General features: G+C 62.2%; 104 protein-coding genes and 1 other RNA gene (2 of these 105 cut by a window edge). 59 read left to right on the top strand and 46 right to left on the bottom strand.

Going from position 1 to position 111,972, the window contains the following annotated elements:
- Nucleotides 1–484 carry the 5' portion of a helix-turn-helix domain-containing protein gene (locus ACQ4MS_RS10135; protein ID WP_431099380.1) on the bottom strand. Its footprint begins 482 nt before the window's first position, so only the first 484 of its 966 coding nucleotides appear in the window; the start codon lies at nt 482–484; its stop codon lies beyond the left edge, outside the window.
- Between the two features lie 189 nt (nt 485–673).
- Here ACQ4MS_RS10135 and ACQ4MS_RS10130 point away from each other — a divergent pair, with 189 nt between their 5' ends.
- From ACQ4MS_RS10130 to ACQ4MS_RS10100, 7 genes are all read left to right on the top strand, one after another.
- Nucleotides 674–2,164, top strand: coding sequence for an amino acid permease (locus ACQ4MS_RS10130; protein ID WP_431099379.1), 1,491 nt, complete (start codon nt 674–676; stop codon nt 2,162–2,164).
- A 20-nt stretch (nt 2,165–2,184) separates the two neighbouring features.
- Entirely contained in the window at nt 2,185–3,570 is a 1,386-nt protein-coding gene (locus ACQ4MS_RS10125) for a glutamine synthetase family protein (protein WP_431099378.1), read from the top strand.
- Nucleotides 3,570–4,088 (top strand): GNAT family N-acetyltransferase, encoded by a 519-nt coding sequence (locus tag ACQ4MS_RS10120; RefSeq protein WP_431099377.1) that lies wholly within the window; start codon nt 3,570–3,572, stop codon nt 4,086–4,088. Before ACQ4MS_RS10125 ends, ACQ4MS_RS10120 begins: the two co-directional genes overlap by 1 nt.
- A 30-nt stretch (nt 4,089–4,118) precedes the next feature.
- Nucleotides 4,119–5,252, top strand: a complete 1,134-nt coding sequence (locus tag ACQ4MS_RS10115; protein ID WP_431099376.1) for an iron-containing alcohol dehydrogenase — start codon at nt 4,119–4,121, stop codon at nt 5,250–5,252.
- Between the two features lie 130 nt (nt 5,253–5,382).
- Nucleotides 5,383–6,189 (top strand): gamma-glutamyl-gamma-aminobutyrate hydrolase family protein, encoded by an 807-nt coding sequence (locus ACQ4MS_RS10110; protein WP_431099375.1) that lies wholly within the window; start codon nt 5,383–5,385, stop codon nt 6,187–6,189.
- Nucleotides 6,186–7,559, top strand: coding sequence for an aldehyde dehydrogenase family protein (locus ACQ4MS_RS10105; protein ID WP_431099374.1), 1,374 nt, complete (start codon nt 6,186–6,188; stop codon nt 7,557–7,559). The genes ACQ4MS_RS10110 and ACQ4MS_RS10105 overlap by 4 nt, the downstream gene beginning before the upstream one ends.
- 2 nt (nt 7,560–7,561) lie before the next feature.
- Nucleotides 7,562–8,221 carry an HAD family hydrolase gene (locus ACQ4MS_RS10100; protein ID WP_431099373.1) on the top strand — a complete coding sequence of 220 codons (660 nt, stop codon included), beginning with the start codon at nt 7,562–7,564 and terminating at the stop codon, nt 8,219–8,221.
- 107 nt (nt 8,222–8,328) lie between these two features.
- Here the strand turns inward: ACQ4MS_RS10100 and ACQ4MS_RS10095 are convergent, their stop codons facing one another.
- Nucleotides 8,329–11,283: a DNA topoisomerase III gene (locus ACQ4MS_RS10095; protein WP_431099372.1), complete on the bottom strand. Its 2,955-nt coding sequence runs from the start codon at nt 11,281–11,283 to the stop codon at nt 8,329–8,331.
- Nucleotides 11,280–11,813 (bottom strand): TlpA family protein disulfide reductase, encoded by a 534-nt coding sequence (locus tag ACQ4MS_RS10090; RefSeq protein ID WP_431099371.1) that lies wholly within the window; start codon nt 11,811–11,813, stop codon nt 11,280–11,282. Before ACQ4MS_RS10090 ends, ACQ4MS_RS10095 begins: the two co-directional genes overlap by 4 nt.
- A gap of 118 nt (nt 11,814–11,931) precedes the next feature.
- Here ACQ4MS_RS10090 and ACQ4MS_RS10085 point away from each other — a divergent pair, with 118 nt between their 5' ends.
- The 3 genes from ACQ4MS_RS10085 to ACQ4MS_RS10075 all read left to right on the top strand — a co-directional run bounded on the left by ACQ4MS_RS10085 (nt 11,932) and on the right by ACQ4MS_RS10075 (nt 14,240).
- Nucleotides 11,932–12,594: an SET domain-containing protein gene (locus ACQ4MS_RS10085; protein WP_431099370.1), complete on the top strand. Its 663-nt coding sequence runs from the start codon at nt 11,932–11,934 to the stop codon at nt 12,592–12,594.
- An 87-nt stretch (nt 12,595–12,681) separates the two neighbouring features.
- Nucleotides 12,682–13,578, top strand: coding sequence for a biotin--[acetyl-CoA-carboxylase] ligase (locus tag ACQ4MS_RS10080; protein WP_431099369.1), 897 nt, complete (start codon nt 12,682–12,684; stop codon nt 13,576–13,578).
- Nucleotides 13,572–14,240: an SPOR domain-containing protein gene (locus ACQ4MS_RS10075; RefSeq protein WP_431099368.1), complete on the top strand. Its 669-nt coding sequence runs from the start codon at nt 13,572–13,574 to the stop codon at nt 14,238–14,240. Before ACQ4MS_RS10080 ends, ACQ4MS_RS10075 begins: the two co-directional genes overlap by 7 nt.
- 370 nt (nt 14,241–14,610) lie before the next feature.
- Here the strand turns inward: ACQ4MS_RS10075 and ypfH are convergent, their stop codons facing one another.
- The 3 genes from ypfH to ACQ4MS_RS10060 form a co-directional block, all read right to left on the bottom strand.
- The gene (ypfH, locus tag ACQ4MS_RS10070) at nt 14,611–15,267 is read right to left on the bottom strand and encodes an esterase (RefSeq protein ID WP_431099367.1); all 657 of its coding nucleotides are present in this window, start codon (nt 15,265–15,267) and stop codon (nt 14,611–14,613) included.
- A 121-nt stretch (nt 15,268–15,388) separates the two neighbouring features.
- Nucleotides 15,389–16,318, bottom strand: a complete 930-nt coding sequence (locus ACQ4MS_RS10065) for an NAD(P)/FAD-dependent oxidoreductase (RefSeq protein ID WP_431099366.1) — start codon at nt 16,316–16,318, stop codon at nt 15,389–15,391.
- A complete protein-coding gene (locus tag ACQ4MS_RS10060) occupies nt 16,308–16,793 on the bottom strand; it encodes an Rrf2 family transcriptional regulator (protein ID WP_431099365.1) in 486 nt (161 codons plus the stop codon). The genes ACQ4MS_RS10065 and ACQ4MS_RS10060 overlap by 11 nt, the downstream gene beginning before the upstream one ends.
- A 177-nt stretch (nt 16,794–16,970) precedes the next feature.
- Here ACQ4MS_RS10060 and ACQ4MS_RS10055 point away from each other — a divergent pair, with 177 nt between their 5' ends.
- Together ACQ4MS_RS10055 and ACQ4MS_RS10050 are read left to right on the top strand one after the other, a co-directional pair.
- Entirely contained in the window at nt 16,971–17,447 is a 477-nt protein-coding gene (locus ACQ4MS_RS10055) for an FKBP-type peptidyl-prolyl cis-trans isomerase (protein ID WP_431099364.1), read from the top strand.
- A 170-nt stretch (nt 17,448–17,617) separates the two neighbouring features.
- Nucleotides 17,618–18,019 (top strand): response regulator, encoded by a 402-nt coding sequence (locus tag ACQ4MS_RS10050; protein ID WP_431099363.1) that lies wholly within the window; start codon nt 17,618–17,620, stop codon nt 18,017–18,019.
- 162 nt (nt 18,020–18,181) lie between these two features.
- Here ACQ4MS_RS10050 and ACQ4MS_RS10045 read toward each other — a convergent pair whose 3' ends face one another.
- The 3 genes from ACQ4MS_RS10045 to ACQ4MS_RS10035 all read right to left on the bottom strand — a co-directional run bounded on the left by ACQ4MS_RS10045 (nt 18,182) and on the right by ACQ4MS_RS10035 (nt 21,598).
- Nucleotides 18,182–18,400, bottom strand: coding sequence for a CsbD family protein (locus ACQ4MS_RS10045; protein WP_431099362.1), 219 nt, complete (start codon nt 18,398–18,400; stop codon nt 18,182–18,184).
- A 196-nt stretch (nt 18,401–18,596) separates the two neighbouring features.
- Nucleotides 18,597–20,696: a D-(-)-3-hydroxybutyrate oligomer hydrolase gene (locus ACQ4MS_RS10040; RefSeq protein WP_431099361.1), complete on the bottom strand. Its 2,100-nt coding sequence runs from the start codon at nt 20,694–20,696 to the stop codon at nt 18,597–18,599.
- Nucleotides 20,697–20,941: 245 nt separating this feature from the next.
- A complete protein-coding gene (locus tag ACQ4MS_RS10035) occupies nt 20,942–21,598 on the bottom strand; it encodes a helix-turn-helix transcriptional regulator (RefSeq protein WP_431099360.1) in 657 nt (218 codons plus the stop codon).
- Nucleotides 21,599–21,778: 180 nt separating this feature from the next.
- Between ACQ4MS_RS10035 and ACQ4MS_RS10030 the strand changes: the two genes are divergently transcribed.
- From ACQ4MS_RS10030 to ACQ4MS_RS10010, 5 genes are all read left to right on the top strand, one after another.
- Complete coding sequence (locus tag ACQ4MS_RS10030; protein WP_431099359.1) at nt 21,779–22,906, top strand: threonine synthase; 1,128 nt, start codon at nt 21,779–21,781, stop codon at nt 22,904–22,906.
- A gap of 302 nt (nt 22,907–23,208) precedes the next feature.
- Complete coding sequence (locus ACQ4MS_RS10025; RefSeq protein ID WP_431099358.1) at nt 23,209–23,796, top strand: DUF4142 domain-containing protein; 588 nt, start codon at nt 23,209–23,211, stop codon at nt 23,794–23,796.
- Between the two features lie 54 nt (nt 23,797–23,850).
- The gene (locus tag ACQ4MS_RS10020; protein WP_431099357.1) at nt 23,851–24,096 is read left to right on the top strand and encodes a GlsB/YeaQ/YmgE family stress response membrane protein; all 246 of its coding nucleotides are present in this window, start codon (nt 23,851–23,853) and stop codon (nt 24,094–24,096) included.
- Between the two features lie 332 nt (nt 24,097–24,428).
- Nucleotides 24,429–24,866 (top strand): Hsp20/alpha crystallin family protein, encoded by a 438-nt coding sequence (locus ACQ4MS_RS10015; protein ID WP_431099356.1) that lies wholly within the window; start codon nt 24,429–24,431, stop codon nt 24,864–24,866.
- A 162-nt stretch (nt 24,867–25,028) separates the two neighbouring features.
- Entirely contained in the window at nt 25,029–25,391 is a 363-nt protein-coding gene (locus tag ACQ4MS_RS10010; RefSeq protein WP_431099566.1) for an Hsp20/alpha crystallin family protein, read from the top strand.
- A gap of 55 nt (nt 25,392–25,446) precedes the next feature.
- On the opposite strand, the gene ACQ4MS_RS10005 is transcribed toward ACQ4MS_RS10010, so the two are convergent.
- The gene (locus ACQ4MS_RS10005; protein ID WP_431099355.1) at nt 25,447–25,824 is read right to left on the bottom strand and encodes a nuclear transport factor 2 family protein; all 378 of its coding nucleotides are present in this window, start codon (nt 25,822–25,824) and stop codon (nt 25,447–25,449) included.
- 213 nt (nt 25,825–26,037) lie between these two features.
- A complete protein-coding gene (locus ACQ4MS_RS10000) occupies nt 26,038–26,460 on the bottom strand; it encodes a YybH family protein (RefSeq protein WP_431099354.1) in 423 nt (140 codons plus the stop codon).
- 267 nt (nt 26,461–26,727) lie between these two features.
- Here ACQ4MS_RS10000 and ACQ4MS_RS09995 point away from each other — a divergent pair, with 267 nt between their 5' ends.
- The 8 genes from ACQ4MS_RS09995 to ACQ4MS_RS09960 all read left to right on the top strand — a co-directional run bounded on the left by ACQ4MS_RS09995 (nt 26,728) and on the right by ACQ4MS_RS09960 (nt 33,585).
- Nucleotides 26,728–27,633, top strand: coding sequence for a DUF6216 family protein (locus tag ACQ4MS_RS09995; RefSeq protein WP_431099353.1), 906 nt, complete (start codon nt 26,728–26,730; stop codon nt 27,631–27,633).
- Entirely contained in the window at nt 27,630–28,808 is a 1,179-nt protein-coding gene (locus ACQ4MS_RS09990; RefSeq protein WP_431099352.1) for an SIR2 family protein, read from the top strand. The genes ACQ4MS_RS09995 and ACQ4MS_RS09990 overlap by 4 nt, the downstream gene beginning before the upstream one ends.
- Nucleotides 28,805–30,616 (top strand): ATP-binding protein, encoded by a 1,812-nt coding sequence (locus ACQ4MS_RS09985; protein WP_431099351.1) that lies wholly within the window; start codon nt 28,805–28,807, stop codon nt 30,614–30,616. Before ACQ4MS_RS09990 ends, ACQ4MS_RS09985 begins: the two co-directional genes overlap by 4 nt.
- Before the next feature lie 231 nt (nt 30,617–30,847).
- Nucleotides 30,848–31,609 (top strand): tRNA-uridine aminocarboxypropyltransferase, encoded by a 762-nt coding sequence (locus ACQ4MS_RS09980; protein WP_431099350.1) that lies wholly within the window; start codon nt 30,848–30,850, stop codon nt 31,607–31,609.
- A gap of 93 nt (nt 31,610–31,702) precedes the next feature.
- The gene (locus ACQ4MS_RS09975) at nt 31,703–31,990 is read left to right on the top strand and encodes a hypothetical protein (RefSeq protein WP_431099349.1); all 288 of its coding nucleotides are present in this window, start codon (nt 31,703–31,705) and stop codon (nt 31,988–31,990) included.
- Between the two features lie 227 nt (nt 31,991–32,217).
- Entirely contained in the window at nt 32,218–32,796 is a 579-nt protein-coding gene (locus tag ACQ4MS_RS09970) for a putative glycolipid-binding domain-containing protein (RefSeq protein ID WP_431099348.1), read from the top strand.
- A complete protein-coding gene (locus ACQ4MS_RS09965) occupies nt 32,793–33,170 on the top strand; it encodes a hypothetical protein (protein WP_431099347.1) in 378 nt (125 codons plus the stop codon). The genes ACQ4MS_RS09970 and ACQ4MS_RS09965 overlap by 4 nt, the downstream gene beginning before the upstream one ends.
- A 46-nt stretch (nt 33,171–33,216) precedes the next feature.
- The gene (locus tag ACQ4MS_RS09960; protein WP_431099346.1) at nt 33,217–33,585 is read left to right on the top strand and encodes a hypothetical protein; all 369 of its coding nucleotides are present in this window, start codon (nt 33,217–33,219) and stop codon (nt 33,583–33,585) included.
- A gap of 197 nt (nt 33,586–33,782) precedes the next feature.
- Here the strand turns inward: ACQ4MS_RS09960 and ACQ4MS_RS09955 are convergent, their stop codons facing one another.
- Together ACQ4MS_RS09955 and ACQ4MS_RS09950 are read right to left on the bottom strand one after the other, a co-directional pair.
- The gene (locus ACQ4MS_RS09955; RefSeq protein WP_431099345.1) at nt 33,783–44,612 is read right to left on the bottom strand and encodes an autotransporter-associated beta strand repeat-containing protein; all 10,830 of its coding nucleotides are present in this window, start codon (nt 44,610–44,612) and stop codon (nt 33,783–33,785) included.
- A 93-nt stretch (nt 44,613–44,705) separates the two neighbouring features.
- Nucleotides 44,706–46,424, bottom strand: coding sequence for a ShlB/FhaC/HecB family hemolysin secretion/activation protein (locus ACQ4MS_RS09950; protein ID WP_431099344.1), 1,719 nt, complete (start codon nt 46,422–46,424; stop codon nt 44,706–44,708).
- 326 nt (nt 46,425–46,750) lie between these two features.
- Between ACQ4MS_RS09950 and ACQ4MS_RS09945 the strand changes: the two genes are divergently transcribed.
- Nucleotides 46,751–47,662, top strand: a complete 912-nt coding sequence (locus tag ACQ4MS_RS09945) for a hypothetical protein (protein WP_431099343.1) — start codon at nt 46,751–46,753, stop codon at nt 47,660–47,662.
- A 137-nt stretch (nt 47,663–47,799) separates the two neighbouring features.
- Here ACQ4MS_RS09945 and ACQ4MS_RS09940 read toward each other — a convergent pair whose 3' ends face one another.
- On the bottom strand, nt 47,800–48,678 hold the full coding sequence (locus tag ACQ4MS_RS09940; protein ID WP_431099342.1) for a LysR family transcriptional regulator: 879 nt from the start codon (nt 48,676–48,678) through the stop codon (nt 47,800–47,802).
- Between the two features lie 109 nt (nt 48,679–48,787).
- On the opposite strand from ACQ4MS_RS09940, the gene ACQ4MS_RS09935 reads away from it, so the two are divergent.
- Nucleotides 48,788–49,804 carry a zinc-dependent alcohol dehydrogenase family protein gene (locus ACQ4MS_RS09935; protein ID WP_431099341.1) on the top strand — a complete coding sequence of 339 codons (1,017 nt, stop codon included), beginning with the start codon at nt 48,788–48,790 and terminating at the stop codon, nt 49,802–49,804.
- Between the two features lie 100 nt (nt 49,805–49,904).
- Here ACQ4MS_RS09935 and ACQ4MS_RS09930 read toward each other — a convergent pair whose 3' ends face one another.
- The 3 genes from ACQ4MS_RS09930 to ACQ4MS_RS09920 all read right to left on the bottom strand — a co-directional run bounded on the left by ACQ4MS_RS09930 (nt 49,905) and on the right by ACQ4MS_RS09920 (nt 52,876).
- Nucleotides 49,905–50,603, bottom strand: a complete 699-nt coding sequence (locus ACQ4MS_RS09930) for a B3/B4 domain-containing protein (protein WP_431099340.1) — start codon at nt 50,601–50,603, stop codon at nt 49,905–49,907.
- A 69-nt stretch (nt 50,604–50,672) separates the two neighbouring features.
- Entirely contained in the window at nt 50,673–51,602 is a 930-nt protein-coding gene (locus ACQ4MS_RS09925) for a helix-turn-helix domain-containing protein (RefSeq protein ID WP_431099339.1), read from the bottom strand.
- 545 nt (nt 51,603–52,147) lie between these two features.
- The gene (locus tag ACQ4MS_RS09920; RefSeq protein ID WP_431099338.1) at nt 52,148–52,876 is read right to left on the bottom strand and encodes an MlaA family lipoprotein; all 729 of its coding nucleotides are present in this window, start codon (nt 52,874–52,876) and stop codon (nt 52,148–52,150) included.
- A 230-nt stretch (nt 52,877–53,106) separates the two neighbouring features.
- On the opposite strand from ACQ4MS_RS09920, the gene ACQ4MS_RS09915 reads away from it, so the two are divergent.
- The 3 genes from ACQ4MS_RS09915 to ACQ4MS_RS09905 all read left to right on the top strand — a co-directional run bounded on the left by ACQ4MS_RS09915 (nt 53,107) and on the right by ACQ4MS_RS09905 (nt 55,991).
- Nucleotides 53,107–53,901 carry a MipA/OmpV family protein gene (locus tag ACQ4MS_RS09915; RefSeq protein ID WP_431099337.1) on the top strand — a complete coding sequence of 265 codons (795 nt, stop codon included), beginning with the start codon at nt 53,107–53,109 and terminating at the stop codon, nt 53,899–53,901.
- Between the two features lie 103 nt (nt 53,902–54,004).
- The gene (locus tag ACQ4MS_RS09910; protein WP_431099336.1) at nt 54,005–54,712 is read left to right on the top strand and encodes a response regulator transcription factor; all 708 of its coding nucleotides are present in this window, start codon (nt 54,005–54,007) and stop codon (nt 54,710–54,712) included.
- A gap of 7 nt (nt 54,713–54,719) precedes the next feature.
- Complete coding sequence (locus ACQ4MS_RS09905; RefSeq protein ID WP_431099335.1) at nt 54,720–55,991, top strand: sensor histidine kinase; 1,272 nt, start codon at nt 54,720–54,722, stop codon at nt 55,989–55,991.
- 48 nt (nt 55,992–56,039) lie between these two features.
- Here ACQ4MS_RS09905 and ACQ4MS_RS09900 read toward each other — a convergent pair whose 3' ends face one another.
- From ACQ4MS_RS09900 to ACQ4MS_RS09885, 4 genes are read right to left on the bottom strand one after another with little or no spacing between them, the layout of a single operon-like run.
- Complete coding sequence (locus ACQ4MS_RS09900; protein ID WP_431099333.1) at nt 56,040–57,041, bottom strand: ABC transporter ATP-binding protein; 1,002 nt, start codon at nt 57,039–57,041, stop codon at nt 56,040–56,042.
- Nucleotides 57,042–57,047: 6 nt separating this feature from the next.
- Nucleotides 57,048–58,016: an ABC transporter ATP-binding protein gene (locus tag ACQ4MS_RS09895; protein ID WP_431099331.1), complete on the bottom strand. Its 969-nt coding sequence runs from the start codon at nt 58,014–58,016 to the stop codon at nt 57,048–57,050.
- A complete protein-coding gene (locus ACQ4MS_RS09890) occupies nt 58,013–58,954 on the bottom strand; it encodes an ABC transporter permease (protein WP_431099329.1) in 942 nt (313 codons plus the stop codon). Before ACQ4MS_RS09890 ends, ACQ4MS_RS09895 begins: the two co-directional genes overlap by 4 nt.
- A 55-nt stretch (nt 58,955–59,009) precedes the next feature.
- Complete coding sequence (locus ACQ4MS_RS09885; RefSeq protein ID WP_431099327.1) at nt 59,010–59,981, bottom strand: ABC transporter permease; 972 nt, start codon at nt 59,979–59,981, stop codon at nt 59,010–59,012.
- 466 nt (nt 59,982–60,447) lie between these two features.
- Between ACQ4MS_RS09885 and ACQ4MS_RS09880 the strand changes: the two genes are divergently transcribed.
- The 3 genes from ACQ4MS_RS09880 to ACQ4MS_RS09870 all read left to right on the top strand — a co-directional run bounded on the left by ACQ4MS_RS09880 (nt 60,448) and on the right by ACQ4MS_RS09870 (nt 63,543).
- Nucleotides 60,448–61,482, top strand: coding sequence for a porin (locus tag ACQ4MS_RS09880; RefSeq protein WP_431099326.1), 1,035 nt, complete (start codon nt 60,448–60,450; stop codon nt 61,480–61,482).
- Nucleotides 61,483–61,595: 113 nt separating this feature from the next.
- Entirely contained in the window at nt 61,596–62,726 is a 1,131-nt protein-coding gene (locus ACQ4MS_RS09875) for an ABC transporter substrate-binding protein (protein WP_431099324.1), read from the top strand.
- A 43-nt stretch (nt 62,727–62,769) separates the two neighbouring features.
- Nucleotides 62,770–63,543: an IclR family transcriptional regulator gene (locus ACQ4MS_RS09870; RefSeq protein ID WP_431099322.1), complete on the top strand. Its 774-nt coding sequence runs from the start codon at nt 62,770–62,772 to the stop codon at nt 63,541–63,543.
- A gap of 36 nt (nt 63,544–63,579) precedes the next feature.
- On the opposite strand, the gene ACQ4MS_RS09865 is transcribed toward ACQ4MS_RS09870, so the two are convergent.
- The 5 genes from ACQ4MS_RS09865 to ACQ4MS_RS09845 all read right to left on the bottom strand — a co-directional run bounded on the left by ACQ4MS_RS09865 (nt 63,580) and on the right by ACQ4MS_RS09845 (nt 69,383).
- The gene (locus tag ACQ4MS_RS09865; protein WP_431099321.1) at nt 63,580–65,448 is read right to left on the bottom strand and encodes a CocE/NonD family hydrolase; all 1,869 of its coding nucleotides are present in this window, start codon (nt 65,446–65,448) and stop codon (nt 63,580–63,582) included.
- Nucleotides 65,449–65,504: 56 nt separating this feature from the next.
- Nucleotides 65,505–67,172: an ABC transporter substrate-binding protein gene (locus ACQ4MS_RS09860; protein WP_431099320.1), complete on the bottom strand. Its 1,668-nt coding sequence runs from the start codon at nt 67,170–67,172 to the stop codon at nt 65,505–65,507.
- 189 nt (nt 67,173–67,361) lie between these two features.
- Nucleotides 67,362–68,360: an aldo/keto reductase gene (locus ACQ4MS_RS09855; protein WP_431099319.1), complete on the bottom strand. Its 999-nt coding sequence runs from the start codon at nt 68,358–68,360 to the stop codon at nt 67,362–67,364.
- 55 nt (nt 68,361–68,415) lie between these two features.
- The gene (locus ACQ4MS_RS09850; protein ID WP_431099318.1) at nt 68,416–68,823 is read right to left on the bottom strand and encodes a MerR family transcriptional regulator; all 408 of its coding nucleotides are present in this window, start codon (nt 68,821–68,823) and stop codon (nt 68,416–68,418) included.
- 122 nt (nt 68,824–68,945) lie between these two features.
- Nucleotides 68,946–69,383 (bottom strand): universal stress protein, encoded by a 438-nt coding sequence (locus ACQ4MS_RS09845; RefSeq protein ID WP_431099317.1) that lies wholly within the window; start codon nt 69,381–69,383, stop codon nt 68,946–68,948.
- A gap of 155 nt (nt 69,384–69,538) precedes the next feature.
- Between ACQ4MS_RS09845 and ACQ4MS_RS09840 the strand changes: the two genes are divergently transcribed.
- Together ACQ4MS_RS09840 and ACQ4MS_RS09835 are read left to right on the top strand one after the other, a co-directional pair.
- Nucleotides 69,539–69,790, top strand: coding sequence for a hypothetical protein (locus ACQ4MS_RS09840; RefSeq protein ID WP_431099316.1), 252 nt, complete (start codon nt 69,539–69,541; stop codon nt 69,788–69,790).
- A gap of 76 nt (nt 69,791–69,866) precedes the next feature.
- The gene (locus ACQ4MS_RS09835) at nt 69,867–70,472 is read left to right on the top strand and encodes a DUF1439 domain-containing protein (protein WP_431099315.1); all 606 of its coding nucleotides are present in this window, start codon (nt 69,867–69,869) and stop codon (nt 70,470–70,472) included.
- Nucleotides 70,473–70,714: 242 nt separating this feature from the next.
- Here the strand turns inward: ACQ4MS_RS09835 and ACQ4MS_RS09830 are convergent, their stop codons facing one another.
- The 5 genes from ACQ4MS_RS09830 to ACQ4MS_RS09810 form a co-directional block, all read right to left on the bottom strand.
- Nucleotides 70,715–71,593: an NmrA family NAD(P)-binding protein gene (locus tag ACQ4MS_RS09830; RefSeq protein WP_431099313.1), complete on the bottom strand. Its 879-nt coding sequence runs from the start codon at nt 71,591–71,593 to the stop codon at nt 70,715–70,717.
- A 208-nt stretch (nt 71,594–71,801) separates the two neighbouring features.
- Nucleotides 71,802–72,116: a hypothetical protein gene (locus ACQ4MS_RS09825; protein ID WP_431099312.1), complete on the bottom strand. Its 315-nt coding sequence runs from the start codon at nt 72,114–72,116 to the stop codon at nt 71,802–71,804.
- A 186-nt stretch (nt 72,117–72,302) separates the two neighbouring features.
- Entirely contained in the window at nt 72,303–72,656 is a 354-nt protein-coding gene (locus tag ACQ4MS_RS09820; RefSeq protein WP_431099311.1) for a hypothetical protein, read from the bottom strand.
- A 40-nt stretch (nt 72,657–72,696) separates the two neighbouring features.
- Nucleotides 72,697–72,897 carry a hypothetical protein gene (locus tag ACQ4MS_RS09815; RefSeq protein WP_431099310.1) on the bottom strand — a complete coding sequence of 67 codons (201 nt, stop codon included), beginning with the start codon at nt 72,895–72,897 and terminating at the stop codon, nt 72,697–72,699.
- Nucleotides 72,898–73,007: 110 nt separating this feature from the next.
- Nucleotides 73,008–73,334, bottom strand: a complete 327-nt coding sequence (locus ACQ4MS_RS09810; RefSeq protein WP_431099308.1) for a hypothetical protein — start codon at nt 73,332–73,334, stop codon at nt 73,008–73,010.
- Nucleotides 73,335–73,618: 284 nt separating this feature from the next.
- On the opposite strand from ACQ4MS_RS09810, the gene ACQ4MS_RS09805 reads away from it, so the two are divergent.
- Entirely contained in the window at nt 73,619–74,797 is a 1,179-nt protein-coding gene (locus tag ACQ4MS_RS09805; protein WP_431099307.1) for an NAD(P)/FAD-dependent oxidoreductase, read from the top strand.
- A gap of 72 nt (nt 74,798–74,869) precedes the next feature.
- Here the strand turns inward: ACQ4MS_RS09805 and ACQ4MS_RS09800 are convergent, their stop codons facing one another.
- Entirely contained in the window at nt 74,870–75,901 is a 1,032-nt protein-coding gene (locus ACQ4MS_RS09800) for an aldo/keto reductase (protein ID WP_431099305.1), read from the bottom strand.
- 148 nt (nt 75,902–76,049) lie between these two features.
- Here ACQ4MS_RS09800 and ACQ4MS_RS09795 point away from each other — a divergent pair, with 148 nt between their 5' ends.
- Both ACQ4MS_RS09795 and ACQ4MS_RS09790 read left to right on the top strand, forming a co-directional pair.
- Nucleotides 76,050–76,979, top strand: coding sequence for a LysR family transcriptional regulator (locus tag ACQ4MS_RS09795; protein WP_431099303.1), 930 nt, complete (start codon nt 76,050–76,052; stop codon nt 76,977–76,979).
- 256 nt (nt 76,980–77,235) lie between these two features.
- Nucleotides 77,236–78,000: a TylF/MycF/NovP-related O-methyltransferase gene (locus tag ACQ4MS_RS09790; protein WP_431099301.1), complete on the top strand. Its 765-nt coding sequence runs from the start codon at nt 77,236–77,238 to the stop codon at nt 77,998–78,000.
- A 102-nt stretch (nt 78,001–78,102) separates the two neighbouring features.
- Here the strand turns inward: ACQ4MS_RS09790 and ACQ4MS_RS09785 are convergent, their stop codons facing one another.
- Entirely contained in the window at nt 78,103–80,511 is a 2,409-nt protein-coding gene (locus ACQ4MS_RS09785) for a glucose/quinate/shikimate family membrane-bound PQQ-dependent dehydrogenase (RefSeq protein WP_431099299.1), read from the bottom strand.
- A 196-nt stretch (nt 80,512–80,707) separates the two neighbouring features.
- Between ACQ4MS_RS09785 and ACQ4MS_RS09780 the strand changes: the two genes are divergently transcribed.
- Nucleotides 80,708–80,890: a hypothetical protein gene (locus tag ACQ4MS_RS09780; RefSeq protein ID WP_431099297.1), complete on the top strand. Its 183-nt coding sequence runs from the start codon at nt 80,708–80,710 to the stop codon at nt 80,888–80,890.
- Between the two features lie 23 nt (nt 80,891–80,913).
- Here ACQ4MS_RS09780 and ACQ4MS_RS09775 read toward each other — a convergent pair whose 3' ends face one another.
- Nucleotides 80,914–81,810: a LysR substrate-binding domain-containing protein gene (locus tag ACQ4MS_RS09775; protein ID WP_431099295.1), complete on the bottom strand. Its 897-nt coding sequence runs from the start codon at nt 81,808–81,810 to the stop codon at nt 80,914–80,916.
- Between the two features lie 78 nt (nt 81,811–81,888).
- On the opposite strand from ACQ4MS_RS09775, the gene ACQ4MS_RS09770 reads away from it, so the two are divergent.
- From ACQ4MS_RS09770 to ACQ4MS_RS09760, 3 genes are all read left to right on the top strand, one after another.
- Nucleotides 81,889–82,779 (top strand): N-formylglutamate amidohydrolase, encoded by an 891-nt coding sequence (locus ACQ4MS_RS09770; RefSeq protein ID WP_431099293.1) that lies wholly within the window; start codon nt 81,889–81,891, stop codon nt 82,777–82,779.
- The gene (locus ACQ4MS_RS09765) at nt 82,776–83,768 is read left to right on the top strand and encodes a Bug family tripartite tricarboxylate transporter substrate binding protein (RefSeq protein WP_431099291.1); all 993 of its coding nucleotides are present in this window, start codon (nt 82,776–82,778) and stop codon (nt 83,766–83,768) included. Before ACQ4MS_RS09770 ends, ACQ4MS_RS09765 begins: the two co-directional genes overlap by 4 nt.
- 183 nt (nt 83,769–83,951) lie before the next feature.
- Nucleotides 83,952–84,986 carry a porin gene (locus tag ACQ4MS_RS09760; protein WP_431099289.1) on the top strand — a complete coding sequence of 345 codons (1,035 nt, stop codon included), beginning with the start codon at nt 83,952–83,954 and terminating at the stop codon, nt 84,984–84,986.
- Between the two features lie 25 nt (nt 84,987–85,011).
- On the opposite strand, the gene ACQ4MS_RS09755 is transcribed toward ACQ4MS_RS09760, so the two are convergent.
- Complete coding sequence (locus tag ACQ4MS_RS09755; protein WP_431099287.1) at nt 85,012–85,680, bottom strand: TetR/AcrR family transcriptional regulator; 669 nt, start codon at nt 85,678–85,680, stop codon at nt 85,012–85,014.
- A 169-nt stretch (nt 85,681–85,849) separates the two neighbouring features.
- Between ACQ4MS_RS09755 and ACQ4MS_RS09750 the strand changes: the two genes are divergently transcribed.
- From ACQ4MS_RS09750 to ACQ4MS_RS09705, 10 genes are all read left to right on the top strand, one after another.
- Nucleotides 85,850–86,323: a VOC family protein gene (locus ACQ4MS_RS09750; protein WP_431099285.1), complete on the top strand. Its 474-nt coding sequence runs from the start codon at nt 85,850–85,852 to the stop codon at nt 86,321–86,323.
- 18 nt (nt 86,324–86,341) lie between these two features.
- A complete protein-coding gene (locus ACQ4MS_RS09745) occupies nt 86,342–86,785 on the top strand; it encodes a nuclear transport factor 2 family protein (protein WP_431099283.1) in 444 nt (147 codons plus the stop codon).
- 53 nt (nt 86,786–86,838) lie between these two features.
- Nucleotides 86,839–87,273, top strand: coding sequence for a VOC family protein (locus ACQ4MS_RS09740; RefSeq protein ID WP_431099281.1), 435 nt, complete (start codon nt 86,839–86,841; stop codon nt 87,271–87,273).
- A gap of 32 nt (nt 87,274–87,305) precedes the next feature.
- Entirely contained in the window at nt 87,306–87,950 is a 645-nt protein-coding gene (locus tag ACQ4MS_RS09735; protein ID WP_431099279.1) for a glutathione S-transferase family protein, read from the top strand.
- 44 nt (nt 87,951–87,994) lie between these two features.
- The gene (locus tag ACQ4MS_RS09730; RefSeq protein WP_431099277.1) at nt 87,995–88,495 is read left to right on the top strand and encodes a DUF1579 domain-containing protein; all 501 of its coding nucleotides are present in this window, start codon (nt 87,995–87,997) and stop codon (nt 88,493–88,495) included.
- Between the two features lie 288 nt (nt 88,496–88,783).
- Nucleotides 88,784–89,575: an SDR family NAD(P)-dependent oxidoreductase gene (locus ACQ4MS_RS09725; RefSeq protein ID WP_431099275.1), complete on the top strand. Its 792-nt coding sequence runs from the start codon at nt 88,784–88,786 to the stop codon at nt 89,573–89,575.
- A gap of 229 nt (nt 89,576–89,804) precedes the next feature.
- Nucleotides 89,805–90,758, top strand: a complete 954-nt coding sequence (locus ACQ4MS_RS09720; protein WP_431099273.1) for an ABC transporter ATP-binding protein — start codon at nt 89,805–89,807, stop codon at nt 90,756–90,758.
- Complete coding sequence (locus tag ACQ4MS_RS09715) at nt 90,755–91,516, top strand: ABC transporter permease (protein ID WP_431099271.1); 762 nt, start codon at nt 90,755–90,757, stop codon at nt 91,514–91,516. The genes ACQ4MS_RS09720 and ACQ4MS_RS09715 overlap by 4 nt, the downstream gene beginning before the upstream one ends.
- Nucleotides 91,517–91,720: 204 nt before the next feature.
- On the top strand, nt 91,721–92,779 hold the full coding sequence (locus ACQ4MS_RS09710; RefSeq protein ID WP_431099269.1) for a pirin family protein: 1,059 nt from the start codon (nt 91,721–91,723) through the stop codon (nt 92,777–92,779).
- Between the two features lie 194 nt (nt 92,780–92,973).
- Complete coding sequence (locus tag ACQ4MS_RS09705; protein ID WP_431099267.1) at nt 92,974–93,420, top strand: hypothetical protein; 447 nt, start codon at nt 92,974–92,976, stop codon at nt 93,418–93,420.
- Between the two features lie 29 nt (nt 93,421–93,449).
- On the opposite strand, the gene ACQ4MS_RS09700 is transcribed toward ACQ4MS_RS09705, so the two are convergent.
- The 3 genes from ACQ4MS_RS09700 to tkt all read right to left on the bottom strand — a co-directional run bounded on the left by ACQ4MS_RS09700 (nt 93,450) and on the right by tkt (nt 96,903).
- Entirely contained in the window at nt 93,450–93,686 is a 237-nt protein-coding gene (locus ACQ4MS_RS09700) for a hypothetical protein (RefSeq protein ID WP_431099265.1), read from the bottom strand.
- A gap of 87 nt (nt 93,687–93,773) precedes the next feature.
- Nucleotides 93,774–94,772: a type I glyceraldehyde-3-phosphate dehydrogenase gene (gap, locus tag ACQ4MS_RS09695; protein ID WP_431099263.1), complete on the bottom strand. Its 999-nt coding sequence runs from the start codon at nt 94,770–94,772 to the stop codon at nt 93,774–93,776.
- 88 nt (nt 94,773–94,860) lie between these two features.
- Nucleotides 94,861–96,903: a transketolase gene (tkt, locus tag ACQ4MS_RS09690; RefSeq protein WP_431099261.1), complete on the bottom strand. Its 2,043-nt coding sequence runs from the start codon at nt 96,901–96,903 to the stop codon at nt 94,861–94,863.
- 122 nt (nt 96,904–97,025) lie between these two features.
- Between tkt and speD the strand changes: the two genes are divergently transcribed.
- Complete coding sequence (gene speD, locus ACQ4MS_RS09685) at nt 97,026–97,403, top strand: adenosylmethionine decarboxylase (protein WP_431099259.1); 378 nt, start codon at nt 97,026–97,028, stop codon at nt 97,401–97,403.
- Nucleotides 97,404–97,409: 6 nt separating this feature from the next.
- Here speD and ACQ4MS_RS09680 read toward each other — a convergent pair whose 3' ends face one another.
- Nucleotides 97,410–98,165 (bottom strand): nucleotidyltransferase domain-containing protein, encoded by a 756-nt coding sequence (locus ACQ4MS_RS09680; RefSeq protein ID WP_431099257.1) that lies wholly within the window; start codon nt 98,163–98,165, stop codon nt 97,410–97,412.
- Nucleotides 98,166–98,259: 94 nt separating this feature from the next.
- On the opposite strand from ACQ4MS_RS09680, the gene murU reads away from it, so the two are divergent.
- Both murU and ACQ4MS_RS09670 read left to right on the top strand, forming a co-directional pair.
- Entirely contained in the window at nt 98,260–99,024 is a 765-nt protein-coding gene (gene murU / locus ACQ4MS_RS09675) for an N-acetylmuramate alpha-1-phosphate uridylyltransferase MurU (RefSeq protein WP_431099255.1), read from the top strand.
- Between the two features lie 20 nt (nt 99,025–99,044).
- Complete coding sequence (locus tag ACQ4MS_RS09670; RefSeq protein WP_431099253.1) at nt 99,045–100,436, top strand: aminopeptidase P N-terminal domain-containing protein; 1,392 nt, start codon at nt 99,045–99,047, stop codon at nt 100,434–100,436.
- A 918-nt stretch (nt 100,437–101,354) separates the two neighbouring features.
- On the opposite strand, the gene ACQ4MS_RS09665 is transcribed toward ACQ4MS_RS09670, so the two are convergent.
- From ACQ4MS_RS09665 to ACQ4MS_RS09640, 6 genes are all read right to left on the bottom strand, one after another.
- Nucleotides 101,355–102,986, bottom strand: a complete 1,632-nt coding sequence (locus tag ACQ4MS_RS09665) for an FAD-dependent oxidoreductase (protein ID WP_431099251.1) — start codon at nt 102,984–102,986, stop codon at nt 101,355–101,357.
- The gene (locus ACQ4MS_RS09660; RefSeq protein WP_431099249.1) at nt 102,965–104,512 is read right to left on the bottom strand and encodes a polyamine aminopropyltransferase; all 1,548 of its coding nucleotides are present in this window, start codon (nt 104,510–104,512) and stop codon (nt 102,965–102,967) included. Before ACQ4MS_RS09660 ends, ACQ4MS_RS09665 begins: the two co-directional genes overlap by 22 nt.
- A 55-nt stretch (nt 104,513–104,567) precedes the next feature.
- Nucleotides 104,568–104,642, bottom strand: a non-coding RNA gene (locus ACQ4MS_RS09655) — sX9 sRNA.
- Nucleotides 104,643–104,700: 58 nt separating this feature from the next.
- Nucleotides 104,701–104,922 carry a DUF350 domain-containing protein gene (locus tag ACQ4MS_RS09650; protein ID WP_431099248.1) on the bottom strand — a complete coding sequence of 74 codons (222 nt, stop codon included), beginning with the start codon at nt 104,920–104,922 and terminating at the stop codon, nt 104,701–104,703.
- 54 nt (nt 104,923–104,976) lie between these two features.
- Nucleotides 104,977–106,488 (bottom strand): DUF4178 domain-containing protein, encoded by a 1,512-nt coding sequence (locus ACQ4MS_RS09645; RefSeq protein WP_431099247.1) that lies wholly within the window; start codon nt 106,486–106,488, stop codon nt 104,977–104,979.
- 119 nt (nt 106,489–106,607) lie between these two features.
- Nucleotides 106,608–107,651 (bottom strand): SPFH domain-containing protein, encoded by a 1,044-nt coding sequence (locus ACQ4MS_RS09640; RefSeq protein WP_431099245.1) that lies wholly within the window; start codon nt 107,649–107,651, stop codon nt 106,608–106,610.
- A 265-nt stretch (nt 107,652–107,916) separates the two neighbouring features.
- On the opposite strand from ACQ4MS_RS09640, the gene ACQ4MS_RS09635 reads away from it, so the two are divergent.
- On the top strand, nt 107,917–108,150 hold the full coding sequence (locus ACQ4MS_RS09635) for a DUF2061 domain-containing protein (protein WP_431099243.1): 234 nt from the start codon (nt 107,917–107,919) through the stop codon (nt 108,148–108,150).
- A gap of 12 nt (nt 108,151–108,162) precedes the next feature.
- Here ACQ4MS_RS09635 and ACQ4MS_RS09630 read toward each other — a convergent pair whose 3' ends face one another.
- Entirely contained in the window at nt 108,163–109,278 is a 1,116-nt protein-coding gene (locus tag ACQ4MS_RS09630) for a 5-methyltetrahydropteroyltriglutamate--homocysteine S-methyltransferase (protein ID WP_431099241.1), read from the bottom strand.
- A 144-nt stretch (nt 109,279–109,422) separates the two neighbouring features.
- Between ACQ4MS_RS09630 and ACQ4MS_RS09625 the strand changes: the two genes are divergently transcribed.
- The 3 genes from ACQ4MS_RS09625 to ACQ4MS_RS09615 all read left to right on the top strand — a co-directional run.
- Nucleotides 109,423–110,517, top strand: a complete 1,095-nt coding sequence (locus tag ACQ4MS_RS09625; RefSeq protein WP_431099239.1) for a Rieske 2Fe-2S domain-containing protein — start codon at nt 109,423–109,425, stop codon at nt 110,515–110,517.
- A 17-nt stretch (nt 110,518–110,534) separates the two neighbouring features.
- Entirely contained in the window at nt 110,535–111,329 is a 795-nt protein-coding gene (locus ACQ4MS_RS09620; RefSeq protein WP_431099237.1) for a GntR family transcriptional regulator, read from the top strand.
- 90 nt (nt 111,330–111,419) lie between these two features.
- Nucleotides 111,420–111,972, top strand: partial view of a PDR/VanB family oxidoreductase gene (locus tag ACQ4MS_RS09615; RefSeq protein ID WP_431099236.1) — the 5' portion only. It continues 434 nt past the right edge of the window; the window shows 553 of its 987 coding nt (coding positions 1–553); it begins with the start codon at nt 111,420–111,422; its stop codon lies off the right edge, out of view.

Below are 111,972 nucleotides of genomic sequence, written 5' to 3'. Positions count from 1 at the left end.
CCTGGGCCGCGCCGTCCAGCCGGCGCAGGCCGGCCTGTGCGCCGAGCCGGGCGTGCAGCGCCGGGTCATGCTCACTGCAGCGGCGCCAAGCCGCCTCGTCCAGCTCCAGCCCGAGCATCACATGGCGCCGGGAGGAGCGGAACTCAAAACCCGACACTCCCGAAAACACATGCAGCGCCCCCGCATCGCTGGGCGCGCCGCAAAACACACTGGGCCCTTCGACCTGCAACGGCAGCCCCAGGGCCAATGCACCGTTACGGATCTGGCCAGTCTGGTAAACCGATTCCCGCAGGCTTTCCACAAAGAGGCGCAAACCCGCGAATTCCAGTTGCCGCACCTCTCCGCCAAAGGCGCCGCGCGAAAGCTGCAGATAACTCTGGTTCCAGCCCGTGAGTGCCGCTGCCTGCTCATCCGCGTCGGCGAACGACGCGCGGGACAGCAGCGCCGGTGGGACCGGCTGGGCAGAGTCGGAGGGATGTGCCATCGCCGCATTCTTGCAGGATTCGTGCCGCACGCAAGCTACGCTTTGAAACAGTTCGGCTTACTTCCGACCCTTTGGCCGGCAACCCTCGCGCGCAATTTGCCGAAATGGGATTTCAGCGCGCCCACCGCCGCCCTACGATGCAAAACAGCCCCACCGGGCCATCAACCTTGCAACCTATAGGGAGCCACCATGTCAGAACGTTCCAGCGTCCAGTACGCGAAAGTCGACGGCAGCTATTTTGAGAAGAGGGGGCTCAGACGCTACGCCGGCGTCTGGTCGCTCTGGGCGCTCGGGGTGGGCGCAGTGATTTCCGGCCACTTCGCCGGCTGGAACCTGGGCCTGGCCAACGGCTGGGGCAGTATGCTGCTGGCCACCATCATCATTTCCGTGATGTACCTGGGGCTGACCTTCTCGCTGGCCGAAATGTCGCCCGCGCTGCCCCATACCGGTGGTGCCTATTCCTTCGCGCGCACCGCCATGGGGCCCTGGGGCGGCTTTCTGACCGGGCTGGCCGAGAACGTGGAATACGTGCTGACGCCCGCCGTCATCGTGTTTTTCATCGGCAGCTACATGGGCAGCATCTTCGGCACGCCGCCGACCTGGCAGCCTTTGTGGTGGATCGGTTTTTACATCGTCTTCATCGGCCTGAACGTCATCGGTGTCGAGCTGTCGTTCAAGATCACGCTGGCCGTCACGTTGCTGGCGCTGGCCTGCCTGGTGGCATTCTGGGTCAGCGCCCTCCCCAAGATCGACTTCGCGCGCTGGGCCATGAATGTGGGCGCCGGTGGCGCGGTGCTGCCCGAAGGCAAGGGCCCTTTCCTGCCACTGGGCCTGACCGGGGTGCTGGCATCGCTGCCCTTCGCGGTGTGGCTGTTTCTGGCGATCGAGCAGCTGCCGCTGGCGGCTGAAGAGTCGGTCGATCCGCGCCGCGACATGCCGCGCGGCATCATCGCCGGCATCTTCACGCTCATCCTCTCGGCCTTCATGATTTTGTGGCTCAACCCGTCTGTCGCGGGCATCGGCTCACACGCGCTCAGCACCTCAGCCGAGCCGCTGCTCGACGGCTTCAAGGCCATTTACGGAACAGGTATTGCCAAAGTGCTGGCACTGATCGCCGTGCTGGGGCTGGTGGCGAGCTTTCACACCATCATCTTTGCCAAGGGCCGGCAGATCTATTCGCTGAGCCGGGCCGGCTACTTCCCCTCGGCGCTGTCGGTCACCCACGGCAGCCGCAAGACACCGCACATCGCCATGATCGTCGGCTCCGTGGTGGCGCTGGTAGTCATGTTCGTGCTGTGGTTCACCCTGGGCGTAGACAAGGGCTCAGCCGTGATTGGCGGCACCCTGCTGAACATGGCGGTGTTCGGCGCCATGTTTTCCTACGTGATGCAGGCGCTGTCATTCATCCGCCTGCGCAGCAAGCTGCCCCATATGGAGCGCCCTTACCGCAGCCCCCTGGGCGTGGCAGGCGCCGTGCTGACCCTGCTCATCGCGATCGTCACCATTTATTTTCAGCTCAGCGATCCCATCTACCGCGTTGGCGTGCTCTGGGTCGCACTGTGGTTTGCCATCGGCATCAGCTACTTCGCGGTGATGGGCCGGCACCGGCTGATCCTCTCGCCGGAAGAAGAATTTGCGATTGGCCTGGCCGAAAAAGGCGCAACCAGCGCTCACCCCTGAAACCACCAGGCACCATCACCATGCCCCTCAAAAAATCCAGGTCCACCGCATCCCATCCAGCGCTGGAGGTGCTGCGCAAGTCAGGCGCCAACAAGATGAAGGTCGCCGTCAGTGACATCGACGGCGTGCTGCGCGGCAAGTACCTGCACAAAGACAAGTTCTTCGGCGCAGCCGAACCCTACCCCGCCGGAGGCTTTGGATTTTGCGACGTGGTCCTTGGCTGGGACATGATGGACAACTGCTACGACAACACCACGGTGACGGGCTGGCAGCATGGTTTTCCGGATGCGCTGGCGCGGCTGGACCTCGCCACCACGCGCCACGTGCCCTGGGACAACAACGTTCCCTTTGTGCTGGGTGAGTTCGTCAATGCCGACGGCACGCCGCATGCGGTGTGTCCGCGCCAGACGCTCAAGCGCGTACTCAAGCGTGCCGAAAAGATGGGCGTCATGCCCATGACAGGCATGGAGTTCGAATGGTTCAACTTCCTGGAAACGCCCCACAGCTGGGCCGCCAAAAACGGCGTGGGCGCCGAGAAGCTCACGCCCGGCATGTTCGGCTATTCGCTGCTGCGCATGAACCAGAACAAGGACTTCTTCAACGCCATCATGGACGAGATGCTGGCCTTCGGCATTCCGATTGAAGGCCTGCACACCGAAACCGGCCCGGGCGTGTACGAAGTCGCCATCGGCTTCAGCGAAGCGCTTGAGCAGGCCGACCGCGCCATCCTGTTCAAGACCGGCGCCAAGGAGATCGGGTCGCGCTTCGGCATCATGCCCAGCTTCATGGCCAAGCCCCACCAGCAGCTGCCCGGCTGCAGCGGCCACATCCACCAGAGCCTGTCCGACGGCAAGACCAACCTCTTCTACGACGCGAAGAACCCGCGCAAGATGAGCAAGCTGTTTGAGAGCTACGTGGCCGGCCAGGTCGCCTGCATGATGGAGTTCGGCCCCATGATCTGGCCCACCATCAACAGCTACAAGCGCCTGGTCGACGGCTTCTGGGCGCCCGTCAAACCCACCTGGGGCATGGACAACCGCACGGCGAGCTTTCGCGTGATTGCCGGCAGCCCCAAGGCTACCCGGCTGGAGACCCGCTGCCCCGGCGCCGACGTGAACCCTTACCTGGCGATGGCCGCGGTGATTGCCGCCGGCCTGCATGGCGTTGAAAAAGGCCTGAAACTGGGCGCACCCATCACCGGCACCAACAGCGGCGCCGAACACATCCCGCGCGCGCCGCGCACCCTGATCGAAACCACCCGGATTTTCCAGAAATCAGCCATCGCCCGCGACTGGCTGGGCGATACTTTCGTGGATCACTTCGCCGCCACGCGCGAGTGGGAATGGCGGCAATGGCTGGACGCCGTGACCGACTGGGAAATGAAACGCTATTTTGAAATCATCTGATGCAGATTCGCCGACTTGAGGTTTCCGATTCACCGGTATACCGGGAGCTTCGCCTGCGCGGCCTGCGCGAACACCCCGACGCCTTCACTTCCAGCTTTGAAGAAGAAAGCCAGCGTTCGCCAGCAGAAACTGAAAAGCGGCTTTCACCCGCCTCGGACACTGCGATGTGGGGCGCGTTCGTCGACGGCACGCTGGCCGGTGTCGTCGGCATGACGCGCGAGACACGGCTCAAGAACCGCCACAAAGCCACGCTGGTTGCCATGTATGTCGCGCCTGAGTACGGCGGCCAGGGCCTGGGTCTGGCCCTGGTCAATAACGTGGTTCAAACCGCCAGGATCGCCGGCGTTGAACTGCTGGTCCTCACCGTGACCGACACCAATCGGCAGGCGGCGGCCCTCTATGCCCGCGCCGGCTTTGCGCCTTTCGGTGTCGAGCCCGACGCCATCCGCGTGAACGGCGTACCGTTCGGCAAGCAACACATGTACCTGCAACTGACTTCCGCCATTCCGGCCAACTGAATCCTCAAGCCTTCCCAAAAAAGACACCCCATGAGCACTACCAACTTTTCCTTCCCCACTGCCATCCGTTTCGGCGCCGGCGCCCGCAAACAGGTGGCGCAAGCGCTGCTTGACGCCGGCTGCAAGCGTCCGCTGATCGTGACCGACAAAGCGCTGGGCGCGCTGCCGGTGCTCGCTGAATTCAAGACCCATCTGGCCGGACTGGACGTGGCCGTGTTCTCCGGCGTCTTTGGCAACCCGACCTGCAGCCAGGTCATGGACGGCGCCGCGGCGTACAAGGCCCACAAGGCCGATTGCGTGATCGGTTTTGGCGGCGGCGCGGCGCTGGACGTAGCCAAGGTAGTGGGCATTGCGGCCACGCATGAAGGCGACATCCTCGAATACGTGTGGGACCACCCGAAGGTGCGGCCCATCGAGAACGAGCTGCCTTACTTCGTGGCCCTGCCCACTACCTCGGGCACCGGCTCCGAGGTCGGCCGCTCCTCGGTCGTCAGCGAAAACGACACGCACATCAAGCGCGTGGTGTTCAGCCCCAAGATCCTGGCCAAGGTGGTGTTTGCCGACCCCGAACTCACGCTGGCCCTGCCTTCGCACGTGACGGCCGCCACGGGCATGGACGCACTCACGCACAACATCGAAAGCTACCTCTCGCCGGCCTACCACCCGCTGTGCGACGGCATTGCGCTTGAAGGCACGCGCATCGCCGCGCGTGCGCTGCTCACCGCCGTCAAGGAGCCCTCCAACCTGCAGGCACGCAGCGACATGATGATGGCCTCGATGATGGGCGCCATCGCCTTCCAGAAAGACCTGGGTGCCGTGCACTCGTGTGCGCATGCACTGGGCACGGTCTGCGACCTGCACCACGGCCTGGCCAACGCACTGATGATCGACACCGTGCTGGCCTGGAACTACGAGTCCGCGCCGGCCAAGTTTGACGAGCTGGCCCACGTCTGCGGCGTGGCCGGCGGAGGCAAGGCCTTTGTAGCCTGGCTCAAGCAACTGAAAGAAAGCGTCGGCATCACCGGTTCGCTGTCGGCTCACGGCGTCAAGCGCGAACACCTGCCTCGCCTGGTGGAGATCGCTACGGCCGATATCTGCCACCAGACCAATCCGCGTCCCTGCAAGGCCGAGGACTTCAAGATGCTGTTTGAGGCTGCTTTATGAGTACCAGCAAGACCATCGTTTTGAGAACTCCCCCTCCAGCAGGGGCCGCGGAACCGGCTTTGCCGGGCCGCAGGCGCAGCGCCCCCTCGGGGGGCAGCGTAGTACGCGAAGCGACAAGCGTGGGGGCTCTATGACCTCCGCTTCCCGTCTCAAGATTGGGTTGTCAGCGTGTTTTTCCCACGCCGACCCAACGCGCTCTTATTTCACCGGCAAGACACTGCAATATGTCGAGCAGTCGATCGCACACTGGGTGATGTCATCCGGCGCCATGGTCGTCATGGTGCCTTGCCCCACGGGGAGCACGCAGCGCGGTGACGTGACCTATGAACACTATGCGCAGTGGCTGGACGGCCTGGTGCTGCATGGCGGCGCCGATGTCTGGCCCGGCAGCTACGGTGAAGAGCCTCTGGACGAGAAATGGTCAGGCGACCGAGTACGCGACGAATATGACAAAGCCCTGGTGGCGGCATTTGAAAAAGCCGGCAAGCCTGTCTTTGGCGTATGCCGCGGCCTGCAGCTGCTCAACGTGGCCTTTGGCGGCACGCTCTACCAGGACATCAACACGCAGGTGCCCGACTCTTTTGTGCACCGCGATGCCGTGACCTACGACCAGAATTTCCACAGCGTGAACATCGTGCAGGGCTCCAGGCTGTCGGCTCTCTACCCCGGTGTGGAACGCGTGCGCGTCAACAGCATCCACCACCAGGGCATCAAGGACTTGTCACCCGAGTTTGAAGCAGAGGCTTTCAGCGTAGACGACGGCATCGTGGAAGCGATACGCCGCAAGGACAAGACCAAAAGCTACATCGCGGCTACCCAGTGGCACCCCGAATTCCACAAAGCCGGCTCGGACACGATCGACGACGCCGCGGTGCTGGACGACTTCCTCACGGCGGTGGCCGCCGCCAAACACAAGGACAAGGCTAAACAAGCATGAACACTCTCTCCATTCACAACCCCGCCACAGGCGCACTGATCACCACCCTGCCCGCCGACGACGCAGCTTCGGTGGCGGCCAAGGCGCAGCGCGCGCGTACCGCCCAGGGCGCGTGGGCGGCCATGCCCCTGGAAGAGCGCAAGGCCCGCATCGTGCGCTTTCGCGCCGGCATCGTGGCCGAGCTGGACGCACTCGCCGCCATCATGACGCGCGAAACCGGCAAGCCGATCAAGATGTCACGCAACGAGCTCAACGGTCTCCTGGGGCGCATCGATTTCTTCCTGGCGGAAGTGGGCAACGCCACCAGCACGCAAACGGTGTTCAGCGATGGCGGCATGACCGAGCAGATCCAGCACACGCCGCTGGGCGTGGTGGCCAATATCTCGGCCTGGAACTACCCGTGGTTTGTCGGTGGCAACGTGTTTATCCCTGCACTGCTCACAGGCAATGCCGTTCTGTACAAGCCCTCCGAATACGCCGCGATGTCGGGCCTGGCCATGGCGCGGCTGCTGCATGCGGCCGGCGTGCCGCAAGATGTGTTTGTGCCGCTGATTGGCGGCGGTGCAGTAGGCGCCGCGCTGATGGAACAAAAGATCGACGGCCTCTTTTTCACCGGCTCGCACGCCACCGGCGCAAAGATTGCGCAGGCATTGGGCCCGCGCCTGGTCAAGCTGCAGCTGGAGCTGGGCGGCAAGGACCCGACATATGTGTGCGAAGACGCCAATGTGAAAAACGCCGCCGAGTCACTGGCCGACGGCGCGATGTATAACACCGGCCAGAGCTGCTGCTCGGTCGAGCGGATTTATGTGCACGAAAAAATCTACGACAGCTTTGTCGCCGCTTTCATCGACACGGTAAAGACCTTCAAGACCGGCGATACGCTGAGCGACGACACCTACATAGGCGCCATCACCCGCGCCCCGCAGCTGGACGTGCTGGACGCACAGGTTGCCGACGCCAAAGCCAAGGGTGCGACGCTGCTGGCCGGCGGAAAGCGTGGCCCCGGCCCCGGCAACTGGTACGAGCCCACCGTGTTCAGCAACGTGAGCCACAGCATGGAACTGATGCGCGAAGAAAGCTTTGGTCCCATCATCGGCATCCAGAAGGTGTCGGGTGATGCGGAAGCTGTGAAGCTCATGAACGACACACGCTACGGCTTGACCGCCGGCGTCTTTACGCCTGATGAGGCGCGCGCCAAGGTCCTGCTGGCCCAGGTCAACGCGGGCAGCGTTTACTGGAACTGCTGCGACCGTGTGAGCCCGCGCTTGCCTTGGAGCGGCTATGGCGATTCGGGTGTGGGACTGACCTTATCGACCTACGGCATCCAGACTTTCACCCGGCCCAAGGCCTGGCATCTGCGCCAATCCTGATCATGAAGCTCACCCTCTTCGACCTGGACCACACCGTGCTTAAGGGTGACAGTGATGTGCTGTGGTGCGACTTCCTGATCGAAAAGGGCATCCTGGGCAAGACTGAATTCACCGCGCGCAATGCCGACATGGCAGCGCGCTACCGGGCCGGCACGGTGGGCCTGAAAGAGTTCGCCGATTTTTACGTGGGCACGCTGGCGGGGCGAACGGCTGAAGAGTGGGAGCCTCTGCGGCAGGAGTTCCTGGCCGACTGGATCGTGCCGCGCGTCACGCCCGCTGCCCTGGCACTGGTCGACAAACACCTGCAGGCGGGCGACCTGGTCGTGTTGACCACCGCCACCAACCGATTCATCACCGAGCTGACGGCGATCTATTTTGACATCGAGCACCTGATCGCGACCGAGCCCGAGATGCAGGGCGGTCGCTTTACCGGCAGCACCACCGGCGTGCTCAACATGCGCGAAGGCAAAGTCGAGCGGCTGCACGCCTGGCTCACGGCACGCGGCCTGCATTTCAAGGATTGCAAAAGCACAGCCTACAGTGATTCCATCAACGATCTGCCGCTGCTGGAAGCGGTAAAGCATCCGGTAACGGTGAATGCCGATGCGACCCTGGCCGCCATCGGGGTTGACCGCGGCTGGCCCGCGCTGCGGCTGCACTGAGCGCGAGCCGGCCGGCCGACCATTGCAATTTCAGGAAAAACAGCCATTAGCCCAGTAAAAACGGGCGCAAGCTGCTACTAAATTAATAGCGCAACGGCCGCAGATGGCTACTCTGCACTCAGGTGCTTGCCCACAATCCCGGCCAGCTCAAACATCGTCACCTGCGGCTTTCCGAACACCGGCAGCAGCTTGGCGTCGGCATTGATGGCGCGCTTGTTCGCCGCGTCCTGCAGGCCCTCAGCCTTGATGTAGTCCCACAGTTTTTTGATGACCTGGGTGCGCGCCACTGGCTCGGCGCCAATCACCGCGGCCAGTGCATCGCTGGGCTTGAGGCCGGCGCCCGGCTTGGCGACGCGGGGCGTTTTGGGCTTGGCGGTTTTGGCGGCCGGCGTTTTCTTGGCGGCGACTTTCTTCGCAGCAGGCGCCTTGGCGGTCTTCGCCGCGACCGTCTTGCCGAAGGGCGTCTTCACCGTGCCGGTCTTGGCCGCCGCCGGCTTGCGTGGCGGGAACTTCGAAGGCGCGAACTCGAAGTTCACCTTGTCAGCCTCCTTGTCCCAGGCCAGCATGGCCTTGAAGGGGCGGCGCGTGCGCATCGAGACAAACTTGTCGAGCAAATCGGTCTTGCCGGTTTCCAGCAGCTTGTGCATCTGTTCGCGCTCAATCGGCTGCTGCAGGATGACCTGGCCAGTCTTGAAGGTGCAGCTGGGGGTGGGCTGCTCATTCGTCGGCACCGATTTTTCGCAGACGTAGTTTTTGCCGAGCTCAAACACGCGCGAAGCGCAGCGCGGGCAGGGGCCCAATGACTGCTGGCCGCTGAAATCGATGATCTCGCCGGTCTCGGCGTTCTTGTCATCGCCGAAGTCAAACTCGAGCTTGTAGTTTTTGGTCTCTTCGTCGAACTTGATGACCATCTCGGCGGTGAAAGGCCAGCCGGCCTTGGAGCGGAAACCGTCCAGCGGGCCGATCTTCTTGTCGCGCAGGAATTGCTCGACCTCGGCCACTTCGAAGGTGCGGCCCGCAGGCGTCTTGCCGAAGCTGAAGCCGCAGCCGTCATCACCCTTTTTGCCGGTGCAGGTGTAGCGGCGGTAGTTTTCCTTGATGACGCCGCCGCAGTTGGGGCAGGGCGCCTGCAGCGTGGCGTAGTCGCCGGGAATCGTGTCCTTGTCGTAACCCTTGGCCTTGTTGACCAGGTTTTCCGTCATGGCGGCGATCTCGGCCATGAAGGTTTCGCGGCTGAGTTTGCCGTGCTCCATTTGCGCGAGCTTGTACTCCCAGTCGCCAGTGAGGTCGGCGCGTGAAAGCTCCTCGACACCCAGGCCGCGCAGCAAGGTCATCAGCTGGAAAGCCTTGGCGGTCGGGATCAGCTCGCGGCCTTCGCGCAGCATGTATTTTTCGTTGATGAGGCCCTCGATGGTGGCCGCGCGGGTGGCTGGTGTGCCCAGGCCTTTTTCCTGCATGGCTTCACGCAGCTCGTCGTCGTCGATCGTCTTGCCCGCGCCTTCCATGGCGCCCAGCAGGGTGGCTTCTGAATAGCGGGCGGGCGGGCGGGTCTTCAGGCCCTTGGCCTCGACGACTTCGGCGCGCACCATTTCGCCGGGCTTGACCGGCACCAGGCTCTGGCCCTTGTCACCGTCTTTGGCGTCGGCCACTTCGTCGGCGGCTTCCTTGCCGTAAATGGCCAGCCAGCCCGGCTTGACCAGCACCTTGCCTTCGGTCTTGAAGCTGTGGCCCACAGCCTGCGAAATGCGCGTGGTCACCAGGTATTCAGCGCTTGGGAAGAACACCGCCATGAAGCGGCGTACTACCAGGTCGTACAGTTTCTGCTCGGCCTCGCTCAGGCCGCTAGGCGCCTGCAGCGTTGGAATAATGGCGAAGTGGTCGCTCACCTTGGCGTTGTCGAATATGCGCTTGCTGGGCTTGATGTAGTTGCCTTTGAGCGCTGTGGCCGCATGCGGCGCCAGGTGTTTCATGCCGCTGTCGGCCAGCATTTCGAAGGTCTGCTTGACCACCGGCAAATAGTCTTCGGGCAGCGCGCGCGAGTCCGTACGTGGATAAGTCAGCGCCTTGTGGCGTTCATACAGGCTCTGCGCGATGGACAGCGTGGTCTTGGCCGAGAAGCCGAATTTGCCGTTGGCCTCGCGCTGCAAGGACGTCAAATCAAACAGCAGGCCTGCTGCCTGCGTGGTGGGTTTGCTTTCTTCGGTCACCGTGGCGGCCTTGCCGCGCACAGCCTCGGCAATCGCCAGCGCTTCGCGTTCCGACCACACGCGGTCGGCCTTCAGCTCAGCGTCGGGCTCTGCGTTGTCGGCGTTGGCCGCGGCTTTTTTCCATTTCGGGTCAAACCACTTGGCGGGGTATTCACCGGCCTCGGCCAGAAAGGTGGCGTGGATCTCCCAGTAATCGCGGCTCACGAACTTGCGGATTTTTTCCTCGCGCTCGACCACCACCGACAGCGTCGGCGTCTGCACGCGGCCCACGGTGGTCAAGAAGAAACCGCCGTCGCGCGAGTTGAAAGCCGTCATGGCGCGGGTGCCGTTGATCCCGACCATCCAGTCGGCTTCGGAACGCGAACGCGCCGCGTCGGCCAGGCCCTGCATCTGCTTTTCGCTGCGCAGGCTTTCAAAACCTTCGCGGATGGCCGCCGGCGTCATGGACTGCAGCCACAGGCGTTTCACCGGGAGCTTGCTGCTGGCGTACTGCTGGATCAGGCGGAAGATCAGCTCGCCTTCTCGGCCCGCGTCACAGGCGTTGACGAGGGCGCCGACGTCCTTGCGTTTGGCCAGCTTGACGATGGCGTTGAGCCGCGCCTTGGTCTTGTCGATGGGTTTGAGGTCAAAGTAGGGAGGGATGACGGGCAGGTTGGCAAAGCTCCATTTGCCGCGCTTGACGTCAAATTCTTCAGGCGCCTGGATTTCGACCAGGTGGCCGACGGCCGAGGTAACCAGCCATTCATCGCTCTCGAAATACTCGTCGTGTTTTTCGAACTTGCCCGCCGTCGGCGTGATGGCGCGGACGATGTCCTGCGCCACCGAGGGCTTTTCTGCAATCACAAGGGTTTTCATAAGTACTTCTTCAAACCTTCTACATCTTCGGGGAACATTTCCCCGCTTTCCGCAAATACGACTTTGCCTTCACGGCTGCCCGCCGGCACCTTGAGCACCACCACCACGGGCAGGCCCACCGGCTTGGGCAAAACTTTGGTGACTTCAGGGGTCAGCATCCCGGCGGGAAAGCTGTAGCCCTTGGTCTTCATATAAGTAGCGGCTGCCGCCGGCTGCTTGTCAATCGACAGGGCCAGCACCTCCAGCCCTTTGGCCTTTTGGGCTCGCCACAAAGCTTCTATATGGGGCGACTGCACCGCACAAAAAGGGCACCAGCTGGCCCACCAGTACACCACAAGCGCCTTTCCGGACGCCGCGGCAGGTGTCCAGGCGCTGCCGTCGAGCAACGCCAGCGACGGCAGCGGCAGGGTGCTCCCCACCTTCGGCAGGGGGCTTTGTGTGCCCTGGGCCCACGCCGGCAGGCCCAGCCCGGCTGCGGCGGGCAGGGCAAGGGCGGCAGTTGTCTGCATCAGGTTTCGGCGGTTGAACACGGGGGGCTCCTTGGGCGCATCACTACAATAGCGGCTCTCGCGCATGTACGCGCGCGGGTGCGCACGCATGCGCACGCACGCGCACATGCATGAATTAACCATACCAAAAAAATACGCCGTGTCAAAAAACCAGGCTTCCACGCTCCTCAAGCCACTCGCGCCGCTTCCTTCCCAGCCATCGGCGCCAGCACCCGCCACCGACGGCCGCCGCATCCAGACGCGCCGCTCCGGTGTGCACGGCAAAGGCGTGTTCGCCGTGCAGGACCTTGCCGAAGGCGAGACGCTGATCGAGTACGTCGGCGAGATCATCAACTGGAAGGAAGCGCTGCGCCGCCACCCGCACGACCCCAAGGATCCCAACCACACGTTCTACTTCCACATCGACGAAGACCATGTGATCGATGCCAAGCACGGCGGCAATTCCTCGCGCTGGATCAACCACAGCTGCAAGCCCAACTGTGAAGCCGACGAAGAGGGCGGCCGCGTCTTCATCAAGGCGCTGCGCAACATCAAGGCCGGCGAAGAACTGTTTTATGACTACGGCCTGATCATCGACGCGCCGTACACCAAGAAACTCCTGGCCGAATACCCCTGCTGGTGCGGCGCCAAGAACTGCCGCGGCACGCTGCTGGCACCCAAGGACGACGACAAAAAGAGCAAGAAGTCCAAAAAGAAGTCCGGCAAAAAAGCAGAGGCCAAGGCTGACAAGAAAAAAGCGGTGAAGAAGGCGGACAAAGCCGGCAAGGCCGACAAAAAGCCCAAGAAGAAAAAAAAGGACTGACCGAAGGACTGATAGAAGGACTGACACGGTTATCCACCTTTCCAGGTTCTTTTCACCCTCCGGCCAGGCCGCGCGCCCTGAGCTTTCATGACCACCTCCCTCACATCCCCCATCCGCTGGCCGGCCGAAGCCCTCTGGGAGGCTTTGGCGCCCTCCTTGCCGGGGTTCACGGTGGAGGTCCTGCCCGAGATTGACTCGAGCAACACCGAGCTGATGCGCAGGTTCCGGGGAAGCCCCGGCGTGGCGCCCCGGCCCGAACCCCTGCTGCTGGTGGCCGAACAGCAAACCGCCGGGCGCGGCCGGCTGGGCCGCAGCTGGCAAAGCCGCCGCGGCGACAGCCTCACTTTTTCACTGGGCCTGCCCCTGCAGCCGGCCGACTGGTCCGGCCTCTCGCTGGTGGCCGGCATCAGCGTTGCAGAAAGCCTGGAGCCGCTCATTCCTGGGCAGACGTCCAAACCCCGCATCGGCCTGAAATGGCCCAACGACCTCTGGCTGTCCACCCCGGAAGGCGAGCGCAAGCTGGCCGGCATCCTGGTGGAAACCGCCAGCTGGGAGGGCGTGCGTTACGTGGTGATCGGGATCGGCATCAACATTCGCACGGTGGAAATCCCCGCCGCAGCGCTCCCATCCGCCGCGCCCGCCATGCCAGCCATCCCGCCGGGTGCCCTGCAGGCACTGCTGCCGGCGCTGGACGCCCCCGCCACCCTGCTGCGCATCGTGCCGCCGCTGGTGCAGGCAGTGCAGGCTTTCGAGCGCTTCGGCTTTGCGCCGTTCCAGCCGCGTTTTGTGGCGCGCGACGTTCTGGCGGGGCGCACCGTGCAGCTCTACGACGGCCAGAACGACCTGGAAGGCACCGCCCACGGCGTGGGCGAAAACGGCGCACTGCTGGTGCATACTCCGGCTGGCATGAAACAAATCACCAGCTCTGAAGTCAGCGTACGGCCCGTCGCAGCGCCGTCCGAGAAGGGCACGCGCCCATGCTGAGGCTGCTGGTGCTGGCGCTGCTGCTGGCCAATGCGGGCTACCTGGCGTGGACCCAAGGCCTGCTGGCCGACTACGGTTTTGCGCCCATCGAACAGGCCGAGCCCCAGCGCCTGTCGCAGCAGATCCGGCCCGAGGCGATGCGCCTTTTGACCTCCGCGGACGCACGCCAGATTGAAAGCCCCGGCAACGCGACGGCATCAACGTCGTCCCCCACCCCCGAGTGCCTGCAGGCCGGGCTCTTCACCCCCGAACAGACCATCGCCCTGCGCTTCGGCCTGGAAAGCAGCCTGCCCATTGGCAGCTGGTCACTCGAAAACAGCTCGGAACCGGGGCGCTGGATCGTCTACATGGGCAAGTACGCCAATGAGGAGGCGCTGGCCAAAAAGCGCACCGAGCTGCGCGGCATGGGCGTGTCGTTCGAGCCCCTCAACAACCCCGCACTGGGACCGGGCCTCTCGCTCGGCCACTTCAGCTCACAGGCCGAGGCCGAGCGCGAACTGGCCAAGATCGCCACACGGGGCGTGCGTACCGCCAAGGTGGTGCAGGAGCAACCAGAGCTACGCGGCCAGTTGCTCAAGCTCCCGGCCGTCGATGCGCCGCTCATGGCCAGGCTGGAGTTGCTCAAACCGCAGCTGGCGGGCAAGGCCTTGCGGCCTTGCTAGATATGGCCCCCACGGTCGCTCACTTCGTGTAGCTCCCTGCCCCCCGAGGGGGCCGCCCGCCTGTGGCCCGGCAAAGCCGGTTCCACGGCTCATGCTGGCTTAAGAGCCCGCCGCGGTTGCCGCTCATATCCGATCCTCCCCGGCCTGTCTAAGGCCCGGTACAGCGCAATGCCGTTGCTATTGATTTAGGAGCTGCTTGCGCTCATCCTGCTTGGCTCCCAGCACTATTTCCCTGAGAAATACCTACTTGAACCATCGCACCTGATTCCAAGCCAGCAGGGGCCGCGGAACCGGCTTTGCCGGGCCGCAGGCGCCGCCCCCTCGAGGGGGGAACAGGCTACACGCAGTGAGCCTGGACGGGGGTGATTCCCTAAACTGCCTTCCAGTGCCGCAGCGGCACGCAGGTCTGCAGCCGGGTGACGGCCTGGTCCATCAGGGCGGGGTGCAGCTCGTGGCCCAGCGTGGCGGCCACGTCCAAAGTGGCGTCGGCGCCCAGCTCCATCAGGTGTTCGAAATCGCTGCGGGTGCGCGCCAGCGGTACCACGGCGTCGTTTTGACCATGCAGCAGGTGCAAGGTGGTGAGCGCGGGCGCGCGGGCCGGCCAGACCTGGTAGCCACCGCCAAAGGACAGCAGCCGGCCGGCCAGGCCGTCGTGCGCGTCGCTCAGGGCCAGCGCCAGGCTGGCGCCCGCACCGAAGCCGGCCAGCGCTGTATCCGATTGCAGGATGTCAAAGCGCTGCTGCTGCGCGCGCACAAACGCTGCCAGTGCTTCCACCCGGGCGGCCAGCGCCCCGGCATCGTCCAGGCCCGCGGCATTGGCGCCGGCCGCATCGGCGTGCGGGCCGGTCAGGCCTTGCGGCATCAGCACGGCGGCTTCGGCAAACGCGCCGCCCAGCAGGTTGCCCAGCTCCAGCATGTCGGCTGCCGTGCCGCCGGCATCGTGCAACAGCACAAACAGCTGGCGGGGAGCGCCGTTCACGGGCAGCAGCTCAATGGTTTCGGTCTCGGGCGGGTTCATGGCAGTCATCACAACGCATCGGAAAAAAGTGGAAAGAGGCAACTGGGGTCTTTCCACCCCCTTTCAACCACTGTCACCCGCCTCTTTACGCCACTAACGCCACTAACGCCACTAACGCCACTTATGTCACTCACGCCGCGGCAGTTTCCCCGCGCTGCGCGTCTTCCGTGATCAGGGAAGAATGCAGCCTCACGCCCGCTGCCACGCCGCTGGCCGTGGCAAAGGTAATGCTGTGCGGCACGCGCGCCATATCGCCCGCGGCGTACACACCGTCCACGCTGGTCGCGCCCCACGCGTCGATGCGCACGATGGGGCCGAACGGTGAATCGTCAAACGCGCAACCCAGTGCCTCAGCCAGCGGGCTGGCCATGCGCACCTGCGTGCCCAGCAGCAGGGCTTTGATCGCCACGCGCCGGCCATCCTGCAACAACACGCCTTCCAGCGCGGGCATCTCGCCCTGCAGTTCAGCAATGAGGCTTGGTTCAACCCTGACCTTGCGCGCGGCCAGCTGCACCCGCTCTTCGGCCGACACATCGACCACACCTTGCGTAAACAAGGTCACCTCGCCCCAGTCGGCAAACATCAGCGCCTGGTGGACCGACATCGGGCCTGTGCCCAGCACGCCGACCGCGCCGCCGCCGATCTCATAGCCGTGGCAATAAGGGCAGTGCACCACGGTCTGGCCCCAGCGTTCCCGAAGACCGGGAATATCGGGCAACACATCCGACACGCCGGTAGCCAGCAGCAGGCGTCGCCCGGTGAACCAGCGCGCACCGTCCTCGGCCTCGACGACAAAACCCGCCTCGCCGGTGTCCACGCGGCTCACGCGGCCGCTGAAGATCTTTGCCGTCGGGTAAGCCAGCAGCTGCGCCCGGGCCGTTGCCAGGAGCTCGGAGCCGGGCTTGCCGTCGTGACCCAACACACCGTGTGATTCCGAGGCGAAGCGGTTGCGCGGCATGCCCGCATCAATCACCAGCACGTTTCTTCGAGCGCGGGCCAGCTGCAATGCAGCAGACAGCCCCGCAAAACTCCCGCCCACAATGATCGCGTCATACAGCATGAGAAGCCTCCGGTGACAAAGGGTGCGCGCCGTGGCAGGCGTGGGCCGCATGCGCGGCCATGGCGCGGTTGAAGTCGGCCGACAGGTCAGCGAGCGTGACCTCCGCCAGGCGCTTCATGAGCAGGGCTTCAGCCTCGCGCAGGCTGCCGGCCAGGGCGCGCTGCACAGACTGCTCAATGACACAACCGTCCGCATGCGCGCCTTCTTCAGGCGCCGGCGCGTCGGCATCGCCCACAGCCATCTGCACGTCCAGCAGGGTGACGGAAGCCAGGTCCCGCGCCAGCACCCAGCCGCCACCGTGGCCGCGCTCCGACACCACAAAGCCGGCATCACGCAGGCTTGCCATGGTGCGCCGCACCACGACCGGGTGGGTGCGCAAACAGGTGGCCAGCTCGTCCGAGGTCATCGGCCCCTGCCGGTGGGCCATGTGCAGCAGCGCATGCAAAACGGCGGAAAGCCGGCCCCTTGATTTCATGTAACTTATCATGTTGCATGATTCTACGGAGGCCGGACTCCCGCGCCGCCGCGCCACACCAAAACCACACACGCGCAGGGGGCACTCCCGCCACAGGGCCGGCTGCGCGGGCGGTTTTGCGCCCAAGTCGGCGAGAATCAGCGTTTTTCACGCACCCCAGAAATCTGGAAAAACACCATGAAAATCGGAAAAGACACCGCCGTTACGCTCAGCTACAAAGTGGCGGACGCCCAGGGCAAGCTGGTCGAGCAAAGCAATGCCCCCATGGTCTACCTGCACGGCGGCTACGGCAACACCCTGCCCAAGATCGAAGAAGCGCTGGACGGCCAGGAAAAAGGCTTTCAGACCGTGCTGGCGCTTGAGCCGCAGGACGCCTTTGGCCTGCGCGACGAAAGCCTGGTGCGCACCATCCCCCGCACGCAGTTTCCGCCCGGGGTCAAGGTGGGTGGCCAGCTCGAAGGGCGCGGCGACGACGGCCGCGAGCACGTCTTCAACGTCACCAAGATCAAGGGCGACACCGTCCTGCTGGACGGCAACCATCCGCTGGCCGGCAAGGCCCTGCGTTTCACCCTGAAAGTGACCGACGTGCGCGCCGCCTCGGAGGAAGAAATCGCCCATCGCCACGTGCACGGCGAGCACGGCCACCACCATTAATCTGCACGGCGCGACCGTTCGGCGATTAAGCCGTTAGCGTTACGCACCGTTACCGTCGTAAAGGCCGTGCTGGTCTACAGTGGGATTGAGCCTACATCCCCCGATGGAGCCCGACGACAGAAGCCGCGGCGGATGGCGGCTAACTTCGTGGATTAACTTCAGGGGTACCCATGGTCATCAATGCGTTTCTTGTCGAAGACAAGCCGGAAATACGCAAAACACTGGTTGAAGCCATGGAAGAAATCGCGCCGCTACGCTTTGTCGGCCACGCCGATTCCGAGGCCAGCGCCCGCCAGTGGCTGGGCTCCCACCATGAAGACTGGGACCTCGCCATCGTCGACCTTTTCCTCACCGAAGGCTCCGGCTTTGGTGTGCTGAAAGACTGCCAGCACCGCTCCTCCCGCCAGAAGGTCGTGGTGCTGACCGGCCACAACCAGGAAAATATCCTGCATTACTGCCGCGAACTGGGCGCCGACGAAGTGTTCGACAAATCGCAGGACGTGGAAAAGCTGGTGCGCTATTGCCAGGCCCATGCTGCAAGCCTGGGCGGCACGGCTCCACTGCCGCAGTAGTTCTAAAGGCCTTCTTCAGGGCCAGCCAGCCGCCCTCGCCGGCACCACCACCCACCCTTCACAAAACCCACATGAAGCCGCATGCGTCACGCATAAAAAAGCGGCGCTAGTGGCGCCGCTTTTTATGCTGCCCGGCAAACCGGACATGCTGGTTAGGAAACCTCAGAAGCGGTTATTGCCCTTGGTCGCGTCCCTGGACACGTCCCTGGTGACGTCCTTGACCGTTTCCTTGGCATCGCCGTAGTTCTTCTGCACCGAGCCTTCCACCTGTTTGGCCAGGCCCTTGGCTTGCTGGTCCTTGCTTCCCACGAGCTTGCCGGCAGCTTCCTGCGTCTTGCCTGCTGCGTCTTTGGCAGCGCCTTTGACTTGATCCTTGTTCATGATGACTCCTGATGAATTCGACGGTAGCGCCAGGAGACCCTGGCGAAAGCCTTGCGAGGCCATTGCCAATGGGTATCCCGGGCCGACATTCGTCGTTTAACGCCAGCCAGTCATCAAGATACCGGCCTGCCGGGACCACCGCGTAGGCGCAGCACCCAAACGCGTGTCGGCCCCAGGGCTCCGGCAAACAGCCCCGTCAATCCGCCACCGTCACCACATTGCCGGCAAAGGTGATGCGGTCCGCCGCAGCTGCCTCCAGCTTGATGGGGGGCACGTTGGCCGGCGTGATCGGGTTGGGCGTGCTGCCGGCGAGGCCGCGCGGCACCGTGCGCACCACCTGGCTGCCCGGCAGCGGCGCGCCGGTCTTGAGGTGGGCATACATCATGTCCATGGCCTGGATGAAGTAGCGGTGCAGCGGCACCAGCCGCTGGCCGTAGCCCGGGAAGCCGAGGAAGGCATCAAAGTGCTGGGCGTTGGTGACTTCGATGTAAGACAGCTTGCTGCTGCGGCCTTCCACCATCTTGTTCAGGCCGAAGTAAGGGCGCGAGGTGAACGCCACCGGGATCAGCGTGTCGGAGCGGCCATGCACGATGAGCGCGGGCTTGCCCTGCAGGTTGGCGGTGCGCAGCACCTCCTGGATGCCTTGCCGCACGCGCAGCGCGTCGGGCGTGTTTGCGGTGGCCAGGTCGCGCAGGCACAGCGCGCCCGCGCTGTTGTAGTCCTGCACATTGCCGGCAGAAACAGAAACCGCGTCCAGCATCGGGCCGCCGAGGCTGTTGTTGTTGACGATGTTCACGCCCGCCGTGGGCGGCACGCCATTGCCGGTGCCGAATGACGTCGCCAGCGGGCCCGCGGGTGCGGGCACCGGCAGGTTGGCTGCCGGCGACCCGGCCGGGGCCGTGGCGGCAAAGCTGTAACCGCACAGGTTGTCCTGCACGCCGGCGCGGCCGTAGGCGTTGGCGTAGGTCAGCGCCACCGGCAGCGTGGCAAACGAGTAGTGCGAAGCCTGCAGGTCATTGCCTTCAGGCTGCCAGCCCGCCAGCACCAGCGTGGCCATGGCGCTGCTCGCCTGTTCGGCCGTGGTGTTGCCGGCGACCATGCCGCTGGCCTTGAGCGCACTGCAGCGGCTCGCGGCGATGACCGGGTTGATGGTGTTGAAGACATTGGTGCCGGGCGACGCCAGCGCGGCGCAGGGCTGCAGCAGGTTGGCCAGTGTCGTGTAGTCGTACAGCGACTTGCCGGTGCCGGCCAGCGTACTGTTGCCGCGCCGCACGCTCAGCCGCGCATCGGGCACCAGCTGCACCTGCGGCTCGCCCACAGCCACACCGCTGATGAGGCCCTGCGTATCCTGCTCGGCCGCGGCCAGCGCCGCACCGGCGCCGTTGGACACGCTGGAGGCGATCACGATGGTGTTGGACGGGTTCAGCGTCCGCAGGCGGCCGCCACCTTCGCGCGCCGGCGCACCGTAGCGCTCGTTCAGCACAAAGTAGGCAAACTCCACCGCCTGCAGCGTGTAGCGGCCCCAGTCTTTTTCAGAGTTCTGCTGTGAATGCGCATGCTTGACGGCAAAGCGGTTGGGCGTGACTGCGTTGAAGGCCATGCGTTCAGCCTGCGTCAGGTTGGCGGTGAAGTTGGAGGCCGTGCCGGCCGCCACCGCATCGGCGCGCAGGCCGTTTTGCAGGTGCACCGTGTTGTTCTGCAGGTCATGCATGCCGCTGCCGGTGCCCTTGTCGGTGTAGGCCACGGCGCAGCCGTTTTTCAGGCCCCACTCGCCCGACGAGCCAATGGCGCCATAGATGCCGCGTGAACCGCTCGACGTGCCGGTGACGATGCACGGGCTGGCCGGGTTGAAGCTGGCCGGCACCTGCACCATCATCGTCACGTTCTGGCGGCCGCTGCCGTCGTCTGAGTAGGCGATGTATTCCGTGCCGGCAATCTTGCCCTCGCTGGTGGTGACGTTGCCTTTGGCGTCCACGTTGGGGCCGTACAGCGTGCCGTAGCCGCCGCCGGCAGAGATGTCCAGGATGGCGCGGTAGTTGTTGTAGATGGCAATCCGGCGCAGCTCGGCCGCGCTCGGGTTCAGCGGGTCGACCGGCAGCGGCGCCGTGGCGGCCAGGCCGCTTTTACCCAGGCCGGCGGTCAGCAGGTCATCGTTGCCGCCGTCGTACACGCCGGTTGTGATGGTGCCCAGCCACGCAGGCTTGATGTTCGGCTGCCCGCCCACACCGCTTGCGCAGCCGCCCAGCGCGGCCAATGCCGCCAGGGCCAGGGTGGTTTTGATCAGGGTGAATGTCATGTCGTCCTCCTCAAGTTATTCGTACGCCATCATCATCGCAATGCCGCCTGCGTGGGCAGTTTTGGCTGTGGGATTTGTAAGGGTTTTTTTGTAGGGGTTTTGCTTCAGCCCCTTGCTGTTTGTGCTGGCCACGGTGCCGCTGGCAGGTTCGCTTAATGCTATGTATTTAATAGCTGCTTGCGCCCGATTTACCTGGGCTAGAGGCCAATTTGATGCCCAAAACAGCCTGTTCCGGGCTGCCCGGCCTACTTCGCGTCGCTGTACACCGTGGCGCGCGACACGCCCATGTGCGCGGCGGCAATCTCCGCGCCGCGGCGGATTTCCAGGTAGCCGGCGTTCTTCAGGTCCTGCACCAGCTGGCGGCGGTCGGCCGGCCGCAGTGAGCGTGAGGTGGTGGCCCGCGCGGCGGCAAATTCGTCGATGCGCTGGCGTATGCGGTCGGCGTTGGCGGCGTCCAGCGTTTCGGTGACGGCGCTGCTTTCAATCGCGGTGAACTGCGACATCGCCGCCTGGAAACCATTGAAGAGCGTCAGGTCCACATTCAGGCAGATTGCCGCCACGTAGTCGCCTTCTTCATTGCGAATGCCCACCGACGTGCTCTTGACCTTGCGGCCGTCGGCAAACTGGTTGGCGTAGTTGGCAATCACCGCCGGGTAGTCCGGATCCTGGATGCGTGCCAGGCCCAGTTCGGTGGCGGGCTGGCCCACACGCCGGCCGCTCAGATTGTTTTCAATCGCCAGGATGGCGTTCTTCGGGTGCGTCAGGTCATGCACCACCACTTCGCAGAACGGCGCAAACGTCTTGCCCAGGCCTTCGGCAATGTTCTTGAGTTCGGCGAGCAAATGTTTGTTCGACGGCTTGCCCGATGTCGTGTTCGACGATTTGTTCGATGTTTTGGTCATGGTGCGCGGCCCAGGCAGGTTTCAAACTTCAGACAAATTGTCTGGCTCGTGATCGTATCCCAGCGGGCTCGCCGCGTCATCTTCGCTCTGGACGCTGGCGACGTAATTTGACGATTTATCTAGTACTGGATATATTATCCAGCAATCAGACAACACCAGAACTGAAGGAAAACACCGCACATGCAGCCGCACTACATCGATCCGCGTACAGGCAAGCACTACCCCCTGACTGACCGCCGCTGGCGCTCGGACGACGGCAACCCCCTGATGATGAGCGCGCTGCCCGGCATTAGCCGCGCCGACATCGACTCGCGCGAGCGCTCCATCTGGCGTTACCGCGCCGCACTGCCGCTGCCAATCGACAGCAGCGCCAGCATGGGCGAAGGCTGCACGCCGCTGGTAGAAAAGCCATGGGGTGATTTGTCGCCCCTGTTCAAGCTCGAATGGTTCAACCCCACCAGCAGCTTCAAAGACCGCGGCGCGGCAGTGATGGTTTCATTTCTCAAGCAGCTGGGTGTGGGCCACATCCTCGAAGACAGCTCCGGCAACGGCGGCGCGGCCATTGCCGCCGCCGGCGCTGCGGCGGGCATGAAGGTGAAGATCCTCGCGCCCAGCTATACACCCGTGCCCAAGGTGGCGCAGATACGTGCCTTCGGCGCCGAGGTGCAGCTGGTCGATGGCCCGCGTGAAGAATCTGAACACGAAGCCATCCGCCAGTCTGAAAAGATCTTCTACGCCAGCCACAACTGGCATCCCTTCTTTTTGCAGGGCACCAAGTCACTCGCTTATGAGCTGTGGGAAGACCTGGGCTTCAAGGCGCCCGACAACATCATCATCCCCACCGGCGCCGGCAGCAATGTGCTGGGCTGCCACATCGGCTTTACCGAGCTCATGGCCTCGGGTCAGATCAACAAGCTGCCCAGGCTGTTTGCCGCGCAGCCGCTCAATTGCTCGCCCATCGACGCCAGCTTTGTTGCCGGCACCGACTCCCCGGTGGAGCGCATCGTGAAACCCACGATCGCCGAAGGCACGGCCATCAAGCGCCCGATACGCCTGGTCGAGCTGCTCCACGCGATCCGTGAATCGGGCGGGCAAACCGTGGCGCTGACCGAAGAGCAGATCACTGCCGCCGTGCGCCAGCTGGCCAGCACCGGGCTGTATGCGGAGCCCACCTGCGCCTCCGCTGCGGCGGCGCTGAACGTGCTGCAAAAATCCGGCGCCATCAAGGCGAGTGAAACCACGGTGGTGCTGCTGACCGGCACAGGCTTGAAGTCCACCCAGTTCATGACGGAGCTGTTTGGCAGTTAAGCAGTTAAGCGGCCAAGCAATTAAGCAGTAGACAGTAGGAGTAGGCACAGCAGGCAGGCCACCGGCAGCCACACAGCGGCTCGGGGCCAGGCCTGGCCCTGCGCGCAAGCAAATTCCTACACACAGCCTGCCCCACCTCCTGCACCGCATGCCAGCCGGGCCGGGGAAAGTACGAAGGTACCTGCTGCAGCTTTATCGCGCTACGTGAGACGTGACGACGGGAACGTGATATCGCGCGGCATTCGTTTCCTCCCCTAATCCAAGCAACAACCAAGCAACAACTTACCTTCAAGGAGGCCCTTATGTTGATCCCATCCAAATTCAAACTCAGCCGCGCGGCGCTGGCCGGTGTGGCTGTTTCTGCCCTGGCACTAGCGGCCTTGCCCGCCGCAGCCCAAACCAGCACGACGGCCGGACCGGGCACATCGTCCTCAGCGACTGACGCCGGCAAACTCGCCCGCGCCGACAAGGGCCTGCTGGACGATTTGGCCCAGGCCAATATCGCCGAGATCGAGGCCGGCAAGATGGCGCTGGAAAAATCCCAGAACGCGGAGGTCAAGAAATTTGCGCAGCACATGGTCGACGAGCACACCAGCGCACTGGCCGAAGTGCAGGCACTGGCCCGTGCCAAAAGTGTGACCCTGCCCGACGGCCCCGGTGCGATGGCAAAAACCAAAGCCACCGCACTCAAGGCCTTGTCAGGCAACCTCTTTGACACGGAATACGCCAAGCGTGCCGGCGTGGGTGACCATGAGGCAACCATCAAGTTGCTGAACAAGATCCAGACCGACGCCAAAGACCCCGACCTGAAGGCACTGGCCGGCAAGATGCTGCCAAAGGTGGAAACCCACCTCGAAATGGCCAAGGCTGTGGTGCCCGCCAAGAAGTAAGCCGTCGCGCGCCTAACCGCACGCGATATTTGTTAACTTTTCAGGAAAGACTGTATGACCATACTCTGGACCATCCTCATCGGCTTTCTGATTGGCCTGGTCGCCAAGTTCTTGATGCCCGGCCGCGACCCCGGCGGCTTCATCATCACCGTGCTCATCGGTATTGCCGGTTCCTTTATCGCCACCTACCTGGGCATGGCCATGGGCTGGTACCAGCAGGGAGAAACGGCGGGTTTCATCGCCGCCGTGCTCGGCTCCATCGTGCTGTTGCTGGGCTACCGCATGATCGCCAAGCGCTGATGCAAGCGCCGGTACAAGGCTGACCAAACCAGGCCCGCGCCCTGGGCGCATCCATATGCGCCAGGGCGTACTTTTGCGCCGTTGGTCGTGGGCCGGTCACAGGCAGAGGTGGCTTGCCAAAAACGTTTTGCCTCTTACCCAAACGCGGCCCGTCGCACCTGCAACGGCTGATGTAGCTGGTTATGGCTCGTTGTACGGCCGGTTGTAATTTCCCTCTTGAAATTTTTTCGGCAATTCCTACATCCTCATCCCGGACGCCGGGAACGCTTGGACGCATTTCCCGGGTTGCCCCGGCGCTCTGATGTTCAACTTTTGAATGGAGGTTTTTCGCCATGTACCGATCGTTATTTCCGCGCGACATGTTCGCCGAACTCGATCGCCTGCAACGCGATCTGCAGCAGGCCTTCGATCTGTCCCCCAGCATTCGCGGCTTTGGCCGCAGCAGCTACCCCGCCCTGAACATTGGCGGCACGCCGCAAACGGTAGAGGTGTATGCCTTTGCCCCCGGCATTGACCCGAAGTCGCTTGACGTCAACCTGGAGCGCGGCCTGCTCACCATTGCCGGCGAGCGCAAGACCGAACTGCCCGAAGCAGGCTCACAGTCAACCCTGCACATCAATGAGCGCTTTTCCGGCTCCTTCCGCCGCGTGCTCACCGTGCCCGACGATGCCGACCCCGACGCCGTGAACGCCAGCTTCAAGGACGGCCTGGTCCACATCACCATCCAGCGGCGCGCATCAGCCCAGCCGCGCCGCATCACCATTCAGTGAAGGAGGCAAACCATGAACTACGCCAACACACAAACCAGTAGCAACAACGGCGCCGGCAACGCACGCAGCAGCGGCAACGGAAGCGCCAATTACGGCAGCAACACCGAAACCACCGGCCGCAGCGTGCAAACCGGCCAGCAGTCCGGCCAGCAAACCGGTGAGGTGACGCAAAAAGACACCTCGCGCTATGCCAATGCCGCGCTGACGCCGCCTGTTGACGTGATTGAAGACAGCACCGGCATCACGCTGTATGCCGACCTGCCCGGCGTGCCGCGCGACAAGCTGCACCTGCAGGTCGAAGCCGACACGCTGACGATTGACGCCGAGTCGGCCCTGTCCGCACCCGAGGGCCTGCAGTCCACCCACACCGAAGTGGGGCTGGGCCGCTTTCACCGCGTGTTCACCCTTAGCAAGGAGCTGGACACCGAGAAAGTCAGCGCCGAGCTGGCCAACGGCGTGCTGAAGCTGCGCATACCCAAGGCAGAACACGCACAGCCCCGGCGCATCGAGATCAAGACAGCTTGATCACGGCCCCGGCGCTGCCGCACGGCCGCGCCGGCCAGCCGGCCTGCCGATCTGGTTATTGGGCCGGCACCGGCGCGCGCTGGGCCGGGTCGTAGAAAAAGGTTTCTTCGGCAATGCGCTCGCCTTCCCAGCGCTGGTAGGCGAGCTCTTCCATGCGCATCGCACTGCCGTCGGCCCACACAAAATTGAAAATCCAGCGGATGACGACCTTGTCACCGCTGATGAACACCGGCCGCACACAGGTCGAGGTGACTGACTTCGCCCGCGCCATGACTTTGGCCTCACCCTCCACCAGCTTGTCCCGCCCCCGGCGCGGCGGCTGCTGGTTTTCCTGCATGGTGGCGTCAGGCGTGTAGAACTCTTCAATCGCTTCGGTGTGTGCGTTCTGTTCAACGCGAGCGATAAAGCGTTCTACGGTTTCGGGCGTGGGCATGCGGTCTCCTTGGGTTCTTGAACGTTTGATACGGATGCGGTTTGGTGCTACGGCTGTTGATGCGCTTCGACTTTGCGGTCTCGCTATAAGCAAGAGGCGTAAAGCACCGAACAGAACCCAGTGTTGCACGCCTGCGGTTTTACTGCAGGCGCAACGCCCACTCTCACGGTCACCGACGAAACATTGCTTGCGTGATGGTGCGACGCCAGCGCGCTAGGTGGACTGTTCCTTCGCCTCAGCCAGCGAATCCGCATGCCGGTGCACCAGCTTCCAGTCATCCCCTTCACGGCGGAACACCTCTGTCACCCGAAGCTTCATCGGCATCACATCCGGCTTGCCATGCATGCGCACCCGGGCTTTTTGAAAACCCGTCCAGTACGCCACGGTGTCACCCACCGCCTTCTCCAGGATTTCAAACTCAGTGGCGCCACCCGCTTCAAAGATGCGGGCGTCCCGCGTGTAGCGCGCCAGCACCTCCTGCGTGCCACGCACCGCCCCACCGCCCGGCCCCATAAACGTGGCCGGTAGATCCTGCGCCGCCACGGCGGCCAACGGCGCCGCGTTGCCACTCACATACGCGGTAGCCGCCTCCAGCCGCTGCTTCATAAACGTCTCGAAGTCTTGTTGCGTGCCCATGGTTGTCTCCTAAAGATGGGAGGGTACGGCTGGGGTTTGGGCGGTGGGGTAGGACAAGGGATTGGGAGGAAAGCGGAGAAGTGGCAGTGCGTCACGGTTTATTTTGGTGAATATTCACACATCAGATTCGTACGTTCCGGGCACCTAGCCTGCAGAAGCACCTAGCGGCAACGCGCCTTCGGGTTCATGATGCATGTCACAAAGTGTTAACCAATCATGGCCATATATCTCTCGTCTATTCGCCCTCATTCTCACGACGCGTTCTAAATGGACCTGACAGCACTCTCCACTATTTCAGGTGTCCTAGGAACTCTTGCTCCAGGGGGCTTTGTCTTGTTGTTCTTGTGGGTCATCTGGCGGACCGAATCACGCCATACGTTGATTCACCGCTTGTGGCAACTAGTTCACGGCAACCAAGAAATTGTCGATCCTGACATCAAGGCGTTCGTCAACGAACAGAACAGCCTCATGTCCTTCCGATTCATTGCTGGTGTCCCGGTAAGTACATTGGAGCAGGCACGGCAACTCATTCAATGGACGAAGCTTAGGAATGTAGAGATGCTTACGCTTCGTATGGCAGGGAAATACTTCGACCCCGATCAACGCCAAGTTCGCACTCAAGAACTGCCGTCGAAATTTATGCAGTGGATAAAACTAATTTCGCTGGCCCTTTGTTTTCCCGTGATGTTCCTTGGCACTTCTGTTGCATTTATGGATAGCGCGGTCGTCAAGGTGAATCTAACCAATCGCCGGTTACTTTTGAGCGAAAGCGAGGCTCGACCGATATGGCCATGGACGACAGCACCAATTCATAAAGCGACGTGTTCGGGCACAACAGGCATTGAGATTGCTCGATCGAAATTCTCAGAGGAAGAAGTTCGCGTACTTTGCGAGGTCTTAAAGGACGACAAAACTCCTAAATACATTCAGGATGCACTGGAAACACAGAAGCGCTCCTCGATCTTCCTTGTGCTAGTTACCTTATTGACCGCTTGGATTAGTTTGGCAGGACTTGCAAGCAGTTATGCGGCGAAAGGCTTGGCGCGCCGAGCACTGAATCCGGGGCTTGATGACAACTCGGCGCTTCAGCTTTCAAGGGCTGCAACTCTTGAACATCAGCCGTATTCAGCACAACTTTCAGATCATTCAGCAATAGAAGAGGAAGGTCCATGAAATCATTTGAGCACGGAGTGGAAGAACTCCTAAAGTTGCTAGAACTGAGTAAACAACATTGGCTACTAGGTGCAGGGGCAAGCGTGGAATCGGGTATCCCGCTCATGTACCCGCTCACCGCACGAGTAAAAGCGTGCCTCGTCGGACAAGAAGCAGTGATATTCCAAAGCATCATGGATGACCTTTCACTAGAGGCTCACGTGGAACATGCTCTCAGCCATTTGGGTGACCTAATAGCTCTGGCGGAGCGCTCCAGACTAAAAACCGTAACCATCGCAGCGGCAAATATTCCTCTGGCTGACTTAGAGGCCACCTATAAGGCAGTTATTCAAGCAATCGCGACTACGGTTCGCTACGGCTATCGCGCCGCAACAGGCGGTGCGGCAGAAGTCATCGGAACGCACTTAGTTCCGTTGGTAGACGTAGATGCGCATCAGCGATTCGTGAGGCAGCTATTTAAAGCTCATAGCAACCTTGAGGCGCGATCAAAAGTAGGCTTTATCACGACAAATTACGACACTCTCCTAGAAGATGCCCTTGCCATGGAGCAAAGAATTGCACTTGATGGATTTTCTGGGGGCGCTATAGCATTCTGGAACGGGATAAATATTGATCCAGGACAAGCGAACTCTGCTCGCTCACATCAAGTATTAAAACTTCACGGTTCAGTAGATTGGTTTCGAGACGCAGAAGTTGACTTGCTACGTGTGCGCTACGGAGTTAAATATCTCGCCGACCTCTCCAGTACATTGATTTATCCGCAAGCTACCAAATACTTAGAAACTCAAAAGGATCCGTTTGCCCGAATATTCGATTGCTTTCGAAAGACCTTGCGAAGTTCCGATAGCAACCTCCTAGCCATCGTTGGATATAGCTTCGGCGACGACCACATTAATTCAGAGATCGAAAGTGCACTGGCAGATCGGAGAAACAAAACTACGCTAATAGCCTTTTCCAAAGAGGTTCTAACAGCCCCGGGTGCGGTAGACACTACACCATGCGGAACACTAATGCGCTGGGCTAACGACTCGCGATTTGGATCACGAATTTACGTGGCTACTGACAAAGCCCTATACAACGGTACAGCTAAAGCGGGGCCCAATCCGGCCAAAAGCCTAGATTGGTGGACATTTGCCGGTCTCACGAATTTTCTAGAGCAAGGAGCAATGACATGACTCCATTTCAAGAGCATGAGGATTTGCTAATTGGGCGCGTGGTCGAAGTGAGCGGAACAGCTATCCGAGTAGAACTTGACCAACGGATATCTGAACTATCGAGAGTCGTGGAGGGACGCGTGTGTCCCATCGGACAATTGGCCAGCATCGTAAAGATTCACTATGGACGAAGAGTTCTGTTCGCGTATGTCCGTCTCTTGAGGATGCGATCCGAGATCGCCGCCGCTGAAGGCCAGGCGCCTATTTCCCCTGGTGACGATTCTCGAATTCTTGAAGCAGATCTTTTTGCCCAAGGCACCTGGCTGCCTGCTCAAAAACAACTTAGGTTCGGGAGGGGAGTAGAAACTTACCCGCTTCCGTTACAAGGCGTCTATCTAACTACGCCTGAGGAGTTGGAGATGATTTTCACGTCAGCCGAATCTTCGGTTGAAGAAGAAACCGTCTCTCCTCTTGTCTCCATAGGAGAGTATGTCGGCGGGAATGGTGCGCAATGCCGCGCAAACCTTGACAAGCTTTTTGGACAACATTGCGCTGTTCTAGGATCCACCGGTTCAGGAAAGTCCGGTACCGTCGCCGCCCTCATGCGATCAGTCATAGAACACACCGCCAAGGACGGCACCTTATTAAGGCCACGCATAGTAATTATTGACCCCCATGGTGAGTACGGCGCCGCCCTTAAAGATCAAGCCACGATCTTGCGTGCGTATACAGCGGCGGCTGGCGATGCTGCCGGTACCGAACCTCTACGCCTTCCCTTTTGGCTAATGACCGGCGACGAATTAAGAAGTCTCATTATTGGAAAAACTGAGGCAGAGGCTACCTCTCAGAATAATATTGTTTATAAGGCCTTGAAACATGCTCGCATGGTGAATGCAGGTGTCGTCCAAGCTCTACCAGCAGATCCGCTCGGAGATCAGCTCCCAGTTCTCTGTGCAGGGAAGACAGCTGCAGATATCTCAGGGTTTGATCGCGATAAGCCTGCAAGATTTTCGCTAGATGAGTTTGTAAAGCACATCGACAAAGTCCAAGGACGTAAGCCAGGGAAAAACGAATCAGCGTCCGCAACCGAGCGAAAATCACACGAATCCATTCTGGATAAATTGAATGTCCTGCGAACCGATCCTCGAATCAAATTTTTAATGCAAGAAGAGGCTGCCGATTCACTCGATGGCGCCATTCTTCAACTTACCGGCCAAACGGGAGCCGGTGCCACAGTCAAGATAATTGACGTATCCGGAGCACCAAACGAAGTCGCAGGCACGCTCGCCGCAATGATCTGCCGCCTGCTCTTCAACTACAAGGTGTGGCAAACGCGCGCCGAACGTGATTGCGACCCAATTTTGCTGGTTTGCGAGGAAGCGCATCGATATGTCCCCGATCGTGGTGAAGCGCAGTATCGGGAAGCACAAGATGCAGTTCGACGAATTGCGAAGGAGGGGCGAAAGTATGGGTTAGGACTGATGCTGGTCTCGCAACGACCATCAGACGTAGAGAGCACCGTTCTTTCTCAATGTAATTCTTGGATCGTTCTTCGCCTCAGCAATGGGGCAGATCAAGAGCATGTTGGGAGATTTCTTCCTGATGGCCTTGCAGGCATAACTCGTATGTTGTCCTCTCTTTCTCGACGCGAAGCTTTATTTGTGGGTGAAGCGGCGGCTCTACCAGCTCGTATTCGAATAAGAAAACTGCTACCGGAGCAACTGCCGGATTCAAATGACATCAGCTTTGTGCACGGGTGGGCGCAGCCGGCCCTTGACGCGGCGGCAGTCGCTGTAGTTACAACGCGATGGTTGAACAACGCTATTTAGATCTAGTGACAGTGCACAACAACTGTATGTACGCGTCCGCTTCGAAAATGGGGTTCATTCACGACAAAGGAGAAACAAAAAAAGTAACGCCCGTGTCAGCGCCACCAGTACCTGGAACTCGCACCGAACGCACCGGGCGGTCCACGCAAAACAGCAGCTTGAGAGGGCCTGAAGCTACTTGAAGCATGATGGAGTTGGAGTGGCCTGGAGCGATTTAGCGATACTCAGCCCATGACACTTGCGCCCCATCCTGCGCCCCACGCCGTCTCGCGCCTACGCACCACACGCCTGGCGCGCGCCTCCAAGCCCTTCCTCGCCCGCGGCGGCCCGCGCAATGCACGTTGTGACGGTTGCCGCCTGATCCCCAGCCACTGCATGTGTGCCTTGCGCCCCACCGTGCCCACGCGCGCAGGTGTGTGCCTCATCATGGCCGACATCGAAGCGCTGAAGCCGAGCAACACGGGGTGGTTGATTGCGGATGTGGTGGCGGACACGTTTGCGTTTGAGTGGGCGCGCACTGAAGTTGACCCTGCGCTGATTGCCCTGCTGGCTGACCCGCAGTGGCAGCCTTACCTGGTTTTCCCCGGGGAGTTTGTGGCGGCGGAGCGGGTGGTGGCGGATGTGCTGGCTGCCGACCCGGCTGATGGCACAGCAGGCAAACGCCCGCTGTTTGTGCTGCTGGATGCGACCTGGCCTGAGGCGCGGAAGATGTTTCGCAAGAGCCCTTACCTCAACCACTTGCCGGTGCTGAGTTTGCAGAGCGAACAACTCTCCCGCTACAAGCTGCGGCGCTCGCAGCGTGACACGCACTTCTGCACGTCTGAAGTGGCGGCGCTGTGCATGGAGCTGGCCGGTGAAACGCATGCGGCGCAGACGCTGGAGGCTTACCTGGATGTATTTACCAATCGCTACCTCAAAGCCAAGCAGCAGCAGCCTTTGAACTTGGAAGATGCGGCGCACCAGCGTCTGCGTAGCTTGCGTTTGCCTGGGTAGTGCTACAACTCAGCAGTCCGCCTCGCTCGCCACACGGTCTCATCATCACTTAATGCAACACACGCTAGATGCAATGCTGATAACAATCGAACCATGACTACGTTGATATTTTCTTTGGTCGGTGTGTTTTTCCTGGTTGCGTTTTTCGGCATTGCCATGGCAATTTATTGCTATGCCCATCTATTTCCAAGATTTTCCAAATTGGTGGGGAATTCCCTCCTGGTCATTTCACTGATTTTTGCGGCTTTGCTGATCAGCTCGAATCGAGGCGGCTTGTACGGGATTTTGGACAACATCTTTCTTGGCGGCGGAGCCATCCTTCTTGGCGTATTGGGTGCTGCGTTCAGGTTGGGCACACGGACAACCGTGAAGCAGGCCTAACGGCCATGACACGCTAAAAAAGAAGGGGGCCATATCTCGCGGCCGTCGTTACATTGCTACCAAATCAATAGCTGCTCGCGCACATTCCCCTTGGGTTGCAGGCATATTTGATGCCTGAAAATGCATCAAATATGCCTGCCCTCAGCGCCAGGTAACGCCGCATACGAAGCCCTGTTATTTATGCGCCTGCTGGCGCAAAATGCATCTCCTTCGAAAGGAGTCATGCGATGCGAGACGAAACCTCCCGAACTATTTGCTGGTTGCCCACCTGGAACAGTGCCAGTGAAGGTGTGGGGCTGGAGCACCTGCTTCTGACGCATGGCACGGCTGACAGCGTGGTGCTTGCCGTTAATGAAGACAGTGAGCCTTTTCGCCTGGTATACCGGCTCCAGTGGGATGACGCCTGGCAGCTGCGCAGTGCCGACTTTTCCCTGGCAAAAGGTGGCGCCAACCTTTCACTGAACCTGCGTACAGACGGCAAGGGCCACTGGCAAGACGGCGAAGGCCGGAGCCTGGTTGAGCTGGATGGATGCATGGATATCGACATCTGGCCCACGCCGTTTACCAACAGCTTCCCAATCCTCCGCCAGCCGATGGCCATTGGGGAGCGGCGCACGTTTCGCATGGCGTGGGTTTGCGGGCCGGACTTAACGGTTAAGCCGCAGCCACAGGCTTACACGCGCATAAAAGACAGGCTGTACCTCTTCGAGAGCCTGGATGGCAGCGGCTTCAAGGCGGAGCTACCGGTGGATGGAGAGGGCATCGTGCTGGACTACCCGGAGCTGTTCCAGCGGGTGAAAATATGACGGATGCTTTGCTGATGTGCAGCCCCCTGGTTTTGTTGCATGCCTTGTCAGTCATCGGCATCGTGCTTGCCTGCATCGCGGCAGCGCTCTACGACGGAAGATTGGCAGCCCATCTCCAGCAAAGGCATCCCGAGGTGTGGGCGGACCTCAGCCAGCGCAAGATCCTGTTTGCGAGCGGTGAGACGCAGAGCGACGCCATGCATCAGTATCTGTGGCGTGGCGAGCATAAAAAACTCCAGGATGCGAAGCTCAATTCCATGGTCTTTACATACTGGGTGTGGATTGCGATTCTTCTCTGCAGCGGTGTGACCTTGATGTTTGTTCAAGACTGGATATCCATCGACACTTACCGCGCTTGCCTTGGGCTTCTCTAAGCAAGCGCTTTTTCGCTGGGCTATCACGTACCGCTATAGTCCGCCCATGGAAAGACCTCCTTACCTGCGCAAGCGCCGGCCTGCCCCTGACGACAGCGAAGGCCTGCTGTGGCGACTCGTCGCCGCACTGGTGGCGATTCCGATTTTTGAGATCTCGCTTTACCTGGGCCTGTACCTGATTCTTTCGCCGCGCAGCCTGAGCCACCTTCTCATGGCGATCCCCTTGTGGATGCATGGCGTGTACGCCGGTGCGGCCGCGCTGGTAGGTTTGCTGTTTGCCTTCAGGGGCATCACCTGGCTGCTGGGCCACCTCTTCATGACGCACCATGAAAACGAACGGAACCGGCTGGGGACGATTTTGCTGTGGGCTGGGCTGCTGGCGATGGCCCTTGTGGCTTCGGAGTTTGTGGCGTAAGGCGATTGCCGGGCGCAGTGGCAGGGTGGTAGAGCTGCCGCGTACCGCTACTAAATTAGTAGCGACTCGCGCCCATTCTTATTGGGCAACAGGCATATTTAATGCCTGAGAATGGCCAAGACTGGCTCAAACTGGCTCAAAAGCCACCACCGACTGGAAGCGACGAGAGAAAGCCATCTCCCGTGCTTCCAATCCGCTTACTGGCAGGCGCCTGAGGCACTTTGTTCCGGGGAACACGTCGCGCGGCGGATCGTGCCAGCGCCAAAGTTCAGTGGCGTCATCAACTTCCGTAGCTCGGCCAAGGATCCGGGAGGCCCAGCATTGCCGGCCGGCGATAGCTTTTCGTCAAGGCTGCCGGAGCCATTGGTCAGGTCGCCTTCGGCCGCGGCGATGACGCTGCTCAGCCGGGAAGCCTCGAGGCCGGAAGCAGCTGCGGGGACTACCGGCGGCGGCCGGACGATGGTGCCGGTGGTGGCGATGGTGACGCCCCCTGCCAAGGTGCCCAGGAAGCTGATGTTGCCGCCGCCGGTGCTGGTCACGGTGACGCCGGGTGACACGGTCACGTTGTCGCCGTAGCTTTGCGCGCCGGTGGTTTTGATGTTGGCGCCCAGGCTGGTGGTGCCGCCGGCGTTGGTGGTCAGCGAGGTCAGCGCGGTGGTGGCCCCGACAGCGCCGCCAAAGCTGGTGGCACCCGTGGTATTTACCGCCAATGTCTGCGCACCGTTGACGGTGCTGGCAAAGCCGATGGCGCCGCCGCCGGTACTGGCCAATACCGTGTTGGCTGTCAGGGTGACGGGGTCGCCGTAACTCTGGGCGCCGGTGGTGGTGACGTTTGCCCCGATGGAGGTGGAACCTGCCGCATCCGTCGTCAACGACGCCACGTTGACGGCACCGCCGAGCGTGGTGGCGCCGCTGCTGTTGAGGGTCAAGGCCTGCGCGCCGCCCACCGTGCCGGTGAGGTCGATGCTGCTGGCGGCAAGCGTGGTGGCCGCGCCCAGGGTGACAGGGCCGTTGTAGGTTTGCGCGCCTGCACTGGTGATGGTGCCAGAGAGGGTTGTGCCGGCCCCGCCGTCGGTGATGGTGCCGCTGACACTGCCGCCGTTGCCGGCGATGGTGTTGGCCACGGCCGCCCCTTGCAGGTTGGCAACGCCGCTGTAGGCAATGCCCGCGTCGGCCGTGCCGCTGTTGGCGCCGGTGAGGCTGAAGGCCGCACTGGTGAGGGTGGTGTTGGCGCCGTTGCCTGTGAGGGCTTCAATGCCGCTGATACCCGCCGAGCCTGTGACGACGCCGGTTTGCGTGTTGATGCCTACTGCGCCTGTCTTGGCGCTCAGGTCAATCGTGTCCACCGAGGCGGTTGCGCCGCCGGTAACGGTTCCGGTGACGGAGCCCGCGTCGGCAAACACGAAGTTGTCGGCGCCGCTGCCGCCCGTCAGGTTGGTGATGCCGCTGAAAGTCGCGCCATTGAGCGTGCCTGCATTGCCGCCGGTGACGGCCCAGGTGTTGGTGCCGTCGGTTGCGGCCAGCGTGTCGGTACCGCCCCCGCCTGCAACGGTGCCGCCGAAGGCGGCGCCGGAAGCCAGGGTGAAGGTGTCGCCGGCCGTGCCGCCCGTCAAGGTGTTGACGCCGGAGAAGGTGAGCCCGTCGCCGGTACCGGCGTTTGCGCCAGTCAGGGTGTAGGACGCAGCGGTGTTGCGGCCGGTGAGTGTGTTGGTGCCCGCGCCGCCTGAAACGGTTGCGTTGAAAGCGGGCGCACTGCTGAAGTCGAAGCTGTCGGCGTTGCCTCCACCGCTGATGGTGGTGCCGGCAGTGGACGCAATGGCAGCGGTTGTAGCAAACGCGCCGGCGGTTGAACCACCAATGCCCAGTGCCACCGTGCCACCCGCTCCGTTGGCGCTGACGGCAGCGCCCAGGGTGATGTTTTGGCCAGCGCTCATGGCCACGTTGCCGGCCGTTGCCGTCACCGTGCCGCCTGCGGCGGAAGTGATGTCACCGCCTGCGCCCAGGGCGGTCAGCGAAACGCCGGCGGCGCCTTGCACGGCGTTGGCGCCGATGGCCAGGGTGCCGGTGGTCTGGATGCCCACGGTGCCCGAAGTTGCGGTCACGGGGCCGCCCAGGGTCAGCCCGGAAGCGCTGTCGGTCACCAGCACGCTGGATCCGGAAATCGGGCCGAGCGAACCGATGGCATTGCCGGCGTTGCCCAGATTGAACTGCCCGGTCGACACGCCGCGTACCACTGCGGCCGTGACCGCACCAGTCTGCGTCAGGGCGCCGGCCGTGGTGACATCAAGCGTTCCATTCAAGGTGGTGGCGGGCAGCGACACGGCTGCGGGGCCGCCGGCAATGGTCAGGTTGTTGAGGTTGCTGATGGCGCCGCCAAAGGTGAGGGCGCCGGTGTTGGTGGTGGTCAAGGACTCGGTGCCGCCCGTGCCGGCCACGGTGGAGCCAAAGCTGACGGCCCCTGAACCGGTGCTGACCGATGACGTAGCCGCCAGGGTGGTGGTGCCGCCAACGTTGAAGAGGCTGTTGGTGGTGGCGTAGGTGCCGTTCAGCGTCACGTTGTCGCCGTAGTTCTGTTGGCCGGTGGTGGTGACATTGCCCAGGCTTGTCGTGCCGCCGGCGTCCGTCACCAATGAGGCAATGTTGACCGCACCATTGAAGGCCGTAGCGCCGGCGCTGTTGACGACAAGGGTGTTGGCACCGCCAACGGTGCCGTTGACGGTGACACTGCTGCCGGACAAGGCAACGTTGTTGGCCAGCGTGACCGCACCGTAGGTCTGCGCACCGGTGGTGGTGACGGCGCCGCCGAGGCTGGCGGTGCCCGTGCCCGCCACGGATGCCGCGGCGATGGCGGCCCCGGTGGTGAGCGCGCCGTTGTTCACGACCACACCCGTGCCGCCGCCCAGGTTCTGCGTTGCCGTGCCGGTGTCGAGCGTGGCGCCGCCGGCAATCGTGATGGCGGCTCCAGCGCCTGTGAGTCGGTTGCTCGTGTTGCCCAGGCTGAGGGTGCCGCCATTGACATTCACTGTCGATGCCGCCGAAGTGCCGTTAAGCGTGCTGGCACCTGTGGACGTCAGCGCGCCCGTGCCGAGGTTGGCATTGATGGTGCCGCCGTTTGTTGCGTAGGTTGCTGCCGTCAGTGTGCCGCTGCCGTTAAGCGTGCTGCCGTTCAGCGTCAAGGCGCCGATGGTGTCGCTGAAGGTGTTGCCATTCAGAATGGCCCCTGAACCGACCGTGACCGCCGCCGTGTTCGCGAGAACATCGTTGCCGCCAAGCGAGAGGGTGCCACCGTTCACGTTGACCACCGTAGAGGCCAGGGTGTTGGCCACCGAGAGCGTTCCCGCCGTGACGGTTGTGGCGCCGGTGTAGGCGTTGGCACCCGAGAGTGTCATGGTGCCCGTGCCCGTCTTGGTCAGCCCACCGGTTCCCGAAGCAACGCCGGAGAAGGTGGTGGAGGTGTTGTCGCCACCGGCGCTCAGGGTGTTCGCACCCAGTGTCACCGTGCCGGCGCCTGCCAATGAGCCGACCGTCTCGGCGCCCGTCAGTGCCAGCGTCGCGCCCGCGGCGACGGTCGTCGCGGCATTGTTGGCCAGGGCATTCCCGGCCACGCTCAGCGTGCCGGCGCTGACCGTTGTGGTGCCGGTGTAGGTGTTGCTACCCAAGAGTGTCGTGGTGCCCGCACCCGTCTTGGTTACGTTGCCGCTGCCGCTGACGACGCCGGACATGACCAGCGTGTCGCCGCCCGCCGTGGTGGCCAGCGTGGCGTCGCCGATCAGGTTGACCGCGCCGGTCATGGTGCCGGCCGTGCCGCGGATGGTGCCGCCGTTGATGGTGGCGGTATTGCTCATGTTCGTGCCGCCAATGAGCACCAGCGTGTTGGATCCGATATTGATCGCGCCAGTGCCCGCGCCAGTGTGATTCCAGACGGTGAAGACGCTGCCAGCACCGATGGTGGTACCGCCGGTGTAGGTATTGGCGTTGGCGACCATGACGTTGCCCGCCGTCGTCACCTGGCTGGCCCCGCTGATCCTGCCGTAGACGTCCAGGCCGGTGCCGATGCCGGACAGTGTGGCGTTGCCGGTCAAGGCCACGTTGCCGTTGATCCGACCCGTCCCCGAGGTGTTGCCCAAGGTGCTGCCGCCCGCTGCGGAAATGATGTTGCTCACCACCGCACCATCGTTCACGACCAGCGAGCCGGTCACAGTGATCGCGCCGCTACCGACGTCGGCGGCTGCGCCGCTGATGACCAGGCTGCCGGCGTTGACGTTGACGGTACCGCTGTTGGCGTTGTTGGCCGTGAGCGTGAGAGCACCCGTTCCAACCTTGTTCAAGGCGCCTGTGCCTGAGACGATGCCTGACAGCGTCGTCGAGGTGTTGTCGCCGCCCGCGGTAAGCGCACCGCCGAGAACGACGTTACCCGCACCCGCGATCGAGCCCACCGTCTCGCTGCCCGCGAGGCTCAGCGTCGCGCCTGCAGCCACTGTGGTGGCCGCCGTGTCCGACAGCGACGAGCCGTTCACGCTGAGCGTGCCGGCGCTGACCGCCGTCGCGCCCGTGAAGGTGTTCGCACCCGACAGTGTCATGGGGCCTGTGCCGAGTTTGGTGAGGCCGCCCGTGCCGGAGGCAATGCCGGAGTAGGTGGTGGAAGTGTTGTTTCCACCGGCGCTCAAAGTATTCGCGCCCAGCGTCACCGTACCGGAGCCAGCCAGGGAGCCGATGATCTCGTTTCCGGTGAGCGTCAAGTTGGCGTTGTTGACGACGGCGCTGCTGTCTGCAATGGCCGTACCGTTTACCGACAGGGAGCCTGCCGAGATGGTGGTCACGCCGGTGTAGGTATTGCCGCCGGTGAGCGTCATGGTGCCCGTGCCGGTTTTGGTGAGGCCGCCCGTGCCAGAGGCAACGCCGGAGTAGGTGGTGGAGGTGTTGTTTCCACCGGTAGTGAGGGTCCTCACACCCAGGGTCACCGTGCCGGTGCCTGCCAGGGAGCCGATGGTCTCGTTTCCAGTGATCGTCAAGTTGGCGTTATTGACGACGGCGCTGCCGTCTGCAATGGCCGTACCGTTTACCGACAGGGAGCCAGCCGAGATGGTGGTCGCACCGGTGTAAGTATTGGCACCCGAGAGTGCCATGGTGCCTGTGCCCGTCTTGGTCAATCCACCGGTGCCCGATGCAACGCCGGAGTACGTTGTGAAGGTGTTGTCGCCGCCGGTGGTGAGGGTGCTCGCGCCGAGGGTCACCGTGCCGGTGCCTGCCAGGGAGCCGATGATCTCGTTTCCGGTGAGCGTCAGGTTGGCGTTGCTGACGACGGCGCTGCCGTCTGCAATGGCCGTACCGTTTACCGACAGAGAGCCCGCCGAGATGGTGGTCGTACCGGTGTAGGTATTGGCGCCGGAGAGCGTCACGGTCCCGAGGTCGGCCTTGGTCAGGGTGCCCGTACCCGTCGTGATGGCCGACCCAATCACCGTATTGCTGATGCCGCCTACCATCAGCGCGGTGTCGGTTCCTGTGATGCCGCCGTTAATGTTCAGCAGACCGGCATCCGAATTGATGCGGCTCGCACCCGCCAAAGTGACGACGCCCGTCAGGGTGTTGGTGCCGGAGATGTTGCGGATGGCGCCCGTGCCGACGAAGCCGGTGCCGGTGGCTGTGATGGCCTCGCCTACCGTGATGCCGCCTTGAACCTGCAGCGTGGCCCCATCGGCGATTGTTGTGGCACCAGCGGCCGTACCCAGCGCTGTGGCGTTCTGGATGTTCAGCACGCCCGCATTGACCGCGGTTGCACCTGTGTAGGTGTTTGCACCCGAGAGCGTCATGACGCCCGTGCCGAGTTTGGTAAGGCCACCGGTGCCGTCGATGGCGCCCGAGAAGGTGGTCGAGGTGTTGTCGCCACCGGTGGTGAGGGTGTTCGCGCCCAGCGCCACCGTGCCGGTGCCTGCCAGGGAGCCGACGGTCTCGTTTCCTGAGATCACCAAGTTGGCGTTGTTGACGACGGCGCTGCTGTCTGCAATGGCCGTAGTACCGTTTACCACCAGGAAGCCCGCCGTGATGGTGGTCGTACCGGTATAGGTATTGGCGCCGGTGAGTGTCAAGAAGGCCGTGCCGGTTTTGGTGAGGCCGCCCGTGCCAGAGGCAACGCCGGAGTAGGTGGTGGAGGTGTTGTTTCCACCGACGCTCAAGGTGTTCGCACCCAGGGTCACCGTGCCAGTGCCTGCCAGAGAGCCGATGGTCTCGTTTCCGGTAAGCGTCAAGTTGGCGTTGTTGACGACGGCGCTGCCGTTTGCAATGGCCGTACCGTTTACCGACAGGGAACCCGCCGTGATGGTGGTCGCACCGATGTAGGCGTTGGCACCCGAGAGTGTCATGGTGCCCGTGCCGGTTTTGGTGAGGCCGCCCGTGCCGGAAGCAACGCCGGAGTAGGTGGTGGAGGTGTTGTCGCCACCGACGATCAAAGTGTTCGCACCCAGGGTCACCGTACCGGAGCCGGCCAGGGAGCCGATGGTCTTGTTTCCGGTGAGCGTCAAGTTGGCGTTGTTGACGACGGCGTTGCCATCTGCAATGGCCGTACCGTTTACCGACAGGGAGCCCGCCGTGATGGTGGTCGTACCGGTGTAGTCGTTGGCACCGGTGAGCGTCATGGTGCCCGTGCCGAGTTTGGTAAGGCCACCCGTGCCGGAGACAACGCCGGAGTAGGTGGTGGAAGTGTTGTTTCCACCGGCGCTCAAGCTGTTTGCGCCCAGGGTCACCGTGCCGGTGCCTGCCAGGGAGCCGATGGTCTCGTTTCCGGTAAGCGTCAAGTTGGCGTTGTTGACGACGGCGCTGCCGTTTGCGATGGCCGTACCGTTTACCGACAGGGAGCCGGCCGTGATGGTGGTCGCGCCGGTGTAGGCGTTGGCACCCGAGAGTGTCATGGTGCCCGTGCCCGTCTTGGTCAATCCACCGGTTCCCGAAGCAACGCCGGAGTAGGTGGTGGAGGTGTTGTCGCCACCGGCGCTCAGGGTGTTCGCACCCAGGGTCACCGCGCCGGCGCCGACCAATGAGCCCACCGTCTCGGCGCCGGTCAGTGCCAGTGTCGCGCCCGCGGCGACGGTCGTCGCGGCATTGTCAGCCAGGGCATTCCCGGCCACGCTCAGCGTGCCGGCGCTGACCGTTGTGGTGCCGGTGTAGGTGTTGCTACCCGAGAGTGTCGTGGTGCCCGCGCCCGTCTTGGTCACATTGCCGCTGCCGCTGACGGCGCCGGATATGACCAGCGAGTCGCCGCCCGCGGTAGTGGCCAGCGTCGCGTCGCCGATCAGGTTGATCGCGCCGGTCATGGCGCCGCCGTTCGTACCGCGAATGGTGCCGCCGTTGACACTGGCGCTATTGGCCACGGTCTGGTTGTTGACCACCAGCGTGCCGGAACCGACGACGACGGCGCCGCTGCCGGCGCCCGTGGAGTGCGAAATAGTCAGTACGCTGCCTGCGCCGATGTTGGTGCCGCCGCTGTACGTGTTGCTGTTGCCAAGTCCGATGTTGCCCGCGGTCGTCAATTGCTGGGCGCCGCTGACGTTGCCGGAGAGGCTGAGGCTCGTGCCGGTCGACGACAAGGTGGAGCTGCCGCCGCCGCTGTAGGTGACGGGGCCGGCAAGCACGCCGGCACCGGCGGTGTTCGTCAGGGTACTGCCGTTGCTTGCCGTGATGGCGTTCGTCACTATCACGGCGTTCACGTTCAGGGTGTTCGCGCCGACTGCGATAGCACCCGTGCCGGCGGCCGTGTCATTGGCCAGCGTGAGCTGGCCGTTGCTGATGGTGGTGCCGCCGCTGTAGGTTGAAGCGCCCGCGAGGGTGAAGGTGCCGCCACCTTGCTTGATCACACTGCCGCCAATACCCGTGATGCCGCCGGCGTGGGTCGTCGACGTGTTGTTGCCACCCGTCGTCAGAGTGTTTGCGCCCAGCAGGACGGTACTGGAGCTCGAGCCCGTGAGCTCGCCGATCGTTTCGCTGCCCATCAGACGGAGCGAACCGTTGCTCAGAACCACGCTGCCGGCGTCATGAATCGCAAGGCCTCCCGCCACGCTCAGGAGGCCCTGGTTGACGTTGGTCACGCCGGTATAGGTATTGGCACCGGAAAGGATAAGCGTGCCTCCTCCCATCTTGGTGAGCCCACCCGTCCCCGTGCCGATCGCCCCGCTGATCGTGGTGGTGAACCCAGCGTCGCTGACGGTGAGGTTGTTGGTGCCGGTGATGTTGCCGGAAAGCGTGACGGATCCGGTGGATGCGTTGGTGATGGTCGAGGCGCCACTCAGGTTGATCGCCCCGGTCAATGTTGTCGCGCTCATTCCAGCGATGCGGACTGCGCCCAGGCCGGTGTAGCCCGTGCCGGTGATGTCAAGCGCTTCCGCGCTGGTCACGCTCCCCAGAATCAGGGTTGCGCCGGAACCGACAGTCGTGCCGGCCGCGGTGGTTCCTAATGCGTCGTTGTTGTTCGCTGTCAGCGTGCCGTTGGAAACCAGCGTCGTGCCGGTGTAGGTATTGGCCCCGGTCAGTTCCACCCCGCCGACGCCGTCCTTGGTCAGGGTTCCCGCCCCCGTCGTAATGGACGAGCCGACCGCCATAGTGCCGGCACCACCAACCGTCAGCGCGGTGTCGGTTCCCGTAATGCCGCCGTTAATGTTCAGCAGGCCGGCATCCGAATTGATGCGGCTCGCACCCGCCAAAGTGACGACGCCCGTCAGGGTGTTGGTGCCGGAGATGTTGCGGATGGCGCCCGTGCCGCCGAAGCCGGTGCCGGTGGCTGTGATGGCCTCGCCTACCGTGATGCCGCCTTGAACTTGCAGCGTGGCCCCATCGGCGATTGTTGTGGCACCAGCGGCCGTACCCAGCGCTGTGGCGTTCTGGATGTTCAGCACGCCGGCATTGACCGCGGTTGCACCTGTGTAGGTGTTTGCGCCAGACAACGTGGCCGTCCCGGCCGTCGTCTTGGTTACGCCGGCCGCGCCGGCCAGGATGGCGCTGACCGAGCCGCTGGCCAGGTTGTAAGCGCTGCCCGTAAGCACGCCGGTTGTGCCTGTGATGGCGCCGTTGGTGAGCGTGACGGTGCCCACCGTGTCGCTGAACGTACCCATCGCGAGCGTGCCGCTGGACATTGTGAGGTTGGTTGCATCGCCAATAATGTTCGACGCGCCAAGGGTCACGGTCTTGCCCGACTGGAGGTTGACATCCATCGTCGTCGCGTTGACCGAACTTCCCGCGTTGAGGGTCGTGTTGCCGCCGAAGAACGTCACGTTGCCCGTGGCAGTGAGACTGCCGTTGATGACGTTGGTCGCCGTGCTGGCGTCGTTCATGATGGTGACGTTCGCGCCGCTCAGCGCCACACCCGCGCCCACTGTGACTTTGCCGACCGTCGTGGGCGTCACCGCGACGGGGTTCGAACCGTAGTTCGCGTTCAGGACTATGGCCGCCGAGGTGGTGATGTTTGCATTGACGGTGACGTCGTTGCCGGCCATCAAGCTCAGGCCGCCATTGCTCTTGTTGATGGCCCCGCTGACCGTGATGTCGTTCGTTGCCTGCAAGTCCACGTTGCCGACAAAATTCTGGATCGCCGTCGAGCCAATCTGGAAAGTGGCGCCTGCGCTATCCCCGAAGCCGACTCCGCCGTCGCCCAACTCTGCCACATCCTGCGCCCCGGTGCCCGCGACGATGTTGATGTTCATCGGGTCGAGCAACACGGTGCCGCTCGCGCCGTTCACTGCGCCGGTGTCAGCCGTCCCGGTCAGTCCAAGGTTGTTCTTCCCGGAAATTTCGACGAACCCACCGTTGCCCTCGCTAGCGCCGCCCTTGGCACTGATGGTGCCGTTGTAGCGGGTGATGTCATCAGCCCACACAATCACTTTGCCGCCGTCGCCGCTCGTGCCGGCGTCGGCCTTGATTGAAGCGTCCTTGTCAACATAGGTGCGGAAGGCGTTGCGCTCCGTGCCCTTGCCCTGGAAGTTACCCCCAACCAGCACCGTGCCGCCACCTGCATTACCCGATGCATCGAGAGTTGCACCCGCCATCAGGCCGACCTTGTCCCCTAGCACCTTGATCGTGCCGCCCGTTTCGCCTGCTGCCACGCCCCTGGCCTCCAGCGTGCCGCTGACCTTGACGATGCCGGAAGCGCCGCCGTCAAGCACGATCATGCCGTTCTGGTTGGAGATGGAATTGGCGCGTATCACGCCGCTCTGGTTGATCACGGTGGAGAAGGTGTCGCCCAAGGACGAGACCAGCACGGCGGCGTGGCCGCCCTCCACGGTGATGGTTCCCGTGTTCGAGGCCACCGCATCGACCGCTGCCGCATCAACCGAAAATTTCACCAGGCCGCCGCCCGTGGGATCGACGCTGATGCGCGAGCCGGCCAGCAGCCCCACGGAGCCGCCGGGCGCCGAAATGGTGCCGTGGTTGGCCACATTGGGAGCCGCCAGCACCACGTACCCGCCCTGGATGTTTCCGTAGTTCACCACGCTGCCGGCGCTGCCGCCGGACTGGTTGAACTGGTATTTGCCGGCCATGAAGTCGGCGTTGCTCAGGTTCAGGGTAGACGCTACAAGCCCGCCCACATTCACCTGCGCGCCGGGCGCAAACACCACGCCCGCGGGGTTGACCAGGAAGACCTGCCCGTTGGAAGTCAGGGTGCCGAAGATGGAAGAAACGTCACCGCCCCACACCCGGTTCAAGGCCACCGAAGCCGCATTGGGCTGGATGAACTGGACCGACTGCCCCTGGCCGATACTGAAGGACTGCCAGCCGAGCACGGCCTTGGCGCTTGTCTGGTTGATCACCATCGACGACGCGGTGGGTGTGCTGACCGTGGCCGCTCCGGCCTCGAGCACGGCGCCCTGGGGCAATGCCCTGGACAGCGAAGGCAGGGCCACTGAGAGCACAGCCACCAGCAAATGCGACAGCCACGGCCCCGTGCGAATGCGGTAGGTTGCCCTGAGTTTTCGCGACAGGCGCACGACCACCGTACGAACGGAAAAACGGTAGCGGCGAACGCGTGGGGCTTGGCAGGGGGTCATGGATATCTCCAACGTAAGGAGGGGCACTGGCTAAAAAGAAAAAGAGGAAAAAGAGAGGCTGAGGCCGGCTGCGGCTGGCTACGGGTTACGCGGCTAGAACCACTTCTGGAGGGACAACCAGAGGCGCGGTTTTTTGTCGGGTTCCATCGTCGGCACGGCGCTGCCGGTGCGCCAGGCAAGGTGGCTGCTGACCAGGTAGTCGCCCGCCGTGCCCGCCGAGAGGCCGATGCCGACGGAGCTGAGCGTCTGGGTAGCCGGCGTGGCGAAAGGAGAACCTGAACGGTTGAACTTGACCTTGCCCCAGTCGTAGAACACGGAGCCGAAGAGCGGGATTTTTGTGCCCAGGTCGGGCAACTGGTGGCGGTATTCAGCACTGACAATCGCGCCGTTGTCTCCGAGCGCCTCGCCGACGGGATAGCCGCGCACGCCGGTGGGGCCGCCCAGCGAGAACTTTTCCGCGGAGGTCAGGTTTTTGGACGCGTATTGCCCTTGCACCGCGACATTGACACGCCCGGCTGCCGACACAAACATGGTCCGCTGCAGTTCGACGTTCACCTTGCTGAAGGAGCCCGCCGTACGCAGACCGAAGACGCTCTGGTCAAGCGCCTGGGTGGCCGCATCCATGCGAAGCGATCCACGGGTGAGGCTCAATGCGTAGCTGGTGAATGCGTCGGAACCCATGTGGTCGATGAAATTGCCCACGACGCCCAGCCGCACGCTATGGATCCGCCTGTCGTTGGCCGTGGCGGGCGTGGTGGTCCGGTCGGCAAGGTCCTTGCGCTCGGCGGAAAGTTCGGCGTACAGGTTGGCTGTGCGGGAGCGGATGATGGGCTGCGAGACCGAGAAGGCCAGCACGTCTACCTGGCCGCTGGCGCCGAGGGCGGCGAACTCCTTGCCCAGCGTGTATTCAGCGCGGGCCACATTGACGCCCAGCCTGGTGGCGTAGCCGCCGACTGTGGTGTGGTAGCCGAGACGGTATAGCTCGGAGCTGGAACGCTCGGAGACTTGCGCGCGCGCCGACAGCACGTCGCCGCGGCCGGTGAGGTTGTTGACGCTGGCATCGACATAGGTACGTATGCGCCCGGCGCTGCGTGCGCCCATGTTGTCCAGCCCGACCACGGCGGCGAACTTCGGGCCTGCGGGCTTGACGCTGACGATGATGTCGGCCTCGCCCTCTGCGGCGCCCGGCTCCACCGTGGCGGTGGCTTCAATGCCAGCAAGGTCGCGCAGCAACAGAACGGGTTTTTCGAGCTGGTCCACGGTGATCAGGCCGCCCGGTACCAGCTGCGTCTGCACAATTTGTGTGGCCAGTGCCTCCGAAACGCCGGTGCCTTCCACGATGACCCGCGCCTTGCCCAGGCGGGCTTCGAGCACCTGGATCAGCACCGTGCCGCCGGACTCTGAAAATTTTTGCGCCGGCAAGTAGGCTTCCGTCAGCAGATAGCCATGCTCACGGTAGTAGCGCCGAACCGCTGCGGCTGCTTCAAACAGGCCTTCCATGCCGGTCTGCTTGCCCACAAACGGGGCCACTATGCCGGTCAGCTGTGCCTCATTAAAAACGGTATTGCCCTGAAAGCGGAAGGCTGCGGGGGTGAGCTGCACGCTTTTGTCGAATCCCGTGGCGGCCGGCACTTGGGGCACGGCGACTGGCGGAGTCCCCCCGGTGGCGGGAACGGTGGGAATCTGCCGGTTGGGTTCCAGCAGTGTCCCGGCGTCGGGGCGAACCTGCTGTGCAACTGCCGGCAGGACGTAGAGGGAAGAGACCAGAACAAACAGTGTTCTGTGGCTGGTTTTGGGGCTGCGCAACAACATTTTCTCTTTCGTACGGCGTGCCGTGGGATCAGAAAAAAGCACTAATCAATGGCTTCTGATAAGGGTTAAACCTTATCGAAATGTACTATATGTTTCAAAATGTATTTAAGCAATCCCATGATCGTGGGACATCCGTTTGTGCAAAGCTGGGTCTGTCCGCACTGATTTCCCTCTGAAACGACCTCCGACAGCCCCAGGACGCTGGGAAATTGCCCTCGCGCCAAGCCCCACTTTCAATCCTTCTGCCACTTGTATCAATTTGTATCATGACGGCTTGGCGCCACGCTGTACTACATTCCATGGCTTCGCCCCCTGACTGACTACCTATGCGCCCGCTCTCCCTCTTCCCCTCCCAACCGCTTTGCGCCACGCTTGCCGCCTTCACCCTTGGCTTGCTACCGCTGGCCGGCGCGCATGCGCTGACAGCGGCTGAAACGCCTTACGTGGGCATGTACACCCAGAGCTCGTCCGATGCGCGTGCGCAGCTGATGCTGCTGGACGACAACACGTTTTGCTTCAGCTTCATGGGCGGCTCGCTCGACATGCTGGCTGGCGGGCGCTGGAAGGCCGAGGGCAACGGCGTGCGCCTGCAGGAAGTGCGGCAGAACGGCTCCGTCTTCCCCACCTTTGGCAAGGTGGTGCCTGAGCAGAAAGGGACCGTGGAGTTTGACTTTCATGGCCATTCGCTCTCGCGCGCGGTGTCGGTCGCGTTTGCCACGGGCACCGACGAGGCCTTGCCCACCAGCCTGCGCCGGCTCTTTGACGACGGCCACAACGGCTGGTCTTCAAGCTACAAGCTGCCGCCCATGCCGGTGGCGCAGGTGCGCTACTTCTATATAGCCGACGCAGAAGTGGATGCCAACGGCCAGCCCAAACAGCTGCGCGTGGTGCAGTACCGGCGTGGCGATGCGAACACGCTGCGTGTGGGCTACAACCGGGCGTTTGGCAGCCCGCCGCTGAACCAGCTCGCCACGCTGAAAGACGACGAGGTGCTGCATGTGGATGGCCGCCGCTTTGGCGTGCGCAAGGAACTGCCGGAAAAAGCACTGGAAAGAATACGCAGTGCCTGCATACAGCCAGCGCTGGCCGAGGCCAAGCGCCCCAGCAAGGAAGAAGCCGCAGAGATAGCGGCCGGAACCGCGACGTCCGTGAAACCACCGCCGCTGGTGCCGGTGAAAACTTTCTATCTGCCGCTGACGGCGATTCAGGGCGCGCCGTACTTTCCCGCCGACAAGTAGGCCGGATGATTTGCGAAGTGGCTGCCGGAGTGGTCGCACACCGCTACTAAATTAATAGCTGCTCGCGCGGATTTTGCTTGGGCTACAGCCACTTTTTATGCCTGAAAGGGCTCAAAGCAGGCCAAATTCCTTTGGCGCTACTTGAACCGCTCCACCACAAAGTCCACAAAGCTGCGCAGCTTGGGCGAGCGGTAGCGGTCGGGCAAGTAAAGGATGCTCATCGGCCGGGTGGCCAACGCATGGTGCGGAAAGAGCTGGACAAGCCGGCCCGCCTGCACATCGGCCTCCAGCAAAATCGCCGGCTGCAGCACGATGCCCATGCCATGCAAGGCCGCCACCCGCAGCGCCTGCCCATGGTTGACCTGCAGGCGGCCGGACACTGGCACGCGGCAAATGTGCTCCTGGTCCTGCAAACGCCAATGCGCCATGGCCGAGGGCGAAAAAGACAGGCACTCATGCTGGGTCAGGTCGTCAGGCCTGGCCGGTGTGCCCCGGCGCGCCAGGTAGGCGGGAGACGCGCAGATCATCAGCCGGTACGGCGCCAGCGGCCTCGCGATAAGGGCTGAGTCCGGCACGGGACCGATGCGGATGGCCGCCTCGAATCCTTCCTCGAGCAAATCTGTCACGCGATCACTCAACACCACATCAATGCTGACCTTCGGATAGCGCTCCAGGTATTCGGACAAGGCGGGCATCAAGGCCTCGGTGCCGAAGGACACAGGCGCGGTGACGCGCAGCTTGCCGGCCGGCGCGAGCTGCAGGTTTTGCGCCTGTTCATCGGTTTCGGCGACCAGCCTCAGGATTTCCTTGCAGCGGACGTAGTAGTCCTCACCAAAGGGCGTGAGGTGCTGGCGCCGGGTGGTGCGGTTCAGCAGCTGCATGCCCAGGCGCTTTTCGAGCGTGCGCAGGTGGTTGCCGGCCATGGTGGCGGAAATCTCGCAGGCCGTGGCGGCCGCGCTGAGGCTGCCTTTTTCGACGGCGAGCACGTAGACCTTCATGCTGTCGAGCAAGTCCATTTAACACCCTGACTTTTAAATGAATCAATTAAACCGGCGTTTATCCCGAATTGATTCTAAATAACACTGGCGTTTCCTTCTCATCCCCGTTATTCCAGGAAACCAGACCATGAAAGCCGTTCAATTCACTTCCAATTCCCTGACCGCATTTCGCCTCACCGAGCTGCCCGACCCGAAGCCCGGCCACGGCGAAGTGTTGCTGCGCCTGCATGCGGCCACGCTGAACTACGCGGACGTGGCGGTTGCCACCGGGGCCTTTCCCGGTGCGACTTTTCCGATGATTCCGGTGGCCGACGGTGCCGGTGAAGTCGTGGCCTTCGGCGAAGGCGTTGACGCCACGGCCCTGGGCCTGGCGGCGGGCGACCGCGTGGTGCCGCACTTCATGCCCGGCTGGCAAGACGGCGCCATGACGCCGCGCAACGTGGCCGCGATGCGCGGCATCACCTTGCCCGGTTCGCTGGCCGACTACGTGGCCGTGCCTGCCAGCAGCCTGGTTGCGCTGCCGCCGCACCTGGATTTTGTGCAGGGGGCGGCGCTGCCGATTGCCGCCACCACGGCGTGGAACGCCGTGCGCTCAGCTTCGCTTCGGCCAGGGTCAGTGGTCGTGCTGCTGGGCACCGGCGGTGTCAGCATCTTTGCCCTGCAGTTTGCCAAGGCATCGGGCGCGACGGTGATCATCGCGTCGTCGTCTGACGAAAAACTGGAGCGCGCACGCCAGCTGGGCGCGGACCACCTGATCAACTACCGCGCCACGCCGGCATGGGACGAGCAGGTGCTCAAACTCACCGGCGGGCGCGGCGCGGACCTGGTGGTGGAAACGGTGGGCGAAGCCAGCTTCACACGATCCATCAACGCGGCAGCCATGGGCGGCACGATTTTTACGATCGGCTTCGTCACCGGCACCGCCGCTTCGATCAACCTGCTGCCCATCATCGTGAAGGCCTTGCGCATCGTCGGCAACAGCACCGGGTCAGTCGCCGACCTGGCCGCAGCAACACGCGCCATTGCCGCGCACCGCATCGTGCCGGTGATCGACCGCGTGTTCGGCATCGCCGACACCGCTGCGGCGTACGCCGAGCTCAGCGCCGGCGGGCGGCACTTCGGCAAGATTGCGATTGCGCATTGAGTTGCGCGCTCGGGATCACACGCTATGAATTTAATAGCTGCTCGCGCCAGTTTCTATTGGGGTACAGGCACTTTTCATGCATAAAACAGCCTGAAACAGGCTAAAAATCAAACTGCGATGCGCTACGGCTCAGTACGGCGGTAACGGGCGCGGCCGGCCAGGTGGCGGTCAGCTCGGCCGCGAGGGTGCTGATCAGGCGGCGCACGTCGTCGGCCGCCGTGGCGTGCAGCGCCTCCGCCACGATGAGCACGCTGTGCGTGGCGGCGCTGACGGCCGAGAGGCCGCTTTGCCGGTTGGTCCAGCGGCGGGCGTGGGCTGCGGGCGGCTGGGCGGCGTCGGCAAAGATGACTTCGTGCGGCTCGGGGTGTTCTGTGTCGCCGCTGAAGGCCTGGTAGTTTTCAGCGCCGGTGGCATGGCGCACCTCCAGCTGCTGCGCCACCTGCGCGACGTCAAACACGGCGATGGGAATGGCGAAGGCAATCGACACGGCGTTGCACAGGTCAACCAGCGGGTGCAGTTGCGGCAAGGCGCCTTCCTTGCGAAAGCGGCGCAGCAGAGATTCAGACGCGCAGCGGTACTGCGTGGGCTTGAGCCCCATTCTGGAAAAGGTGCGGCGCCAGGCTTGTACTTCGGGCAGCTCGCCTTCGGCACTGGTGGCCAGGCGGGCGGCGGCGATGGCGTTGAAGCGTGCGACCTGGGCGGACACGTCGGCGTCTGCCGTGATGCCGCTGGCGGCCAGCACGCCGGGCACCAGCTCGGGGTAGTCGGCCCAGATGGCCGGGGAATGGCGAAAGAACATGCGCGGCTGCCTCTTTGAAAAGTGAAACAGCGGCCAGCATGGCGCCGCGCACGCCAGCCGTCTTGAACGTTATTGCAGCGGGATTCTGCCCGCGGATGGATACGAGCTTTTGCCCATGGCCTGCTGCCACGCGCCCGGCGTGAAGCCGAACTGGCGGGCGAAGAGCCGCGTCATGTGGCTCTGGTCGGCAAAGCCGCAGGCAGCGGCTGTCTGCGCCAGCCCGGCGCCGCTGCGGATGAGGCTGCGCGCACGTTCGGCACGCTGCTGGAGCAGCCAGGCATGGGGCGTGAGGCCGAAGGCTTTTTCAAAACGGCGCAGCAACTGAAACTTGCTGAGGCCGGCCGCGTGCGCCAGCTCCGTCAAGGTGGGCGGCGCGAGCAGGTCGGCGGCGAGGTGGTCACGGGCGCGGTGCAGCTCGAGTAATGAGTATGAAGGTGAAGTAGGCGATGAGGCTTGCGATTGCGTGACAGGCAAAGCGGCGTGGCGGTGCAGCAGCAGGGCGCACGCGTGGACCAGCGACTCTTCACAGGCCAGCGCATCCGCGCCGCTGCGGCCCGCGCCGGCGTCCCACTGCTGCAGGCGATCGAGCAGGCGTTGCAACGCGGTGCGCAGGCGGACGTCTTGCGTGACGGGGTAGGTGAGTTCAATGTCTTGCAACGTATCGGGCGAATGGGGCGAGTCGGCCACCATGGACGCGATGACGGCGGGCTCAAAGTACAGCATGCGCCAGCGGCGCGAAGGGCCACCCAGCGGCCGGCCGTCATGCACTTCGCCGGGGTTGCACATGATGACGTCGCCCGCGTAGGCATCGACATGGCCGCGTCCGCTGGCCGAGCTTTGCGCGCCGTGTTCGATGAGTCCCACGCCGTACACCGCATGCCAATGGCGGCCGAAGTGGCGCGCGCTTTCAATGTGGGTGGCGTAAACGCCTGCCCACGGCGAGCCGAAGACGCGGCCCTGGTGGGCGGGTGATGCGCGTGAAGAAAGCGATGACGGCATGGGTGAATGATGACCTGAAACACCCTGCTGTGTCACGGCGCCCGTGACGCTATTGATTTGATAGCTAATAGCGCCCGTTTTATTTGGGCTACAGGCGCTTTTGATGCTTAACAAGGGCGAAAAATGGCCTGAAATGGCGACGCGCGGCGTCAGCGAGCCTTCAAAGTCCCAGTAGCGGCGCTCAGCGGGCAGCAAGGCGGCCGGGCGCCGCTCAAGGCCTTCGACGGTCAGTGTCCCGCCAGCTTGCCGCGGCAAGCCGGTGGCGGCCTTGCCTTCCCCGACGTCACGTAGTTACGTAGTCATGGCTTGCGGCCGCGCGCCGCGCCCGCCCTGCCGGCCACGGCACCCAACAGGTACATCGAAAAAAGCGGAAGCGGCGCCATGGCTGCGGGGTCATGTTTGAGTGAGCGTGAATTGTTTGCGCCGGCAACGGGCGCAGACTTGGCGACCGGGCGAGATGCCGCGGAAGGGCGGGCTTGACGTTTTGTCATCCTGAGGGGTCCAGTATCAAAAAAAGTAAAGACGTGAAAGGGTGATGGGGTGAATTACGGCGCCTCTTCCTCTTGCAGCTGCTGCGGCGGCTTTTGGTTGTCGACAAGATGTTTGCGGCGCTGCAAATAGGCGTCGCGAACAAACAGGTATTTGTCCAGCGCGACCTGGTCCACCATGTCGGTGGCGGGCAGCAGCCTGGCCCGCCCGTCGGCCAGCTTCAGCGCCGTGAGGGTGTTGCCCAGTGCGACGTCACTGCCGCTCAGGGAAACCGTGCCCATCGCGTCGAGTGGAAAGCTGGCGGTTTCGCGCAGGCTGGACGGCCCGAGCAAGGGCAGCACGAGGTAGGCACCCGGCTCGATGCCCCAGACACCCAGCGTCTGGCCAAAGTCCTCGCCGTGCTTTTCCAGGCCGAGCCTGGTGGCCACATCAAAGATGCCCAGCACGCCGAACACTGTATTGGTGCCGAAGCGAAGCACATCCGACGCACCGTCGACCGGCCGCCCCTGCAGCCCCAGGTTGACGGCGGACCACAGGTCTTTGGTGTTGGAGAACATATTGCCGACGCCAGTGCGCACCGGCGCGGGAACCACCCGCACGTAGGCCCGCGCCACAGGCGCCATCACGGCGCTGTCCACGCGTTCGTTCAGGGCGAAGGTCTTGCGGTTCAGCGACTCCAGCGGGTCCGGGTTGTGGACTGTGGCGCAGCCGGCCATGAGCAGCATGGCGAGGCCCAGGAGCCCACCGATTGCACGTGAAAGAAAGGACGGATTGGCGCTTTGCATGGCAACTTCTCCTCAAAAAAACAAGCCGACGAATGCGTGGGCAGCGTGACGCACAAGGTGCGGCTCACTGGACACAGGAAGGCAGGAATGGTGAGAGGTCCTTGTCGCCGAGATGTCGCGGCGCATGTTTGCCGGCCGCGACATCTCCACGACAGCGGCGCGGCACAGTGCGTCCAGCCCGGCAGCCTGCTGGCGACCTTTTCCCATCATCGTCAAAGAGGAAATCTCCCATGAAGCGCAAATTTGTTGTTGTTCCCGCCGCTGTGGCGTTGCTGTCGGCGTTCACGGGTGCCTCCGCGCAACCCAGGCCCGAGCCCGGGGCCTCACCCTGGGGTCTGGGCGTGGGTGTGGCGGCCCGAAGCAGCATTTACGCGGGGGAAAGCTCCAACGGGAGCGCGGTACCGCTGATCAGCTACCAGGGAGAGAAGTTCTTCTGGCGCGGGCTCAGCGGTGGCTACCATTTGCTCAGCCGCGACGGTTTCAAACTGGACGCCACCCTGGGTGCCAGGCTCAATGGCATCAAGAAAGGGGATTTCGGCGTAGCGGAACTTGCGGCCAGGGGCATCAACCGCAACCTGCTCGAAGACCGGGACGACGGCCTGGACCTGGGAATTGCCGGGTCTTTCAAAGGCCCGATGGGTGTGGTGGAACTGGCGCTGAGGGCCGATGTATCAGGCGCCAGCAAAGGTTTTGAGACGTCCGCCAAGTACGGCTATCCGCTGCAGTGGGGCGCCACCACGGTCACGCCGAACGTGTCGGTCAGCCATTACTCAAGGAAGCTGGCCAACTACTACTACGGCACACTCGACGCGGAAGTCGCCCGGGGTGTGGTGAACTACAAGCCGGGAAGCGCGGTCATTCCCCGTGTCGGCGTTGAAGTGATGCGGCCATTCGCGGAGAAATGGATGCTGCTGGGCAGCCTGTCTTACAGCGCACTCCCCGGCAAGATCACCAACAGCCCCTTGGTGGACAAGGACGCAAAAGGAGTAACTTCTGTTTTTGTCGGAGTTTCCCGGAAATTCTGAGGCCCGCTGCCTCACTGCCGGCGGGCGCCATTGCACCGGCGCGCGAAGACCGGAATGAAGGCCGGAATGAAGACCGGGATGAATGCCGAGATGGAGGACCGAGATGGAAATGGTTGAAGGCCCGTTAAGTATTCTGATCGTCGAGGACAACGCGCCGATGGCGGCGAATATCTACGACTACCTGGAAGCCTGCGGCCACAAACCCGACGCTGCGCCCGACGGGAAGTCGGGCCTTGGCCTGGTACAGCTCAACCACTACGACGCCATTGTTCTGGACTGGATGATGCCTCGCATGGATGGCGTGACGATGCTGGCGCACCTTCGGGATGAGCTCAAGTCCAGAATTCCGGTGATCATGCTGACGGCCAAGGACCAGCTGGGCAGCAAGCTGCAGGGCTTCGAAGCCGGCGCGGACGACTACCTCGTCAAACCGATTGCCCTGCCGGAACTGGAAATGCGGCTGCGGGTGCTGGTGACGCGCAGCCATGCAGCGCAAGCCCCCGGCCAGGTCCTGGAAGTTGGCGACTTGCGCTTTAACCTGCAGTCCCTTGTGATCACGCGCGGAGACCGCGAGCTGTCACTTTCTCCCATCAGGCGGCAGATACTGGAGATCCTGATGCGCCGCTCGCCGCACATCGTGAGTCGCGAACACCTTGAGTCGAAAATCTGGGGTGAGCGGACACTGGACAATGACATCCTGCGGTCGCACATGCATCTGCTGCGGAAAGAAGTCGATGGTGAGGGCGCGCAGAAAATCCTGCACACCGTGTTCGGGCAGGGCTACAGCATCAGGGTGCACGATGGCGAATAAACGGCGCATGTTTGACCTGCATTGGCGCATCAGCGCCCTGTTCGTCGCCTTCGGCCTGCTGATGGCGGCGGGGGTCATTGCAGTGGCCTCCTTCGGGCAGGTGATGATTCTGCATCCGGTGTGGGAGCAGATTCTTCAATCGACCACGAAGCACTACATCGCCGGCAACACGGGCAAGCACCCTGTGCCCTTGCCGACCGAAGGCGCCTACAGGGGCTGGCACCTCAAGAACGGCGCGGCTTTGCCGGCGGACATGCCGGCCTACCTGGCGCCCTTGCCCGCCGGCTTTTACAGCGAAGAGGATCTGGAAGAACATGACCCGCTGTCGCACTATGCGGCACTGATCACCCCGGTCGCGGACGGCCGCGTGATCACGATGATCGACATGACCGACATCGAAAACCTGCAGAACAACATGGGGATCGCGAGCGCTGTGTTCGTCCTGGTCAACCTGCTGATGGTGGGCGCGGCCATCTTCTGGCTGTACGGCAGCCTGCGCAAGCCCGCGCGGGACCTGGCGCAGAAAATGGAAGCGCTGGATCCGGAGCAGCCGTCGCAGCGGCTTTCGGTCGACTACCCGCAGGCCGAGCTGCACGACATCGCCGTGCAAGCCAATCGCCACCTTGAACGGGTGGAGCGCTTCATCGAGCGGGAGCGCAGCCTGCTGGACCAGGCCAGCCATGAGTTTCGTACCCCGGTTGCCGTGATCAGCGGCGCGGTGGATGTGTTGGCCAAGCAGGCCCTTCCTGCGCAGGCGAAGGGACCGCTGGAGCGGATCCGCGGCACCGTCGACAACCTCACCGAAACCATGAGCGCCCTGCTCTACCTGTCGCGCGAGCCCGACGGCAACACGAAGACGGAAACCAGCCGGGTTGACCTGATTCTGCAGGAGCTCATGCAGGACCATGAACATCTGCTGGCGTTCAAACCCGCACGCTTCCTGCTGGTCGATTGCGTGAGTCTTTCCGTCAACGCGCCGGAAGCGATGGTCAGGATAGTCATCGCCAACCTCCTCAGGAACGCGGCCGAAAACACCCAGAAGGGGGAAGTCACGGTCAGCCTTTCCCGGGAAAGGCTGCGTGTGGCCGACTCCGGGGAGGGCTTCGACGCGGTGGAAGCCGCACGCAGCTACAGCGCGGCCTTGCAAAGCTCCATGAAGCCCGGCGGCGGGCGCGGGCTGGGACTCTTCCTGACAAAGCGGATCTGCGAGCGCTTCAAATGGTCCCTCGCCATCTCGTCGGAGGTGAACAAGGGTTCTGTGGTGGAGGTCCGCTTCTAGCGGCTCGGACACCGGCTCCGGCCCGCCTCAAGGGCGTGCAGTCCGGTGTCAGGACTCCGCAGCTTTTGAAGTGGTATTCAGATGGCAGGCCGACACCTGCGATGACGCGACTTCGACCAGGGCCGGCCGGACTTCCCGGCAGATGGGCATGACATGCGGGCAGCGAGGGTGAAACGCGCATCCACTGGGAACATTCATGGGGCTCGGCATTTCCCCTGCAATGGGTTTGTACGTGAGCGGTTTCGCATCCATGCGCGGCGCGTCGGCAATGAGTGCCTTGGTGTAGGGATGGTTGGGTTGACTGAAGAGCACTTCCGTTCTGGCCAGTTCCACAATGCGGCCGAGATACATGATTGCCACCCGGTCGGCTAGATACTCCACTACGGCCAGGTTGTGGCTGATGAACAGGTAGGCAAGATTTTGTTCCCGCCGGAGTTTCTGGAAAAGATTGAGGACCTGCGCCTGGATGGACACGTCCAGGGCCGAAACAGCCTCATCGCAGACAACCAGCGAGGGCTTCAGGGCCAGCGCCCTTGCGATGGCAATTCGCTGCCGCTGGCCACCGGAGAACTGGTGCGGATACCGCTCGCCGTAACTGGCGTCCAGTCCCACCTGCTCCAGGAGGCCTCTCACGAACGGCTCCTTGTCCTTTGCGGAAACCAGTCCGTGATAGACGGCCGCTTCACTCAGGAGCTGGTCCACACGCAGCCGCGGATTGAGCGAACCATAGGGATTCTGAAAAACCATCTGGACGTTTCGGTGAACATCCGGGAAATAGGGCTTGCCTGGCACCTGGTGAACCATGACGTCACCGCTGGACGGCTCCAGAATGCCGGCAACAATCCGCCCGAAGGTTGATTTTCCGCAGCCCGATTCACCCACAAGGCCGACCACCTCCCCCGCCTCGATCTGCAGGCTGACGTCGCTCACTGCGGACACCTGCTTTGGCGTCTTGCGGGCAAGCTTCAATTTGTGCGCCAGTTGCCCGCTCCAGGTTTGTGCGGCGCCAAACCGTTTCGAGACATTGGCCGCTTCAAGTATCGTGGTCATGCGTTGTCAATCGTTCGTGTAGGGGTGAAAGCAAAGAAACTCCCGATCATCTGTCCGGGTCACAGTGGGTACCTTCCTGCATGCTTCCGTTGCCCGGCCACATCGAGGCGCGAACGCGCAGCCGGACGGCAGATTGAACAGGGGCGGCGTACTCCCCGGGATTGGCTTGAGCAGGGAGCCGCGATCCTGCGACTTGGGCAGCGAGTCGATCAAGCCGCGCGTGTAGGGGTGTCTTGGCGACCTGATCACGTCGGCGACCGTGCCTTTTTCGACAATGCGGCCGGCATACATCACACACACGTAGTCCGCGAGGTCCTTCACCACGCTCAGATCGTGCGTGATCCATACCAGTCCCGTTCCGCGTTCTTTTGTCAGCTTCCGGATCTGGTAAAGAATCTGCGCCTGGATTGTGACGTCCAGTGCGGTGGTGGGCTCATCGGCGATGATCACAGCCGGCTCGTTGACGATGGCGTTCGCGATGGCGATTCGCTGGCGCATGCCACCCGACAGCTCATGCGGATACGCCCGCATCCTCTCGGCCGGCGCCGGGATTCCCACCGCGGCCAGCGCGGCGCATGCCCGCACCCTGGCATCTGACTGGGACACCTTGGCGTGGATCCGGATGGTCTCCGTCAGTTGGTCTCCGACCCGGATGACGGGGTTGAGCGACATCATGGGGTCCTGGAAAACCATTGCCATCTCTTTGCCGCGAATCCTGTTCCATTCGCGGGCGGAAACGGTGCGCAGGTTATTTCCCCGAAGGAGGATTTCACCGGCGACGATTCGCCCGGGTGGATCTACGAGGTTCATCAAGGACATCGCCGTCACGGACTTGCCCGACCCCGACTCACCCACCAAAGCGACTATTTGCCCTTGCTCAACCGAGAAAGAAACATCATTCACCGCCTTGGCCACCCCGGCCTTTGTCTCGAAATGAGTGACCAGCCCATTCACCTTCAATGCACTTGTGCTCATACCTGATCCAGCTTCGGGTTGAAGACAACACGCAGGCGATCACCGATCAGGTTGATCGACCCCACCAGGAACACCAACGCCAGACCTGGATAGACCGAGATCCAGTATTTGTTCGTGAGCATGTATTCGAACCCGTTCGCGATCAGCAACCCCAGCGAGGGTTCTGTCTGTGGGAGTCCTATGCCCAGGAAACTCATGGTTGCCTCCAGGCTGATGGCGTGTGCCGTCTGCAGTGTGCCGGTGACAATCAGCGTTCCCATGCAGTTCGGCAGCACGTGCCTGAACATGATCCGCCTGGCGGGCAACCCTTGCCCCATCGCCGCCTCCACGTACTCTTTTTGTTGCTCCACCAGTGCGGCCCCGCGCACGTTTCGCGCGTAGTAGGCCCATTGAACAATGATGAGCGCAAGCAGGGTCTTGTCTACGCCCTGGCCCAGCGACGCCAGGAGCACCAGGGCGATCAGGATTGCCGGCAGGCTCAGCTGCAGATCAACGACCCGCATCAGGAACGCGTCAACACGTCCGCCAAAATAGGCGGCCGTCAGGCCGACGGTTGTTCCGATGCAAAGCGCGGCCAACGCGCTCAGGAGGCCGACAGCCATGCTGATGCGTAGCCCGTAGAAGATCGCGCTGATCAGATCCCGTCCGGCGCCGTCGGTGCCGAGGACATGCAGCATTCCGGTCGCTTCACTGCGCACGCCTGGTGCGAGTTCCGCATCGACGATCGATACGGCTGCCAGGTCGTACGGGTTCTGCGGGGAGAACCACGGAGCGCCCAACGCCACGATGAGCAGGAGCCCAAAGACGACGAGCGCTATCGACGCAGTTTTGCTGAGCAGGAATTGCCGCCGGATCCGGCTCCACGGGGTTTGCGCCGGCGGCAACACTGGCGGAGCCGCCGGTTTTTCTTCCGGGTTCAATGATTCGGTCTGGATCATGGGGTGCCTCTTGTTTCTTTTTCTCTTGTGTTCTTGTGTTCTTGTGTTCTTGTTTCTACTTGCTGCGAACCCTGAGCCGGGGATCAAGAATCACGTACAGGAGATCGACCAACAGGTTGATGGATACCACCAGCAGGACGGTGACCATCAGGTAGGCCACGACCACCGGTCTGTCGAGATGAAGAATCGAGTCAATGATGAGTTTTCCCATGCCTGGCCATGCGAAGACCGATTCGGTCACTACCGAGAAGGCAATGAGATGACCGAATTCGAGCCCGACCGCGGTGGCAACGGGAATCATCACATTCGGGGCGATGTGTCTCACCAGGAGCCTTAGCCCGGACACGCCCTTGGCACGCGCAAACCGCACGTACTCCTGTTGCACCACATCACGGGTGCCGGTTTCGGTCAGGCGGATCACCATGGCAATCTGGAATATGGCGAGCGTCGTCGCCGGCAGGATCATGTGTTTGAGGCCATCCCATGTCAGGAAGCTGAAGGCAATGCCAAACAGCTGTTCGGTGTCGCCTCGTCCGCCCGATGGAAGCCACCCGAGGTTCACCGAAAAGATGAGGATGAGGATGAGCCCCTTCCAGAAGGTGGGAATGGTGACCCCCGCGATGGAAAGTCCGGCAATGAGTTTGTGAACCCAGGAGTGCGGCATCAACCCCGCGACGAGACCGAGGGGAATGCCAATAACCAGCGCCAGTATCAATGCAACAAACGCCATTTCCAGGGTTGCGGGCATGCGTTCCAGGACCACTCCCAGCGCCGGTCGGTTGAAAACAAACGATTTGCCGAGATCTCCCTCGATGGCATGTTTCACAAACAGCGCGTACTGCTCATGGATCGGCCGGTCCAGTCCGAGGCTGCGCGCCGCGGCCTCCACCTCTTCAGTGGTGGCATTCGGGCTGACAAGAAGGTGTATGGGGTCACCAACGAGGTGAATGCCCGTAAACGCGATGGCGGACATCAGCGCAACGACAACCAGGCTGTCGCGCATCCGCTGGAATATGGGCCCAAACATCAGATTGCGTCCTTATCTCTGCCTGCGACACGGACCCACAGGCATCCACATCGCACGCTGCTTCGCTCGAGCCCGTGGCACCCACCCAGGGAAACCGCGACAGGCCCTCTATTGCACGTCACTTCCATCAAAAACTCCAGTCAGCGGGAGGCCTCCCGCCGATACGTCACGTTCGCACAACTGCTCGCAATTTAGAGGCCAACCAACGCCTTGCCAGCTTTCACCTTGTGCATTCGCGGCAACAGCACCGCGAAATTTCTTGACAGTCATCACCGCTTCATGATCTAGTTGTAACGCTGTTTGATACAGTGTATCGCTAGTCAATACAAAAAAGCAAGCGAGTTTTTCAGGATTTATGACGGTCGGCGAGGAGGGAAGCAGGACAGACCTGGGCGAATTGCGCCCATGAGCACTTACGCGGCGGTGGTTAGTTCCCCGCCATTTACAGAACTTTCAGGAGTGAGAAATGAAATTCAAGATGATCTGCCTGGCCGCGGTTGCCGCCGGCGCAATAACGCCTGTAGCCGCATGGGCGCAGAGCACGGTGACGGTGTACGGAAGAGTCGACACGAGCTTTGAGAACTCCAAAACCGGCGCCCTATCCCAGACCCTCATCACGGGCAACGCGTCCCGCTTCGGCTTCAAGGGAAGCGAAGACCTGGGCGAGGGCCTGAGGGCTTTTTTCGGGATCGAAACAGGGTTTTCTTCCGACACCGGGGCCTCGAGCACACCGATGTACCGCAACTCTTTTGTGGGGCTCGGCGGCAGCTTCGGTGTCGTCAATATCGGCCGCATTGACTCGGCCGCGCCCAGCCGCACGCCCATCTACGCGATCCTTGGCCGCAACGTGGAGTACGTCATCCACGACGCCGGCGCCACCGCCATCGGCACCTCCATCTTCAACGCGCGCACACGTGTCTCCAACGCCGTGGGCTATGCCAGCCCGGTGATCGGCAATTTTGTCTTTCGCGCCGGCCACTACCTCAACGGTGAAGGCCGGGCGGAGGCCCCTGCGGGCCCGATCCGCTTTGAAAGCGACTACAAGCAGACCGACGTGTCCCTCAGCTATGGCGAGGGCGGCGGTCCGCTGGGCCTGGGCGTGGGGTACGGGACGGACAGCAAACGCGGCGGGGCGGCGCTCAATGAGTTCAAGAACAAGTGGATGCTGGTCGGCTCCTACGACTTCGGCGCGATCCGTGCGTGGGCGGTCTATAACCGCGACAACTTTCAAGGCAATGCCCTGTCGCGCAGCAAGGTGGGCGCGCAGATGATCGGTGCCTCCTGGGAGGTGACGCCCAAGAGCAAGGTCATGGGCAATTACATCCGCAAGGATGTCCAGAGCGATCCTGCCGCCAGGCTCAAGCGCCTGCAGGCGGGTTACGCCTACAAGATGAGCAACCGGACTTCTTTGTACGCCTTCTATGACCGCCAGGATCCCAACAGCCGGGTCGCCAACGATGTGATCCGCGTTTATGGGGTCGGCATTCAGCACAACTTCTGACCGTCAGAGAAATTGGCTCAGGCACCTGGTCCGCTAAGCCCGCCTCCGGCGGGCTTTTTGTTATGGATAGCGGGAGCGCTCAGGCAGCTCCATCATTTTTGGAAAGCATAGGTATGTCAATCAAGCATTGGATCAGCACAGGCATTCTGACGGCAGTTTGTGCAGTTGCCTCCTCCGCTCCGCAGGACATCGTGATAGGCCAGGTCGGCCAGCTCAAAGATCCGAATTCCGCGGCAAGCCAGGTAAAGGTGGGCGTGCAACTGTACTTTGATGCCGTCAACGACCGGGGCGGAATTTACGGCGCAAAGCTCAAACTGGTCACCAAAGACCGGGGGCCAGACGCATCGGATTCGGTAGAAAAAACAAGGGAGATCATCCAGGAAGAGAAGCCTGTCGCACTTATCGGGCTTTCTGGAACCGCCCCCGTTGAAGCCCTGGTTCAGGAGAAAGTACTGGCCACTGCCGGCGTTCCTTTGATAGGGCCCCGGACGGGTGCCGTGTCACTTCATCAACCAGTGAACCCATGGATTTTCCACACCCGCGCCAACTATGCCCAGGAGGTGCAGAAGATTCTGTCGCACATGAGCATCATCGGGCACAGGCGCATCGCTATCCTCTATGAGAAGAGCCCGTTTGGAATTGAAGGTTACGACCGGGCGCAGCACGCAATCAGGGGAAAAGGCCTTCAGCTCTCGGGCAGCGCGAGCTACGAATACGGCACGACCCATGTCAATGAAGCAGTGGCAACGATCCTCAAGGCAAAACCCGACGCGGTCATTGCGGTGGCGACGAGTGCCGCGACCGCCGAGTTCTACAAGAATTTTCGCCAGGGCGGAAGCTCGGCATTGGTCGTCGCCCTCTCGGTCACCGATGGTGCCGCCGTCGTGAAAAGAATCGGCAAGCAGACCGCCTACGGGCTAGGCATAGCGCTGGTTGTCCCCGATCCGTCCAGCAAGACGTCCACTCTTGTCAGGGAGATGCAGGAGGATCACAAGAAATTCGGCGTGCCGGGCTCTGACTTGACCTTGGCCGCGGCCGAAGGCTACATAGCGGCCAGGGTGCTGACCGAGGGCCTGAAACGCGCCGGGCCGAATCCTGCTTCGGCAAAACTGAAACGCTCCCTGGAGTCGTTGAGGGAGTTAAATCTCGGCGGGTTCTCCATCAATTTTTCTCCGGCAAATCACTCGGGATCGTCGTATGTCGACATCAGCGTACTGAGCCCTGACGGTAGAATGCTTCGCTAACTCAAACATACCCGCCGAGTGCAAATCGGCCGCAAAGAAGGCAATGGATTACAACGTAGCGTCGGTAGATGAAGCACTCGGCTTATTGATGCTTGTAGCCCAGAACCCCGGCCTGGGTGTGACCGAGCTTTCCAAAAGATCGGGAATCACCAAGGCCAGGGCGTTCCGCCTTCTTAGCACGCTGGAACGGCGTGGTTTTGTTCAGCGCTCAGGTGATGCCGCTACCTATCATCTCGGCTACAACGCACTGCTTGTGGGGCTGGCTGCCGATGAGCAGGTCAGCCTTGTCAGGCAGGCCAGCAAGTATCTTCAGCAGTTGGCCAGCAAGTTCAACGAGATTGTCCAGATCCGTGTCCGCGACGGCTTTGAATCTGTCTCCGTGGCCCGATGGGACTCTACCCATGACGTACGTATCCACGGGTCCGTCGGCATGAGAAGGCCTCTTCATGGTGGTGCGTCGGGCAAAGTCCTGCTGGCCTACGCACCTGCGGAGTTTCTGGACGAATTTTTCGCCCAGGACTTTCAGAAGTTCACGCCCAACACCATCGTTCAGCGCACCAAATGGAACGAGGAGCTGATCAAGATCCGCAAGCAAGGCTACGCCACGTCCCTGGGCGAAATCACGAACGAAGTCCTTTCCGTGGCCGCACCAGTTCGTGACGGCACGTCAAAGGTCATCGCCGCCATGGCCATTTCCATTCCCTCAAGCCGCATCACCGCCAAAGGGCTGGAGAAACTGGCGAAGCCCCTGTGCGCGGCGGCCTATGACCTGTCGGTTGAGCTCGGGTATCGTCGCTCCGAAGCCTCTGCAGATTAGCTGCAGCGCGCCTGGGGGGGGCGCTGCGACTACCTGTTACCGAGAGCGCTTCGGGATCACAGGAAGCACCACATGCGATGGATGCTGGCTGTTCATGTAGACCTTGTTGAGCGCCGTTCTGCTCGTCGTCGCCTGCGCCTCGGGATCGCCGGTGTTCGGGTTGACGTCAAAGTGCGGAAAGTTGCTGCTCGAAATGTCCACCCGGATGCGGTGCCCGGCCTTGAAAAGATTGCTGGTCGGAAACGCCTCAATGCGGATGGGGTACACCGTTCCCGGCGTCATCAACTCCGGGCTTTCCCATGAGTCCCTGTACCTCACCCGCAGAATGCCGTCGGTGAGGTTCATTGCGAAACCGTTTGGATAGTCTTCGCTCTGCGGGTACACATCGACCAGTTTGACGGTGAAGTCCGTGTCCGGGCAATCGGAAGATATCCACAAGTTCGCCACCACTGGGCCGGTAATTTCGACATCCTCTGGCAACGGCTCTGTCGAAAAGGCAAGAACGTCTTCGCGCTCAATGAGCGGGTGAAACGGTTCCGCACAGCCAAAGAAGCGCTCATCGGTTGTTTGGTCAAATGCACCGGCCAGTATTCCGGGTGGGCGTGAAACCACACCGCCGCCCAGGGTGGGAACCGGATTTTTGGGGTCAAATCGATACGCTAACGCACCGTGATGTCTCTCTGGAGGAGCGAGGGACAGCGAACCATCAACGTGAAGATAGTGGGGCTTCCACTGCGCATCCGGAATCGGCCAGTCCTGCTCGGAGCGCCAGCTACCGCCATGGTCAAGGCGACCTTCGCTGTTCTTCCTGCCGGACCCACCGCCCATCACGAACAGCCTTACCGGGGCATCGCCCTCGGTGGCCGGGTGGCCTTTGAGCCAGCGGTCAAACCACTTCAGCCTGGCGTCGAGAAAAGTCGCGGCCACATGGTTGCCGAAAGTGGATTGTTCTCCAAAGTCCACATCTCCTGAATAGGTCAACCACCGGTTTCCATGCACCCACGGACCCAAAACGAGCTGTACCGGCGCCCCCATCTTTTTGAGGCTCATGTAGTTTTCAGCTGCGGTACGCGTATAGACGTCGTACCAGGAAGACATGTGAACCGTGGCCACATTTTGAAGGTGATGGTAGAAGCCCTCTGCGTAGATCCCGGGCTGCTTCCAGTAGTCATCGAAAGAGCCCCGCTCCCATTGGTCAAACAGAAACTCTTCATACTCAGGCGTCTCGGAAAGCGGGGAGTTTCCACGACGCCATGGCATCCTTCGGAACCAATCGTCGACGTCGATATTCTTCAGCGTTGTGGCGACCGCCGTATTTTCTGACCGCTGGGCGATGCTGGACGCGAAGAGAACGGCCCATGCGGCCTGCTTCAACTCATAGGCCCCACCCTGCCGGATGCCGCTCTGGTAGCCATTGGAAAATCCGCCTGAGTCGACATACATGGCCTGCAACCCGGGTGCGCCGGTCGATGCCAGGGCCATTTGTGTATGCGCCGCATACGAAAGGCCTTTCGTCCCTATCCTGCCGTTGGACCATGGTTGCCGTACGAGCCAATCACAGGTGTCATGGCCGTCGTCGGCCTCGCTCAGGTATTTCGTGAACGTTCCTTCGGACCCGTACCTGCCGCGGCAATCCTGGTACACAACGATATAGCCCTGGGCCACAAAGTACGTTGCCACCTCTTCCCGCGACATGGGGCGTGTGCTTCCCGGTTCGCGTTCGGTTCGGCTTTCAAGGTGCTTCCCATAGGGTGTGCGCTCCATGATGACCGGGAATTTCTTGTCCTCACCTGCCTGCGGCATTGGCCGGTATATGTCTGTAGCCAGCCTGACGCCGTCCCTCATGGGAACCATCACATTGCGTTCAATCACCACAGCAAGATTGCTGAACGTCGAGTCTTTCATCTGTTTCCCTGTTTGGCGCGGTTCTATCCACCCCGCTGCCCGATTCGCTGGTTTTCTTACTTCGAAGCCGCTTCCTTGATGCCACTCGCTATCGTGAACCCGTCACTTCGCGGTGCCATGCTCAGGCCTTTGCGCAATCCCCATGCCGCCTTCGCGTTATGCACGGGTATGACGGCAACGTCCTCCGCGGCGAGCTTCGCGGCCTTTCGCTGCAGCTCCTGGCGCTCCTTTTCATTCAGTGTTTTTGCCGCGGACCTGATTGCCGCATCAAACTCCTTGTTGCTGTATCGGCCGTAGTTGTTGGCCCCGGTCCCCAAGGCCTTGTCAAAGGTGTAGACAACGGCGGTGGAAGGCTCCAGCGAGTCCCCGAGAACCGCGCCGATGCCAACCATGGCCAGGCTGAATTCGGGCTCGCCACCGGGCCCACCGCTTGTCGCCCGGGTCACAAAGTTGGCATAGGGGAGCGTCCTGGCATCGGTTTTTATCCCCGCCTGCGTCAACATCTGGGCAATTGCTTCGCAGACTCGCGCATCGTTGAGGTACCGGTCATTGGTGCAATGCAAAACCACCTTGAATCCGGATGGGTAGCCAGCCTCGGCCAGCAAGGCCTTGGCCTGCGCCGTGTCTCCAGGCTGAAGTTTCAGCGCAGGCTCATGCCCAAAAAAGCCGGACGGTACGATCTGCGTGGCGGGTTCTGCATCGCCTTTCATGACGAACTTGTTGATGGCTTCCCTGTTAATGGCCACGGTGATCGCTTGACGAACCTTTTTGTCCTGGAAGGGATTTTTTGTGAGCGGCTTCCCGTCATTGCCGGTGACATAAGGCGAGACCGTGCGGAACTGGTCCATGGACAGGTAATTGAGCAGATAGGAGGTTGTAGAGACCAGGGACACCTTTTCGCTTTTCTTCAAGGTCTCACTCAGGCTGCCGGCAGCGCCGTCAATGACATCGACACTTCCGCCCAACATCGCAGCCGCTCTCGCCGGCTCTTTCGGAATAAATTGGTAAGTCACCTTCATCCAGGCAGGCTTCATGCCCCAGTACGCGTCATTGCGCGTCATGGTCACTTGCTGGCTGGGAATAAACCCCGCATACTTGAAAGGCCCGGTACCCACCGCGGCCTTCCCGTTTTCAAAATCCTCCTCCTTGATCTCTGCGCCATTTCCTTTGGGGATGATGGCCACCAGGCCTACGTTTTCAGGCAAAGTCGGGGCGGATTCCTTGGTTTTGATGATGACCGTCAACGGATCCTGCACCCGGACGGAATCAACGGCCCTCAGATACGTCTTGAAGGTCCGCGGACCAACCAGCGCCCGTGCCCTGTCCAGCGAGAACTTCACATCATGAGCCGTCATGGGCTCCCCATTGTGAAATTTGACATCGGGGCGCAGTTTGAACTCCCACTGCTTTTCGTCTATCGCCTTCCAGGACAAAGCCAGAACAGGGATGGGATGCAATTTCTCATCCTGGCCAATGAGCGAGTCGTAGACATTCACCCACACACCGCGATTTGCGGCGCCCAGAACATGGGGGTCAGCCGAGGTGACTTCGGATTTAAAGCCGATTCTCAGATCAGCGGCCGACGCTGTGCCCAAAAGCGTGATCGCCGCGACAACCACCAGCAAACGGCGGAGACAAGTTAGTGCGATTCCCATCTGATGCTCCATGAGGTTAGACCAGGTTTCCTGTAAAAATAACAATCGTCGTATCGATAAATGATACATCGTATTGGTGTACGATACAACAAATTTGTTAGCAGGTGCCTGGACTTCACAGAGACATCTTCGGGCAACCGGGGTTTTTATGCCGGGACGCGCGGGCGTCGTGGATCCCGCGACGTGCTGGGCGTTTCAGCCCAAGGCAGGCGCCAAACGATGATCCGGTCCGCCAACGGGCGGCCGGACCTTCCCGCCTTACGCGTTGACCGTGCCGAGAAAAGACGCGGGGTAGCGCAAACCGGCGGCAGCGTCGGGTGGGAAAACCTTGTCGAGCTGGGCCAGCTCGGTGGTGCTCAACGTGACGTCAAGCGCGGCGATGTTCTGGTCCAGGTAGCTGCGGCGCTTGGTGCCGGGGATGGGAATGATGTCGGCGCCCTGTGCCAGCACCCAGGCCAGCGCGACTTGGGACGCCGTGACGCCTTTGGCCGCAGCCAGGTCTTTGACGGCCTCGACCAATGCCAGGTTGCGCTTGAAGTTGTCTTCAGCAAAGCGCGGCGAAAACTTGCGGCGGTAGTCGTCGGCGGCCAGGTCTTCAGGCTTGCTGAAAGTGCCCGTGAGAAAGCCGCGGCCCAGCGGCGAATAGGCGACAAAACTTACGCCGTGCTCGCGGCAGGCGGCCAGCGTGCCGGTAACTTCGGGATCGCGCGTCCACAAGGAATATTCGCTTTGCAGTGCGGCGATGGGGTGGACCTTGCAGGCGCGGCCAAGGGTGGCGGCCGACGCCTCCGACATGCCGAGGTAACGCACCTTGCCGGCCTTCACGAGCTCGGCCATCGCGCCCACGGTATCTTCAATGGGCACGGTTTTGTCAACGCGGTGCTGGTAGTAAAGGTCAATCTGTTCAATGCCCAGGCGCTTCAAGCTGGCGTCGCAGCTGGCCTTGACGTATTCAGGTCGGCCATTGACGCCGCGCACCGTTTCGTCGGCCGGGTCGCGCATGATGCCGAACTTGGTGGCGATAAACACGTCCTGGCGGCGCCCGGCGATGGCCTTGCCGATGAGCTGCTCGTTGGTATGCGGGCCGTAGATATCGGAGGTGTCGAGAAAATTGAGACCCTGGTCCAGCGCGTGGTGAAGTGTGGCGATGGACTCGGCGTCGTCGCGGTTGCTGTAGAAGTCGCTCATGCCCATGCAGCCGAGGCCGATGGCGGAGACGGAAGGGCCGTTGCGGCCGAGGGTGCGGGTTTTGATCATGGTGTCCTTTGGATGAGGGTGTGAAATTGGCGAGCTGGCGAAGGCGATGAGCAGGTCAGGCGCGTTTGGGCACGGCGCGCAGCTCTTCGTACAGGCCGATCTTTTTGCGGATGTACTGCAGGGTTTCGCGCTGGGCGCGCAGGCCGGCTTCCAGGCGTGCGGCGTGTTCCTCCAGCAAAGTCTGCCGCTCGGCCATGCTGCTGGCGGTGTTGCCTTTGCGCAGCAGCTGGGCGTAGCGCTGCATGTCACGCATGGACATCCCGGTGGCGCGCAGGCGTACCAGGAAATCAAGCCAGCGCATGTCGGCGTCGCTGTAGCGGCGCGCCCCGCTGCGGCGGTCGATGGGGGCGATGAGGCCGATCTGTTCGTAATAGCGCAGCGTGTAGGCGCTCAGCCCAGAGGCTTCTGCGGCTTCGGCGATGCTCAAAGAAACGGTTATGGAGACGGTGGGTGCGGTGGTCATGCAGTGACTGTAAAACTTCGAGCGCACTCGAAGTCAAGCGGCGCCGTACACAAAACCCTCCTGGCGTTGTTGCATCGCCGGGCCAGGAGGTCACTCCGCCTGCGTTTTAGCAGTTCTACCACCTACCGTGTAATGACCACCAGCACACTGCAGGGTGCATGGGCAATCAGTGATTTGGACACCGAGCCGCGCCACCAGCGCACGGCCCAGCTGTCCAGATGCTTGTGGCCGACCACAATCAGGTCGGCTTCGATCTGTTTGGCGTACCTGACGATTTCATCGACAGTTTCGCCGTACAGCACTTCGCCGCTGGCTTCCCGGCCCGATTCGATGAGCCGGCGCAAGCCGTCATTGAGGATGCCCCTGTATCTTTCCCGTTCCTGGTCGGCGATGCTTTGTTCGTAGATTACGCCTTCGGCGGCGACCACCTGCCGTTGCAGCGGCGTGACGGCAATCAGCGTCAAAGAGGCCCCGCTCCACTGCGCGATCTCGCTGCAGTCCAGCAAGGCTTTCTGGCCTGATTCGGAACCGTCGTAAGCCAGCAAAATTTGCTTGTACATGATGTTCTCCCGAATAAGGTGACTGGGCGATTCCAGAATAGGCCTGCGGCCGGAGCCGGTCAAATGATCGCCCCTGCGCCAACGTGGTCGCCTCGCCGGGGAGAAAAATAACACCGGCGACAATCGGGGCACACACCCGATTCAAAAAGCAGACCATGACCCAAGACCCCAACCGTGCCAGTGAACTCAAGAAGATGGAACTGTGCGACTCGTGCGCGGGCATACAGCGCAACTGGCGCAAGGCGCCGGGCCACCCCGAGCTGGTGCAGGGGGACCCCCGCCATGAAACGCGCCGCCACGGGCTGATCACCATCACCCGCTATAAATGCGACCGCTGCGGCACGGCCTGGGAGTATGAAAACGACAAGACCAACCAGAAGGCGGGCTGGTCGGTGGTTGGTCGGTAGGCCTGCGGCACGCCGCGCAATTTGCGGCATTCGCTGACGCGGGAAACTATTCGCGCGGTGCACCATCGAACCGATGATGAAAGTATGCCCCCCACACCCCCTGGCGCAGGGAATACAACGGCGCAAGCTGCTGGACACCGCCACGCGCCTGGCTATGGGCGGCGCTGCATACCTGGTGCTTTTTGGCGCCCATGGCCAGCCCACCTATACCGTGACGACGGCGCAGCTGCAGGATGCGATTGCCAGGCGCTTTCCGTTGCGCAAACGCGCGCAGGGCATTCTCGACATTACCGTACAGGCGCCGCAGCTGCGCATGCTGGCGACGCAAAACCGGCTGGGCGCCGTGATGGCGGTGGAGGCCGGCGGCCCGGCGCTGCGGCGGGCCTACCCAGGCACCTTTGACCTGGACTTTGCGCTGCGCTATGAGGCCCGCGACATGACGATACGCGCGCATGAGTTACGCGTGAATGCGCTGCAGTTTGAAGGCTTGCCGCCGGAAGCCTCGATGCTGCTGGGCAGTTACGGCCCGCAGCTGGCAGAGCAGGCGTTGCAGGGCGCCGTGCTGCACACGCTCAACGCCCAGGACCTGGCACTGCCCAACAGCATGGGCGTGCAGCCCAGCACGATCACCGTGACGGACAAGGGACTGGTGATTGCGTTTGTGAACAAGCCGATGAGTTGAGTCTGCTGCCGCGTGCCTGGCTTTACTCCTTCCCTCGCTGGGGGAAGGAGCTAAGTCGGGAAACGGAATAAAAAGCGACGCGCTGCGGCGTGTGGGTGGTTTTCCTCCTTCCCCCGCTGGGGGAAGGTTGGGATGGGGGCCAGCGGCGCCTGAAGCCTCACCGGCGTGTATTGAACGCCGCTGGCCCCCAACCCCTTCGACAGGCTCAGGACAGGCCAAACCTCCCCCAGCGGGGAAGGGAGCTAAATCGACCCGCTCACCAGTGCTCGCACATAGGCGCGCAGCGACGTGCGGCCGCGCACGGGCGCATCGTCGAAGTAGGGATGATCCCGTGTGAGCGCTGTCATCGCCGCATAGGATTTGGCGGCAGCGGTCGAGAAGCCCATGGCTTTAAAGGCCTCTTCCCATTTCTCACGCGGTATCACGCGCACCGCGACTGACTTGTTCAACGCTTCTGAAAAGGCGGCGGCTACGTCGCCGGGGGTGTATGGCTCAGGGCCTTCAGCGTAAAAGAGACCGGTTTTTTCTGCAGGCTCGGTCATCAGCCGCGCGGCGAGCTCGCCCAGGTCTTGCGGCGCCACCATAGGCAGTTTGAAATCTTGCGGGAACATGGAGTCGATCACGCCTTCATCGCGTGCGGTCTTCAGCGCTGCGTCCCAGTTGCTCATGTAGTAGGCCGCGCGTATCACGCTGAAAGGTATGGGCTGGGCCTCCAGGGCTTTTTCCATGTCGTAAAGAATGCCCAGGTCGCCTGCACGCTGCACGGGCTGAGCGCCGTAGGTGGACTCGGCCACGATTTTCTCGAGCTGCGTGCCTTGCAGCGCTTCCATGATGGACTTCACCGTGGCGCGCTCTTCAGCGTCGGTGTCGGTGCTAGGCGCCGCGGACGGGTTGAGCAGAAAGAGGCGCGTGCCCTGCTGGAACACCTTGCGCAGCGCCGGTACGTCGTGGACATCGGCCAGCGCAACCCTGGCCCGCTGGGGCACCTCGTGTTTGGCCTTGCCTTCCCGGCCGGATTTTTTGGGGTCGTGGGTGATGAGGGTGACGGGCTCGCCCGCGTCGAGAAGGCGTTTGACCAGCGCCGAACCGACGTGTCCTGTTCCGCCAAGAATGATGTGCATGGGAATCTCCTTTGTCTGGTGCCAAAACCTTCATGCTGGTTGCTAGCGGGCCTGGTCAGTGACAGTCACAGGAGCCCACACTGGTCGGAATGCGCTGACACCGCGGAAGCATCGTGATACGCGAGTAGCCGGCACACGCAGGCAAAAAAAAGACAGGCCGGAGCCTGTCTTTTTTAATAGGTAGCGGCCTTGTAGCGCCGCGAGCCACTTACTTGCTGGCAGTAGCTTTCACGTCGGCCTTGGCTTCTGCCTTGGCGTCGGTCTTTTCAGCCTTGGTCACTTTGCCTTCTGCTTTGGCCTTGGTCTTGGCGTCTGCCTTGCTTGTTTTTTCAACGGCTTTGGCTTCAGCCTTTTCAACCTTGGCTTCGCTCTTCACAGTGGCTGCGGCGGCCTTGTCGGCCTTGACTTCTGCCTTGACGGCAGGGGTAGCCGGAGTAGCTGGAGTAGCCGGTACGGCAGGGGTTTGTGCGGCAGCAACGCCAACGAACAGAGTGGCGATCAGGGAAGCGAGCAGTTTGTTCATGAGAGTCCTTTGAATGGATGATGAGATGGCTAATGGATTGTTGTTATCACGTAGCCACCTGCTCAACGGCAGGGCTTGTTGCCCTGTTGACCCCATATACATACCGTTGCACGTCGCGCCTTGTGCTTACAGCACCTTGTCGCTGTGTGGCGACAAGTGCGCACGATCAGCTTCGCGAGCAATTACTTAGGCATCACATTGGGTGAAGGCAAGGAATTCCTTCACCCTGGCGCTTGTTGACTCAAAATTCCTGTAATACAAAACGCCTTTCAGGTATTCGCGAAATACAGTCGATTGCGAACCGACAAGAAAGAACAGTACTGTGGCCGCAGCTTGCAACAACCAATAAATATCGCTGGAGAATTCGTACGCCCTGCTATATCCCAGTTTCTGTGCCTCCAGCTTCAGGTCACGGGCAAGTTGCAATCCACATTGATGGAAATCGGCAATGCCGTTGGTGGCATTCATTTCCGAAACTTTGACAATGAAGCTGTCATATCTCACTCTCAAAGTCCAATCTGCATCTGACCAGTTGGGCATGCGCGGAGCAGGATTCATGCTGTGGTGACTCGCGGGCACGCTACTCATCAAGCAAATCACCCCGATAAAAACTCCAGGCCGTTCCATCATGCAGATAGAAGTGCCCATCAGCACAGAAGTCCTTGCCGGGAAAGAACTCGCGGTACGCCTTGGGAATGAGGCGAATCAGCTGCTCGTCGCTGAGCTCGTCAAACTGCTCGGGTGTGATGGGTTTACCGACTCTGGGTTTGAAGGATTCCATGATGGTTGGAGCTAGATAAAAGATGATTGAATGATCACAGCCATTGGTGCGATGGCTACGTGCCGCCCGTCCTATATAGGTATAGCCGCCCGGCAGGCAACCCGATCGGGTTATCGCGCGCTGCGCAACTGCCTCGCATAAACGACGAGTCCCCACGCAAGCACGGTTGTCACAACAAGCATGCCTAGCTCGAATCTCAGGTAGTTCTGTGAAATGGCGGCTTGGGTCACGTGACCACTCGGAATCGGTGTCTTGTCGAGCGCAAATGGCAGATGCACAGGCAGGCTGACAAGCAACTCAATGAGCCAGGCACTTGCGTGAAACAACCCAACCCATTGCACAAACGCCATGCGCGCCACCAGCAAGCCGATGCAAAGAAGATACAAGCTCACTTCAGTACTGATGGTGAAGACGGGCCACCAAAGCTGGGGAATCATGCCGTCTTCCTGAATGGACCGTGTCAGATTCAAGAGCCTCAGTGCGGCGTAGAGGCACAGCAGAACCGAAACGACCATCAGTCCCGTTCGAAGGTTCACGGGGACAGGTTTAAGGTCCTGAGAATGGTCTGGTGAGGACATAGGTTGACGCGATCATATGGGATGAGGCCAGTTAGAACAAACACACACCGTCACGATGAGTTCCCGATCCCGCTGACCACCGACCGGCCCGGAGGCCGCCCTGTACGATGACAAGAAGCACTTTAAGCAAAACATCGAACGGCATGAGCAACACAACACCTCTACAACAGGTCGTCATCGTCGGCGGCGGCGTGATCGGCAGCGCCATCGCATATTTCCTGGCTTCACACCCAAGCTTTGGCGGCAACATCACCGTGATCGAACGTGACCCGACCTATGCACAAGCCTCTTCGGCGCTTTCGGCCAGCTCGATACGCCAACAGTTCTCGCAGCCGGTGAACATTGCGGCGTCGCAATTCGGCATTGGGTTCTTGCGCAACATCAAAGAGCACCTGGCGGTCGATGGCGATGTGCCCGACATCGGCTTGACCGAGCGTGGCTACCTTTATCTGGCGACTGAGACAGGGGCGGCTACCTTGCGGGAGAACCACTCAACGCAGCGCGCGCACGGTGTTGACGTCGCGCTGCTGACCCCCGCGGAAGCACAGCAACGCTTCCCATGGCTGCAGGTGGACGACCTGGCACTGGCGTCGCTTGGCCTTTCAGGCGAGGGTTGGTTTGACGGCTATGGTTTGCTGATGGCCTTCAAACAAAAGGCGCGCAGCCTGGGCGTGCAGTATGTGAAGGCCGAGGCCACCGGCTTTGCGCACAGCAACGGCCGCGTGAGTGCCGTGACGCTGCAGGGCGGCGCGCAACTGCCGTGCGACTGGGCGGTGAATGCGGCAGGCGCATGGGCGCGGCCGCTGCTGGCCGGCACAGGCCTTGACCTGCCGGTGTATGGGCGCAGACGCTGTGTGTATGCATTTGCCAGCCCCGCGAAGACGCCCGGCTGCCCGCTGGTGATTGACCCTAGCGGTTTGTGGTTTCGGCCCGAAGGCGACCTCTGGATTTGCGGCTTGCCCCCTGCGCAAGACCACAACGATGTGCCGCTGGAGGTGGACTACGACCTCTTTGACCAAGCATGGCTGACACTGGCCAACCGCGTGCCGGGCTTTGAGGCCGTGCGCATGCAGCGCGCCTGGGCCGGCTATTACGAATACAACACGCACGACCACAACGCGCTACTGGGGCCACACCCGCATTTGCCCAACCTGCTGCTGGCCAATGGCTTCAGCGGCCACGGGCTGCAACAGTCGCCAGCGGTGGGGCGCGGCCTGGCGGAGTGGATGGCCGAAGGCGCCTACACCAGCCTGGACTTGTCGCCACTGGCGGCGCAGCGGCTGGTAGAGGGGCGCACCTTGCTTGAGAAGAACGTGATCTAGCTTCACGCCTTCCTCTTTTCTTTTGCTCCTGAATTGATAGCTGTTTGCGCCCGTCGTTCAAGGGCTATCGGCTTATTTAACTTGAATTTTCGCCTGCTTTTCGCTGTCCAGGTGGCCCATCTGGTAGGCGTCGTAGCGTGTGCCGGCCACCGCATCGGCGGGCAGCGCGGCCTCAATGCGCTGCAGGTCTTCAGCGCTGAGCTCCAGCTTGAGCGCGCCCAGCGCTTCGTCGAGCTGGGCTGGCTTGCGCGAACCGACCAGCGCCACCATGTCGACGCCCAGCGCCTTGCCGCGTGCGATGACCCAGGCAATCGCCACTTGCGATGCCGTGGCACCCATGCCGGCAGCGAGCTGGTGCAACACATCAACGAGTTGCTGGTTCTTCAACGCGTTGTCACCGGTAAAGCGCGGCAGGTGCGCCCGGAAATCGCCAGGGCCCGTGGGTTTGGAGCCGGACAGCAGACCGCGCGACAACACACCGTAGGGTGTGACGCCAATGCCCAGCTGCTTGAGGACGGGAAAAATTTCTGCCTCAGGCCCACGGCTGACCAGCGAATATTCAATCTGCAGGTCGCTGATGGGGTGCACGGCGTGCGCCTTGCGGATGGTCTGCGCGCCGACTTCGCTGAGGCCGATGTGGCGCACATAACCGGCTTTGACCATGTCGGCCATGGCGCCAATCGTGTCTTCGATCGGCACGTTCGGGTCGAGGCGCGCGATGCGGTAGATGTCGATGTGGTCGGTGCCCAGGCGCTGCAACGTGTAGGCCAGGAAATTTTTCACCGCGGCGGGCCGGCCGTCCATGCCGATCCAGCCGGCAGACGGGTCGCGCAGCGCACCGAACTTCACGGAGATCAGCGCCTCATCGCGCCGGCCTTTCAGGGCTCGGCCAATCAGCATCTCGTTGTGGCCCATGCCGTAGAAGTCGCCGGTGTCGACCAGGTTGACGCCGGCGTCGAGCGCGGCGTGAATCGTGGCGATGCCCTGTGCCTCGTCATGGGCGCCGTACATGCCCGACATGCCCATGGCACCCAGGCCAATGGCGGAAACGGATTGCGGGCCGCGAAAGCCCAGGCGGGTGGAAGACAGGATGTTGGCGGTCATGGGGAGCCTTTTTGTAAAAAGTGGATCAGTGATGAATCGACGGATGAGCGGGAGAGATGAGTGAACTGTATTGGTTTGAATAAAATGAATAAACAGCCTTTAATCAAAATAACTGTTACCGATTCAAAGAACAATAAAGGTCAAAATCATGAGCGTTGATCGCTACAGGGCCATGGAAGTCTTCACCCGGGTGGTGGAACTGGGCAGCTTTACCGCGGCAGCCACTGCGCTGCACATGCCCAAAGCCAGGGTGACCACGGTGGTGCAGGAGCTCGAAGCACACCTCGGCGTCCGCCTGCTGAACCGCACCACGCGCACCTTGAGCCTGACGGACGACGGCGCGCTGTACCACCAGCGTGCGCTGGCCATGGTGCAGGACATGGGCGAGCTGGAGGGCACACTGCGCCGGGCTGTGGCCACGCCGGCCGGGCGCCTGCGCGTGGATGTGCCCGCGGCGGTAGGCCGCCATGTGATCTCACCGGCATTGCCGGAATTTTTCAGGCGCTACCCCGACATGGTGCTGGAACTTGGCAGCACCGACAGGCCAGTGGACCTGGTCGCCGAAGGTGTGGACTGCGTGATTCGCGGCGGCCTCGTGCATGACGAAACACTGGTGGCGCGGCCGCTGGGCCGGCTGACGGTGGTGACCTGCGCCGCGCCTTCCTACCTGGCGCAATACGGCACACCCGAGACCCTGGAAGACCTGGAGCAGCACCGCTTCGTGAACTTTCATTCCGCCAAGACGGGCCGGGTGTTTCCGTTCGAATTTTCCAAAGGTGGAGACGTCCAGCAGATCCACCGCCCGCACTGGGTGAGTTGCAATGATGCTGACAGCCACATGGGCGCAGTGCTGGCCGGCCTGGGCTTGTCGCAGCCGCCGCTGACGCGTCGCACCTGCGCGCTGCTGGCCAGCGGTGAACTGGTGCGCGTGCTGCCTGACTGGCAGCCCGAAGCGCTGCCGATGATGGTGCTGTACCCGCGCAACCGCCACCTGACCGCCAAGGTGCGCGCCTTTGCCGACTGGGTGGCCGAGGTGTTCAAGGCTGAGTTTGCGGCGGGGGCGAAGCTGTATTCGTGAGTGCGCTATCTTTTTGACAGCTATCGTCCTGGGTCGCGCCTACTTATGAGGTGGCTGATAACTGCGAAAAATTCGCCCATCCCCGCAGGCCAGCCAGAGCCCATCCTGCTTGTTTTCTATCACGTTGAGGGAAGACGCGCCCCAGAGCGGCCCGGACCTGCTAACCTACTTAGACCGGGTAAGGCGGCATCTGACTGCTGCTCCAACAACCCGACAAATATCGTCCGCGGCAATTTTTAAACCTAGTGAGACCCCTATGCAAAACGAAGTATTCCAAGGCAATCCGCTCAAACATACCGACAGCGATCGCTCACGTTTTTTGGAGTATGCCGGCTATTTCGAAGACTCTCCGCTTCCCACCACGCTTAAACTGTCCAGTTTTGCCAAGTATGTGCGCCGCCAGGACATCAGCCGTTTTTTGGCGAAAAATGAACTTTTCAAACTCCAGTTGGATGTGCCCGGCGTAGTGATCGAGTGCGGCTGCTACGCGGGTGCCGGTATCATGACCTACGCGCAGCTATCCAGCATCTACGAACCCTACAACCACCAACGCCGTATTTACGGCTTCGACACGTTTTCAGGATTTCCGTCGGTGGACAACAAGGATACGAACAAAGACTTGAACTCCAACGCCGGCGACCTGTTTGTCAACGCTCGCATCGTGGAGGAAATCCAGCAATCCATCAGCCTGCACGACAGCAACCGCGCGCTGAACCACATTCCCAAAACGGAATTGGTCATTGGTGATGCGACCAAAACTATTCCTCAATTCCTGCAGGACAACCAGCACATCATCGTCTCCATGCTGTACCTGGATTTTGATCTTTACACTCCCACCAAAGTGGCACTCGAACTACTACTGGATCGCATGCCTAGAGGCGCCGTGCTGGCGTTTGACGAGCTCAACACCAAAAACTACCCCGGCGAAACCGTGGCCCTTCAAGAAGTGGCCGGACTGAAAAATATGCGCCTGAAAAAGACGCCATTTGATCCCTACATCGCGTACGCCATCATTGAATAACTCTATGCTCCCGCAGCTGCTGGATCAGCTTGGCGCACATAGGGGATTGTTCATCAACAGCATCAACACAGTTGACAGAAGCCAACGCACAACGTCGTCTTGTCAACTGCCCGGCGTAAGGACATACGCCCTGACATAGTCGCCTGCCCGGGTACCCAGCGAACCGTGGCCGCCAGCCACCACCAACACATATTGCCGACCGTCGGCGCCGGTATATGTCATGGGCGTGGCCTGGCCACCGGCGGGCAGTCGGCTCTTCCAGAGTTCCTTGCCGGTATTCACGTCATAAGCGCGCAGGTAGTAGTCGAGCGTGCCGGACAGGAAGGCCACGCCGCCCGCTGTGGTCAGCGGGCCGCCGAGATTGGGCACCCCCATGCGGAAGGGCAAAGGCACGGGTGCCAGGTCGCGGACGGTGCCGTTTTTGTGCTGCCAGGCAATAGCGCCTGTGGTCAGGTCGGCACCAGCCACATAGCCCCAGGGCGGCGCCTGGCACGGGATGCCCAGCGGCGAGACAAATGCACTGAGCTTGACTGCGAAGGGCGCACCGAAATTTTCATTGAGCGACGGGAGGCTTTCTTCGGACCGCTCCTTGCCCTGCACCAGGAGCGACGTGTCGTCGGTACGCGGCACGAGTTTGGACACAAACGCCAGGTAAGTCGGCGTGGCGAAGACCATCTGCCGCTCCGGGTCGACCGCCACACCGCCCCAGTTGAATACACCGAAGTTGCCGGGATAAATCAGCGAGCCTTGTGTGGAAGGCGGCGTGAAGCGGCCCTCATAACGCAGGCGGTGAAAGGCAATGCGGCAATAGAGCTGGTCGAACAGCGTGGCGCCCCACATGTCGCGTTCAGTCAGCGGTGGCGGATTGAACGACAGCGCCGAATTCGGCTGGGTGGGTGCGGTGCGGTCGCCCTGCGCGGCGCCTTGCGGTGCCGGTGTTTCCACGACGGGCAACAGGGGGGTGCCGGTGCGGCGGTCGAGTACAAAAATCTCGCCCTGCTTGGTGGGCTGGACCAGCGCGGGCACCCTGCTGCCGCCGACGGTGAGGTCCAGCAGGCTGGGCTGGGCCGGGACGTCGTAGTCCCACAAGTCGTGGTGCACGGTCTGGAAGTTCCAGCGCACCTTGCCCGTGGCCAGGTCCAGCGCGACGATGGACGACGAATAGGTTTCCACCGCTGGGCTGCGCTGGCCACCCCACTGGTCGGGCGGCTGGTTGCCCAGCGGCACATAGACCATGCCCAGCGCTTCGTCGACGCTGGAGATAGACCAGCTGTTCGGGGAGTTGGGAGTGTAGCTTTGCCCTGCCGCGAGCGGGGCGGTGGCATCCGGGTTGGCGGAGTCCCAGTTCCAGACCAGCGCGCCGGTGTTGATGTCGTAGGCGCGGATCACGCCGGACTGTTCTTTGGTGGAGACGTTGTCGAGCACGGTGCCGCCCACGATGATGAGCTTCGACGTCACCACCACCGGCGAGGTGGAGTAATAGGCGCCGGGCTTGTGGTTGGGCATGCCGGTCCAGAGATCGATCTGCCCCTTGCCGCCGCCGAAGGAAGGGCAGGTCTTTCCGGTGTCCGGGTTGAGGGCGATCACGCGGCCGTCCGACGTGGGCATGAAGAGTTTGCCGGGGCAGTCGGTGGGCGCTGCGGTGGTGGCGGCTGTCGTAGACGCGACGGCGGGTGGCTGGTAAGACAGGCCGCGGCAGGTCAGGTGCTGCAGGGCAAGCTTGCCCTGGATTTCGGGGTTGAAGCGCCAAATTTCTGCGCCTGTGGTGGCGTCCAGCGCAATGACGGACTGGTGCGGTGTGCACAGGAAAAGCCGGTTGCCTATCTTGAGCGGGGTCACCTCGAAGGTGGTTTCTTCGGGGTCACCGGGCTGGCCGCGCATATCGCCGGTGCGGTATTGCCAGGCCAGTCCCAGGTTCTCCACGTTGTCGGGCGTGATCTGGTTAAGCGGCGAATACCGCTGTCCATGGCCGGTGCGTCCATAAGCATGCCAGTCGCCGGGGGGCACGGCATCGGCCGGAGGAGCGGCCGACGCGCCGGTGGGCGGCAAGGGCAGCATGCCCGCGACACGATTGGCATCATGCAGCCAGGTGGCGACCGAGGCGACGAAAAAGAGCGCCAGCGCCGCCCCGAGCGCCCATTGGCCGGCACGAACGCCGGACTGGCCCGGCGCTTCCGACTGCAGGGCGCGGGCGACCAGGGGAGTGAGCAGGAACAGGCCAATGAGAAATGGCACGCCGCCGCGTGCCGCGAGCGGCCACCAGTCCAGCCCGCCTTCCCACAAGGCCCACGCCAGCGTGCCCGCCAGCAGAAGCGCGTAGACCCAGAGCGCTATCGGTCCATAACGGATCAGCAGGACGCCGGTCAGCACAAAGCCCAAACCGGCCAGCAGGTAATACCAGGAACCTCCCAGCACCACCAGCCAGATGCCCGGCAAGGCGAGCAGTCCCCCTATCAACACAAGCACCAGGCCGGTGAAAAAAGCGGAACGAAGGCGCGAAATGGCTGGCACTTTTTTGTTCTTCCTGGTGCGTCCGTAGAGGCTCCCAATCTATTCCCGTTACGGGCTGCCACGCGTCAGCCGTGGACTCGCACGGCTGTAGGCACCCGAAAAAAATCGCTTGCAAAAATCAACCGATGGATAAGGAAGATACAAAAAGAAATGCGCGCGGTACACGCGCTGCGGGCAGGGACAGCACCCATGCCCATTGGCAATTGACAGCGGCGCACAGCCCGCGTTAGCCAGCAGCCCGGGCGCGGCGCGCCTTTCGGGAGCCGGCATGCGGCCGCAGTTCATGCGGCGCCAGATAGAACTGCGGGAGGCCGAGGTGAAAGCCTGGCGAGCGCTGTCGGCTTCGACTAATTTTCCGAAAGAAGCGCTGGCGGCCTGAGCCGGCAGGCACCGGGACTAAACTTACGCCGCGTCGACGGCCTGCTCTTGCAGCCAGGACGCAAACGCCTCCACGGCGCGGTTGTTGTGGGCGGTAGCTGAGCGTTGGCAAAGGTAGTAACCGCGGCCAATGGCGGCACGGGTGTCGAAAGGCAGCACGAGCTTGCCGCTTTCCAGCTCGCTCTCGACGAGGCACGGCTGGATGACGACGATCCCCATGCCGGCGCACGCCGCAACGATCAGGTTGTTGCCGAGGTCGAACCCGGGACCCAGCGCGGGCTTGGGTTGCTTCAAACCCGCGGCTTCCATCCATACGGCCCAGTTGTCGGGATAGTTGACGTGATGAAGAAGGACGTGCGCGGCAATGTCCCCCGGCTGTCTGATGTTGCGCGCAAGCGCCGGGGTACAGGCGGGCGTAATTTCGTTACCGAGCAGGTACTGTCCCCGGATCCCGCGTGGCCATCTTTTTCCAGGACGCCCTAGCGCAATCCACAGGTCCACGTCGTCACGTTTGAAGTCCTCGTCGAAATGAAATTGGCGCAGCTCCACCTCAACATTGGGATTCAAGGACTTGAGTTGCGCGAGCCTGGGGACCAGCCAGCGCGTTCCGAGGGTTGGTATGACGCTCACCCGCACTTTGTGTTGCGATGACTCTCCGCCGAACTGGGTGACCGCCGCCTCCAGCCCGGCGACATGGGCTTCGACCAGCTTCTGGAATTCGCGTCCGCGGACCGTGGGCACGACGCCCGCCTGCTGGCGGTCGAACAGGCTGCAGCCGAGCCGTTGCTCCAGGCGCAGGATGGCCTGGCTGACCGCCCCCTGGGTGACCGACAGGACTTCCGCCGCGCGGCGAAAACTCCCCAGCTGGCAGACGCCGAGGAACGCATGCAGTTCAGCCAGCGACGGTGACTTGAATTTCATTCAGGTATTAGATCATCTAATCAGCTTCTTTGAAATTGTCGTTTGCCGCGCCGCGGGCCGGGCCTCAAACTGCGGCCCATGAGCAACGCCCCCCCCGTCAAAGTCGTCCACCCCGCCGCCGATCCGATCGCGCTGGTGTGCGACTCGCCGCACAGCGGCACTTACTACCCGCAGGATTTCGACTTTTCGATTGAACTGGCGCAGCTGCGGCAGTGCGAAGACACGCTGATCGAACAGCTTTGGGATACGGCCCCGCTGGTCGGCGCGACACTTGTGCACGCAACGTTTCCCCGCAGCTACATCGATCCCAACCGCAGCGAGGACGACATTGACCTCTCCATGCTGGACGGTGAATGGGACCGGCCGGTGAAGCCCTCCCAACCCTGCCTGCGACTGGGCAATGGCCTTGTGTTCAGCCAGACGCCGACACTACAGCCGATCTACAGCCGCAGGCTTCATGCCAGTGAAATCAAACACCGGATTGAAAGCTGCTGGCGGCCGTATCGCCATGCGCTAGAGGACGCACTGGCCCAGTCAAGCACCCAGCAGGGTAAACGGTGGCATCTCAACCTCCATTCCATGCCAAGCAACGCATATGTGCGCCTGGGGCTGCCGGACAAGCCCTTGGCCGACATCGTGCTGGGCAACTTGCATGGCGAGAGCTGCAGCGCGGCTTTCGCTGACTTCGTCGGGGACGAGTTCAAGCGGCAAGGCTACACCGTCGCGTTGAACGACCCCTATGCGGGGCAAGACCTGGTGCGTACTCTTGGCCGGCCCGCACACGGACAGCACAGCCTGCAGATCGAAATCAACAGGGCGCTCTACCTTGACGAGAAGACGCGTGAGCCAAAGCGGCAGTTCCATGAACTCAGAAAGCGTATCCACCTGGTGCTGCAGGCCATCGCGGGATACATCAGGGAAGAAGCCAATCATCCGAAAAGCCACTTCAACATCAAGGACGCAGCATGAACATCACCAGCAACCGTCGCGGATTCCTGGGTCTCGCGGCAGGCGCGGCGGGCGCGGTGGCCTGCCCGGCATTCAGCCAGACGCAGGCCTACCCGAGCCGTCCCATTACGTTGGTCGTGCCTTTCCCGCCCGGCGGGGCAGTGGACATCTCAGCGCGCGCCATGGGCGACAAACTGGGCAGGCTGCTGGGCCAGCCTGTCGTGATCGACAACAAGGCCGGTGCGGGCGGCGCGATTGGCACCGGCATTGTTGCAAAGGCCGCGCCCGATGGCTACACGCTGGTTGTTACCTCGCAGTCAACCCATGTGGTCAACCCCGCGGTGTCGCCCAACCTTCCCTACGACGCTGTGAACGACTTCGCCTATATCACGCTGATCGACAGGCTGCCGAATGTATTGGTCGCCAACGCCAAACTCCCCGTCAAGACATTCGCCGAGTTTGTGCGCTACACAAAGGCCAATCCTGGCAAGCTGAATTACGCATCCTCGGGCAATGGCTCGGTGGCGCACCTGAGCATGGAGCTTCTCAAATCGAAGCTGGGCCTGTTCATCACGCACATACCGTACCGGGGCGCCGGGCCTGCGCTGACAGACCTGCTCTCGGGGCAGGTCCAACTGACCTGGAACAACCTGTCGACCAACCTGCTCATGCTCCAGAGCGGAACCCTGCGTGCGTTGGCTGTGGCCGCGCCGCTGCGCGTCTCGCAGTTGCCGGATGTGCCTACTTTCGACGAACTCAAGCTGCCTGATCTGAACCTGACCTCGTGGACAGGATTGGCGGCGCCGGCCAAAACACCAGAGCCCATTGTCCAGAAGCTCTACGACGCGGTACGTACCATCCTTCGCGACAAGGACACGCAAGATGCCTGGCGCAAACGCGGCGCGATGCTGCCCGAGAACGTGCGGCCCGCTGAATACCGGCAGGAAGTCATTCAGCGCATCCGGTTCTTCAAGGACGTCGCCCAGGCCAACAAGATTGTTCTGGAATAAGCGCGCATGAATCTTCACGCCCCCGCCACGAGACCTCGGCCGGGCGGCTGACGCGCATGCATCCCTGAGTTTGTTGTCCTGTGGAAGACGAAATCTTCACAGGCTGGGCGAATTTGCCCACGAACACCCATGCGGCGGTGATTGACCTTCCCGCCATCTAAAAAAACTGTTGAGGAGTGAGAAATGAAATTCAAGATGATCTGCCTGGCCGCGGTTGCCGCCGGCGCAATAACGCCTGTCGCCGCATGGGCGCAGAGCACGGTGACGGTGTACGGAAGAGTCGACACGAGCTTTGAGAACTCCAAAACCGGCGCCCTATCCCAGACCCTCATCACGGGCAACGCGTCCCGGTTCGGCTTCAAGGGAAGCGAAGACCTGGGCGAGGGCCTGAGGGCTTTTTTCGGGATCGAAACAGGGTTTTCTTCCGACACCGGGGCCTCGACCACACCGATGTACCGCAACTCTTTCGTGGGGCTCGGCGGCAGCTTCGGTGTCGTCAATATCGGCCGCATTGACTCGGCCGCGCCCAGCCGCACGCCCATCTACGCGATCCTTGGCCGCAACGTGGAGTACGTCATCCACGACGCCGGCGCCACCGCCATCGGCACCTCCATCTTCAACGCGCGCACACGTGTCTCCAACGCCGTGGGCTATGCCAGCCCGGTGATCGGCAATTTTGTCTTTCGCGCCGGCCACTACCTCAACGGTGAAGGCCGGGCGGAGGCCCCTGCGGGCCCGATCCGCTTTGAAAGCGACTACAAGCAGACCGACGTGTCCCTCAGCTATGGCGAGGGCGGCGGTCCGCTGGGCCTGGGCGTGGGGTACGGGACGGACAGCAAACGCGGCGGGGCGGCGCTCAATGAGTTCAAGAACAAGTGGATGCTGGTCGGCTCCTACGACTTCGGCGCGATCCGTGCGTGGGCGGTCTATAACCGCGACAACTTTCAAGGCAATGCCCTGTCGCGCAGCAAGGTGGGCGCGCAGATGATCGGTGCCTCCTGGGAGGTGACGCCCAAGAGCAAGGTCATGGGCAATTACATCCGCAAGGATGTCCAGAGCGATCCTGCGGCCAAACTCAAGCGCCTGCAGGCGGGTTACTCCTACAAGATGAGCAACCGGACTTCTTTGTACGCCTTCTATGACCGCCAGGACCCCAACAACCGGGTCGCCAACGATGTGATCCGCGTTTATGGGGTCGGCATCATGCACAACTTCTGAATACCGGGCATCAGCCAGGCACGCCCTACTCTCCGCACAGGCCTTTCTCCACCATGTCCAGCAGTTGCTGGCCGATCTGCTGCATCTGGGGACCGACGACAGGGCCCAAGGGGCCATCCATGACCAGCATGGCCAGCCCATGCACCGCCGACCAAGCAAGAAACTCGGCGCCGGGCCGGCGCCCGGGCGGCAGCACGCCTGCGCTCACGAGTTTGTCGAGCGCGGCGCCCAGCAGCTCAAAAGGGTCCAGGCCGCTTTGGCCTTTGCGCTCGGCGTCGGCGGGTATGCCCTGGCCTCTTTCCTTCAAGTCGTCCGAAGGGCCAAAGGCCGTGCGGAACAGTCCCGTTTCTGCCTGCGCAAAACGCAAATAGGCGGCCCCGACCGCGCGCACGTTGGCGCGGGCGAATTCGGCCGGCGGCAAATCCTGGGGGATCGCGGCCAGCTCGTCCTCCATGGCGCGGGCGACGGCTGCCAGCGCAGCGGAACGAACCGCATACAGCAAAGCCTGACGGTTTTCAAAATGGCGGTAAGCGGCATTGGGCGCAACGCCCGCCCGGCGCGTGGCTTCACGCAGCACCACGGCCTCGGGCCCGCCGGCGCGGGCCAGCTCCACACCCGCTTCCAGCAAGGCGCGCCGCAGGTCACCGTGGCGGTAGGTACTGCGAGGCAGCGGAGGCTTGGACACGGTCGTCATGGCTTGTTACGCATTTATGTGGACAGTGTTCATTATCTTTGTTATTCTTTTGTGGACGGTGTACACAATACTGCCGATCAGGTCGCCGTGCAAGCCCTCAAAAAGCTTTTTTGAGGCCCGTTTCAAGCGCTTTCAAGCTGTCACACCACTTCATCTCAGGAGCCGGATCATGAAGAAAATTACGCCTTTCCTCTGGTTTAACGACCAGGCGGAAGAAGCCATGAACTTCTACGTTTCCATTTTCAAGAACTCGAAGATCACCATGCTGAGGCGCTATGGCAAGGAAGGCCCCGGGCCGGAAGGGTCGGTCATGACCGGCAGCTTCGTGCTTGAAGGCCAGGAGTTCATGGCGCTGAACGGCGGCCCGCATTTCAAGTTCACGCCGGCGATTTCGCTCTTTGTGGACTGCAAGACCCAGGCCGAAGTGGACGAGCTGTGGGACAGGCTCTCGGCCGGCGGCGCGCCCAACCCCTGCGGCTGGGTGCAAGACAAGTTCGGCCTGTCGTGGCAGATCATCCCCACGGCCCTCGGTGAGCTGCTGGGCGACAAAAGCCCGGCGAAGTCGGGCGCGGTGATGAAGGCCATGATGGGCATGCACAAGATCAGCATCAAGGGCCTGCAAGAGGCCTACAACGCAGCCTGAACGGCCTCTGCCAAAGCCATGACCCCTTCCGCATCCACCGCCATCGCCACGCTCGTGCATCGCTATTTTTCGGCGTACGAAACGCGGGACCGACAAGTCCTGGAGGACATGCTGGATAAGCGCTTTACCTTCAGCAGCCCGCTGGACGACCGCATCAACCGCGCGGCCTACTTTGCGCGTTGCTGGCCTAACAGCCGCACGCTGCGTCGCATCCTGGTCGAAAAGATTTTTGAGCAGGGCGACGAGGCCTTCATACGCTATAAGGCCGAAAGCACCACGGGCAAAAAATTCCGCAACACAGAGTGGTTCCGCTTCGAGAACGGCAAGCTCATGGAAGTACAGGTGTACTTCGGCCGCGACACGCGGCCGTCCTTGCCTGCCGCTGCCCTGTCACACGCCACGGCTACTTCGGCTGCGCGCCGCACTGAATGGCCCGCCACAGCCACACTGTTTCCGCGCTGAATTCTCGCCCGCCCACCATTACCACTCACCAACGTAACGAAAAGGAAATCACCATGCTGGTCCAGTCCTATCTCTTTTTTAACGGCCGCTGCGAAGAGGCCATCGAGTTCTATCGCAAGGCACTTGACGCGCAAGTCACGATGATGATGCGCTTCAAGGAAAATCCTGAACCCATGGCCGACGGTTGCGGCCCCGGCGGTGGCCCGGCGCCAGACCCCAACAGCATCATGCATGCCAGCTTCAAGATCGGCGAGACGGAAGTCATGGCCTCTGACGGCATGGGCGGCGGCAAGCCGGAGTTCAAAGGCTTTTCGCTGTCACTCACGGCGGCCAGCGACACCGAGGCGCAGCGCCTCTTCAAAGCACTGAGCGACGGCGGTAATGTAGAGATGCCGATGGATAAGACCTTTTTCGCCTCGTCCTTCGGCATGGTGGCTGACCGCTTCGGCGTGTCGTGGATGGTGATCAATCCGTTGCCCATGCCCTGACGAAACAAGGTCAAGAACAAAGGAAGCTCCGCATGAAGCTCTATTACTCTGACACCTTGAACCCGCGCAAGGTCTGCGCCCTCGCCCGGTACCTGCAGTCGCCAGTGGAATTTATCTGGGTCGAACTGGGCAAGGGCGAGCACCGCACGCCGCAGTTTCGCGCGATGAACCCGAATGCCAAGGTGCCGGTGCTGGTCGATGGAGATCTAGCTCTCTGGGAATCGAACGCCATCATGTGCCACCTGGCCGAAAAGGCCGGTTCGGACCTCTGGCCGCAAGACGCTCGCCGCATCGACGTGATGCGCTGGCTGATGTGGGATGCGACCGAGTTCTCGCCGCTGGCCAGCGTGTTTTATTTTGAGCACATCATCAAGCCGCGTTTTGGCCTGGGCGAGCCCGACGCGGCGGAGATCGAAAAGGCAACGCCTAGCTTTGAGCGCTACGCCAAGGTGCTGGATGCGCACCTCCTGGGGCGCCGCTACCTGGTGGGCGATGCGCTGAGTGTGGCGGATTTTGCGGTCGCCATTGCGCTTCCCTACGCCGGGCAAGCCCGGTTGCCGCTGGACAACTTTCCCGAGATTCGCCGCTGGCATGACAGGCTCAGCGCGCTGCCGGCGTGGCGCGATCCTTTTCCCTACACAACAACAGGCCAGCCGGCCACATTGCAGGCGGCGTAGCGCTGGCTACTCTTATCAACCTCAATACCAAACTGGAGACTGACATGGACAACGAGATGAAAATCGAAGCACCACAAAAAGAGCACCTCTGGCTGCAGCAACTGCTGGGCGAATGGACTTTCGACAGTGAAATGGAAATGGCCCCGGGCCAGCCCGCCATGAAAGGCAGCGGCCGCGAAAACGTGCGCGCCATGGGCGGCTTCTGGATACTGGCCGAAGGCAGCTGCCAGATGCCGGGCAGCGATGACAAAGGCACCATGCTGACCACGCTGGGCTACGACCCCAAGCAGAACGCCTTTGTCGGCAGCTGGGTCGGCTCGATGATGACCAACATGTGGGTCTACAAAGGCAAACTTGATGCGTCGCAAAGAGTTCTGACGCTGGACACCGAAGGCCCCAGTTTCAGCGGCGACGGCAAGCTCGCCCGTTACCAGGACGTGCTCACGATTAAAAACAAGGACGAGCGCACCTTGCATTCACAGGTGCGGCAGGACGACGGCAACTGGAAGCGCTTCATGCTTGCGACCTACCGTCGTGTGAAGTAGGTCTCGGGCCCAACTCACAAAGAAGCCTGTGGCGCTTTCATTACCGGTGGTGCCAGCAGGACCACCGGCCCTAGCCTCCTGAGGGAATCATTTTCTGACGCAGGCAACAAGATGAGCGCCCAGGTTGCCCCTGGGTAATGTCTCATCCTGCCCGCAGGACAGGCCCATGGCACCCGGCCTCAATTAGCAGCATCGTCCCCCGCGAATTCGCGCCGTGGTGCAAACTGAGACCTGAACATTCGCCGAACCTCCTCTTCATCCACTCAAGGCCACCAGGCAAGGACATCCATGACTGCAACTTCTTTAACCAGCCCCGTGGCCGTCGTGACAGGCGGTGCGCGCGGAATTGGCCTTGCCATCGGTAAATGGTTTCTGGCCAATGGCTACCGCGTGGCGCTTCTGGACATCGACCGCGATACGCTGCTCCGCACCGCTGACGCTGTGCAGGATGCGGGCCGCGTGCTGGCGCTGCACTGCGATGTGGCGGACCCGGCGCAGGTGCAGTCGGCCATGGAAAAGGTGGACACCACCTTTGGCCGTATCGACGCGCTGGTCAACAACGCCGGCATTGCGGTCTTCAAGCCCATCGGTGAAACCACTTTTGAGGAATGGCGCCGGGTTCTGAGCGTCAACCTGGACGGTGCCTTTTTGTGCAGCCAGGCCTGCGTCCCCATCATGAAGCGCACCGGCGGCGGCAGCATTGTCAACATTGCGTCCATCTCCGGCTTGCGTGCGAGCACACTTCGTGTGGCCTATGGCACCAGCAAGGCGGCGATCATCCAGCTGACCAAGCAACAAGCTGTCGAACTGGGCACCGTCGGCATTCGGGCCAATGTGATTGCTCCGGGACCGGTAGACACCGAAATGGCCAAGCTGGTTCACAGCGTCGCGATCCGCTCGGACTACCATGACGTGATTCCGCTGGGACGCTACGGAACGGTGGAAGAGATCGCATCAGCCGCGGGTTTTTTGTGCAGCCCGGCGGCAAGCTATGTCAATGGGCAGGTGCTGGCCGTAGACGGCGGCTTTGAGTCTGCCGGTGTCGGCCTGCCAACCCTGCGGAAAAACCAGGGCTCCTGACACCGCCGTAAGCCGGATCAAAGGGATCCGAAGGATTGGGAGGGATGGCGTCCGCGCAGTCACAGATCGGCCGGGCTCGCACCGCGAGGCTGCAATGTCCTGAAAACCCTTGCTCCCGCTTTTTCAACTGTGCTCGATAGAATGATTCCAGCCTCATCCGACGTCTGTCTCGCATCTGTCCGGCGTCTGGCATCACTCTCCCGCATCTACTTTTATCTCAGGATGTCGCGTGCAACCCATTATTTCCATCCAGCAACTCAGCAAGACGTATGCCTCCGGCTTTCACGCGCTCAAGTCCGTGAGCCTGGACATCCAGCACGGCGAGATTTTCGCGCTGCTGGGTCCTAACGGCGCGGGCAAGACCACGCTGATCAGCATTGTCTGCGGCATCGTCAACCCCAGTTCGGGCAACGTGACGGCCGATGGACACGACGTCGTCCGTGACTACCGCGCCGCCCGTGCCAAGATCGGGCTGGTTCCGCAGGAGCTTTCGACCGATGCGTTTGAAACCGTCTGGTCCACCGTGAGCTTCAGCCGGGGACTGTTCGGCAAACCGCCCAATCCGGCATACATTGAAAAAGTGCTGCGCGACCTTTCCCTGTGGGACAAGAAAGACAGCAAGATCATGGCGCTTTCAGGCGGCATGAAACGCCGGGTGCTGATTGCCAAGGCGCTGTCGCACGAGCCGACCATCCTGTTCCTTGACGAACCCACGGCCGGCGTGGACGTGGAGCTGCGGCGCGACATGTGGCAAATGGTGCGCGACCTGCGCAGCAGCGGCGTCACCATTATCCTGACCACGCACTACATTGAGGAAGCCGAGGAAATGGCCGACCGCATCGGTGTGATCAACAAGGGCGAGCTGATCCTGGTGGAGGACAAGACGGTGCTGATGCGCAAGCTGGGCAAGAAACAATTGAGCCTGCAGCTGCAAACGCCGCTGCAAAGTATTCCGGACGCCCTGGCCGGGCTGCCGCTTGAACTCACCAAGGAGGGCCACACCCTGGTCTACACCTTTGATACCCAGATCGAGGAGACCGGCATCGCGGCATTGCTGAAGCAGCTGGCCGAACTTCACATCGACTTCAAGGACCTGCATTCAAGCGAGAGTTCGCTGGAAGACATTTTCGTGAGCCTGGTGCATTCCGGCCAACCCGCTGTCACTACGAAGGAGGCCGCATGAACTGGCACGCCATCCGCGCCATTTACCGTTTTGAAATGGCGCGCACTTTCCGTACGGTGATGCAATCCATCGCCTCACCGGTGATCTCGACCTCGCTGTATTTCGTGGTCTTCGGCGCGGCCATCGGCTCACGCATGGGTGACATTGACGGCATTGGTTACGGCGCCTTCATTATTCCCGGCCTGGTCATGCTGTCGCTGCTCAACGAAAGCATCTCCAATGCCGCCTTCGGCATCTACATGCCGAAATGGTCGGGCACGATTTACGAGCTGCTGTCGGCACCGGTGTCGTCCATGGAGGTGGTGATGGGCTACGTGGGCGCAGCGGCGAGCAAGTCCGTGATGCTGGGTCTCTTGATCCTCCTCACGGCACGCCTCTTTGTGCCTTACGAAATCGCTCATCCGTTCTGGATGCTGTGCTTCCTGCTGCTGACTGCGCTGACCTTCAGCCTGTTCGGTTTCATCATCGGCCTGTGGGCGGACAACTTCCAGAAGCTGCAGGTTGTGCCCTTGATGGTGGTGACGCCGCTGACCTTTCTGGGCGGTGCGTTTTATTCCATCAACATGTTGCCGCCGCTGTGGCAAAAGATCGCCTTGTTCAACCCGGTGGTTTACCTGATCAGCGGGTTCCGCTGGAGTTTTTACGGCGTGGCCGATGTCAATGTGGGCATCAGCGTGGTGGCCATCCTGGGCTTTCTGGCGCTGTGCCTGGCCACGGTATGGTGGATCTTCCGCACGGGCTGGAAACTGAAGGCCTGAGCGACGGGCTGGCGGCTCACGGCAACGCTTCGGGCGCTATTGATTTTATAGCTGCCCGCGCATGCAATACAGGGGCTACAGGCCAATTTTCCTGGTAAATAGCCGCAACCGGGAGCCGCCGGACAGGCCGGTCCGCAGCTTGAAAGCGTCGCGGCCAGCCTCATATGTGCTCTTTGAAAGTTACACGCCTGAAAGGCCTTATTCATGCCTGCCAATCCCGCCGCAAATTCCGCCGCCCATCCCATTGTTGAGGTCAAGCCGCTCGGTTTTCCGTGGGCCACCATCGACCCTTTTCTCTTTTGCGTGTATCACGACGACGCCTACCCCAGGGGTAATGCGCAGATGGGGCCAGACGCTTCTCTGGCAGGGCGCAACATCGGCCAGGACTTCGCCCGCAAGGACGGCTGGAACATGTACCACGGCCGCACCGTGCCGGGCTTTCCCGCACACCCGCACCGCGGTTTTGAAACCGTGACCATCGTACGCAAGGGCCTGATCGACCACTCCGATTCCCTGGGTGCGACAGCGCGTTTTGGCCAGGGCGACGTGCAGTGGCTGACCGCCGGCAAGGGCGTGGTGCATTCCGAGATGTTCCCGCTGCTGGATGCGCAGAACCCCAATCCGCTGGAGCTGTTCCAGATCTGGTTGAACCTGCCGGCTGCCGGCAAGATGAGCGAGCCGCACTTCACCATGTTCTGGTCGCAGGACATTCCGCGCCTGGATACCAAGGACGCCGAAGGGCGCAGCACCGAAGTGGCCGTGATTGCCGGCCGCATGCAAAACACACAAGGCGCACCGCTGGCGCCGCCGCCCGATTCGTGGGCGTCGCAAGCCCAGGCCGACGTTGCGATCTGGACCATCCGCATGGCACCCGGCGCACGCTGGACGCTGCCCGCCGCCACCGGCGAAGGCACCCGGCGGCAGCTGTATTTTTTCAAGGGGCAATCAGCGGCGCTGGGCGGGCAGACGGTGAATGTGGATAGCGCCATCGAACTGCGGGCCGGCGTAGACGCGGAGATCGTTAACGGCGGCGAAGAAGCCGAGTTCCTGATGCTGCAAGGCAGGCCGATTGGTGAGCCGGTGGTGCAGTACGGCCCCTTTGTCATGAACACACAGGCCGAAATCGCGCAAACCATGGCGGACTACCAGCGCACGCAGTTCGGTGGCTGGGCGTTTGGCGATGACGCGCCCGTGCATGGGCGCGAGCCGGCGCGTTTTGCGCGCCATCCGGGTGGACGCGAGGAGCGCCCAGCAGCCGGCTGACAAAAGACAGGCGCTTGTTGCTATATTTTTAATAGCTACTTGCGCAGATCTCTCATGGCGCCGGGCACTTTTCGCATAAGTCCGGCTTTCCGGTCAGCCCCTCCTCAGTACCCCCAGGCGATATCGGGTTTCGCACGTCCCGCCCACAGGCCGCCGCAGCACGCGCCTACACTCCTCGCCAGCAAGGAGACGCCATGAACCGGGAGCCCAACCCCCAAACAGTCAAACACGAACTGGATGCGCTGGCGCTGGCGTTCTTTCGCGCCGTTTCGTTTGAACCCGGCAGCGCGCCACCTTACGGCGACATCCATGCACTTTTCATCGACGCCGGCCTCCTGATCAAGAACACAGGAACCGCACCCGAAGTTTCCAGCGTGCGCGAATTCATCGCGCCCCGCCAAGCCATGGTGGATAGCGGCAGCCTCACGCGCTTCAGGGAATGGGAGCTGTCGGAGACCACACAGATTTTCGGCAACATCGCCCACCGCTACAGCGCTTACGGCAAGGCGGGAACGATGAACGGCGAAGCATTCGAGGCACGCGGAATGATCTCGACGCAGTTCGTCAAGACACCGCAGGGCTGGAAGATGAGCGCGATGGCCTGGGACGATGAACGGCCTGGCCTGAGCCTGCCGGGTTGACCGGCCAATGCACCGGCGCTGCACGCCGCTCAACGACCCATCAAGCCCGCGTTGACCATCGCCTCATCCAGCGCGGTGAAGGTCATGTTGTGGCGCTCTGTCAGCGGACCACCGCCGGGGACCACATGGCCGTCTGCGGTGTAGCCCACGGCTTTGAACTTCCACACGCCGCCAATCAGCTTGAGTTGACCCACCAGGTCGCCGTTGTCCAGGTGAACACTCACCACTTGTTCGCTGAGGTTTTTGAGTGTCAGGGGCATCGACATGAATCTTCCGGGTGATTGAGGGGTTGATTACTGCGCCGACAAAAAAAGCGCCCGGAGGCGCTTTTTTATTGGCGATGTCGAGGCGAATTACTTCGCCACCACGCGCACCATCTCCAGGCACTTGTTCGAGTAGCCCCATTCGTTGTCATACCAGGCAACGACCTTGATGAAAGTGCCGTCCAGCGCGATGCTGGCGTCTGCGTCAAACACGCTGGTGCAGGTTTCACCGCGGAAGTCGGTGGCAACCACCTTGTCTTCGGTGTAGCCCAGGATCCCCTTGAGGGCGCCTTCGCTTTGCGCTTTCATCTCGGCGCAGATTTCTTTCAGCGTGGCTTCCTTGTTCAACTCGCAGGTCAGGTCCACCACCGACACGTCGGACGTGGGCACGCGGAAAGACATGCCGGTCAACTTCTTGTTGAGCTCGGGGATCACCACGCCCACGGCCTTGGCAGCGCCGGTGCTGGAAGGAATGATGTTTTCCAGGATGCCGCGGCCGCCGCGCCAGTCCTTGTTGCTCGGGCCGTCCACGGTTTTCTGCGTGGCGGTGGCGGCGTGCACCGTGGTCATCAGGCCGCGCTTGATGCCCCACTTGTCGTTCAGCACCTTGGCGATGGGCGCCAGGCAGTTGGTGGTGCAGCTGGCGTTGGAGATGATCGCCTCGCCCTTGTAGGTCTTGTCGTTGACGCCGAAGACGAACATCGGGGTGTCGTCTTTGGACGGTGCGGAGAAGATGACTTTTTTGGCGCCGGCGGCCAGGTGCTTTTCACCCGAAGCCTTGTCGAGGAAGAGGCCGGTGGATTCGAGCACCACGGTGGCGCCGATGTCGCCCCACTTGAGGTTGGCGGGGTCACGCTCTTGCGTCAGGCGAATCTTCTTGCCGTTGACGATCAACGTGTTGCCGTCGACGGACACGTCACCTTCAAAGCGGCCGTGCACCGAGTCGTACTTCAGCATGTAAGCCAGGTACTCAGGCTCGAGCAGGTCGTTGATGCCGACGATTTCGATGTCGCTGAAGCTCTTGATCGCCGAGCGGAACACGTTGCGGCCGATGCGGCCAAAACCATTGATACCAAGTTTGATAGTCATTTGCTGTTGCTCCTGGAAGTTGAAAATCTTTTGGTTCCGTTCGCCCCGAGACAGGCCAGGCTCAGATTGAACGGGTGTAAAGGCTGGCTTATTTCTTCAGCACCTTGCGCACGGTGTCGGCGACGTTCTCAGCCGTGAAACCGAAGTGTTTGAACAGCACCGGGGCAGGCGCCGACTCACCGTAGGTATCGATGCCAACCACAGCCGCGCAGCCGTATTTCCACCAGCCGTCGGTCACGCCCATTTCCACCGCGATGCGGGGGATGCCTTCGGGCAGCACTTCGGACTTGTAGGCCGTTTTTTGTTTGTCGAAGGTCGTGTTGCTGGGCATGGAGACCACGCGCACGGCGATCTTGTGGGCGGCGAGCAGCTCTTGCGCCTTGAGCGCGAGTTGCACCTCAGAACCGGTGGCGATGATGACGGCTTGGGCCTTCTTATTCAGGCCGACTTCTGCGGGCTCGGCCAGCACGTAGGCGCCGCGGCTGATTTCGCCGAGGTCGTGCTTCGGTGCGTAAGGCAGGTTCTGGCGGCTGAGCAGCAGCGCGGTGGGCTTGTTTTTGTTCTCGAGCGCGACGGCCCAGGCGACTGCCGTTTCAGCCGTGTCGCCCGGACGCCAGACGTCCAGGTTCGGAATCAGGCGCAGGCTGGCGGCGTGCTCGATGGACTGGTGCGTCGGGCCGTCTTCGCCCAGGCCGATGGAGTCGTGCGTGAAGACGTGGATAACGCGGATCTTCATCAGCGCGGCCATGCGGATGGCGTTGCGGCTGTAGTCGCTGAAGGTGAGGAAGGTGCCGCCGTAAGGAATGAAACCGCCGTGCAGCGCGATGCCGTTCATGATGGCGGCCATGCCGAATTCACGCACGCCGTAGTTGATGTGGCGGCCGCCGGCGCTCACGCCGTCGGCATTGGCGGTCAGCACGACTTCACCATTCATGTCAAAGCGCAGGTTGGGCGTGGACTTGGTGTTGGTGAGGTTGGAGCCGGTCAAATCGGCCGAGCCGCCCAGCAGCTCGGGCAGGCCGGCGGTGAAGGCTTCGAGCGCGAGCTGCGAGGCCTTGCGCGAGGCGACCGTTTCTGCCTTTTCGTGGGCGCCGATGACGGTGTCGACGGCCAGTTGCGCGAACGACTTGGGCAGCTCGCCCTTCATGCGGCGGGCCAGTTCGGCGGCGAGTTCAGGGTGCGTGGCCTTGTAGGCGGCGAATTTCGCGTCCCACGCGGCTTCTGCAGCCAGGCCCTTGGCCTTGGCGTCCCACGCGTCGTAGGTCTCCTTTGGCACTTCAAACGGCGCATGCGGCCAGTTGAGGGCTTCGCGCGTGAGCTTGATTTCTTCAGCGCCCAGCGGCTCGCCGTGGGCCTTGGCGGTGTTGGCGCGGTTGGGTGAGCCTTTGCCGATATGCGTCTTGCAGATGATCAGCGTGGGTTTGTCGCCGGACTTCTTGGCGCTTTCGATGGCCTGCGAAACCCGTTCAGCGTCGTGACCGTCGATCGGGCCCAGCACGTTCCAGCCGTAGGCGGCAAAGCGCACGGCGGTGTTGTCGATGAACCAGGGCGCGACCTGGCCGTCGATGGAAATGCCGTTATCGTCATACAGCGCGATCAGCTTGTTCAGCTTCCACGCACCGGCGAGCGCCGCGGCTTCGTGGCTGATGCCTTCCATCAGGCAGCCGTCACCCATGAACACATAAGTGTTGTGGTCGACGACGGTGTAGCCTTCGCGGTTGAATTCCTTGGCGAGCAGCTTTTCAGCCAGCGCCATGCCGACGGCGTTGGTCAGGCCCTGGCCCAGCGGGCCGGTGGTGGTTTCAACGCCGGGGGTGTAGCCGTACTCAGGGTGGCCGGGGGTTTTGCTGTGCAGCTGGCGGAAGTTTTTCAGCTCGCTGATCGGCAGCTTGTAGCCGGTGAGGTGCAGCACGGCGTAAATCAGCATGGAGCCGTGGCCGTTGGACAGCACAAAACGGTCGCGGTCAAACCAGTTTGGGTTGTGCGGGCTGTGCTTGAGGTGGCTGCCCCAGAGGGCGACTGCCATGTCTGCCATGCCCATGGGGGCGCCGGGATGTCCGGAATTGGCTTGTTGAACGGCGTCCATTGCGAGTGCGCGTATCGCATTCGCCATCATTGGGGTATTGGCCATGTAGGCAGCTCCGGGAGGGGGGAAGATCAGGGGTAACCCGGTATTTTACCGTTTGCCCCCTGCCGCAGGATTTGGCAGGGGTTTGGGCCTGAAACCGCACACGCATCGTCTAAAGTCGGGGGATGCAAGGCCTCCATTTGACCGCCGACCTTTACAAATGCCGCTGCGAGCCCAGCTGGCTGACCGACGCCGCCAAGCTGGGCGACTGGTGCGTGCAAGCCGTGCAGGCGACCGGCCTGCAGGCCGTTAACCAGCTGTTTCATACCTTTCCCGACACCCTGAACGGCCCGGGCGGCATCACGGCCACTGTACTGCTGGCCGAGTCCCATGTGTGTGTGCATACCTGGCCCGAGCAAAAAGCCGTGACGCTGGACGTGTATGTCTGCAATTTCGGCGGCGACCACTCTGCCCGGGCGCGCAGCCTGATGGACGCGCTGGTGCGGCGCTTTAACCCGGAATGGACCGAGCAACGCTCGCTGGACCGGGGGGATACGCAGTGAGCGGGCTCACCATTTTTCGCGCGCGGCCGCCAGAAACAACGCATTGAGCGACGGCAGCGCGGGCCGCAGGTCGTCGGGCGAGGGCACCGCCGCGTCCAGCCTGGCAAGTTCAGCCTCAATGAAGGCATTGACCCGCGGAAACGGTGCCGACAGGCCCAGTTCAGGCGCGCCGCGTTTTTTCTCCAGCATTTCGGCGATATCGGCGAGCAGGTCCGTCTCACCCTCGATCAGGTGCAGCAGGCTGGCGAACTCGATGGGCGCGGCCGTGCCGTAGCGCTCCAGCCAGCGCACCGCAAGCAGCGGCCGCAGCACATAAAAATACTTCTTGAGCCGCACCATTTCGCCCTGCAGGTGCTCGCGGTAGTTGCCCTTGGCCGAACTGCGGTAATGGTGGATGCCCCGCTCGCACGAGTAGACCAGCGGCAATAAGCGCCGCGCCTCTTCGGCGAAAAGGCCGTTCTCGATGTATTTGATCGGGGATTGAATCCACTCGACAAAACCCGGGTTCGACTTCCAGAAGAGGCGCAACGCTTTGCGCAAATCCCAGCCGTTGAGGTCGATGTCGTCGACGATCGGATATTCGATGACGTCACGGCGATCCTCAAGATCGAGCGACAAATAGTCGTCAGCCGGCCGTGCGTAGATGAATCGCACGTCGAAATCGCTGTTCGGCGAGGCGAATCCCCAGGCCCGGCTGCCGGACTCGATCGCCATCAGGATGCGTACGCCGTGCTCTCGTTCGGTCGCCGCGAGGCGGCTCATGATTTCGGTGTGTATTTCGGGAGGGATCATCGGCAGGCTTTCGGATTTCAGTCTTCAAGCATTCTGCATGAGCAGCTCCCGTTAAACTGCCGCCATGCCCTCTGCACCCATCAAAGCCATGATCATGGCCGCCGGCCGCGGCGAGCGCATGCGGCCGCTGACCGACACCACGCCCAAACCCCTGCTGCCGGTGCGCGGCAAGCCGCTGATTGACTGGCAGGTTGCTGCGCTGGTGCGCGGTGGTTTTACAGGTCTTGTCATCAACACGGCCTGGCTGGGTGAGCAGATTCCGGCCCATTTTTCGGCGCTTTCTTCGAGCCATTTCGGGCTGCAGCCCAATCAGGACGGGCGCGAGCAGCTATCAATTTCATACTCGCACGAAGGTGTGGACTTTGGCGGCGCACTGGAAACCGCCGGAGGCATTGCGCGTGCGCTGCCGCTGCTGGGCGACATTTTCTGGGTGCTGGCGGGCGATGTGTTTGTGCCCGGCTTTGAATTCACCCAGGCCGCCGCCGCCCGGTTTGCCGCCGGCAACAAGCTGGCCCACCTCTGGCTGGTGCCCAACCCGGCGCACAACCCGAAAGGCGATTTCGGCCTGGGCCCCGATGGCCTGGCGCTGAACCTGCCCAAGGACGACCCGCAGCCCAAATTCACCTACAGCACCATCGGCCTGTACCGGCGCGAGTTGTTTGACAGCCTGCCCTCCGGCAACCCGCAGGGCCTCAAAGCCCCTCTGGCACCGCTTTTGCGTACGGCCATGGACAATCAAGCCGTGAGCGCGGAGCTGTATGAAGGCGCCTGGACCGATGTCGGCACGCCGGCGCGGCTGGAAGAGTTGAACCAAACCATTACGAACTGAAGCACTAAAGCGGAACGCACATGAGCACCCCCAAGATCTACGAAAAACGCCGCGCTGCCATTGCCCGCGCCTTGAAAGCAGCCGGCGGCGGCATCGCCCTGCTGCCCACCGCGCCCGAATACCCACGCAACCGCGACAGCGACTTTCCCTACCGCCACGACAGCTACTTTTATTACCTGACCGGTTTCAGCGAGCCCGACAGCTGGCTGGCGATCGAGGCCAGCGGCAAAACCACGCTGTTCTGCCGGCCCAAGGACCTGGAGCGTGAGATCTGGGACGGCATACGCCTGGGCCCCAAGGCTGCGCCGGCTACCTTGGGTGTGGATGCCGCGTTCAGCGTGGAAGCGCTGGAAGAAAAGATGCCCGAGTTGCTGGCCAACCAAAGCGCAGTGTGGTTTCCGTTTGCCACACACAAAGGCCTGGAAACGCAAGTGGACGGCTGGCTCAACAAGGTACGCGCCCGCGTGCGCTACGGCGCCGAGTGCCCGCAAAGCCAGCACGATTTGTGCAAGCTGCTCGACGAGATGCGGCTGGTCAAGGACAGCCATGAAGTCGGCATCCTCCGGCGCGCAGGCAAGATTTCAGCCGGCGCCCACGTGCGCGCCATGCAGACCTCCGCCGCCATGCTGCGCAACGGTGTGAAAGGCGGCCTGCGTGAATACCACCTCGAAGCCGAACTGCTGCACGAGTTCCGCCGACATGGCTCGCAATTCCCGGCCTACGGCAGCATCGTCGCAGCCGGCGCCAATGCCTGCATCCTGCATTACCGCGCGGGCGACACCGAACTCAAACCCGGCCAGCTGTGCCTGATCGACGCCGGCTGCGAGCTGGACGGCTACGCCAGCGACATCACCCGCACCTTCCCGGCCGATGGCAAGTTCACGCCGGCCCAGCGCACGCTGTACGACATCGTGCTGGCCGCGCAGGATGCCGCAGTGAAAGTGACCAAACCCGGCAAACGCTTTCTGGATCCACACGATGCGGCAACACGCGTGCTGGTGGAAGGCATGCTGGACACCGGCCTGCTCGACAAAAAGAAGCATGGCAAGGTCGACGACGTGCTCGAGTCCGGCGCCTACCGCCAGTTCTACATGCACCGCACCGGCCACTGGATGGGCATGGATGTGCATGACTGCGGCGACTACACCGAGCCCGGCAGCAAGCCGCGCGAAGAACAAGACGCCCTGGGCCAGACCGTGATGCGCAAACCCTCACGCATCCTGCGGCCCGGTATGGTGCTGACCATCGAGCCCGGCATCTATGTGCGGCCCGGCAAGAACGTGCCCAAGGAATTCTGGAACATCGGCATCCGGATCGAGGACGATGCGCTGGTGACGGCCAAGGGCTGTGAGCTGATGACGCGGGGCGTGCCGGTGGATGGGGATGAGATTGAGGCGTTGATGAAGGGGTGATTGCGGCAATTCTGCCCAAGCAAAGAGTTGAGCGATCACCCTCGGAAATGCTATTTATTTGATAGCTGCTCGCGCTGATTTTTATTGGGCTTGAGGCCTAAATACCTCTTGAAATGGACCTGAATACGGGTCCATTTTTAGTTTGGGAAGCCAAAACCTCCTTCTGGCGCGGTTGGGAAGCTTCGTAAGCTTGTTTTCGGCATAAAAAGTGCCGTGCAGCTAATAGAGCGTGCGCCAGCGGCTATTGAATTAATAGCAATTGATTTCTTCGTCGGCAATGCGACGTCGGTTAAATCGGTTCCTGCTCCGGCACGTGTGTTCTGCTGCGGCCTGCTGGCCGGGGTTGCCGGCAGCAAGTAACTTTCTTTTGCTTCGCCAAAAGAAAGTCACCAAAGAAAAGGCGACCCGCAGTCTGGGTCCCTGCGCTGCGCTTCGGGCAACCTGCGGTGCTCGAGGCAAGCGGGGTCTCGCTCGAACTCGCCTTCGGCTCAGACAATCGCGATCCCTGATCCGCTTGCCTCTGCGCTCCTCGGCCCAGCCAGGACGGGGGGAAGTCCGAAGACAAAAAAACCAACACCCAATACCAACAAGGACACGCTATGGCGTGTCCTTGTTTCTTCAGGTGTTCGGTATTGGTATTCCTTCCCCCACCCCTTCTGTATGCGCCGAGGAGCGGAGGGCCAGACGGATCAGGGCAAAAACTTGTTTGAGCCGCAGGCGAGTTGTTTTTGACCCCGGCTGGACCGAGCACCGCAGGTTTCCCTGAAGCGAAGCGCAAGGGACGCAGACAGCAGGGTCGCCTTTTCTTTGCTTACTTTCTTTTGGCGAAGCAAAAGAAAGTGAGTTGCATGCCGGGCAACCCCCGGCCAACTACCCTCAGAAAAAAGCGCAAACGCCGGAGCAAGAACCGGCCAAAACTCAGGCCAACCCCATCCCCCTCCGATGCCCCTGCGTAAAAGCCTCCTCAAATACCGAATACCCCGACAAGTCACTGTGCGCAAAATGCAGCCGCTGCCAGGGCGCCTGCAAACGCCCCTGCAGCGCCCGCAGTACAGCATGGTTCCGGATACCCGGCACCGGCACGCTCATGGCGTGGCCATAACGCGTAATGTCCAGGCGGATCGCCTTGTCCGCGAGGTCAGGGTGGGGGACTGACAGTTCCCTCAAAAGCGTGTCGCGCCAGTGTGTCCAGGGTTTCTCGATCAATTTTTTTCTTGCATCCGCACCCAGCCCGAACGCGCGGTAGCAGGTGAGCACGGTCGGGCCGGGCACAGACCGAAAGCTCTGGTGCATGGCGTCAACATAGCCAAGGCCTTCACGCGCGCCGGCATCAGGCGCATCCCCGCCGTAGATCACGTTGTCCCAACTGGGCGCAGCGCCGGGCGGATCGTGCAGGGCTGCATCGATATGCAGGTTGGCCACCAGCCACGGCGCGTAGCGCAGCTGGCCGACGGCCTCGCGCAGGGCGGGCGGCGGACTTTCGACCACGCGCGCTGCCACAAACAGCGGCATGGCCATGATGCATTGATCGGCCTGCCAGCGTTCGACGGCATGGGTGGCGGCATTGAACGCATCGACTTCCACACCGTGGCGGCCCGCGGCCACGCGGATGACAACCCGGCCGGTACGCAAGCGCTCGCCCAGCGGCGCCGCCAGTTGCCGCGTCAGCCAGCCGTTGCCCTCGGGCCAGGTGAGTACGCCGGCTTCGCGTTCTGCTGCAGACGGATCTCCCGGCGCGTGAAACCCGTGGCGGCTGGCAAAGTAGTGAATGCCGGCCCAAGCCGAAACCTTGTCCAGCCCGGCGCCGTAGTCGTCGCGACAGCAGTAGTCAAGGTACCAGCGCAGCGGCGCGCTGGTGAGTTGCTGCTGGTTCAGCCAGGTTTCAAACGTCATGGCGTCCAGCGCGCGGTGTTGCGGTGCCAGGGGTGCCCCGGTCACAGGAATCAGAAAGGGGGCCGCAGACGAGGCTTGCTGCACCAGTACCGCAAAACGCCGGTACTCGTCCAGCGCGCCGGTCTCCAAGTCCTGTACCGGCAGCAGGCCTTCCTGCCACTGGCCCTTGATAAACAGGCGCTCCTGCGGGCTGTGGCAGAGGTGGCGTTCATCGTAGACCCAGCGGCCGGCCACGCGACGGCGCAGCGATAGCTCTTCCAGCAAGTCCTGGACGTCGCGCGCGTCGTCGCCCGGTACCGGCAGGTAGTGCGCGCCCAGCGGGCAGGGCACGCCATTGACCACACCGGCGCGGCTGTTGCCGCCGGCGCTGTCTTCCAGCTCCAGCATCACAAAATCATCGATGCCGCGCAGGCGCAGTGCGCGCGCCGCCGCCAGGCCGGCGACGCCGCCACCCGCAATCAGCACACGCGTACGCTGTGTGATGGAAGGCGCGGGCCAGGTGCGCGCCTTGCCGGGCTCAGGCCGCAGTGCGTGGCCGCGCTCGTGGCTGATGCCGGTAAAACCACCTTCGATATGCCTGGTTTGCCTACACCCCAGCATGGGGAGCGCGGATGCGGCCAGGAAATGGCGGCGCTTCAATGCAGCACCTTGCCCCATTCCTGCTCGTAGCTGTGCACCAGGTCCTGGCTGGAAAGCCGGTTGACGGGCGCCGGCACGCGCGACATGTCTTTCGGGAAATCAAAGAGCAGCGGCAGGGTTTGGGCATCCAGGAACCGCAAGCCGGAGGGCAGGGCGGCCACCTGCGTGGTGGGGCTGAAAGGCCGCCGGCCGGCGGCCACAAAACCCCATTCGCCGAAGCTGGGCACGTTGGCATGGTACGGCGCGGTTTTCAGGCCCACCGACTCCAGCGTGCTGACCACCGTCCAGTAGCTGCGGCGCGCCACCAGAGGGGAGGTGGTCTGCACCACGGCATAGCCACTGGCCGAAAGATGCCGGTCAAGCAAGGCGTAGAACGAGTTGGTGTAGAGCTTGCCGATGGAGAAGTTGGTGGGGTCGGGGAAGTCAACAATGATGATGTCGAACATGTCGGCGCTTTTGTCGAGCCACTGGAAGGCGTCGGCATTCACGACACGCACTTTGGGCGACAGCAGCGCATCGCTATTGAGCTGCCGCAAAGCCGGCTGCTGGCTGAAGAGGGTTGTCATGGCCGGGTCCAACTCGACCAGGGTGACGCTTTCCACGCCGGGGTATTTGAGGACCTCACGCACCGCCATGCCGTCGCCGCCGCCGAGCACCGCGACTTTTTTCGGTGCGCCGTGCGCGCTCATGACCGGATGCACCAGCGCCTCGTGGTAACGGTATTCGTCGCGCTCGGCAAACTGCAGATTCCCGTTAAGGAATAACCGATGGCCCACGCGGCCATTGGTCACCACAATGCGCTGGTAGGGCGTAGTGGCGGTAAAGACCACGGTGTCCTGGTAGAAGTGATCTTCAGCCAGGGTGGTAATTTGCTGGGCGCCCGCAAAGCCAGCGCCCAGCGCGCACAACACCAGCGCGCAGGCAGCCGCATGCGCCTTGAAGTGCCTCAGCTCATGGCGAAACAGCCACAGCGCCCACACCGCGACCGCCGCATTCATCAACCCAAACAGCAGGCCGGTGCGGATCAGGCCCAGCTGCGGTACCAGCACCAGCGGAAATGCGAGCGACACCGCCAGCGCGCCCAGGTAGTCAAACGTGAGGACTTGCGACACCAGCTCCTTGAGCGCCACGTTGCGACGCAGGATGCGCATGACCAGCGGAATCTCCAGCCCCACCAGCGTGCCCACCAGCAGCACCATGGCATACAGCAGAAAGCGGAAGGCGGCGGGAATATAGGCATTGGCCAGGAACAGCGTAGCCGGCAACACACCGCCAATCAGCGCCACCAGCAGCTCTATGCGCAAAAAGTGCGCCGGCAGCTGACGCTCAAAAAACCGCGACAGCCAGGATCCGATGCCCATGGCGAACAGGTAGCTGCCAATGATGGTGGAAAACTGCAACACCGAATCACCGAGCAGGTAAGACGCCAGCGCGCCCGCAGCGAGCTCATACACCAGCCCGCATGCCGCGACCACAAAAACGCTGGCCAGCAGCGCGACTTCGAGAGGGCGCGGTGTAGAGGGTGTGGAGGAGTTAGTGTTCAAAACAGAGATGCCGATGAACTGCAGAAATGCGATGCGAAGCGAGCCGATCAACAACGGCGCCTAGGGCGTAGCGAGCGGGCCGCGGGCAAGGCGGACGGAGCACAGGAACCGGAACGTACTTGCGGTACGTGAGGGTTCCGAGCACCGGACAAACGCAGCCCCCGGCTCGCGCAGTAGCCCCGAAAGAATCACCCGTGGATGGCGGCGGCTACTATCACGCAGATGCCCAGCGCCATCGCCGCCACAACGACGGCCAGCGCCATATTCTGCTTCTCGACGATCTCCAGCCACAAGTCGTACGGCGTCATTTTGTCGATGATGACAAAGCTCAGCCAGAAGATGATCACGCCGATCAGCGCGAACAGGATTGAGCCGAGGAAAGCGGCGGGTTTAAGCCATTCAAGTCCCATGATGTTCTCCAGAAAAAATCTGCCAGATTGAATACAGGTAAAAGGAGGCCGCCCTCATTTATGACCGCCTCCGCCGGAATAGCCACCGTACGAGCCTCCCGAACTCCGCGCGCTGCTGGACGAAGAACAGTTCTCGACCCTGGGATCGCAACGCGAACAGCGGGTCATCAACAAAAGAACCAGCAGGATCAACACCACCACGATAACGGTGCCGCAACCTATGCCCGATGCGCTGCTCAGGGGCGCGGCATCCGTGCGTTTGAAGAGGTCTTTCTTGCCTTCCAGATTGAAGGCCCTGGCCACGAGGTCGCCGTCCACCTTGCTGCCGCTGGACCAGGTGATTTCATTCGGGGCTTCCTCTTGCGACAGCAGCGCGCTGCCGCTGGCAAAGTCGCGGTTGAATGTTTTTTGCCCGCGCTCGACCTGCCAGTAGAACTCGCCGGCCACATAGGTGGTTTCAGCACGGTAGCTGCTTTGCAGCTGGTAAGTTGTCTTGAGGTAACTGGCGCGGTCGTCACCCGTCTTGAAGCTGGGCGCCCCGGTGACCGGTTTGACCACACTCCAGCCGTCGGTGGCATCCACCAGAAATGCGAAGCCGCGCTTCTGGTTGTAGAGCAGGTATTCGTCCCAGCCAAACAGCTCGTCGGCGTCCTCGGGCTCGTGTCCCATGCGGTGCTGAAAACCCACCACCTGCCATTTCACACCCTGCAGCTGGCCGGTGGTGCCCAGCGCGATCAAGGGGCTGACAGGCTCCTCCTGTATCGCATGCTTGAGCGCCGCCCCAATACCCTGCGTGAGGTCGATGATGCTGCTGCAGGAGCGGCAGGTGATGCTCTTGCTGCCGGCCAGCGTGACCTCGACCGTCGCGCCGCAATTGGGGCAACTGAACTGCTTGCCGGAGATATTCTTGGCGAACTCGTCTTTCAATCCGGTGAGTTTGAGGTCGTCCAGCAGCACTGAGCGGCCCAGCGACAGGGCAGGCGCCCCGCCGGGTCCCGTGCCGTAATCCATGCTGAACACGTCACCGTCGGCGCTGCGCAGCTCCACCATGGGGAACGGCACGCCCAGCGCGGGCAGATGAGGGAGTTCGCCCTGGGCGGACAGCAGCGCCACGCTCTCGTTGGACGCGACGCTGAAGGGCTTGGCATTGATGGCCGTGGTAGCGCCGACGCGAAAGCTTTCGGCCGGGGGCACGGCGCGCTGAAGGCTGGTAGGGCGGCTGAAAACATAGGCACCGTTGTCTTCACTCAGGAAGGCCGGGCTGCCGTCGTCCAGCACCGCGTACCACTCGGTCCAGGTACCCTGGGCGTACTTGTATTGCAGCCGGCCGACAAGCGTGAAGTTGCGGCCCTGGTGGATCCCGGATGCCTGCAGCTGCAGGGGGCTGAAGTCGTTGAACAGCTCGGCCATCTTCCCGATGCGCGACAGCGTGTCGCCGTCGCGCACGACCGTGCTCTGGCAGTAGCCGCATACCGCATGGGTGGACTGCGCGCTGCGGAATTCAACGGGCGCGCCGCAGCCGGGACACGGCGCGCGGTAGGCGCGTTGCTGGGTGACTTCAGTCACAGCAGATGAAACTCAGCGCCAGAAGGAGGGCACGCGCAGCGAAGGGCCGCCCCGAGCAAGCGATGGCCCCCTCAGGGGGCTGCGTAGTACACGAAGTGACAAGCGTGGGAGCCACATGCTCAGACCAGCTTCTTCAGCAGCTCGGCCTTCTTGGCGTCAAACTCTTCCTGAGTCAGGATGCCCTTGGCCTTGAGTTCGCCGAGTTTCTCGAGCGTGGCCATCACATCGTCGGGCTTGACTGCCGCAGCCGCTGCCGCTGCTGAAGCCGCCTGGGCCGTGTTGCCCTGCAGGCCTTGCTGGAGGTTTTGCGCCAGCACCTGGCCCAGGGCCACCCCGGCGCCCAACCCCATGGCGTCACCGGCAATGCCGCTGCCCCCGCCACCACCGCCTTCGGCGAACTTAGGGATGGCCTGCGCCGTCTGGTACTGCATGAACTTGCCCATGTCGTTGCCGACCATGCCCATGCCAATTTTCTGGTCAAGGATCTTCTGCAGCTCTTCAGGCAGCGAGACGTTCTGCACCGTCATGCCCTCGAGCTTCAGGCCGATCTTGGCAAACTCCGGTACAAGTTGTGCCGCCAATGCCTGCGCAAACACCAGCTGGTTCGCGGCGAGGTCAAGAAAGGCGATGTTGCTGGCTGCAATGGCCGCGGAAATATTCTGCAGCACCAGGCCGCGCAGCTGCCCGTCAAGGTCGGCCGTGGTGTAGCGGTCGCGCGTGCCCGAGATTTCGGTGTGAAAGAGCTTGGGGTCGGCAATCCGGAAGTTGTAGTTGCCGAAGGCGCGCAGCCGGACAGCACCGAAGTCCTTGTCGCGAATGGTGATGGGCTGGGGCGTGCCCCACTTCTGGTCGATCTGCTGGCGGGTGCTGAAGAAGTAGACGTCGCTCTTGAAAGGAGACTCAAACAGCTTGTCCCAGTTCTTGAGGTAAGTCAGCACCGGGATGGTCTGCGTCGTCAGCTTGTACATACCGGGGCCGAAGACATCGGCGATCTTGCCCTCGTTGACGAAGACCGCCATCTGCGACTCACGCACGGTGAGCGAAGCGCCGTACTGGATCTCCATCTCGGCCATCGGGAAACGCCAGGCCAGGGTGCCGTCATCGTCCTCGGTCCACTGGATGATGTCGATGAACTGTTTCTTGATGAAGTCCATTAAGGCCACGGCGCGCTCCCTTGAAGTGGTTGTCGGGCAGATGATACCTGCAGGAAATGTCACGGTGCGCGTCTTTGTGCCATTGGCTTTGCCCACCTGGTGCGCCCGGTCGCGATGGCGCAGGGTGTACTGTTGTGCCGCGATGCGGGCAATAGGGCTCACCCGTCCCCATGACGGCTATGAACCACTTAGGGCCAATCAATTGGCCTTGTAGTTAGCCTTTTACTATTATTAGCAGCATGTTGATCGTTCTGAGCTATCCAAGGAGAATCCGATGACCCAACTTGTCCGCACCAACTTGCCCACCCTCAAGAAAACGGCCAGCTATTACGTGGTGCACGTCACCGTCGCGGCACTGGTGGCCTACGCAGTCACCGGCAACTTCCTCCTGGCCATCACGCTGAGCCTGCTGGAGCCAACCGTGCAGGCTTTCGCGTTTTTCTTTCACGAGAAAGCCTGGCAGCGCTGGGGCGGCGAGCAGGCAGCCCTGGCCACGGCCCGCGCCTAGCAGCGCGCCATGTCAGGCCGCGCCCCAGACCTCCTGCGCGGTCTCGACCACCAGGCGCAGCTTGTTGCGCTGCGCTTCGACGGCGATATTGTTGCCGTGCACCGTGCTGCTGAAGCCGCACTGCGGTGACAGCGCGAGCTGCTCCAGCGGTGCGTATTTTGCGGCGTCCTCGATGCGGCGCTTCAGGTCGTCCTTGCTTTCCATTTCGCCGAACTTGGTGGTGACCAGGCCCAGCACCACGGTCTTGCCCTTGGGCAGGTAGCGCAGGGGCTTGAAGTCGCCGCTGCGGCTGTCGTCGTATTCGAGGAAATAGGCGTCCAGGTCCATCTCCTTGAGCAGCGCTTCGGCCACCGGCTCGTAGTTGCCGGCCGCGGCGTGGGTGCTCTTGAAGTTGCCGCGGCACAGGTGCATGGCCAGCGTCATGCCGGCGGGCTTTTGCGCGACCACCTTGTTGATGAACCTGGCGTAGCGATGCGGCAGCTCGTTGGGATCGTCGCCGCGCTGGCGCGCCGCTTCGCGCATTTTTTCGTCGCAGAGATAAGCCAGGTTGGTGTCGTCCATCTGCACATAGGTGCAGCCAGCCGCGGCCAGGCTGCGCAGCTCGTCGCCATAGGCTTTAGCCACATCGTCGTAAAAAGCCGGATCGAGCTCGGGATAGGCTTCCTTGCTGATGCCGGCGCGGCCGCCGCGAAAGTGCAGCATGGTGGGCGAGGGAATGGTGACCTTGGGCGTGTTGCCGGCGCTGACCTGGCTTTTGAGGTACTGGAAGTCGGCGAGCTGGATGTCCTTCACGTGGCGCACCTTGTCGATCACGCGCATCACCGGGGGCGCCAGTTCCATGGTGCCGTCGGGCCGCTGGATCGTGACCGGGATGTCGGTCTTCACCCCGCCGATCTGCTCCAGGAAATCGATGTGGAAGTAGGTGCGGCGGAATTCGCCGTCGGTGATGCTTTTCAGGCCCACGTCTTCCTGGAACTTCACGATTTCGGTGATGGCCTGGTCTTCAACCTTGCGCAGTTGTTCAGGCGTGATCTGGCCCTTGGCTTTTTGTTCGCGGGCCTCGAGCAGGTACTGGGGACGCAAAAAGCTGCCGACATGGTCGTAGCGGGCGGGGAGTTTGGCGGTCATGGGAAAGTCTCCGTAGTTTGCAAGTACAGGGCCTCATGGTATTCCAGCTAAAACTCACTTCATTGAATACAACAACTCCGTATTTACCCTCAATATCCCTGTTTTTCTTGGCTTTTCGGCAATTTATGTATACATTGAGTATCCATGGATGCCAAAAAACCCGCTTTTCCGTTGAACGCCTGGTACGCCGCCGCCTATGACGTCGAGGTCGGCCGCAAGCTGCTGGCGCGCACGATCTGCAAACAGAAGCTCGTGATGTTCCGCCGCACAGACGGCCAGATTGCCGTGTTGGAGGACGCCTGCTGGCACCGGCTCTTGCCGCTGTCCATGGGTACGCTCAACGGCGACGAGGTGACTTGCGGCTACCACGGCCTGGTCTACAACGCGCAGGGCCGCTGCACCCATATGCCCAGCCAGGAAACGCTGAACCCCTCGGCCTGCGTACGCGCCTTCCCGGTGGTGGAAAAGCACCGCTTCGTCTGGGTCTGGCCCGGCGACCCGGCCAAGGCGGACCCGGCGCTGGTGCCCGACATGCACTGGAACGACGACCCGGCCTGGGCCGGCGACGGCAAGCTGATCACCGTGAAGTGCGACTACCGCCTGGTGGTGGACAACCTGATGGACCTGACCCACGAGACCTTTGTGCACGGCTCCAGCATCGGCCAGCGCGCCGTGGCCGAAGCGCCCTTTGTGGCCACGCACGGCGACCGCACCGCCACTGTGACGCGCTGGATGGAGAACATAGACGCGCCACCCTTCTGGGCCGGACAGATCGAACATGCGCGCGGCTACAAGGGCAAGGTGGACCGCTGGCAGATCATCAAATTCGAAGCGCCCTGCACCGTGAACATCGACGTCGGCGTGGCCGAGGCCGGGTCGGGCGCGCCGCCCAGGGACGGCCGGCCCGGCGACCGCAGCAAGGGCGTCAACGGTTTTGTGCTGAACACGGTGACGCCCGAGACCGACGGCAGCTGCCACTACTTCTGGGCCTTCGCGCGCAATTACTGCCTGGGCGAGCAGCGCCTGACGCACCAGTTGCGCGAAGGCGTGGCCGGCATCTTCCGCGAGGACGAACATGTACTGGAGGCCCAGCAGGTCGCCATCGACGAACACCCGGACCATCAGTTCTATAACCTGAACATCGATGCCGGCTCCATGTGGGCGCGGCGCCTGATAGACGGACTGATCGCGAAAGAAAAACCAACGGCGCCTGTCATCGCTATCCGGCTGGCGGCCTGAGGCGGAGCTCATCTTTTATGCGAACCACAATCAATGCTATCAATTCAGTAGCTACTACCGCAGATTCTGTTGGGGCTACAGGCCAAAACAGCCTTGAAAGTGCCCAGGTGCGGGCGCAACTGCAGCTCCGCGAAATGATCCTTGCCGGCGAGTTGCCCGGCGGCGCGCGCATTGCCGAGCTGTCCATCGTTGAAAAGCTCGGCTTTTCGCGCACACCCATCCGCGCGGCATTGATGCGCCTGGAACAGGAGGGTCTGCTGGAGTCGCTGCCCAACGGCGGCTACGCTGTGCGCACGTTCTCGGAGCGCGACGTGTCCGAGGCGATCGAGCTGCGCGGCACGATCGAAGGCCTGTCGGCGCGGCTGGCGGCCGAGCGCGGCGCGCCCACCGTGGTGCTCGGCGAAGCGCGCGAATGCCTGAACCGCATCGACGAAGTGCTGAGCCAGCCGGCCCTTAACGACGAGGCGTTTTCAAGCTACGTGGCGCTCAACGAGCGTTTTCACGCGCTGCTCAGCGAAATGGCGGGCAGCGAGGTGATCGCCAAGGAACTGGACCGCGTGTCCAGCCTGCCCTTCGCCTCGGCCTCGGGTTTTGTGGTGGTGCAGGCCAACTCGCCGCGCGCGCGCGACATGCTCATCGTGGCGCAGGACCAGCACCGCCAGGTACTGGACGCCATCGAGCAGCGCGAGGGTTCACGCGCCGAAGCCATCATGCGCGAGCATTCGCGCCTGGCCCAGCGCAACCTGCGCGCCGCCGTGGCCAGCCACAACCTGGACCAGATGCCAGGCGTGCGCTTGATACGGAAGAAGTGACGCTCCTCCCGAAGCGGCCTGCGCCCGCCTCCCCCTCAATGGGGCGCCACCAATGGCCCGCGAATTGAAGAGACCATGGAGAACTGAAGAATGAGAGCCTGTGCTACTTGGACCGATGCGGTCATTGAATCTTTTGGGGACCTTACGCCCACCGTGCGCGAGTTCCGCATCCGGCCCACGGGTGACGCAGCCACCGTACAACGCCACGAACCAGGCAGCCACCTTCAGATGCAGCTGCTGGTCGACGGCAAGCCGGAACTGCGCTCCTACTCGCTGGTCGGCGAGCCCGACGGGCAAACGTGGCGCATCGCGGTGAAGCGGCTGGACGACGGCCGCGGCGGTTCGCGCGCGATGTGGCGGCTGGCCACCGGCGACCGCCTGCAGGTCAGCGGGCCGCGCAACCATTTCCCGCTGGACTTCAACGCGCCGGCCTACCTGCTGGTGGCCGGCGGCATAGGCATCACGCCGCTGCTGGGTATGGCCCAGGCATTGGCCGGACGCTGTGCGCAGTCGGGCCGTTCACTGCGCATGCTGTATGGCGTGCGCAGTGAAGCTGAACTGGCTTACGGGCAGGCGCTGCGGGCCTGCCTGGGCGAGCGGCTGCAGGCGGCCGTCGACACGCGCATCGATTTCACCGCCGAGA

Origin of the sequence: Polaromonas aquatica (assembly GCF_050626995.1) — a bacterium.
In the GTDB taxonomy this organism is placed as follows: Bacteria; Pseudomonadota; Gammaproteobacteria; order Burkholderiales; family Burkholderiaceae_C; genus Polaromonas; species Polaromonas aquatica_A.
This window is presented reverse-complemented; position numbering and strand designations above follow the sequence as displayed.

Excerpts from the sequence above, each read along its gene's own strand:
- ACQ4MS_RS09870 (WP_431099322.1), top strand. The coding sequence starts at position 62,770 with ATGGATTACAACGTAGCGTCGGTAGATGAAGCACTCGGCTTATTGATG.
- ACQ4MS_RS09955 (WP_431099345.1), bottom strand. The coding sequence starts at position 44,612 with ATGACCCCCTGCCAAGCCCCACGCGTTCGCCGCTACCGTTTTTCCGTT.
- ACQ4MS_RS09835 (WP_431099315.1), top strand. The coding sequence starts at position 69,867 with ATGAAAGTATGCCCCCCACACCCCCTGGCGCAGGGAATACAACGGCGC.
- ACQ4MS_RS09795 (WP_431099303.1), top strand. The coding sequence starts at position 76,050 with ATGAGCGTTGATCGCTACAGGGCCATGGAAGTCTTCACCCGGGTGGTG.
- ACQ4MS_RS09820 (WP_431099311.1), bottom strand. The coding sequence starts at position 72,656 with ATGCCCAACTGGTCAGATGCAGATTGGACTTTGAGAGTGAGATATGAC.
- ACQ4MS_RS09935 (WP_431099341.1), top strand. The coding sequence starts at position 48,788 with ATGAAAGCCGTTCAATTCACTTCCAATTCCCTGACCGCATTTCGCCTC.
- ACQ4MS_RS09960 (WP_431099346.1), top strand. The coding sequence starts at position 33,217 with ATGGAAAGACCTCCTTACCTGCGCAAGCGCCGGCCTGCCCCTGACGAC.
- ACQ4MS_RS09855 (WP_431099319.1), bottom strand. The coding sequence starts at position 68,360 with ATGATCAAAACCCGCACCCTCGGCCGCAACGGCCCTTCCGTCTCCGCC.
- ACQ4MS_RS09650 (WP_431099248.1), bottom strand. The coding sequence starts at position 104,922 with ATGGGACTTGAATGGCTTAAACCCGCCGCTTTCCTCGGCTCAATCCTG.
- ACQ4MS_RS10015 (WP_431099356.1), top strand. The coding sequence starts at position 24,429 with ATGTACCGATCGTTATTTCCGCGCGACATGTTCGCCGAACTCGATCGC.
- ACQ4MS_RS09905 (WP_431099335.1), top strand. The coding sequence starts at position 54,720 with ATGTTTGACCTGCATTGGCGCATCAGCGCCCTGTTCGTCGCCTTCGGC.
- ACQ4MS_RS09985 (WP_431099351.1), top strand. The coding sequence starts at position 28,805 with ATGACTCCATTTCAAGAGCATGAGGATTTGCTAATTGGGCGCGTGGTC.
- ACQ4MS_RS09775 (WP_431099295.1), bottom strand. The coding sequence starts at position 81,810 with ATGAAATTCAAGTCACCGTCGCTGGCTGAACTGCATGCGTTCCTCGGC.
- ACQ4MS_RS09875 (WP_431099324.1), top strand. The coding sequence starts at position 61,596 with ATGTCAATCAAGCATTGGATCAGCACAGGCATTCTGACGGCAGTTTGT.
- ACQ4MS_RS09900 (WP_431099333.1), bottom strand. The coding sequence starts at position 57,041 with ATGACCACGATACTTGAAGCGGCCAATGTCTCGAAACGGTTTGGCGCC.
- ACQ4MS_RS09860 (WP_431099320.1), bottom strand. The coding sequence starts at position 67,172 with ATGTATCATTTATCGATACGACGATTGTTATTTTTACAGGAAACCTGG.
- ACQ4MS_RS09945 (WP_431099343.1), top strand. The coding sequence starts at position 46,751 with ATGCGCCCGCTCTCCCTCTTCCCCTCCCAACCGCTTTGCGCCACGCTT.
- ACQ4MS_RS09850 (WP_431099318.1), bottom strand. The coding sequence starts at position 68,823 with ATGACCACCGCACCCACCGTCTCCATAACCGTTTCTTTGAGCATCGCC.
- ACQ4MS_RS09840 (WP_431099316.1), top strand. The coding sequence starts at position 69,539 with ATGACCCAAGACCCCAACCGTGCCAGTGAACTCAAGAAGATGGAACTG.
- ACQ4MS_RS09635 (WP_431099243.1), top strand. The coding sequence starts at position 107,917 with ATGACCCAACTTGTCCGCACCAACTTGCCCACCCTCAAGAAAACGGCC.
- ACQ4MS_RS10075 (WP_431099368.1), top strand. The coding sequence starts at position 13,572 with ATGCTGAGGCTGCTGGTGCTGGCGCTGCTGCTGGCCAATGCGGGCTAC.
- ACQ4MS_RS09975 (WP_431099349.1), top strand. The coding sequence starts at position 31,703 with ATGACTACGTTGATATTTTCTTTGGTCGGTGTGTTTTTCCTGGTTGCG.
- ACQ4MS_RS10100 (WP_431099373.1), top strand. The coding sequence starts at position 7,562 with ATGAAGCTCACCCTCTTCGACCTGGACCACACCGTGCTTAAGGGTGAC.
- ACQ4MS_RS09920 (WP_431099338.1), bottom strand. The coding sequence starts at position 52,876 with ATGCAAAGCGCCAATCCGTCCTTTCTTTCACGTGCAATCGGTGGGCTC.
- ACQ4MS_RS09950 (WP_431099344.1), bottom strand. The coding sequence starts at position 46,424 with ATGTTGTTGCGCAGCCCCAAAACCAGCCACAGAACACTGTTTGTTCTG.
- ACQ4MS_RS09810 (WP_431099308.1), bottom strand. The coding sequence starts at position 73,334 with ATGATTCCCCAGCTTTGGTGGCCCGTCTTCACCATCAGTACTGAAGTG.
- ACQ4MS_RS09705 (WP_431099267.1), top strand. The coding sequence starts at position 92,974 with ATGAACCGGGAGCCCAACCCCCAAACAGTCAAACACGAACTGGATGCG.
- ACQ4MS_RS09930 (WP_431099340.1), bottom strand. The coding sequence starts at position 50,603 with ATGTTCTTTCGCCATTCCCCGGCCATCTGGGCCGACTACCCCGAGCTG.
- ACQ4MS_RS09815 (WP_431099310.1), bottom strand. The coding sequence starts at position 72,897 with ATGGAATCCTTCAAACCCAGAGTCGGTAAACCCATCACACCCGAGCAG.
- ACQ4MS_RS10110 (WP_431099375.1), top strand. The coding sequence starts at position 5,383 with ATGACCTCCGCTTCCCGTCTCAAGATTGGGTTGTCAGCGTGTTTTTCC.
- ACQ4MS_RS09970 (WP_431099348.1), top strand. The coding sequence starts at position 32,218 with ATGCGAGACGAAACCTCCCGAACTATTTGCTGGTTGCCCACCTGGAAC.
- ACQ4MS_RS09625 (WP_431099239.1), top strand. The coding sequence starts at position 109,423 with ATGGATGCCAAAAAACCCGCTTTTCCGTTGAACGCCTGGTACGCCGCC.
- murU (WP_431099255.1), top strand. The coding sequence starts at position 98,260 with ATGCCCTCTGCACCCATCAAAGCCATGATCATGGCCGCCGGCCGCGGC.
- ACQ4MS_RS09630 (WP_431099241.1), bottom strand. The coding sequence starts at position 109,278 with ATGACCGCCAAACTCCCCGCCCGCTACGACCATGTCGGCAGCTTTTTG.
- ACQ4MS_RS09725 (WP_431099275.1), top strand. The coding sequence starts at position 88,784 with ATGACTGCAACTTCTTTAACCAGCCCCGTGGCCGTCGTGACAGGCGGT.
- ACQ4MS_RS10050 (WP_431099363.1), top strand. The coding sequence starts at position 17,618 with ATGGTCATCAATGCGTTTCTTGTCGAAGACAAGCCGGAAATACGCAAA.
- ACQ4MS_RS09755 (WP_431099287.1), bottom strand. The coding sequence starts at position 85,680 with ATGACGACCGTGTCCAAGCCTCCGCTGCCTCGCAGTACCTACCGCCAC.
- ACQ4MS_RS09845 (WP_431099317.1), bottom strand. The coding sequence starts at position 69,383 with ATGTACAAGCAAATTTTGCTGGCTTACGACGGTTCCGAATCAGGCCAG.
- ACQ4MS_RS09680 (WP_431099257.1), bottom strand. The coding sequence starts at position 98,165 with ATGAGCCGCCTCGCGGCGACCGAACGAGAGCACGGCGTACGCATCCTG.
- ACQ4MS_RS10020 (WP_431099357.1), top strand. The coding sequence starts at position 23,851 with ATGACCATACTCTGGACCATCCTCATCGGCTTTCTGATTGGCCTGGTC.
- ACQ4MS_RS10040 (WP_431099361.1), bottom strand. The coding sequence starts at position 20,696 with ATGACATTCACCCTGATCAAAACCACCCTGGCCCTGGCGGCATTGGCC.
- ACQ4MS_RS09740 (WP_431099281.1), top strand. The coding sequence starts at position 86,839 with ATGCTGGTCCAGTCCTATCTCTTTTTTAACGGCCGCTGCGAAGAGGCC.
- ACQ4MS_RS09980 (WP_431099350.1), top strand. The coding sequence starts at position 30,848 with ATGACACTTGCGCCCCATCCTGCGCCCCACGCCGTCTCGCGCCTACGC.
- ACQ4MS_RS09910 (WP_431099336.1), top strand. The coding sequence starts at position 54,005 with ATGGAAATGGTTGAAGGCCCGTTAAGTATTCTGATCGTCGAGGACAAC.
- ACQ4MS_RS10080 (WP_431099369.1), top strand. The coding sequence starts at position 12,682 with ATGACCACCTCCCTCACATCCCCCATCCGCTGGCCGGCCGAAGCCCTC.
- ACQ4MS_RS09750 (WP_431099285.1), top strand. The coding sequence starts at position 85,850 with ATGAAGAAAATTACGCCTTTCCTCTGGTTTAACGACCAGGCGGAAGAA.
- ACQ4MS_RS09665 (WP_431099251.1), bottom strand. The coding sequence starts at position 102,986 with ATGGGGCAAGGTGCTGCATTGAAGCGCCGCCATTTCCTGGCCGCATCC.
- ACQ4MS_RS10030 (WP_431099359.1), top strand. The coding sequence starts at position 21,779 with ATGCAGCCGCACTACATCGATCCGCGTACAGGCAAGCACTACCCCCTG.
- ypfH (WP_431099367.1), bottom strand. The coding sequence starts at position 15,267 with ATGACTGCCATGAACCCGCCCGAGACCGAAACCATTGAGCTGCTGCCC.
- ACQ4MS_RS10095 (WP_431099372.1), bottom strand. The coding sequence starts at position 11,283 with ATGAAAACCCTTGTGATTGCAGAAAAGCCCTCGGTGGCGCAGGACATC.
- ACQ4MS_RS10065 (WP_431099366.1), bottom strand. The coding sequence starts at position 16,318 with ATGCTGTATGACGCGATCATTGTGGGCGGGAGTTTTGCGGGGCTGTCT.
- ACQ4MS_RS09700 (WP_431099265.1), bottom strand. The coding sequence starts at position 93,686 with ATGTCGATGCCCCTGACACTCAAAAACCTCAGCGAACAAGTGGTGAGT.
- ACQ4MS_RS09880 (WP_431099326.1), top strand. The coding sequence starts at position 60,448 with ATGAAATTCAAGATGATCTGCCTGGCCGCGGTTGCCGCCGGCGCAATA.
- ACQ4MS_RS09710 (WP_431099269.1), top strand. The coding sequence starts at position 91,721 with ATGCCTGCCAATCCCGCCGCAAATTCCGCCGCCCATCCCATTGTTGAG.
- ACQ4MS_RS09895 (WP_431099331.1), bottom strand. The coding sequence starts at position 58,016 with ATGAGCACAAGTGCATTGAAGGTGAATGGGCTGGTCACTCATTTCGAG.
- ACQ4MS_RS09940 (WP_431099342.1), bottom strand. The coding sequence starts at position 48,678 with ATGGACTTGCTCGACAGCATGAAGGTCTACGTGCTCGCCGTCGAAAAA.
- ACQ4MS_RS09885 (WP_431099327.1), bottom strand. The coding sequence starts at position 59,981 with ATGTTTGGGCCCATATTCCAGCGGATGCGCGACAGCCTGGTTGTCGTT.
- ACQ4MS_RS09805 (WP_431099307.1), top strand. The coding sequence starts at position 73,619 with ATGAGCAACACAACACCTCTACAACAGGTCGTCATCGTCGGCGGCGGC.
- ACQ4MS_RS10025 (WP_431099358.1), top strand. The coding sequence starts at position 23,209 with ATGTTGATCCCATCCAAATTCAAACTCAGCCGCGCGGCGCTGGCCGGT.
- ACQ4MS_RS09915 (WP_431099337.1), top strand. The coding sequence starts at position 53,107 with ATGAAGCGCAAATTTGTTGTTGTTCCCGCCGCTGTGGCGTTGCTGTCG.
- ACQ4MS_RS09765 (WP_431099291.1), top strand. The coding sequence starts at position 82,776 with ATGAACATCACCAGCAACCGTCGCGGATTCCTGGGTCTCGCGGCAGGC.
- ACQ4MS_RS09830 (WP_431099313.1), bottom strand. The coding sequence starts at position 71,593 with ATGCACATCATTCTTGGCGGAACAGGACACGTCGGTTCGGCGCTGGTC.
- ACQ4MS_RS09760 (WP_431099289.1), top strand. The coding sequence starts at position 83,952 with ATGAAATTCAAGATGATCTGCCTGGCCGCGGTTGCCGCCGGCGCAATA.
- ACQ4MS_RS10060 (WP_431099365.1), bottom strand. The coding sequence starts at position 16,793 with ATGAAATCAAGGGGCCGGCTTTCCGCCGTTTTGCATGCGCTGCTGCAC.
- ACQ4MS_RS10125 (WP_431099378.1), top strand. The coding sequence starts at position 2,185 with ATGCCCCTCAAAAAATCCAGGTCCACCGCATCCCATCCAGCGCTGGAG.
- ACQ4MS_RS09715 (WP_431099271.1), top strand. The coding sequence starts at position 90,755 with ATGAACTGGCACGCCATCCGCGCCATTTACCGTTTTGAAATGGCGCGC.
- gap (WP_431099263.1), bottom strand. The coding sequence starts at position 94,772 with ATGACTATCAAACTTGGTATCAATGGTTTTGGCCGCATCGGCCGCAAC.
- ACQ4MS_RS10045 (WP_431099362.1), bottom strand. The coding sequence starts at position 18,400 with ATGAACAAGGATCAAGTCAAAGGCGCTGCCAAAGACGCAGCAGGCAAG.
- ACQ4MS_RS10130 (WP_431099379.1), top strand. The coding sequence starts at position 674 with ATGTCAGAACGTTCCAGCGTCCAGTACGCGAAAGTCGACGGCAGCTAT.
- ACQ4MS_RS10105 (WP_431099374.1), top strand. The coding sequence starts at position 6,186 with ATGAACACTCTCTCCATTCACAACCCCGCCACAGGCGCACTGATCACC.
- ACQ4MS_RS10055 (WP_431099364.1), top strand. The coding sequence starts at position 16,971 with ATGAAAATCGGAAAAGACACCGCCGTTACGCTCAGCTACAAAGTGGCG.
- ACQ4MS_RS09825 (WP_431099312.1), bottom strand. The coding sequence starts at position 72,116 with ATGAACAAACTGCTCGCTTCCCTGATCGCCACTCTGTTCGTTGGCGTT.
- ACQ4MS_RS09925 (WP_431099339.1), bottom strand. The coding sequence starts at position 51,602 with ATGCCGTCATCGCTTTCTTCACGCGCATCACCCGCCCACCAGGGCCGC.
- ACQ4MS_RS09745 (WP_431099283.1), top strand. The coding sequence starts at position 86,342 with ATGACCCCTTCCGCATCCACCGCCATCGCCACGCTCGTGCATCGCTAT.
- ACQ4MS_RS09790 (WP_431099301.1), top strand. The coding sequence starts at position 77,236 with ATGCAAAACGAAGTATTCCAAGGCAATCCGCTCAAACATACCGACAGC.
- ACQ4MS_RS09865 (WP_431099321.1), bottom strand. The coding sequence starts at position 65,448 with ATGAAAGACTCGACGTTCAGCAATCTTGCTGTGGTGATTGAACGCAAT.
- ACQ4MS_RS10120 (WP_431099377.1), top strand. The coding sequence starts at position 3,570 with ATGCAGATTCGCCGACTTGAGGTTTCCGATTCACCGGTATACCGGGAG.
- ACQ4MS_RS10115 (WP_431099376.1), top strand. The coding sequence starts at position 4,119 with ATGAGCACTACCAACTTTTCCTTCCCCACTGCCATCCGTTTCGGCGCC.
- ACQ4MS_RS09730 (WP_431099277.1), top strand. The coding sequence starts at position 87,995 with ATGGACAACGAGATGAAAATCGAAGCACCACAAAAAGAGCACCTCTGG.
- ACQ4MS_RS09770 (WP_431099293.1), top strand. The coding sequence starts at position 81,889 with ATGAGCAACGCCCCCCCCGTCAAAGTCGTCCACCCCGCCGCCGATCCG.
- ACQ4MS_RS09965 (WP_431099347.1), top strand. The coding sequence starts at position 32,793 with ATGACGGATGCTTTGCTGATGTGCAGCCCCCTGGTTTTGTTGCATGCC.
- ACQ4MS_RS09735 (WP_431099279.1), top strand. The coding sequence starts at position 87,306 with ATGAAGCTCTATTACTCTGACACCTTGAACCCGCGCAAGGTCTGCGCC.
- ACQ4MS_RS10005 (WP_431099355.1), bottom strand. The coding sequence starts at position 25,824 with ATGCCCACGCCCGAAACCGTAGAACGCTTTATCGCTCGCGTTGAACAG.
- ACQ4MS_RS10035 (WP_431099360.1), bottom strand. The coding sequence starts at position 21,598 with ATGACCAAAACATCGAACAAATCGTCGAACACGACATCGGGCAAGCCG.
- ACQ4MS_RS09890 (WP_431099329.1), bottom strand. The coding sequence starts at position 58,954 with ATGATCCAGACCGAATCATTGAACCCGGAAGAAAAACCGGCGGCTCCG.
- ACQ4MS_RS09990 (WP_431099352.1), top strand. The coding sequence starts at position 27,630 with ATGAAATCATTTGAGCACGGAGTGGAAGAACTCCTAAAGTTGCTAGAA.
- tkt (WP_431099261.1), bottom strand. The coding sequence starts at position 96,903 with ATGGCCAATACCCCAATGATGGCGAATGCGATACGCGCACTCGCAATG.
- ACQ4MS_RS09670 (WP_431099253.1), top strand. The coding sequence starts at position 99,045 with ATGAGCACCCCCAAGATCTACGAAAAACGCCGCGCTGCCATTGCCCGC.
- ACQ4MS_RS09995 (WP_431099353.1), top strand. The coding sequence starts at position 26,728 with ATGGACCTGACAGCACTCTCCACTATTTCAGGTGTCCTAGGAACTCTT.
- ACQ4MS_RS09800 (WP_431099305.1), bottom strand. The coding sequence starts at position 75,901 with ATGACCGCCAACATCCTGTCTTCCACCCGCCTGGGCTTTCGCGGCCCG.
- speD (WP_431099259.1), top strand. The coding sequence starts at position 97,026 with ATGCAAGGCCTCCATTTGACCGCCGACCTTTACAAATGCCGCTGCGAG.
- ACQ4MS_RS10000 (WP_431099354.1), bottom strand. The coding sequence starts at position 26,460 with ATGGGCACGCAACAAGACTTCGAGACGTTTATGAAGCAGCGGCTGGAG.
- ACQ4MS_RS09620 (WP_431099237.1), top strand. The coding sequence starts at position 110,535 with ATGCGAACCACAATCAATGCTATCAATTCAGTAGCTACTACCGCAGAT.